The sequence below is a fragment of the Myxococcus qinghaiensis genome (genome assembly GCF_024198215.1).
Lineage (GTDB): Bacteria > Myxococcota > Myxococcia > Myxococcales > Myxococcaceae > Myxococcus > Myxococcus qinghaiensis.
Genome location: NZ_JAKCFA010000008.1, coordinates 230,686 through 342,789 on the forward strand (window position 1 = coordinate 230,686; position 112,104 = coordinate 342,789).

Annotated in this window: 102 protein-coding genes and 2 pseudogenes; 44 read left to right on the top strand and 60 right to left on the bottom strand. The window is 69.5% G+C overall.

Annotated features, from left to right (window positions below; genetic code table 11):
- Window positions 1-16: 16 nt before the first annotated feature.
- Window positions 17-886 (bottom strand): dioxygenase family protein, encoded by an 870-nt coding sequence (locus LZ199_RS16900; protein ID WP_253994731.1) that lies wholly within the window; start codon window positions 884-886, stop codon window positions 17-19.
- Window positions 887-1,029: 143 nt separating this feature from the next.
- Here LZ199_RS16900 and LZ199_RS16905 point away from each other — a divergent pair, with 143 nt between their 5' ends.
- Entirely contained in the window at window positions 1,030-2,670 is a 1,641-nt protein-coding gene (locus LZ199_RS16905) for a sigma 54-interacting transcriptional regulator (RefSeq protein WP_253994732.1), read from the top strand.
- A gap of 19 nt (window positions 2,671-2,689) precedes the next feature.
- Here the strand turns inward: LZ199_RS16905 and LZ199_RS16910 are convergent, their stop codons facing one another.
- The 7 genes from LZ199_RS16910 to LZ199_RS16940 form a co-directional block, all read right to left on the bottom strand.
- Window positions 2,690-3,430 (bottom strand): DUF1751 domain-containing protein, encoded by a 741-nt coding sequence (locus tag LZ199_RS16910; protein ID WP_253994733.1) that lies wholly within the window; start codon window positions 3,428-3,430, stop codon window positions 2,690-2,692.
- Window positions 3,431-3,572: 142 nt separating this feature from the next.
- Window positions 3,573-3,776, bottom strand: a complete 204-nt coding sequence (locus tag LZ199_RS16915; RefSeq protein ID WP_253994734.1) for a hypothetical protein — start codon at window positions 3,774-3,776, stop codon at window positions 3,573-3,575.
- A 218-nt stretch (window positions 3,777-3,994) separates the two neighbouring features.
- Window positions 3,995-4,210 (bottom strand): hypothetical protein, encoded by a 216-nt coding sequence (locus LZ199_RS16920; RefSeq protein WP_141640758.1) that lies wholly within the window; start codon window positions 4,208-4,210, stop codon window positions 3,995-3,997.
- A gap of 32 nt (window positions 4,211-4,242) precedes the next feature.
- Entirely contained in the window at window positions 4,243-5,439 is a 1,197-nt protein-coding gene (locus tag LZ199_RS16925) for an acetyl-CoA C-acetyltransferase (RefSeq protein ID WP_253994735.1), read from the bottom strand.
- 65 nt (window positions 5,440-5,504) lie between these two features.
- The gene (locus LZ199_RS16930; protein WP_253994736.1) at window positions 5,505-6,152 is read right to left on the bottom strand and encodes a hypothetical protein; all 648 of its coding nucleotides are present in this window, start codon (window positions 6,150-6,152) and stop codon (window positions 5,505-5,507) included.
- A gap of 87 nt (window positions 6,153-6,239) precedes the next feature.
- Entirely contained in the window at window positions 6,240-6,896 is a 657-nt protein-coding gene (locus tag LZ199_RS16935) for a 2-hydroxychromene-2-carboxylate isomerase (protein ID WP_253994737.1), read from the bottom strand.
- A gap of 171 nt (window positions 6,897-7,067) precedes the next feature.
- Window positions 7,068-10,643: a protein kinase domain-containing protein gene (locus LZ199_RS16940; protein ID WP_253994940.1), complete on the bottom strand. Its 3,576-nt coding sequence runs from the start codon at window positions 10,641-10,643 to the stop codon at window positions 7,068-7,070.
- Between the two features lie 610 nt (window positions 10,644-11,253).
- Between LZ199_RS16940 and LZ199_RS16945 the strand changes: the two genes are divergently transcribed.
- Window positions 11,254-11,670 (top strand): response regulator, encoded by a 417-nt coding sequence (locus tag LZ199_RS16945; protein ID WP_253994738.1) that lies wholly within the window; start codon window positions 11,254-11,256, stop codon window positions 11,668-11,670.
- Window positions 11,671-11,676: 6 nt separating this feature from the next.
- On the opposite strand, the gene uraH is transcribed toward LZ199_RS16945, so the two are convergent.
- The 5 genes from uraH to LZ199_RS16970 are packed head-to-tail and all read right to left on the bottom strand — an operon-like array spanning window position 11,677 to window position 16,377.
- Window positions 11,677-12,021: a hydroxyisourate hydrolase gene (gene uraH / locus LZ199_RS16950; protein ID WP_253994739.1), complete on the bottom strand. Its 345-nt coding sequence runs from the start codon at window positions 12,019-12,021 to the stop codon at window positions 11,677-11,679.
- Window positions 12,018-12,527, bottom strand: a complete 510-nt coding sequence (gene uraD, locus LZ199_RS16955; RefSeq protein WP_253994740.1) for a 2-oxo-4-hydroxy-4-carboxy-5-ureidoimidazoline decarboxylase — start codon at window positions 12,525-12,527, stop codon at window positions 12,018-12,020. The genes uraH and uraD overlap by 4 nt, the downstream gene beginning before the upstream one ends.
- Window positions 12,524-13,546, bottom strand: a complete 1,023-nt coding sequence (gene alc, locus LZ199_RS16960; protein ID WP_253994741.1) for an allantoicase — start codon at window positions 13,544-13,546, stop codon at window positions 12,524-12,526. Before alc ends, uraD begins: the two co-directional genes overlap by 4 nt.
- A 21-nt stretch (window positions 13,547-13,567) precedes the next feature.
- Window positions 13,568-14,935, bottom strand: coding sequence for an allantoinase AllB (gene allB, locus LZ199_RS16965; RefSeq protein WP_253994742.1), 1,368 nt, complete (start codon window positions 14,933-14,935; stop codon window positions 13,568-13,570).
- On the bottom strand, window positions 14,932-16,377 hold the full coding sequence (locus tag LZ199_RS16970; protein ID WP_253994743.1) for an FAD/NAD(P)-binding protein: 1,446 nt from the start codon (window positions 16,375-16,377) through the stop codon (window positions 14,932-14,934). The genes allB and LZ199_RS16970 overlap by 4 nt, the downstream gene beginning before the upstream one ends.
- 211 nt (window positions 16,378-16,588) lie before the next feature.
- Here LZ199_RS16970 and pruA point away from each other — a divergent pair, with 211 nt between their 5' ends.
- Both pruA and LZ199_RS16980 read left to right on the top strand, forming a co-directional pair.
- The gene (gene pruA, locus LZ199_RS16975) at window positions 16,589-18,244 is read left to right on the top strand and encodes an L-glutamate gamma-semialdehyde dehydrogenase (protein WP_253994744.1); all 1,656 of its coding nucleotides are present in this window, start codon (window positions 16,589-16,591) and stop codon (window positions 18,242-18,244) included.
- 6 nt (window positions 18,245-18,250) lie between these two features.
- Window positions 18,251-19,099, top strand: a complete 849-nt coding sequence (locus tag LZ199_RS16980; RefSeq protein ID WP_253994745.1) for an aldose epimerase family protein — start codon at window positions 18,251-18,253, stop codon at window positions 19,097-19,099.
- A gap of 21 nt (window positions 19,100-19,120) precedes the next feature.
- Here LZ199_RS16980 and LZ199_RS16985 read toward each other — a convergent pair whose 3' ends face one another.
- Both LZ199_RS16985 and LZ199_RS16990 read right to left on the bottom strand, forming a co-directional pair.
- Complete coding sequence (locus LZ199_RS16985) at window positions 19,121-19,966, bottom strand: alpha/beta fold hydrolase (RefSeq protein WP_253994746.1); 846 nt, start codon at window positions 19,964-19,966, stop codon at window positions 19,121-19,123.
- A 46-nt stretch (window positions 19,967-20,012) separates the two neighbouring features.
- Entirely contained in the window at window positions 20,013-20,945 is a 933-nt protein-coding gene (locus tag LZ199_RS16990; RefSeq protein ID WP_253994747.1) for a LysR family transcriptional regulator, read from the bottom strand.
- Window positions 20,946-21,026: 81 nt separating this feature from the next.
- Between LZ199_RS16990 and LZ199_RS16995 the strand changes: the two genes are divergently transcribed.
- The 10 genes from LZ199_RS16995 (at window position 21,027) to LZ199_RS17040 (ending at window position 30,180) form a co-directional block, all read left to right on the top strand.
- Window positions 21,027-22,262: an acyl-CoA dehydrogenase family protein gene (locus LZ199_RS16995; RefSeq protein WP_253994941.1), complete on the top strand. Its 1,236-nt coding sequence runs from the start codon at window positions 21,027-21,029 to the stop codon at window positions 22,260-22,262.
- A 6-nt stretch (window positions 22,263-22,268) separates the two neighbouring features.
- A complete protein-coding gene (locus LZ199_RS17000; RefSeq protein ID WP_253994748.1) occupies window positions 22,269-23,354 on the top strand; it encodes a phosphotransferase family protein in 1,086 nt (361 codons plus the stop codon).
- Window positions 23,354-24,046, top strand: a complete 693-nt coding sequence (locus LZ199_RS17005; RefSeq protein ID WP_253994749.1) for a histidine phosphatase family protein — start codon at window positions 23,354-23,356, stop codon at window positions 24,044-24,046. The genes LZ199_RS17000 and LZ199_RS17005 overlap by 1 nt, the downstream gene beginning before the upstream one ends.
- 11 nt (window positions 24,047-24,057) lie before the next feature.
- Window positions 24,058-24,804, top strand: a complete 747-nt coding sequence (locus LZ199_RS17010) for an SDR family oxidoreductase (RefSeq protein WP_253994750.1) — start codon at window positions 24,058-24,060, stop codon at window positions 24,802-24,804.
- A gap of 131 nt (window positions 24,805-24,935) precedes the next feature.
- Window positions 24,936-26,237, top strand: a complete 1,302-nt coding sequence (locus tag LZ199_RS17015; protein WP_253994751.1) for a TIGR02270 family protein — start codon at window positions 24,936-24,938, stop codon at window positions 26,235-26,237.
- A gap of 16 nt (window positions 26,238-26,253) precedes the next feature.
- Window positions 26,254-26,718, top strand: a complete 465-nt coding sequence (locus LZ199_RS17020) for a DUF4150 domain-containing protein (protein WP_253994752.1) — start codon at window positions 26,254-26,256, stop codon at window positions 26,716-26,718.
- A 34-nt stretch (window positions 26,719-26,752) separates the two neighbouring features.
- A complete protein-coding gene (locus LZ199_RS17025; protein ID WP_253994753.1) occupies window positions 26,753-27,682 on the top strand; it encodes an AHH domain-containing protein in 930 nt (309 codons plus the stop codon).
- Complete coding sequence (locus LZ199_RS17030; protein WP_253994754.1) at window positions 27,679-28,278, top strand: imm11 family protein; 600 nt, start codon at window positions 27,679-27,681, stop codon at window positions 28,276-28,278. Before LZ199_RS17025 ends, LZ199_RS17030 begins: the two co-directional genes overlap by 4 nt.
- Window positions 28,275-29,060, top strand: coding sequence for an Imm49 family immunity protein (locus LZ199_RS17035; RefSeq protein ID WP_253994755.1), 786 nt, complete (start codon window positions 28,275-28,277; stop codon window positions 29,058-29,060). Before LZ199_RS17030 ends, LZ199_RS17035 begins: the two co-directional genes overlap by 4 nt.
- 7 nt (window positions 29,061-29,067) lie before the next feature.
- Window positions 29,068-30,180 carry a hypothetical protein gene (locus tag LZ199_RS17040; protein WP_253994756.1) on the top strand — a complete coding sequence of 371 codons (1,113 nt, stop codon included), beginning with the start codon at window positions 29,068-29,070 and terminating at the stop codon, window positions 30,178-30,180.
- A gap of 5 nt (window positions 30,181-30,185) precedes the next feature.
- On the opposite strand, the gene LZ199_RS17045 is transcribed toward LZ199_RS17040, so the two are convergent.
- Both LZ199_RS17045 and LZ199_RS17050 read right to left on the bottom strand, forming a co-directional pair.
- The gene (locus LZ199_RS17045; RefSeq protein ID WP_253994757.1) at window positions 30,186-30,917 is read right to left on the bottom strand and encodes a dienelactone hydrolase family protein; all 732 of its coding nucleotides are present in this window, start codon (window positions 30,915-30,917) and stop codon (window positions 30,186-30,188) included.
- A 97-nt stretch (window positions 30,918-31,014) separates the two neighbouring features.
- Window positions 31,015-31,839 (bottom strand): helix-turn-helix domain-containing protein, encoded by an 825-nt coding sequence (locus LZ199_RS17050; RefSeq protein ID WP_253994758.1) that lies wholly within the window; start codon window positions 31,837-31,839, stop codon window positions 31,015-31,017.
- 155 nt (window positions 31,840-31,994) lie between these two features.
- Between LZ199_RS17050 and LZ199_RS17055 the strand changes: the two genes are divergently transcribed.
- Entirely contained in the window at window positions 31,995-32,291 is a 297-nt protein-coding gene (locus tag LZ199_RS17055; RefSeq protein WP_253994759.1) for a hypothetical protein, read from the top strand.
- A gap of 19 nt (window positions 32,292-32,310) precedes the next feature.
- Here the strand turns inward: LZ199_RS17055 and LZ199_RS17060 are convergent, their stop codons facing one another.
- A complete protein-coding gene (locus LZ199_RS17060; RefSeq protein ID WP_253994760.1) occupies window positions 32,311-33,195 on the bottom strand; it encodes a bifunctional transcriptional activator/DNA repair enzyme AdaA in 885 nt (294 codons plus the stop codon).
- A 165-nt stretch (window positions 33,196-33,360) separates the two neighbouring features.
- Between LZ199_RS17060 and LZ199_RS17065 the strand changes: the two genes are divergently transcribed.
- Window positions 33,361-33,993, top strand: a complete 633-nt coding sequence (locus LZ199_RS17065; RefSeq protein WP_253994761.1) for a glutathione S-transferase family protein — start codon at window positions 33,361-33,363, stop codon at window positions 33,991-33,993.
- Window positions 33,994-34,390: 397 nt separating this feature from the next.
- The gene (locus LZ199_RS17070) at window positions 34,391-35,704 is read left to right on the top strand and encodes an alpha/beta fold hydrolase (protein WP_253994762.1); all 1,314 of its coding nucleotides are present in this window, start codon (window positions 34,391-34,393) and stop codon (window positions 35,702-35,704) included.
- Window positions 35,705-35,789: 85 nt separating this feature from the next.
- Here LZ199_RS17070 and LZ199_RS17075 read toward each other — a convergent pair whose 3' ends face one another.
- The 5 genes from LZ199_RS17075 to LZ199_RS17095 form a co-directional block, all read right to left on the bottom strand.
- Window positions 35,790-36,881, bottom strand: a complete 1,092-nt coding sequence (locus LZ199_RS17075; protein ID WP_253994763.1) for a potassium channel family protein — start codon at window positions 36,879-36,881, stop codon at window positions 35,790-35,792.
- Between the two features lie 14 nt (window positions 36,882-36,895).
- Window positions 36,896-38,101: a twin-arginine translocase subunit TatC gene (gene tatC, locus LZ199_RS17080; protein WP_253994764.1), complete on the bottom strand. Its 1,206-nt coding sequence runs from the start codon at window positions 38,099-38,101 to the stop codon at window positions 36,896-36,898.
- 39 nt (window positions 38,102-38,140) lie between these two features.
- The gene (locus LZ199_RS17085; RefSeq protein WP_253994765.1) at window positions 38,141-38,704 is read right to left on the bottom strand and encodes a twin-arginine translocase TatA/TatE family subunit; all 564 of its coding nucleotides are present in this window, start codon (window positions 38,702-38,704) and stop codon (window positions 38,141-38,143) included.
- A gap of 130 nt (window positions 38,705-38,834) precedes the next feature.
- On the bottom strand, window positions 38,835-40,118 hold the full coding sequence (locus LZ199_RS17090; protein WP_253994766.1) for an MFS transporter: 1,284 nt from the start codon (window positions 40,116-40,118) through the stop codon (window positions 38,835-38,837).
- Window positions 40,119-40,161: 43 nt separating this feature from the next.
- Window positions 40,162-42,219, bottom strand: a complete 2,058-nt coding sequence (locus LZ199_RS17095; protein ID WP_253994767.1) for a methyl-accepting chemotaxis protein — start codon at window positions 42,217-42,219, stop codon at window positions 40,162-40,164.
- Between the two features lie 121 nt (window positions 42,220-42,340).
- Here LZ199_RS17095 and LZ199_RS17100 point away from each other — a divergent pair, with 121 nt between their 5' ends.
- From LZ199_RS17100 to ppsA, 4 genes are all read left to right on the top strand, one after another.
- Window positions 42,341-43,369: a histone deacetylase family protein gene (locus LZ199_RS17100; RefSeq protein ID WP_253994768.1), complete on the top strand. Its 1,029-nt coding sequence runs from the start codon at window positions 42,341-42,343 to the stop codon at window positions 43,367-43,369.
- Between the two features lie 159 nt (window positions 43,370-43,528).
- Window positions 43,529-44,584 (top strand): zinc-binding dehydrogenase, encoded by a 1,056-nt coding sequence (locus LZ199_RS17105; protein ID WP_253994769.1) that lies wholly within the window; start codon window positions 43,529-43,531, stop codon window positions 44,582-44,584.
- Window positions 44,585-44,621: 37 nt separating this feature from the next.
- The gene (locus LZ199_RS17110) at window positions 44,622-46,058 is read left to right on the top strand and encodes a glycosyltransferase (protein WP_253994770.1); all 1,437 of its coding nucleotides are present in this window, start codon (window positions 44,622-44,624) and stop codon (window positions 46,056-46,058) included.
- Window positions 46,059-46,319: 261 nt separating this feature from the next.
- The gene (gene ppsA, locus LZ199_RS17115; protein WP_253994771.1) at window positions 46,320-48,650 is read left to right on the top strand and encodes a phosphoenolpyruvate synthase; all 2,331 of its coding nucleotides are present in this window, start codon (window positions 46,320-46,322) and stop codon (window positions 48,648-48,650) included.
- Between the two features lie 27 nt (window positions 48,651-48,677).
- On the opposite strand, the gene LZ199_RS17120 is transcribed toward ppsA, so the two are convergent.
- The 3 genes and pseudogenes from LZ199_RS17120 to LZ199_RS17130 all read right to left on the bottom strand — a co-directional run bounded on the left by LZ199_RS17120 (window position 48,678) and on the right by LZ199_RS17130 (window position 51,737).
- Window positions 48,678-48,947, bottom strand: a complete 270-nt coding sequence (locus LZ199_RS17120) for a P-type ATPase (RefSeq protein WP_253994772.1) — start codon at window positions 48,945-48,947, stop codon at window positions 48,678-48,680.
- 229 nt (window positions 48,948-49,176) lie between these two features.
- Window positions 49,177-49,455: pseudogene (locus LZ199_RS46700) on the bottom strand (hypothetical protein); the annotation flags it as partial.
- A complete protein-coding gene (locus LZ199_RS17130) occupies window positions 49,452-51,737 on the bottom strand; it encodes a heavy metal translocating P-type ATPase (protein ID WP_253994773.1) in 2,286 nt (761 codons plus the stop codon). The pseudogene LZ199_RS46700 and the gene LZ199_RS17130, both read right to left, overlap by 4 nt.
- Before the next feature lie 272 nt (window positions 51,738-52,009).
- Here LZ199_RS17130 and LZ199_RS17135 point away from each other — a divergent pair, with 272 nt between their 5' ends.
- The 3 genes from LZ199_RS17135 to LZ199_RS17145 all read left to right on the top strand — a co-directional run bounded on the left by LZ199_RS17135 (window position 52,010) and on the right by LZ199_RS17145 (window position 54,770).
- The gene (locus LZ199_RS17135) at window positions 52,010-52,573 is read left to right on the top strand and encodes a hypothetical protein (protein ID WP_253994774.1); all 564 of its coding nucleotides are present in this window, start codon (window positions 52,010-52,012) and stop codon (window positions 52,571-52,573) included.
- A 1-nt stretch (window position 52,574) separates the two neighbouring features.
- Window positions 52,575-52,742 (top strand): universal stress protein, encoded by a 168-nt coding sequence (locus LZ199_RS17140; RefSeq protein WP_253994775.1) that lies wholly within the window; start codon window positions 52,575-52,577, stop codon window positions 52,740-52,742.
- Window positions 52,743-52,940: 198 nt separating this feature from the next.
- Entirely contained in the window at window positions 52,941-54,770 is a 1,830-nt protein-coding gene (locus tag LZ199_RS17145) for a hypothetical protein (protein WP_253994776.1), read from the top strand.
- A gap of 80 nt (window positions 54,771-54,850) precedes the next feature.
- On the opposite strand, the gene LZ199_RS46135 is transcribed toward LZ199_RS17145, so the two are convergent.
- From LZ199_RS46135 to LZ199_RS17160, 4 genes and pseudogenes are all read right to left on the bottom strand, one after another.
- Entirely contained in the window at window positions 54,851-54,985 is a 135-nt protein-coding gene (locus tag LZ199_RS46135; protein ID WP_256569168.1) for a hypothetical protein, read from the bottom strand.
- A complete protein-coding gene (locus LZ199_RS17150) occupies window positions 54,967-55,755 on the bottom strand; it encodes a threonine/serine exporter family protein (RefSeq protein WP_253994777.1) in 789 nt (262 codons plus the stop codon). Before LZ199_RS17150 ends, LZ199_RS46135 begins: the two co-directional genes overlap by 19 nt.
- A gap of 98 nt (window positions 55,756-55,853) precedes the next feature.
- A pseudogene (locus tag LZ199_RS17155) lies at window positions 55,854-56,153 on the bottom strand (hypothetical protein); the annotation flags it as partial.
- A 165-nt stretch (window positions 56,154-56,318) separates the two neighbouring features.
- Window positions 56,319-57,743: a hypothetical protein gene (locus LZ199_RS17160; protein ID WP_253994778.1), complete on the bottom strand. Its 1,425-nt coding sequence runs from the start codon at window positions 57,741-57,743 to the stop codon at window positions 56,319-56,321.
- A 202-nt stretch (window positions 57,744-57,945) separates the two neighbouring features.
- Between LZ199_RS17160 and LZ199_RS17165 the strand changes: the two genes are divergently transcribed.
- A complete protein-coding gene (locus tag LZ199_RS17165; RefSeq protein WP_253994779.1) occupies window positions 57,946-59,448 on the top strand; it encodes an arylsulfatase in 1,503 nt (500 codons plus the stop codon).
- 48 nt (window positions 59,449-59,496) lie between these two features.
- Here LZ199_RS17165 and LZ199_RS17170 read toward each other — a convergent pair whose 3' ends face one another.
- The gene (locus LZ199_RS17170; RefSeq protein WP_253994780.1) at window positions 59,497-59,892 is read right to left on the bottom strand and encodes a response regulator; all 396 of its coding nucleotides are present in this window, start codon (window positions 59,890-59,892) and stop codon (window positions 59,497-59,499) included.
- A gap of 219 nt (window positions 59,893-60,111) precedes the next feature.
- Between LZ199_RS17170 and LZ199_RS17175 the strand changes: the two genes are divergently transcribed.
- The gene (locus LZ199_RS17175; protein WP_253994781.1) at window positions 60,112-60,873 is read left to right on the top strand and encodes an SDR family NAD(P)-dependent oxidoreductase; all 762 of its coding nucleotides are present in this window, start codon (window positions 60,112-60,114) and stop codon (window positions 60,871-60,873) included.
- A 21-nt stretch (window positions 60,874-60,894) separates the two neighbouring features.
- On the top strand, window positions 60,895-61,749 hold the full coding sequence (gene pyrF / locus LZ199_RS17180) for an orotidine-5'-phosphate decarboxylase (protein ID WP_253994782.1): 855 nt from the start codon (window positions 60,895-60,897) through the stop codon (window positions 61,747-61,749).
- A 69-nt stretch (window positions 61,750-61,818) separates the two neighbouring features.
- On the opposite strand, the gene LZ199_RS17185 is transcribed toward pyrF, so the two are convergent.
- Window positions 61,819-64,389 (bottom strand): penicillin-binding protein 1A, encoded by a 2,571-nt coding sequence (locus tag LZ199_RS17185; RefSeq protein WP_253994783.1) that lies wholly within the window; start codon window positions 64,387-64,389, stop codon window positions 61,819-61,821.
- 32 nt (window positions 64,390-64,421) lie between these two features.
- On the bottom strand, window positions 64,422-65,378 hold the full coding sequence (locus LZ199_RS17190) for an RluA family pseudouridine synthase (RefSeq protein ID WP_141644288.1): 957 nt from the start codon (window positions 65,376-65,378) through the stop codon (window positions 64,422-64,424).
- A 44-nt stretch (window positions 65,379-65,422) separates the two neighbouring features.
- Between LZ199_RS17190 and LZ199_RS17195 the strand changes: the two genes are divergently transcribed.
- The gene (locus LZ199_RS17195; RefSeq protein ID WP_253994784.1) at window positions 65,423-66,889 is read left to right on the top strand and encodes a pentapeptide repeat-containing protein; all 1,467 of its coding nucleotides are present in this window, start codon (window positions 65,423-65,425) and stop codon (window positions 66,887-66,889) included.
- 226 nt (window positions 66,890-67,115) lie between these two features.
- On the top strand, window positions 67,116-68,015 hold the full coding sequence (locus tag LZ199_RS17200; protein WP_253994785.1) for an alpha/beta fold hydrolase: 900 nt from the start codon (window positions 67,116-67,118) through the stop codon (window positions 68,013-68,015).
- A gap of 92 nt (window positions 68,016-68,107) precedes the next feature.
- Here LZ199_RS17200 and LZ199_RS17205 read toward each other — a convergent pair whose 3' ends face one another.
- The 4 genes from LZ199_RS17205 to LZ199_RS17220 all read right to left on the bottom strand — a co-directional run bounded on the left by LZ199_RS17205 (window position 68,108) and on the right by LZ199_RS17220 (window position 71,795).
- The gene (locus tag LZ199_RS17205) at window positions 68,108-68,689 is read right to left on the bottom strand and encodes an MOSC domain-containing protein (protein WP_253994786.1); all 582 of its coding nucleotides are present in this window, start codon (window positions 68,687-68,689) and stop codon (window positions 68,108-68,110) included.
- 35 nt (window positions 68,690-68,724) lie between these two features.
- Window positions 68,725-69,702, bottom strand: coding sequence for an MBL fold metallo-hydrolase (locus LZ199_RS17210; protein WP_253994787.1), 978 nt, complete (start codon window positions 69,700-69,702; stop codon window positions 68,725-68,727).
- Window positions 69,703-69,781: 79 nt separating this feature from the next.
- Complete coding sequence (locus tag LZ199_RS17215; RefSeq protein WP_253994788.1) at window positions 69,782-70,735, bottom strand: DMT family transporter; 954 nt, start codon at window positions 70,733-70,735, stop codon at window positions 69,782-69,784.
- 76 nt (window positions 70,736-70,811) lie between these two features.
- The gene (locus LZ199_RS17220; RefSeq protein WP_253994789.1) at window positions 70,812-71,795 is read right to left on the bottom strand and encodes a GNAT family N-acetyltransferase; all 984 of its coding nucleotides are present in this window, start codon (window positions 71,793-71,795) and stop codon (window positions 70,812-70,814) included.
- Window positions 71,796-71,985: 190 nt separating this feature from the next.
- On the opposite strand from LZ199_RS17220, the gene LZ199_RS17225 reads away from it, so the two are divergent.
- Window positions 71,986-72,549: a cytochrome c oxidase assembly factor Coa1 family protein gene (locus LZ199_RS17225; RefSeq protein WP_253994790.1), complete on the top strand. Its 564-nt coding sequence runs from the start codon at window positions 71,986-71,988 to the stop codon at window positions 72,547-72,549.
- Window positions 72,550-72,660: 111 nt separating this feature from the next.
- Here LZ199_RS17225 and LZ199_RS17230 read toward each other — a convergent pair whose 3' ends face one another.
- The 4 genes from LZ199_RS17230 to fsa form a co-directional block, all read right to left on the bottom strand.
- A complete protein-coding gene (locus LZ199_RS17230; protein ID WP_253994791.1) occupies window positions 72,661-73,626 on the bottom strand; it encodes an electron transfer flavoprotein subunit alpha/FixB family protein in 966 nt (321 codons plus the stop codon).
- A gap of 29 nt (window positions 73,627-73,655) precedes the next feature.
- Complete coding sequence (locus LZ199_RS17235; RefSeq protein WP_253994792.1) at window positions 73,656-74,453, bottom strand: electron transfer flavoprotein subunit beta/FixA family protein; 798 nt, start codon at window positions 74,451-74,453, stop codon at window positions 73,656-73,658.
- 151 nt (window positions 74,454-74,604) lie between these two features.
- On the bottom strand, window positions 74,605-75,741 hold the full coding sequence (locus LZ199_RS17240) for an acyl-CoA dehydrogenase family protein (RefSeq protein ID WP_253994793.1): 1,137 nt from the start codon (window positions 75,739-75,741) through the stop codon (window positions 74,605-74,607).
- A 158-nt stretch (window positions 75,742-75,899) separates the two neighbouring features.
- Window positions 75,900-76,553: a fructose-6-phosphate aldolase gene (fsa, locus tag LZ199_RS17245; RefSeq protein WP_253994794.1), complete on the bottom strand. Its 654-nt coding sequence runs from the start codon at window positions 76,551-76,553 to the stop codon at window positions 75,900-75,902.
- A 147-nt stretch (window positions 76,554-76,700) separates the two neighbouring features.
- Between fsa and LZ199_RS17250 the strand changes: the two genes are divergently transcribed.
- Window positions 76,701-77,759, top strand: a complete 1,059-nt coding sequence (locus LZ199_RS17250; protein ID WP_253994795.1) for a KpsF/GutQ family sugar-phosphate isomerase — start codon at window positions 76,701-76,703, stop codon at window positions 77,757-77,759.
- 161 nt (window positions 77,760-77,920) lie between these two features.
- On the opposite strand, the gene LZ199_RS17255 is transcribed toward LZ199_RS17250, so the two are convergent.
- The 10 genes from LZ199_RS17255 to ku all read right to left on the bottom strand — a co-directional run bounded on the left by LZ199_RS17255 (window position 77,921) and on the right by ku (window position 87,645).
- On the bottom strand, window positions 77,921-79,285 hold the full coding sequence (locus tag LZ199_RS17255) for a tetratricopeptide repeat protein (RefSeq protein WP_253994796.1): 1,365 nt from the start codon (window positions 79,283-79,285) through the stop codon (window positions 77,921-77,923).
- Window positions 79,282-79,806: a 2-amino-4-hydroxy-6-hydroxymethyldihydropteridine diphosphokinase gene (gene folK, locus LZ199_RS17260; RefSeq protein ID WP_253994797.1), complete on the bottom strand. Its 525-nt coding sequence runs from the start codon at window positions 79,804-79,806 to the stop codon at window positions 79,282-79,284. The genes LZ199_RS17255 and folK overlap by 4 nt, the downstream gene beginning before the upstream one ends.
- A complete protein-coding gene (locus LZ199_RS17265) occupies window positions 79,803-80,576 on the bottom strand; it encodes a fumarylacetoacetate hydrolase family protein (RefSeq protein ID WP_253994798.1) in 774 nt (257 codons plus the stop codon). The genes folK and LZ199_RS17265 overlap by 4 nt, the downstream gene beginning before the upstream one ends.
- On the bottom strand, window positions 80,573-81,388 hold the full coding sequence (gene dapB / locus LZ199_RS17270; RefSeq protein WP_253994799.1) for a 4-hydroxy-tetrahydrodipicolinate reductase: 816 nt from the start codon (window positions 81,386-81,388) through the stop codon (window positions 80,573-80,575). The genes LZ199_RS17265 and dapB overlap by 4 nt, the downstream gene beginning before the upstream one ends.
- 33 nt (window positions 81,389-81,421) lie before the next feature.
- Window positions 81,422-82,309, bottom strand: a complete 888-nt coding sequence (dapA, locus tag LZ199_RS17275; RefSeq protein WP_253994800.1) for a 4-hydroxy-tetrahydrodipicolinate synthase — start codon at window positions 82,307-82,309, stop codon at window positions 81,422-81,424.
- A gap of 16 nt (window positions 82,310-82,325) precedes the next feature.
- Window positions 82,326-83,567, bottom strand: coding sequence for a diaminopimelate decarboxylase (gene lysA / locus LZ199_RS17280; protein WP_253994801.1), 1,242 nt, complete (start codon window positions 83,565-83,567; stop codon window positions 82,326-82,328).
- The gene (locus LZ199_RS17285; protein WP_253994802.1) at window positions 83,564-83,803 is read right to left on the bottom strand and encodes a hypothetical protein; all 240 of its coding nucleotides are present in this window, start codon (window positions 83,801-83,803) and stop codon (window positions 83,564-83,566) included. Before LZ199_RS17285 ends, lysA begins: the two co-directional genes overlap by 4 nt.
- A 2-nt stretch (window positions 83,804-83,805) precedes the next feature.
- Window positions 83,806-85,617 (bottom strand): TIGR04551 family protein, encoded by a 1,812-nt coding sequence (locus LZ199_RS17290; RefSeq protein WP_253994803.1) that lies wholly within the window; start codon window positions 85,615-85,617, stop codon window positions 83,806-83,808.
- A gap of 128 nt (window positions 85,618-85,745) precedes the next feature.
- On the bottom strand, window positions 85,746-86,567 hold the full coding sequence (mutM, locus tag LZ199_RS17295) for a bifunctional DNA-formamidopyrimidine glycosylase/DNA-(apurinic or apyrimidinic site) lyase (protein WP_253994804.1): 822 nt from the start codon (window positions 86,565-86,567) through the stop codon (window positions 85,746-85,748).
- Window positions 86,568-86,703: 136 nt separating this feature from the next.
- On the bottom strand, window positions 86,704-87,645 hold the full coding sequence (gene ku, locus LZ199_RS17300; protein ID WP_253994805.1) for a non-homologous end joining protein Ku: 942 nt from the start codon (window positions 87,643-87,645) through the stop codon (window positions 86,704-86,706).
- Between the two features lie 236 nt (window positions 87,646-87,881).
- Here ku and LZ199_RS17305 point away from each other — a divergent pair, with 236 nt between their 5' ends.
- Complete coding sequence (locus LZ199_RS17305; RefSeq protein WP_253994806.1) at window positions 87,882-88,706, top strand: M48 family metallopeptidase; 825 nt, start codon at window positions 87,882-87,884, stop codon at window positions 88,704-88,706.
- A gap of 18 nt (window positions 88,707-88,724) precedes the next feature.
- Here LZ199_RS17305 and LZ199_RS17310 read toward each other — a convergent pair whose 3' ends face one another.
- Together LZ199_RS17310 and LZ199_RS17315 are read right to left on the bottom strand one after the other, a co-directional pair.
- Entirely contained in the window at window positions 88,725-89,774 is a 1,050-nt protein-coding gene (locus LZ199_RS17310; RefSeq protein ID WP_253994807.1) for a YihY/virulence factor BrkB family protein, read from the bottom strand.
- 90 nt (window positions 89,775-89,864) lie between these two features.
- Window positions 89,865-90,752 (bottom strand): MTAP family purine nucleoside phosphorylase, encoded by an 888-nt coding sequence (locus tag LZ199_RS17315; RefSeq protein WP_253994808.1) that lies wholly within the window; start codon window positions 90,750-90,752, stop codon window positions 89,865-89,867.
- A gap of 93 nt (window positions 90,753-90,845) precedes the next feature.
- On the opposite strand from LZ199_RS17315, the gene LZ199_RS17320 reads away from it, so the two are divergent.
- On the top strand, window positions 90,846-91,721 hold the full coding sequence (locus LZ199_RS17320) for a hypothetical protein (protein ID WP_253994809.1): 876 nt from the start codon (window positions 90,846-90,848) through the stop codon (window positions 91,719-91,721).
- 24 nt (window positions 91,722-91,745) lie between these two features.
- Here LZ199_RS17320 and LZ199_RS17325 read toward each other — a convergent pair whose 3' ends face one another.
- A complete protein-coding gene (locus LZ199_RS17325; protein ID WP_253994810.1) occupies window positions 91,746-92,585 on the bottom strand; it encodes an ATP-grasp domain-containing protein in 840 nt (279 codons plus the stop codon).
- A 177-nt stretch (window positions 92,586-92,762) separates the two neighbouring features.
- On the opposite strand from LZ199_RS17325, the gene LZ199_RS17330 reads away from it, so the two are divergent.
- Window positions 92,763-94,280: an endo alpha-1,4 polygalactosaminidase gene (locus tag LZ199_RS17330; protein WP_253994811.1), complete on the top strand. Its 1,518-nt coding sequence runs from the start codon at window positions 92,763-92,765 to the stop codon at window positions 94,278-94,280.
- A 4-nt stretch (window positions 94,281-94,284) separates the two neighbouring features.
- Here LZ199_RS17330 and LZ199_RS17335 read toward each other — a convergent pair whose 3' ends face one another.
- From LZ199_RS17335 to LZ199_RS17345, 3 genes are read right to left on the bottom strand one after another with little or no spacing between them, the layout of a single operon-like run.
- Window positions 94,285-95,256, bottom strand: coding sequence for a DMT family transporter (locus LZ199_RS17335; protein WP_253994812.1), 972 nt, complete (start codon window positions 95,254-95,256; stop codon window positions 94,285-94,287).
- Entirely contained in the window at window positions 95,229-96,242 is a 1,014-nt protein-coding gene (gene queG / locus LZ199_RS17340; RefSeq protein ID WP_253994813.1) for a tRNA epoxyqueuosine(34) reductase QueG, read from the bottom strand. Before queG ends, LZ199_RS17335 begins: the two co-directional genes overlap by 28 nt.
- 21 nt (window positions 96,243-96,263) lie before the next feature.
- Complete coding sequence (locus LZ199_RS17345; RefSeq protein WP_253994814.1) at window positions 96,264-96,827, bottom strand: cob(I)yrinic acid a,c-diamide adenosyltransferase; 564 nt, start codon at window positions 96,825-96,827, stop codon at window positions 96,264-96,266.
- A 157-nt stretch (window positions 96,828-96,984) separates the two neighbouring features.
- On the opposite strand from LZ199_RS17345, the gene LZ199_RS17350 reads away from it, so the two are divergent.
- The 5 genes from LZ199_RS17350 (at window position 96,985) to LZ199_RS17370 (ending at window position 101,476) form a co-directional block, all read left to right on the top strand.
- On the top strand, window positions 96,985-97,779 hold the full coding sequence (locus tag LZ199_RS17350) for a thymidylate synthase (RefSeq protein WP_253994815.1): 795 nt from the start codon (window positions 96,985-96,987) through the stop codon (window positions 97,777-97,779).
- Window positions 97,776-98,255, top strand: coding sequence for a dihydrofolate reductase (locus LZ199_RS17355; protein WP_253994816.1), 480 nt, complete (start codon window positions 97,776-97,778; stop codon window positions 98,253-98,255). The genes LZ199_RS17350 and LZ199_RS17355 overlap by 4 nt, the downstream gene beginning before the upstream one ends.
- 72 nt (window positions 98,256-98,327) lie before the next feature.
- Window positions 98,328-98,750: a hypothetical protein gene (locus LZ199_RS17360; protein ID WP_253994817.1), complete on the top strand. Its 423-nt coding sequence runs from the start codon at window positions 98,328-98,330 to the stop codon at window positions 98,748-98,750.
- A gap of 64 nt (window positions 98,751-98,814) precedes the next feature.
- Complete coding sequence (locus LZ199_RS17365; RefSeq protein WP_253994818.1) at window positions 98,815-100,668, top strand: FTR1 family protein; 1,854 nt, start codon at window positions 98,815-98,817, stop codon at window positions 100,666-100,668.
- A 37-nt stretch (window positions 100,669-100,705) separates the two neighbouring features.
- The gene (locus LZ199_RS17370) at window positions 100,706-101,476 is read left to right on the top strand and encodes a GlsB/YeaQ/YmgE family stress response membrane protein (protein WP_253994819.1); all 771 of its coding nucleotides are present in this window, start codon (window positions 100,706-100,708) and stop codon (window positions 101,474-101,476) included.
- 19 nt (window positions 101,477-101,495) lie between these two features.
- On the opposite strand, the gene LZ199_RS17375 is transcribed toward LZ199_RS17370, so the two are convergent.
- Both LZ199_RS17375 and LZ199_RS17380 read right to left on the bottom strand, forming a co-directional pair.
- Window positions 101,496-103,028 carry an MBL fold metallo-hydrolase gene (locus tag LZ199_RS17375; RefSeq protein WP_253994820.1) on the bottom strand — a complete coding sequence of 511 codons (1,533 nt, stop codon included), beginning with the start codon at window positions 103,026-103,028 and terminating at the stop codon, window positions 101,496-101,498.
- Window positions 103,025-104,317, bottom strand: coding sequence for an HD domain-containing protein (locus LZ199_RS17380; RefSeq protein WP_253994821.1), 1,293 nt, complete (start codon window positions 104,315-104,317; stop codon window positions 103,025-103,027). Before LZ199_RS17380 ends, LZ199_RS17375 begins: the two co-directional genes overlap by 4 nt.
- A gap of 148 nt (window positions 104,318-104,465) precedes the next feature.
- Between LZ199_RS17380 and LZ199_RS17385 the strand changes: the two genes are divergently transcribed.
- The 3 genes from LZ199_RS17385 to LZ199_RS17395 all read left to right on the top strand — a co-directional run bounded on the left by LZ199_RS17385 (window position 104,466) and on the right by LZ199_RS17395 (window position 107,496).
- A complete protein-coding gene (locus LZ199_RS17385) occupies window positions 104,466-105,545 on the top strand; it encodes a D-alanine--D-alanine ligase family protein (protein WP_253994822.1) in 1,080 nt (359 codons plus the stop codon).
- On the top strand, window positions 105,457-105,924 hold the full coding sequence (locus LZ199_RS17390; RefSeq protein WP_253994823.1) for a GNAT family N-acetyltransferase: 468 nt from the start codon (window positions 105,457-105,459) through the stop codon (window positions 105,922-105,924). The genes LZ199_RS17385 and LZ199_RS17390 overlap by 89 nt, the downstream gene beginning before the upstream one ends.
- A gap of 63 nt (window positions 105,925-105,987) precedes the next feature.
- Window positions 105,988-107,496 (top strand): transglutaminase-like domain-containing protein, encoded by a 1,509-nt coding sequence (locus LZ199_RS17395; RefSeq protein WP_253994824.1) that lies wholly within the window; start codon window positions 105,988-105,990, stop codon window positions 107,494-107,496.
- A gap of 87 nt (window positions 107,497-107,583) precedes the next feature.
- Here LZ199_RS17395 and LZ199_RS17400 read toward each other — a convergent pair whose 3' ends face one another.
- Window positions 107,584-109,677 carry a thioredoxin domain-containing protein gene (locus tag LZ199_RS17400; protein WP_253994825.1) on the bottom strand — a complete coding sequence of 698 codons (2,094 nt, stop codon included), beginning with the start codon at window positions 109,675-109,677 and terminating at the stop codon, window positions 107,584-107,586.
- A 124-nt stretch (window positions 109,678-109,801) separates the two neighbouring features.
- On the opposite strand from LZ199_RS17400, the gene LZ199_RS17405 reads away from it, so the two are divergent.
- The gene (locus tag LZ199_RS17405) at window positions 109,802-111,172 is read left to right on the top strand and encodes an ArnT family glycosyltransferase (protein WP_253994826.1); all 1,371 of its coding nucleotides are present in this window, start codon (window positions 109,802-109,804) and stop codon (window positions 111,170-111,172) included.
- Between the two features lie 84 nt (window positions 111,173-111,256).
- Window positions 111,257-111,955, top strand: a complete 699-nt coding sequence (locus tag LZ199_RS46705; RefSeq protein WP_323389771.1) for a peptidoglycan-binding protein — start codon at window positions 111,257-111,259, stop codon at window positions 111,953-111,955.
- The last annotated feature ends 149 nt before the right edge of the window (window positions 111,956-112,104 follow it).

Genomic DNA, 112,104 nt, shown 5'->3' on the forward strand with positions numbered 1-112,104 from the left:
TCGATGAACTACGGGTTCAGGCGCGCAGCGCGAAGCTGCGCATGGACAAGGTTCCGTGATGGAAGCCCTCGAAAACTGAAGTGAGACGGTCTTCGGGGAGGGCGGCTCCGAGGACGAAGTACAGCGGCAACAAATGCTCGGCTCTCGGATGCGCGAGCTGCGCATTCGGTGCATCCAACCATGACTGGAGGCCCACGAAATCCCGCGCCTCCAGCTTCCGCGCCACCCAGGTGTCGAAAGCCTGTGCCCACGGCTCCGGGGACGCATCCTTCTGATGGAAATTCACGCGGCGCAGGTTGTGGACGATGCCACCACTTCCCATCAACAGCACGCCTTCCGCGCGCAAGGGGCGCAACGCCTCGCCCATCTTCGCCACGTCCGCCGCGCTCGCGCCCAACGGCATCGACACCTGCACCACCGGCAACGTTGCCTGTGGAAACGTATGCAGCAGCGGTACCCACGCACCGTGGTCCAGGCCGCGCTCGGAATCCGCGACGGCCTTCAGCCCCGCCGCACCCAGCCGGGCCACCACGGCGGAGGCCACGTCCGGCGCGCCCGGCGCCGCGTACCGCAGCCGGTACATCGCGTCCGGAAAGCCGTAGAAGTCATAGACGAGCGGAGGCTTCGCGCTCGCGGTGACGCGAATCTCGCCGGGCGTCTCCCAGTGCGCTGACACCACGACGACGGCCCGCGCTGTCCCCGCGCCGTCGCCGAAGGTCTTCAGCGCGCGCGGATACGCGTCCGCGTCCAGCGCCACCATGGGCGAGCCGTGCGACACAAAGAGCGCGGCAGCCCGCTCGCCCTTCGAGCCGGCGCCCAGGACGCCCGCCACGCCAGCCGCCGCCGCGCCCTGCAAGACCTCCCGCCTGTCCAGTCCGTCTCCCATGATGGGCACCTTCTACTGCAACCCCAGGACCAGGGTCCTCCTCATTCCAACCCCTTGAAATGACGAACCCTCAACATCCTTGCGTGCGTGGAGCCTCTCAAAACGATAGAGAGAGACATCACTTTGGAAGGGAGCAGGACACCGTGCCGGGGCCATTCGACGGGTTGGAATTGGGAGAGCTGCTGTCCTTCGAGCCGGGGGGCGGACTCATCCACTTCGCGGGGCAGCGGGTGCTGCTCATGGACCCGGTGGCGCTGGGGCTGCTGCGCAAGGAGCTGGTGAATCTAATGGGGGTGACGGCCGCGCGCGGCATCTTCACGCGGCTGGGCTACGCGCACGGCTGGCGCACGGCGGAGGCGATGAAGGGCGCGGTGCCGTGGAAGGACGAGTCGCTGTGGCGGCGCGCGGGAGGACGGCTCCACACGCTGCAGGGCCAGGTGCGGGTGGAGCGCGTGGAGCGCAAGCCCGAGGAGGGGCCGGAGCCCTTCGCCGAGGCGCAGTGGCGCGACTCGTATGAGGCCGAGCAGCACCTGCTGCACCTGGGCCGCGCGGACCATCCGGTGTGCTGGAGCCTCACCGGCTTCGCGTCCGGCTACATGAGCTACGTCAACGGGCGGGAAATCTACTGCACGGAGATTCGCTGCGTGGGCCAGGGGGACGCGGCGTGCCACATCGTCGGACGTCCCGCCGAGGAGTGGAGCACCGAGTGCAAGGAGGTGCTGCGCTTCTACGAGACGCAGTGCATGGAGGGCGTGCTCGGCCAGGTGACGGACGCGCTCAAGCAGGCGGAGCGCAAGCTGCGCGCGAAGCGACAGTCGCTGGCGCGCGTGGGCGTGACGGAGGACCCCGCGGGCATGGTGGCGCGCGCGGAGGCCATGCTGCGCGTCATCAACCTGGGGCGCCGCGCGGCGAAGGTCGACTCCACGGTGCTCGTCACCGGCGAGAGCGGCGTGGGCAAGGAGCGCATCGCCCGCCTCATCCACGACGAGTCCACGCGCGCGCACAAGGCCTTCATCGCCGTCAACTGCGCGGCCGTCACGGAGAGCCTGCTGGAGAGCGAGCTGTTCGGCCACGCGCGCGGCGCCTTCACCGGCGCGACGCATGACCGGCCCGGACTCTTCGAGGCCGCGCACGGCGGCACCCTCTTCCTCGACGAAGTCGGCGAGGTGCCTGCGTCCATGCAGGCCAAGCTCCTGCGCGCGCTCCAGGAGAAGGAGGTCCGTCGCGTGGGCGAGAACACCAGCCGCAAGGTGGACGTGCGCGTGGTGGCCGCCACCAACCGCGAATTGAGCGAAGAGGTGCGCGCGGGCCGCTTCCGCCAGGACCTCTACTACCGCCTGCGCGTCATCGAGCTGCGCATCCCCCCGCTGCGCGAGCGGCGCGAAGACATCCTCCCCCTGGCCCGGCTGCTGCTCGCCGAGGCCGCGGAGCGCCTGGGTCGCAAGGTGTCCGGCCTCGCGCCCGACGCGGCGGACCAGCTCCTGCGCTACGACTGGCCGGGCAACGTGCGCGAGCTGGGCAACGCGCTGGAGCGCGCGGTGGCCCTGTGCGAGGGCAGTCGCGTGGAGCGGGATGACCTGCCCGAAGAGGTCCGCGCCGCGCCGCCCAGCCTCGTCCCCTCCGGCAACCCGCGCCGGCTGGAGGACATGGAGAAGGACTACATCCTCGCGGTGCTGGCGCAGAACTCGGGCAACCGGGCGCGCACCGCCGAGCAGCTCGACATCGGCGTGGCCACGCTCTACCGGAAGCTGAAGCAGTACGGCCACCCGGAGGCGGCCCACTGAAAAGGCGCGGGACGCCGCCTCAGTTGAGGAACTGATCGCGGTCCGGCCGGTCCTTGCTCTTGGGCACCACGTTCAGGTGCTTGGACCTGCCCTTGAGCTGACGCTGCAGGCGCCAGTGCTGAAGGTGCAGCATCAACCGCTTGGGGCTGGCGCCGCGCACGTAGGCGAACACCAGCACCAGCGCGATGACGTGAGGCAGCTGGCTGGCCAGGCCCGCGGTGAGGATTCGCAGCACCACGAAGCCCGCGCCAATGCCGGCGAACGCGTTGCCCGACAGGGGGATGCCCCAGAAGTTCGTCTGCCCGCGCCCCATCGACAGGCCGTAGGCCACCCAGAGCACCGTGCCCATCACCCACCCGCCCTGGTAACCCATGGGCAGCGGCATGAAGAGGCCCACCACGCCGAGCACGAAGCCCGCGAGCGCCGTGCACCCCACCGCCACCATGAAGAGCCGCTTCGAGCCCCAGGTGCTCTCCAGTGAGCCGCCGATGCTCCACAAGAGCAGCGCTCCGAAGAGGATGCTGATGGGCTCGCTCTCGATGAAGGCGTAGGTGAGGGGCTGCCAGAGGTAGAGGTTGCCGAAGACGGTGTTGGGCGACAGCAGCAGCAACACGCTGTTGGCCGCGCCCTGGTAGCGCAGCAGGAGGTACAGCACGGACCCCGCGACCAGCCCCACTGCCAGCTTGGACGACATGGACTCCAGACCGGGCAGGCCAAAACCGCCCCCGCCGCCCCTGCCGCCGAACCGCATCGGTCGCATTCAATCCTCCACTACGGGCTCAACAGCCGACCAAAGGTGGTGGAACCCCCGCCGCTTCGCAACCCCAAACGACGAAGGGCGCTCCACCCGGTCCCGGGAGAGCGCCCTCGCACATCGACTCCGCGAGCTGCTGGCCGACGAATCAGGAGGCCTTCGCGCGGTAGAAAATCGTGATGGTCAGACAGTGGAACTCCTTGTCCGAGGACTGGGTCACCACCTTGTCCACCACGTCGACGTTGTTCAGATTCTCCTTGAGCCACTTGGTGATGTTCTCACCCATGTTCTCGCGATCACGCGCGAGCGTGGTGGAGAACACCTTGACTCCCGTGAAGCTCGTAACGCCCATTCCGACCCTCGTCTCAAGTCTCAAGCTGAGATTCTGGACGTTTACCCCGAGACGATTCCGCTATCAAGAAACGGGCCCGATTTACCGGCCTCGGGCGAGTCCGGGCACCCAGGCCCGGCCCCGCGTCCAGGGGCACATCTCCCACAGTTGCGCAGCCGACATCCGCGCTCTGCGGGCCAGGAGCCTCGCGCGTCCACCGACGCGAGGCCCCAGGGAACTCACCGCCCCGCGGCGGCCCTGCGGCTCTGACAGGACACCTCGTCCTTGCAGGCCGGACCAATGCCTTCCGGGTGGGCGGTGAGCGGCGTCTTGTCGCTCTCCTCCACGCCGCACACCACGCACTTGCGCTTGCGGTTGCGACGCTCCGCGCGGCGCTGCTCGGCGATGGCCTTGGCCCGCTCGCGGGCCGTCTTCGCGTCCACCTCGTTGCTCATCTCGCGTCCCGGTTGGAAGTCGTGTGCAGGCATCAGAGCGCCTCGACCAGCACCGCGATGCCCTGGCCGCCGCCAATGCAGGCGGAGCCGATACCATAGCGCCCACCGCGACGCTTGAGCTCATAGACGAGCGTGGTGGTGATGCGCGCGCCGGAAGCGCCCAGCGGGTGGCCCACGGCGATGGCGCCGCCGTTGACGTTGGTCTGCTCGCGCGGCAGGCCCAGCTCCTTCTCCACCGCCAGGTACTGCGGCGCGAAGGCCTCGTTCACCTCGAACAGGTCCACGTCGGACAGCTTCGCCTGCGCGCGCTCCAGCAGCTGGCGGATGGCGGGCGCGGGGCCAATGCCCATGACCTTCGGGTCACACCCGGACACGCCCCAGTTCACCAGCCGGGCGATGGGCTTCAGGCCGTGCTTCTCCACGAAGCTGCGAGTGGCCATCACCATGCTGCCCGCGCCGTCGCAGATGCCGCTGGCGGCGCCCGCGTGCACCACGCCGTCCTTCTTGAAGACCTTGGGCAGCTTGCGCAGCCCCTCCACCGTCGTCTCCGGACGGTTGTGCTCGTCCTTGGCGAAGACGGTGTCGCCCTTCTTGCCCTTGAGCGTGACGGGCGCGATTTCGTCCTGGAAGCGGCCCGCCTCCTGCGCGGCGGCGAAGCGCTTCTGGGTGAGCACCGCGTACTCGTCCACCTGCTCCTGCGTGAGCGAGTAGTCCACCGCGAGCTGCTCGGCCGTCATGGCCATGGGCTGGCCGGTGTAGCTGTCCGTCAGCGCCGTCCAGAGCATGTCCTCCAGGCTGCCCTTGCCCAGGGGCAGACCCCAGCGCGCGCCCCGGATGACGTGGGGCGCCTGGCTCATGGACTCGGTGCCACCGGCGAGCACGCAGCTCGCCTGCTCGGTGAGCATCAGCTCCGCGGCGGTGGTGAAGGCCTGGAAGCCGGAGCCGCACAGCCGGTTGACGCCCAGGGCGGGCACGGGGATGGGCACGCCCGTGCGCAGGCCCACGTGGCGGGGCAGGTAGATGGCATCCGCGCTCGTCTGCACCACGTTGCCGTACACGACGTGCTGCACCAGCTCCGGAGACACCTTCGCCTGGGCGAAGGCGGCCTTCGCCGATTCCACGGCGAGGTCGGTGGCGCTGAGGTCCTTGAGGCTGCCGCCGTAGGTCCCGAACGGGGTGCGCTTGCCGGAAAGAAAGAAGATTTCCTCGGTCTTGGACACGCTCTTCATGATGCTCGTCTACCTACTCTCAAGGGGCGCGCGGTGCACGCGCGCAGTGACGGGGTGGCGGGGTTTCAGGACGCGCGCCGCCCCAGGAAGGCGCTGGCGACGATGGCAAGCGCCATCACCGTCCACAACAGCCCTTGCAGGTTCTGCCGGCGTATCTCCTTCCGGCCGAGCCCGCGATACCAGGAACGCCCGGCCTCCACACGACCTTCCCAGGAGAAGTCCCCGGCGGGGGTGACGCCCTCCATGCGGCGCAGGTGGGCGCGCAGCAGGCGGTCGGGCGAAGCGTCCGCCAGTGAACCGCTGCGGTACACCCCGGGGACGTCCAGGGCGGGGCGGCGATAACCGGCGGTGATGACGAAGCCTTCCGGCGCCAGGGGGGTGAGGAAGTAGAGTCGGGGCTCGCCGTCCGCCGTCTGGTAGATGGTGGCGAAGACGCGCTCGGTGGGGTGGGCCCAGTCGTAGGAGAGCGTGGCGCGCTGAAGGCGCGGCTTCTCTTCGTGACTGCCGAGCGCCACGAAGCCCAGGCCCTGGAGTTGGATGGCCAGCTGGGCCAGCTCCAAGGGGATGTCCATCTGGTCCGCCGGGGCCTCCGGCTCCACACGCACGCTGTGGGGGAACAGGAAGAGGATGGCGCGCCAGAAGTTGAGCGCCAAGAGGACGATGGCGAGCACGAGGCCAGCGACGACGATGCCCAGCTCGGCGAGAACGTTCATGCGGTGAGCACCTGGGAACGTGGCGGGCGACCGGCGGCCCATCCACCCGGGGCACCCTAGCGGAAACCAGCGCCCCCAGGGCCCCCTTCAGCGACGGGAAGCGGTGGCCGGCAAGTCCTTCCACCGGGCCAGGTCCACGGCCGCCAGCGGATCCTCTCCCCGGAGGAAGCGCTCCAGGTGGCCCAGCGAGTCCACACCGAAGAACAGCTCCCCGTCCGCGAAGACGGTGGGCACGCCGAACGCGCCCGCTGCGATGGCCTCCTCCGTGTTGCGGCGCAGGCGGTCCTTGATGTCCTGCCGCTGGGCGGCGGCGAGCAGCGCGGGGGCATCCAGCCCGGCGGCCTGGATGGCCACGGCGACCTGCTCGGGCGTCTCGGCGCCCTTCCCGCCTCCCCAGACCTCCGCGTAGAGGGCGGACACCAGCCGGCTCCGCGCCTCCAGGTCGTCCACCGCGGCCGTCACGCGCAAGGGGAGCAGCGGGACGAAGGGGTGAGTGGGAGGAGGACCGAAGGGCACGCCCAGCTCGTGGGCGATGCGGAAGGTGTGCTTGAAGACGTAGCCGCGCTTGGCGGGGACCTCGGCGGGGCCGATGTTGCCGGTGGCGTTGAGCACGCCCGCGAGCAGCACCGGCACGGGCTCCACCACGCGGCCGTGGCGGGCGGCGAGCGCGGGCATGCGCGTCCACGCGAGATAGGCGTAGGGGGAGAGGTAGTCGAAACAGAAGCGCAGGGGAGCAGGGGCCATGGGCGGCAGTCTAACGCCCTCAAGCGCCGCGTTCGCGGGGGAGCCTCGCGGACGGGGCGCCCCCTGGAAATCCACCGGGTCTCCGCCTACCGCGCTCCGGTGGAACTGGCTTCGGGTGCACCGCTGGGGCGCCACGTTCGCCGACGTGCCGCCTGACACCGAGGCCACCTCTCAGGCGCTCTGCCGTGACTCCGCGCTGCGCTGAAGCGCGCCCCGCAGCGACGTCGCCTGCGCCAGGAGATTCGACGCACGTGCCTCGGTGAAGGCCGTTTCCGCCGCCTCCAGCTCCACGACGGCCGCGTCGGCCGCGGACGACCGCTCGGCGAGCGCCAGATGCACGAGCCCCGCCTGCAACACGTTGCCCGTCAGCTCCGCCAACGCGAGCGCGCGACGCAGGTGCACGAGCCCCGCTTCGTCGGGCAGCAGCGAAGCCAGTGCGCGACGCGCCAGCATCTCATCCCAGGGATTCGCCAGCACCGGGTCCACCGCGCGGGCGAGCGCCAGTTGCGCCGCCTCGTGCGCGGCCTCCAGGTGCCCCTGCTCTCGCTCGAAGCGGGACTGGTACACGCGCAGCAGCGTCTCCATCCGGATGCCGCCCTCGCGCGCCGCCGCCAGGGCCCGGGGCAAGGACTGCCGCGCCGCCGCCGCGTCCTCGAACAACACGTCCCGACACGCCTGATACGTCTGCACGTGGCACTGCAGCCACCGGTCCTCCGGCAGCACCCGCGCCAGCGACTCCGCGCGCGCCACCACGGCGGCCACGTGCTCGTGCTCGCCGCGCTCCAGGTAGTAGGGCGGCGTGAAGATGGCCAGGTTGCGCTCCATCAACCGGGGGTTGCCCAGCCTGCGCACCAGGTCCGTCTTCTCGGTGAAGGCTGGGACGAAGGCCGCGCCATCTCCCGTGAACGCCGCGCGAGTCACCACGGAGAACAGGTGGAACGCACGCACGTCGATGAAGCCGTGGGCCTCCGCCACCGCGTAGCCGTCTCGCGTCGCCTGGGCATCCAGCGGCTCGCCGCGCAGCGCCAGGTTCATGTTCATCATGTAGCCGCCCATGCCCAGCGCCCAGGCCAGGCGTCGCGGCAGTCGGCCCATCACCTCGCGCATCCCACGCAGCCGGGAGAGCTGCTCGAACTGCGCCTCCACCACGCCCGCCGAGCGGCCCGTGTACGCGCTGAGCACCGCGGGAGCCAGCAGCGTGCCCGCCCGGAACGGCGACACCTCGGGCTGCTCCTCCCGCACGCGCTCCAGCAATACGTCCAGGTCCTTCGTGCGCCCCACAATCGCCAGCGCCATGGCCTGGAGGATGCGCAGCTCCGCCTGCTTCCAGAAGATGTCCTCGGGCGACGACTGCGCGTCCGCCGCGCGCTCGCGGAACAGCTCTCGCAACCGCGCGGGCCGCTCGTCCTCCGGCGCCGCGCACGCCGCGTCCAGCTGCGCCAGCGCGAGCCTGCGGCCCTCGGCCAGGTCCACCGTGGCCGCCCAGTGCGCGAAGAGCTTTTCTGAGAAGGCCAGCGAGCTGGGCGGGTCGCTCGCGTAGCCCACCTCCACCAGCGTCACCCAGATGCGCAGCAGCAGCCTGTCCCGGCCAGGGAAGTCCGGCGCGGCCTCCAGCAGCGTGGATGCCTCCTTCAGGAGCAGCGTCGCCTCCAGCAGCGCCTGCGCCTCCATGGCCGCGCGGCCCGCGTCCAATAGCGGGCCGATGGCCAGCTCCGGCTCCGACGAGCGCAGGTAGTGCCAGCCCACCGTGCGCGACAGGTCCGGCCGCTGGTAGTAGAGCGTCTGGAGCGCCAGCGCCACGCGCCCATGCGCCGCGCGCCGCTCTTCGTCCTGCGTGCTGTCGTAGATGGCCTGGTGCACGGTGTCGTGCGTGAAGACGTACCGGCCCTCCTCCTCCTGGAGGAACTGCCGCTCGACGATGCCGTCCAGCACGGCGAACAGCTCCGACTCCGGCAGCTCCGCCAGCGCCCGCACCATGGGCAACTCCAGGCTTCGCCCCGCGGGCGCCAGCCTGCGCAGGAGCGACACCTGCTCCACCGGCGCGGACGACAATCGCTCGAGCACCGCGGCATGGATGCTCACGGGCAGGGGCCGCGTGTCGAGCCCCTCCTCCGCCGTCCACCGGCCGCCCACGCGTGTCAGCGCACCCTCCTCCACCAGCGCGCGCAGGCACTCGGTGGCGAAGAAGGCATTGCCGCCCGTCGTCGCGTGCAGGCGCGCCACGAAGCCCTCGGGGACCTCCAGGCCCGGCAGCGCCAGTCCCACCAGCGTGCCCACGTGCTCGGCGGCCAGCGGCTCCAGGTCCATGCGCCAGGTGAGCTTCTCGTCCACCGTCTGGAACGCGAGGCTCAGCCGGCTCAGCTCACCCGAGCGGAACGTGCCCACCACCATGCCGCGCGTGCCCTGCAGCGCGCGAATCAGCACGTTGAGCACCTCCAGCGAGGCGGTGTCCGCCCAGTGGAGGTCCTCGAAGCATAGCACGAACGTCATCCGCTTGCCGAGCGACTGGACCCACTCCGCCAGCGCCCCGAAGAACCCCAGCTTCTCCTCGCCGGGCACCGGCGCCACACCCGCGGATTCGGCCGACAGCGAGGGCAGCAGCCGGGACAGCCGGGGTGACAGCCGCTCCATCACCTCCGTGGGCGTGTGAGGCATCAGCGCGCGCAGCGCCTGCGCAATCGGCGTCAACGGCGCCTGTCCCTCCGCCCGGCACTGCCCGCGTCCGAAGGGCAGCTCCGCCAGCTTCGCCTGCAGCTCGAACTCCTGGAGCAGCCGCGTCTTGCCCACGCCGGCGGGAGCGCCCAGGAGCACCGCGCGCGACTGGCCCCAGTCCGCCTCGGCCAGCCCGTTCATCAGCGCCTCCAGCTCCGCCGCGCGCCCGACGACCTCCGGCACGTGCAGGTAGCTGGAGCGCGCCGACAGCGGCTCCTCCGGCATCGGCTCACCGCTGGCGTGGCAGAGCGCCTCCATCAGCTCGCTCGCGTCCTGGAAGCGCTCGCGCGGGTCCTTGGCGAGCAGCAGCAGGATGATCTCCTCCAGCTGGGGGTCCACCGGCCCCAGCGTGGAGGGTCGGGGCGGCGGGCGCGTCAGGTGCTCCGCCAACAGCGCCGCTGGCGTGTTGCGCTTGAAGGGCAGCCGGCGCGTCACCAGGTAATACGCCATGACACCCAGCGAGTAGAGGTCCGCGCGCCCGTCGATGCTCGCGCCGCGCTGCCACTCGGGGGCCAGGTACTCCAGCGTGCCCTTGAGCTTGCCGGGGCTCGGGGTGCCCAGCTGGTGCATCACCCCGAAGTCCATCAGCTTCACCGCGCCGGAGCTGGTGATGCGCACGTTGCTCGCCTTGATGTCGCAGTGCACGTACAGGCGCGAGTGGATGAACGCGAGCACCTGCGCCATCTGCAGCAGCACGCGATACAGCGTGCGCGTGTCCAGCGGCGCCTCGCGCGCCAGCGAGCTCAGGTCCTGCCCGTCCACCACCTCCATGGTGATGAAGCGGTTGCCGGCCTCCGTCATGCCCCAGTCGAAGACCTTCAGCGTGCCGGGGTGCTGGAGCTTCTTCATCGCGAAGAACTCGTGCCGGAACATCAGCACCAGCTCCTCCGTCTTGCCCGCCGTCAGCCCCGCGGGGACCTGCATCTCCTTGAGCGCCACCCGCCGCTTCTCGTGCAGGTCCTCCGCCAGCCAGATGCGGCCCATGCCGCCCTCGCCCAGCAGGCCCTCCACCCGGTAGCGCCCCGTCACCACCATCCCCACTTCCAGCGAGCGGCGCGCTCCAGCCGCGTCACCTGGCAAGGTGACGGGCGTGCGGATGCGGTCCCCCCACGTGCTCGGAGGACGGCTGCGCTCGTCTAGAACGGTTGTCTTCTCTTCGTCGCTCACGAAGGTGGGACCAGAAGGTCGGCAGAATCCAGAAGTCGATGGAATATCACGTTTCCATGTATCGGACACACTCCGTTGGAACGGAGGGAGCCCCTGTTCTCGTCGGACAGGCGACACCCACACGACGGACGGGCATGAAGCATGGTGGGGACTCATCCAATCCCTGCCCCATGCGGGACGTCGTCGGTATGGCGCACGCGCGATGAACAAGGCGGGGCATGCACGCCCGAGCAGGTCTCCACGCACGCGGTGACCTGGCCGCCCGTCCGGGGTGCCCTTCCGACGCGGACGGGCAGGGGACACCCCCTGGAGCGTTGCCCCGACGCGCCGCTCCAGGCGCTCGGAGCGGCAGCCCCCTGTACCTCGGTCTAGGGGTGGGGGCGGACCCCTTGCTACGGCGGGCGTCGAGCGGGGATGCTCCATGTCGAGGGCCGCCTCCCGTCGGGCGTGTCACCTTCACCGGAGGAGCCCGAGCATCGTGAAGCCCAAGGTCCTCATCGTCGAAAACTCCTGGACGATGCGCGAGACACTGCGCCTCCTGCTGTCCGGGGACTTCGACTGCACCGTGGCGGCGAACGGAGAGGTGGGGCTGGCCCAGGCCCTGAGCCAGCCGCCGGATCTGCTCCTCTCGGATGTGAACATGGAGGGCATGGACGGCTACGAGCTGTGCCGTCGCTGCCGCCAGGAGCCCACGCTCCAGCACATCCCCGTCGTCTTCGTCAGCGGCTACGCGCCCCGCTCGGACAGCGACCCGAGCCTGCCCGTGCCCGACGCGTATCTCGTCAAGCCCGTGAAGCCCGCGCTGCTCATCGCCGAAATCCAGGCCCTGCTCCAGCGCGGAAGCAGCCCCCCTCCCCCGGCGGCTCCCTCCCCGCAGCCCACCAACAAGGCCTGAAGCCCCTCAGCTCCCCCGGTACGTCGAGTAGCCAAAGGGGCTGAGCAGCAGGGGCACGTGGTAGTGCTCGTCGGGCGCGGCCAGCTCGAACACCACCGACACCGACGGGTAGAAGCCCTTCACGCCGAGCCCCCGGAAGTACGTCCCGGTGTCGAAGGACATCCGGTACACGCCGGGCTCGACGCGAGCGCCGGCCGGCAGGAAGTCACGCACGCGGCCATCGTCGTTGGTGACGCCGCGAGCCAGCTCCTTCCACTCGCCCGCGACCACCTGGACTTCCAATGCAATGGGGACACCGGAGGCCGGACGGCCGCGGTTCGTATCGAGGACATGGGTGGAAAGAGTGCTCATGACGCCAGCAGCTTCTCCAATCGGATGCGGGTGATTTTCGCCTGCTCGCCAGCGGCGATGCGCAGCTCCTCGTCCGGCGCGTTGCCCAGGCGTGCGCGCAAGAGCCCCAGCATCTCCTCCGCGCTCTTGCCTGTGGCGCAGACGAGGAAGATGAAGCCGAAGCGCTCCTCGTAGGCCTTGTTGCCGTCGGCCAGCCCTTGGAGCACCGCCTCGGCGGCGCCGCTCACCCCGCCCTGCTCCTGCGAGGACCAGGTGGCGGTGGACGCGAACTTCGCGCGCAGCGAGTCCACGCCGCCGATGCGCGGGTGGTGCTTGAAGGCCTCATGCCAGTCATCCGGCCCCGTCTGCTCCCAGAGCCACCCGGCCTCCGCCAGCACGTGCTCCACGTCGCGGTAGGGCCGCGCGCGCACCATGGCCTCCACCCAGCGAGAGGAGCCGCAGCAGCGCAAGAGCTCCTCCTTGGCCGCCTCGGGAGCCAGCGTGTTGAGCCGCGTCAGCGCGCTCATGCCGGCCGCCCGTGGACGCGCAGCCGGCTGACGCCACCGTCGGGGAAGATTTTCAGCCGCACGTGGGTGAAGGGGCCCTTCGCCTTCAGCTCGGACTCGAAGGAGTGCCGGTGGTCCGCCTGGAGCTTCGTGCGCGGCAACAGCTCCGTCCACGCGAGGTCATGCGCGTTGGCGAAGTCCACCACCTGCTCACGCAGGTAGATGCCCTCCAGGGATGCGCTCTCCGGGAAGTTGCCCTTGTAGTGCGCGGTGTCCACCTCCACGCGCTCCACGGAGCCGGGGACGGCCAGCTTCACCACAATCCAGTCGAAGCCCGGGAGCAGGCGCTTGCGGCGCGTCTCCCAGCCCTCGCCCATGTTGGCGGCGCGGCCCGGCAGGATGAGGTTGTCCTTCGGCCCGAAGAAGGCGTCGTTGCACGCGGACACCGTGCCGCCATTCTCCGCCGCCGCCAGGTCCACCGAGCCATTCGCGTGCGTCAGCCGCGCCAGGTCCGGCCTCACCTCGCCGTGGACACGGAAGCGCGCCACGCCACCGTCCGGGTAGATGTTGAGGCGCAGGTGCGTCCAGCGCTGCTCGCTGAGGATGGGGAAGAGGTTGCGCGAGCCGCCCTGGAGCCGGAGCTGCGGGAGGATGCGCGTCCACTTCGCGTCCACCAGCGACTCGGCGGAGGGCGAGCCTTCTACCTCCAGCGCGTCCACCGAGGCGTACTCGGGGAAGTTGCCCACGAAGTGGTTGGTGTCGACGTCCACGCCGCGCAGCACGCCGGGCAGGCCGAGCTGGAGGATGCACCAGTCGTGGCCGGGCACGCGCTTGCGGCGCGACTCCCAGCCGTCCATCCACTTGCCCTGCTCGGTGTACTTGTCGGGGATGAAGACGCCCCGGCCGGGCTTGAGCAGGTTCTCCTTGCCGGCGAAGAACTCGTCACTGGCCAGCAGGGCCTTGCCGCCGACCTTCTCCGCGGCCAGGTCGATGAGTTCGGTGAAGCCGACGCGCAGCTTCCCCTCTTCCGGTGCATGCATGGTGTGTACTCTCCAGAGGCTTCAAGCGGCGATGCGCGCCGAGGACGGGCGGCGCACCCAGGTTCCACTCGGGCGTGGGAAGGGCTGCCCACGCTCGTAGATTTTCGTCCCGCGCAGGAACGTCGTCTCCACCACGCCCGAGAGCGTGCGGCCCGCGTACGGCGTCAGCGGGTGACGGTGCTGGAGCCGCGTGGGCTCCACGGAGAAGGTGGCCTCGGGGTCGAACACCACCAGGTCCGCGTCAGCACCGGGTGACAGCGTCCCCTTGGTGCCCTGCAGGCCCACCAGCCGGGCCGGGGCTTCACACATCCAGCGGACCAGCGTCTCCAGGCCATGGCCGCGCCTGGCCGCCTCCGTCCACACGGCCGACAGGCTGAGCTGGAGCGAGGCGATGCCGCCCCACGCCGCGCCGAAGTCACCGCGCTCCAGGAGCTTCAGCGCCGGCGTGCAGGGCGAGTGGTCCGACACGACCAGCTCGATGTCGCCCCGCGCCAGCCCGGCCCAGAGCCGCTCGCGATTCTCAGCCTCGCGGATGGGGGGCGCGCACTTGAAGTGGGTGGCCCCGTCCTCGATTTCCTCGGCGGTGAAGCTGAGGTAGTGCGGACACGTCTCCACCGAGACATCCAGTCCCTCCCGGCGCGCGTCCGCCAACAGCGGCAGCGCATCCGCCGACGACAGATGGACGATGTGGACCCGGCAGCGGTGCTGACGCGCCAGCTCCACCATCATCCGGATGGCGTCCTGCTCCCAGCGACGAGGCCGGGACTCCAGATAGGCGCGGTACGTGCGCGGGCCGCCCGCGTCCGCCGCCTCCAGCGGAGACTCCAGCTCCGCGTGGACGATGAGCGGAATGCCCCGCCGCGCGAGAATCGGCATCGCCACGTCGAGCACCGCGCGGTCCGCCGGAGGAAACTCGTCCACGCCGGAGGGGCACAGGAAGCACTTGAAGCCCGCGACGCCCGCGTCGATGAGCGCCTCCAACTCGTCCGCGTTGCCCGGAATCACGCCGCCCCAGAAGCCGTGGTCCACCTGACTGGACTTGCTAGCGGCGCTCGCCTTGAGCTTCAGCGCCTCCAGCGTGGTGGTGGGCGGCAGCGAGTTGAGCGGCATGTCCACGACGGTGGTGATGCCACCGGCCGCCGCCGCGCGCGTGGCCGTCTCGAAGCCTTCCCACTCCGTGCGGCCGGGCTCGTTGATGTGCGCGTGGCAGTCCACCACGCCGGGCATCACCACGTGGTTGCCCACGTCCGTCACCGTCAGGGCCCCGAGGGCCTCACCGGGCCCCGCCACCTTCACCACCCGCCCGTCCTTCACCACCACCACGGCCTCGCGCAGGGCTCCCGCCGCGAGGACGCGACGGCTGCGCAGCCCGAACTCACCACTGCTCATGGCTCGAATTCCTTCTCGTCGAAGCACTCCAGGGCGCTGAAGAACGCGTCCCGGTCATCCACGTAGAGCTGCCGCGTCACGCCCGCCGTCAGTCGAGGCAGGCTGTACTTCATGCCAGAGATGCTCGCGCCACCGAAGCCCAGCGAGAGCAGGCACCCGAAGGTGTAGTTGAAGATGGACGACAGATAGGGCGCGCGGCCCGGGTGCTTCTCCTGCAACTCGAAGCCGGGCCCCAGGTACGGATGGCGCAGCAGGTCCGTGTGCGACTGGCCTTGGGGCGGCGTGAAGCGGTCCTTCCAGAGCGCGATGTCCTGGTGCAGGTTCGCCAGCTCCGGACGCAGCGAGAGGTCCGTCACCGTGCCGCTGCCGACGATGAGCTTGTCGAAGGTGTAGTGCCCCTGCGGCGTGGTGATGCGGACCCGTCCGTCCACGGCCTCGGCGCCCACCCACGGGCTCTCCGCGTGCAGGTGGAACTGCGGATACGCGCGTGCGCGGCGGTACGTGTCGGCGGGAGGCAGTTGCCCCATCTCGAAGATGCGGTGGATGAAGCGCCACTTGTCCGCGTCCGGCAGGTCCGCGTGGTGCTTGAGGAAGCCGACGAACTCCGCCCAGCGGTACGGGTTGACGGTGGGCAGCGTCTTGCGACGGTAGAAGAGACGCACCTCGCCCGCGCCGTGCTCCAGCGCGACGGAGGCGTTGTCGAAGGCGGAGGCCCCCGCGCCGAGCACGCCGATGCTGCGCCCCCGGAGCGCCTCGAAGTCGATGTCCTCGCGCGTCTGCGCGTACAGCTCGCGAGGCAGCCCCGCCACCACCGCCGGGACTTCCCAGCGCCCCGAGCCATCGATGCCCGTGGCCAGCACGATTTTGCGCGCGTGGAGGACCTCGCTCTGCCCCGTGCGCAGGTCCTCCAGCGGCACCTGGAAGCAGTCGTCCTCCGCGCTCCACGTCAGCGCGCCCGCGCGCGAGCGGCACCGCACGGGGATGCCCAGCGTGCGCCGGTACCAGCCGAGGAAGTCCGCCCACAGCTCCTTGGGGATGCGCTCCAGGGACGTCCAGGCGGCCTCGCCGTACTGGGCCTCGAACCAGGACTGGAAGCAGAGGTTGGGCAGGTTGTGGTCGGGGCCGGTGAGGTGCTTGGGCGTGCGCAGCGTGTGCATGCGCGCGAAGGTCTTCCAGGGCCCCGCGAGGTCCTGCTCTCCGTCATCGACGACGAGCAGGTTCGTCACCTTCTCGCGCATCAGCCCGAAGGCGGCGGTGAGGCCGCTCTGGCCTCCGCCGATGATGAGGACATCCAGCACGGGCTGGCCAGCGCGGGTGCTGCGTGGGAGCACCCAGGAGCGGCGGGGATACTCCAGCCGCTCGAGGTCCTTGCGGAGCGCCTCTTCCAGGGCGGTGAGGCCAGGGACGGGCGGCATCGCGGGGCTCGGGGGCGGGATGCGCATGCCCCATCGTAACCGCGCGCTGTGTCGCCCGGTCAATGTGCCCCCCTCGCGGGGTATGAGCCTCCGGGCGGGGTGGTGGGAAATACCCGGCGGGTCCGGGGGTTGACAGCGGGTGTCCGGGCGCTGACGAGGGCCCGCTTCCATGCTTCCCCGGTGGAGCCGGTTGGTTCATGCTCCCCCGCCTTTTTCGCCCTGTCCCGAGGTCCACCGCGTGATCAACGCCATCCCCCGCGTCCCGGCTCCCCGAAACGAGCCCATCCTGCCCTACGCGCCCGGTGCCCCCGAGCGCCGAGAGCTCCAGGCCGCGCTCAAGCGCATGGCCGGTGAGCAGATCGACATCCCGCTCATCATCGGCGGCAAGCAGGTGCGCAGCGGCAAGACGGACACCGTCCGCATGCCGCACCGGCACTCGCACGTGCTGGCCACGCTGCACGAGGCGGACGCAAGCCACGTCGAGCAGGCCATCCAGGCCGCCCTGGCCGTGAAGGAGGACTGGGCGCGGATGCCGTTCGCCTCGCGCGCCGCCATCTTCCTGCGCGCCGCGGAGTTGCTCGCCACGCGCTACCGCCCGCTCATCAACGCGTCCACCATGCTGGGTCAGTCCAAGACGGCCCACCAGGCGGAAATCGACGCGGCGTGCGAGGCCATCGACTTCCTGCGCTACAACGTCCACTTCGCCGAGCAGATTCTGGCCATCCAGCCGGAGTCCTCGCCGCAGACGTGGAACATGCTCGACTACCGTCCGCTGGACGGCTTCGTGTTCGCGGTGGCGCCGTTCAACTTCACGTCCATCGCGATGAACCTCTGCACCGCGCCGGCCATCATGGGCAACGTGGTGCTGTTCAAGCCGTCCTCCACGGCGGCGCTGAGCGCCTGGTACTTCATGGAGCTGTTGCGCGAGGCGGGCCTGCCCGACGGCGTCATCAACATGCTCAACGGCGACGGGCCCACCGTGGGCAACCCGACGCTGGCCAGCCCCCACCTGGGCGGCATCCACTTCACCGGCTCCACGCCGACGTTCAACTCCATGTGGAAGACGGTGGGAGAGAACATCGGCCGGTACAAGCAGTACCCCAGGCTGGTGGGTGAGACGGGCGGCAAGGACTTCATCGTCGCGCACGCGTCGGCGGCGGACGACGTGGAGGCGCTCGCGGTGGCCATCGTCCGCGGCGGCTTCGAGTACCAGGGCCAGAAGTGCTCGGCGGCCAGCCGCGTCTACGTTCCCGAGTCCATGTGGCCCAAGCTGAAGTCCCGCCTCCAGGCGCTCATCGGCGACATCCGCATGGGTGACGTGGCGGACTTCCGCAACTTCATGGGCGCGGTCATCGACGAGAAGTCCTTCAAGAAGGTCTCCTCGTACATCGACCTGGCGAAGCAGGACGGCGAGGCGAGCATCGTCGCGGGCGGGGAGACGGACCGGAAGGAGGGCTGGTTCGTGAAGCCCACGCTGGTGCAGCTCACCAACCCGCGTCACCGCATCCTCCGCGAGGAGGTCTTCGCGCCGCTGGTGGGCGTGTACGTGTATCCCGACGCGAAGTACGTGGAGACGCTGCGCGAGGTGGACCAGAGCGCGACGTACGCGCTGACGGGCGCCATCTTCGGCCGGGACAGGAAGGCCATCGACACGGCGATGAGCGAGCTGCGTCACGCGGCGGGCAACATCTACATCAACGACAAGCCCACGGGCGCGGTGGTGGGACAGCAGCCCTTCGGCGGCTCGCGGGCGTCGGGCACCAACGACAAGGCGGGCTCGATGCTCAACCTCATCCGGTGGACCAGCCCTCGCACGGTGAAGGAGACCTTCGTCTCGCCCGCGAAGGTGCCCTATCCGTTCATGGACAGCGACCCCCACGATGGAGGTATCTAGGCTCGTATGAGCCGAGCGTTCCACGGTATCGCCGGGTTGGAGACGTACGCGTTGGTGGACGGTGGGTGCCGCGTGGAGGTGATTCCTTCACGTGGGGCCCTCGTCTCGAGGATGACGGTGGACGGCGACGAGGTGCTCTACCTCGACGAAGCCACCGTGGCGGACCCGGCGAAGAACGTGCGCGGAGGCATCCCCGTGCTGTTCCCCATCGCCGGGCCCCTCCCGGGTGACACCTACCCGGCGGACCGCAAGTCCTTCACGATGTCGCAGCACGGCTTCGCGCGGCGGCAGCCGTGGACCGTGCGCCAGGTGGAGGACTCGCTGCTGGTGGTGGGGCTGTCCTCCACGGAGGAGACGCTGCGCCAGTTCCCGTGGGAGTTCGACGCGCAGCTCACGTTTTCGCTGGTGGGTACGCGGCTCACGTTGGACTTCGACGTGGAGAACCGCGACACGCGTCCCCTGCCCCTGCACCTGGGCTTCCATCCGTACTTCCGGGTGCCGGACGCGGCGAAGGCCGTGGCCACGGTGGAGACGGACGCGACGCACGCGTGGGACAACCGGGCGAAGCGTGAAGTGCCGTTCACGGGATTGGACCTCACGGCGGACGAGGTGGACCTGCACCTGCGGGACCACTCGAAGCAGGAGACGCGGCTGTCGCGCGGGCCAGGACTGCGCCCCATCCACCTGTCGTGGAGCCCCGAGTTCAAGGTGATGGTGGTGTGGACGCTGAAGGGGAAGGACTTCGTCTGCGTGGAGCCATGGACCGCCGCAGCGGGCGCATTGGCCACGGGCGAGGGACTGCTGCACGTTCAGCCCGAGGAACGGCTGTCGCTCACGTTCGACATCGAGGCGTGACGCGGGCCCGATTTCGAGTGCTCACGGACGTGGGGTCAGCCGGGAGGCGAACTCGCGCATCGCGGAGGCCACGGCCTCCGGGCGCTCCACCCAGGGGAAATGCGCCGCGCCCTCCACCGTCCTGTGGAGGATGTGCGGCCCCTGGAAGGCGGGCTGCGACCACGGCGTCTGCTGGACGATGCGGTCCTCGGCGCCGCTGATGATGAGTGTGGGCAGTGAGCGCGGCCACCACGTGTGGGCGTACGTCTCATCGAAGGCGCGGTCGGACCAGTCGACCGCCGCGCGGTTGTAGGGCATCCGCCGCAGCAGCTCGCGCCCGGCATCGACGCTCTCCGGCGTGAAGTTCCACTCCGCCGATGCCACCGCAATATCGCGGAGCCGCTCGTTCGTGCGCTCGGCGTCATAGCGCTGGCTTGCTGCGTCGACTTCGGGAAGGGGATGCCGCTGGGTCATCGCGAAGAACGGCGCACGCCAGCCCGCGTCTGGTGCCGTGCTCACGAGCACGAGGCCCACGAGGAGCGACTCCAACTCCGGCACGGACAGCAGGTACATGCCTCCCGTGGAGTGCCCCAGGTAGACGCAGTTCGGGAGCGCACGGGCGGCCTCGACGAGAACGCGGGGCCACACGTCGAACGGAACCTCAGGGGAGCCCGGAGGTGAGACGTTCGACCCATCTCCTGGCAGGTCCACCAGCCAGCATGTGCCGGGAACATCCAAGACGTCCGCCAGCCCGAGCAGACTCTCCGAACCAATCCCAGGCCCGCCAGGAAGCAGCAGCCAGTTGAAGGCGCCTGGGCGTGAGCTCCGCTGGCGAAGACGCACCCCCGACGGGGTGAAGAACTCTGTCGTGAAGGCCGCGTCGTGCATGGACTGAACCTAGACCAACGCTCAGGGGTTCAGGCACCCGGAAGCACTATCTTCTCGAGGCCCCCATCAATCCCTTCGCCAGGACTTGAAGCTCCGAGCGCAACCACTGACTGCGCGGCTCGCTGTCCTCGGAGCGATGCCAGTACAGGTGCAGCTCCAGTCGAGGCAGCGCGAGCGGCATCGGCAACAAGTGGTTGTCGAGCTCCGCGTTGATCTCTTCCGCGCGCCGTCGGGGCATCGTCAGCAGCAGGTCCGAGCCGGACACGATGCGGCAGGCCGTCTCGTAGTGCCGACAACGCACCGTCACCTCGCGCTGATATCCCAGACGACTGAGCACCAGGTCCTCCACCGCCAGCCCCGTGCGCCGTGAGGACACCGTGACATGGCGCGCGCCCATGTACGCCGCCACGTCCAGCCGCCTGCGCTTGCGACTCACCACGCAGAACGCGTCGTGCGTGAAGGCTGTGTGCCGCAGCTCCGCGCTCGTGGGTTGCTCCACGTCGATGGCCAGATCCAGCCGCCCGGAAGCGAGGTCCCGCTCCAGCCGTGTCCGCTCCAGCCGCACGCTGCTGATGCGCGCCTCCGGACTGCGCTCGCGGAGCCGAGCCACGAGCCGGGGGACAATGGACGGCTCCAGCATGTCGCTCATCGCCAGCGTGAAGGTGCCCACGTCCCGCACGGGCTCGAAGCCGCGAGTGTGGTGCACGGCCTGCTGCAACAGGGCGAGCGCCTCGCGAATCTCTGGCGCCAGTCGCTCGGCCAGCGGCGTGGGTGCCACCCCGCGCCCCTCCCGAACGAACAGCGGGGCCCCCAGTTGCTCGCGCAGGCGCGTCAGCGCGTGGCTCACCGCTGACTGGCTGAGGAAGAGGACCTCGGCCGCGCGCGTCAGGTTGCGCTCCCGGTAGACGACGTCGAACACCCTGAAGAGGTTGAGGTCGGGGGCCCCCGGTCGCCGGCCAGAATCATGAACTGGACTCATGACGACACATGACCAACATTCAGTGGATTCAACAAGAGTCGGGTGCCAAGGATGGACGCCTCTCGTGGAGGAGGCATCACCGTGGACTTCGAGCCCAGCGCCAGAGCCAAGGACTACCTGGAGCGCGTGAAGCGGTTCATGCGCGAGCACATCGAGCCCTCCGAGGAGCGCTACTACCAGGAGGTCATGGAAGCCTCCCGGGGCGGCGACTGGAAGACGTGGCCGGTGTCCTCCGTCATGGAGGACCTCAAGGCTCGCGCCAAGGAGCAGGGGCTGTGGAACCTCTTCCTCCCCGACGAGAAGCTCGCCCCGGGCCTCACCACGCTCGAATACGCCCCCATCGCCGAGGAGACCGGGCGCAGCCTGATGGCCCCCGAGGTCTTCAACTGCAACGCCCCCGACACCGGCAACATGGAGGTGCTGTGGAAGTACGGCACCCCCGCCCAGCAGGAGCGCTGGCTCAAGCCGCTGCTCGCGGGTGACATCCGCTCGGTGTTCTGCATGACGGAGCCGGGCGTGGCCTCGTCGGACGCCACCAACATGGAGGCCACCGCCGTCGTCGAGGGCGACGAGGTCATCCTCAACGGCACCAAGTGGTGGTCCACTGGCCTGGGGCACCCCAACGCCAAGGTCACCATCTTCATGGCGCGCACGCCCGACGCGGGGGGCGACCGTCATCACCAGCACTCCATGGTGCTCGCGCCCCTGGACGCGCCGGGCATCACCATCAAGCGCATGCTGCCCGTCTTCGGCGAGTACGACGCGCCCCACGGCCACGGCGAGGTGCGCTTCGACAACGTGCGCGTGCCCATCTCCAACATCATCGGCGGCCCGGGCATGGGCTTCGAGATTGCCCAGGGCCGACTGGGCCCCGGCCGCATCCACCACTGCATGCGCTGCGTGGGCGCGGCGGAGCGAGCGCTCGAGTTGATGATTGACCGGGGCATGAACCGCACGGCCTTCGGCAAGCCCATCATGAACCTGGGCGGCAACCGCGAGCGCGTGGCCGAGGCCCGCATCGCCATCGACCAGGCCCGCCTGCTCACGCTCTACGCCGCGTGGAAGATGGATCAGGTGGGCCCCATCGGCGCGATGACGGAGATTTCCGCCATCAAGGTCGTCGCCCCGAGCATGCTCCAGCGCATCGTCGACGACGCCATCCAGCTCCACGGCGGCGCGGGTGTCTCCAACGACACGGCGCTCGCGGGCTTCTTCGGACAGGCGCGCACGCTGCGGCTCGCGGACGGCCCGGACGAGGTGCACAAGGGCGTCATCGCCCGCATCGAGCTGGCCAAGCGCGGCTTCTCCAGGAAGTGACCCACCATGGCCACGAACGCCACGCCTTCCACTTCGCTCGACACGCCCGGCTCCATCCGAGCCGGTGAGGAGCTGAACGTCGCCGCCGTCGATGACTGGCTCAAACAACAGATATCAACGCTCGAGGGCTCGCCCACGGTGACGCAGTTCTCGGGCGGCGCGTCCAACTGGACCTACCGCCTCAAGTATCCGAACCGCGACCTCATCCTTCGCCGGCCGCCTTCCGGAACGAAGGCGAAGTCCGCGCACGACATGTCGCGCGAGTACCGCGTGCAGAAGGCCCTCAAGCCCGCCTACCCGTGGGTGCCGGAGATGGTGGGGCTGTGCCAGGACCCCGCCGTCATCGGCGCGGACTTCTACGTCATGGAGCGCATCGAGGGCATCATCCCGCGCGCCAACATGCCCCGGGGCATGAACCTCGGCCCCGCGGAGACTCGCAAGCTCTGCCTCAATGTCGTGGACCGGCTGCTGGAGCTGCATGCCGTGGATGCGCAGGCCGTGGGGCTGTCGTCGCTCGGCAAGGGTGCCGGCTACCCGAGGCGCCAGGTGGAGGGCTGGTCGGACCGCTACGAGAAGGCCCGGACGTGGAATGTGCCGAGCTTCAAGTACGTGCGCGCCTGGCTCAAGGACCACATCCCCGACGATGTCGCCACCTGCGTCATCCACAATGACTGGCGCTTCGACAACGTGGTGTTGGACCCCGGAGACCCCACCCACGTCATCGGCGTGCTCGACTGGGAGATGGCCACGCTGGGCGACCCGCTGATGGACCTGGGCAGCGCACTGGCCTACTGGGTCCAAGCGGATGACGACTTCTTCATGCGCGCCACGCGGCGTCAGCCCACGCACGTGCCCGGCATGCTGCGCCGCCAGGAGGTCGTCGACTACTACCTCCAGCGCTCCGGCCTGAAGCCCGCCAACTGGACCTTCTACGAGGTCTTCGGAATCTTCCGGCTCGCCGGCATCATCCAGCAGATCTACTACCGCTATCACCACAAGCAGACGCGCAACCCGGCGTTCAAGAACTTCTGGTCGCTGGTGACGTACTTCGACTGGCGCTGCAGGCGCCTCATCCGGAAGGGCGGTCGCTGATGGGCGTGGTGTATCTCATCCGCCATGGGCAGGCGTCGTTCGGCGCGCAGAACTATGACCAGCTCTCCGAGACGGGCTTCATCCAGGCCCGGGTGCTCGGCGAGGCGCTCAAGACGCGCTTGCCCACCGTGGACGCGGTGATTGCAGGCACGCTCACGCGTCACCAGCAGACGGCGGAGACGTGCCTCACGGCGATGGGCACGAGCCTGCTGCCCGCGCGCACGCCGGGCTTCAACGAGTTCGACCATGACGAGCTCGTGGCCCGACACACGCCGCGCTACGCGAATCACGCGGCCCTGGCGGAGGAACTCCTGGGCGCGAAGGACCCGCGCCGTGCGTTCCAGGAGTTGTTCACCCAGGCGGTGGCGCGCTGGGTCGCCGGGAAACACGACGCGGAGTACACGGAGCCCTGGCCGGTGTTCCGGGAGCGCTGTGTGCGAGCGCTCGACGCGCTCATCCAGGGCCTGGGGCCATCGAAGACGGCGCTGGTGTTCACCTCGGGCGGCCCTGTCACGGCCATCTGCCAGCACCTGCTCCAGATTCCAGACGAGCACGCGTTCCGGTTGAACTGGACGCTCGCCAACTGTGGCGTCACCAAGGTCATCTACAGTGACCGGGGCCGCTACATGTCCACGCTCAACGAGCACACCCACTTCGAGGGCGCCCAGAGCGCTCTCATCACCTACCGCTGAGGAACACGGCCATGCGCAAGAACATCCTGATTACCGGAGCGAGCTCCGGACTGGGTGAGGGCATGGCCCGTGAGTTCGCGGCGCGGGGACGGAACCTCGCGCTGTGTGCCCGACGCACGGACCGACTGGAGGCGCTGCGCTCGGAGTTGCTGGCGAAGCATCCGGACCTGCACATCTCCGTGCGTGCGCTGGATGTGAATGAGCACGAGCAGGTGTTCGAGGTCTTCGAGGCGTTCGCCAAGGACCTCGGAAGCCTGGACCGCATCATCATCAACGCGGGCATCGGCGTGGGGAAACGGATTGGCACCGGGAACTTCGCCACCAACGCGAAGACGGCGCAGACGAACTTCGTGGCCGCTGTCGCGCAGTGCGAGGCGGCCGTGGGAATCCTGCGCAAGCAGGGCCAGGGACACCTCGTCACCATCTCGTCCATGAGCGCGATGCGGGGGCTGCCTCGGCACCTCACGGTGTACGCGGCGACGAAGGCGGGCCTCGCGACGCTGACGGAGGGCATCCGCGCGGAGCTGCTGAACACGCCCATCAAGGTGTCGACCATCTATCCCGGCTATATCCACACGGAGCTGAACGCGGGGGCGAAGAACCTGCCGTTCGCCGTGGACTCGGCGACGGGTTCGCGTGCGCTGGTGAAGGCGATTGAACGCGAGCCGGTGAATGCCTATGTCCCCGGCTGGCCGTGGACCGTGGTGGGGTTCTTCCTGCGCAACCTGCCGCTCAAGCTCGTCGCGCGGATGTCCTGAGCGGACCGCAGGAACGGCCTCAGGGAGGTGAATCCACCCCTCGGCATTCCCGTAGAAGCCAAACAACCACACGTCTCTCGGCACAACTGTGAGTGGCCCCCTGGAACCTGGTCGCCTTATCGTGGCCAGACATGTGGGATCGCCCGGATGAACAGCTTCGCTGGGACGTGCTCGAAACCCACTTCGAAGAAGCCTGCTTCTTGTGGACACAGTGGGAAGGCAACCTGTCGTCCCCGCGCTACACCCTGACGGACGTCGCGGGAGGCAACGAACTCCGACTGCGGGCGCACCTGCGGGCCCTCGTCCTGGGCGGCCCACGCGTGGCCGAGCGACTCCTGATTCCCGCGCTGGGGGATGAGGACCCCGAGAAGCTTCGCGTCGCGAGCTACACGCTCCTCGCCATGGACGGGTACACCGACCTCGTGGCGCGGACGTTCAAGGAAGCGCCAGACGAACAGCGCGGTGCGATGGCACGTGCCCTGTCGCTCAGCGAGCGCCCTGGGTTGTCGAAGCAGCTCCTGCCGCTGCTCGCGGTGGATGACCCGGACCTGCAGGCCACGTTGCTCGACGTGCTTTCCTTCCGCCGGGGACTTCCGCCCGAGCCCCTCCTCAGGCTGAGCCAACACGAAGTGCCCAGGGTTCAAGCGGCTGCGCTCCGCGCGGCCTGCACGGCGAGTCTACCGGAGGACCCTCGGCTCCTTCGGAAGCTCCTCGGTTCGCCCAGCGCCGCTGTCCGCGCGGCGGGCCTGCACTGGGGCCTGGTCCGAAACAGCCGCGAGGCGTTCCTGGCGTGTCTCGATTGGAGTGACACGAGGGACGAGGCTGGCGACCTCGCGCGACTGGCGATGTCGATGGGAGGCGAACCCGCGCATCTGACGAGGGTGCTGCGGTTGCTGGATGTCTCGACGCTTCGCCGTGAGGCGCTGTGGGCCTTGGGTTTCAGCGGCAAGGTCGCGGCAGTGGAGGCCTGCCTCCCCTGGCTGAGAGACCCGAAGCACGCGAGCGTCGCGGCCGAGGCTTTCTGCGCCATCACCGGGCTGGTGCTCACGGAGCGGTTCCGCAAGGAGCGGGACGAAGAGCTTGACCTGGAGGAGGACGGCTCGGTCGAAGAGGCCCTGGATGCTCACTTGGAGCTGCCACGCCCGGAAGCCATCGAGACCTGGTGGGCCGAAGCGCGTCCCCGATTCGGGAAGGACGCACGGTACCTCTCGGGACGTCCCTTCACGACGGAAGCCCTGGTGGAGTCCTTGAGCGGTGCCGCGACGCGACGACGTGCACCCCTGGCGCTGGAACTCGCCATCCGGACCCAGGGACGACACGCGCTGGAGGTGCTCGACTTCTCGCATCTCCAGACGCATCGATTGACGGAGCTTCGCTCCCTGGGAAGCCGAGCCCTCTGGACCGGTCCCTTCCTGACGCAGATGAGCCACTGAGCACACGAGGTGTCACATGGGTACGAGTGTCGGCGTCAACAAGCTCTCGGTCGTCCACAAGGACACGGGAGGAACCACCGTCGCGATGCCCGATGTCTGCAAGACCCCGAGCCCCGCGGGGCCCGTTCCCATCCCCTACCCCAACGTCGCGCAGTCCTCCGACACGGCGAAGGGAAGCAAGAGCGTCTCCGTCGAGGGCAATCCCATCTGCCTGAAGGACTCCAACTTCAGCACGAGCACCGGCGACGAGGCGGGTACGGCGGGCGGCGGCGTGGCCTCCAGCAAGACGAAGGGCAAGGCGGAATTCGTCAACTACTCCTTCGACGTGAAGGTCGAAGGCAAGAACGTGGCGCGCGCGCTCGACCTCATGCTCCACAACGACAAGAACACCCCACCCGTCCCCCTCATCCAGCCGCCCGTGATTGCCATGGGACAGAAGGAAGAGCCCCCACCCTGCCTGTGCTGCGACGAGCCAGCGTAGCCACGACGTCTCCACTGATATGAGCCGAGGACCCATGTCTGAAAGCAATCACCTGACGGAAGCGGACACGGAGCTTCACAAGCCCATCGGGAACGCGCTGGAGGGCGGGGCATGTCTCTCAGGACACGAGTCGGACTACCACAAGAAGAACAGCTGCTCTTATCGCTATCAGGCCGTCGAGCATTCCCGAAGCAACAAGGGACGCGGTGACATCTACAAGGTCTCCGCCGACGGCCACGCGCGCATCGCTCAAGCCCATGGCGGAGGACCCATTCCGACCTCGCGATATCTCACCCGGCGCGGCTCCAGTCCGGAGAACCCCTCGGGCCAATATCCCTGGGACAGCGACTACGGCGACCACCTCACGGTGCCACAGCCGGGAGATTGGGATGTCGATGGGCCCAAGCGCGTGGGAGCCGTGGATGCCGCGGGGAAGCGCATCGCCCCCGGAATGAATTTCACCACCTCGTTCTGGCCCTATTGGAACAATGCCCACCACATGATTCCCAAGGGCACCTTGAACACCAGGATCGCGAAGGCGGATACCGACCCGAGGATCGTGAATCTCATTCGGGCTGGACTTCTCAAGGCTCCCTACAACGTCAACCACTACATCAACATGATTCTGCTGCCCATGGACACCGAGGTGGGCAGGATACTGAATCTCCCGAGGCATCTCTCATTGGATGACGGTTCGACCGCATTTGACCAGAAACCCAAGTTCGACCACATTCCCTACAATCACAAGGTCGCAACCCGGCTCGAAAGCATCATGCGCGATTTCGCGCAGAGAGCTGCGGAAATCAAAGGAGAAAACCAGGACTGCGACATCAAGAAGATGGCCCCGCTCTCCAAGGTCAAGCTCCACACGCTCTCCGATGATTGCTACAAGGCCATTACGGACTTCGGCGCAAGCAACCCTGGGGAGCCGCTCGTCGACCTGCCCAGCCTGAAACTCTCATGAACTACTTTATTTTGAACCTGGCGCCTCTGGTCGACATGTCCTACTGCACCATGGGCGACCTCCCCGACAGTATTCGCGGCAAGAGCTATAAAATAGCTCGTGGGATTGCGATAGGTGCCGACTATCCATCAAATACCGCGTGGCAGATGAGCGACGAGTATGGCGGCATCAAGCTGCCATCTCTCGTATGCAACACCAGCAGCATCCTCGTGGTCGAGCGGAAGTTGAAAGACATCATCGAGGCTACCGGCGTCAGCATGGAGTGCCTGCCCTTCGTGATGCTCAATCACAAAGGCAGAGAGGCCAGCCGCGACTACTTCATCATCAATCCACTGGGGAACCGCGACTGCCTCAACCTGGAAGCGAGTAAAATCCTGTGGGAGGGTGATGAAGTCGTCAAGCTTGAGAAAGCCGTCCTGGACCCGGACAAACTCCAGGACACTCCGGCCATCTTCCGGCTCAAGCATGACCGCGAGCAGATCGTCATCAGCCATCAACTGGCAGACGCCCTGAAGGCCGTGAACCCCACGAACATCTATCTCTTCAGCCTGCCCCAGGTGCCCACCACGAAGTCCGCAAGCGGTTCGAGCGCATGAGCGTTCCCCTATGGCTGGTGCGCAAGGACCTGGGCATCTCGCTGGGACAGGGGCTTCCCTATGTCCTCGCGCGCGATGTGACACCGCGACAGATGCTCTTCTTCTGCGGCTACTACAGGCGAATGGGCATCGCGGAGCTCTTCATGTCGGGCGAGGTCGTGGGGTTCGTCAACCACCTCTCACGAAGCGCTCACGCCTTCGCCTTCTACCTGGAAGGTGTTCCCGTCGAGCACAAGGTCACCAGTCGCTCCGAACCCTTCTTCGACGCCGTCGTGTGCGCCGATGTGAAGGCGGCCCAAGCCATTGCCCACGCTTCGCGCGCAACCTGGAACCCCGACGAGGAATATGAGGAAGACTTCCTCTACATGCGCTTGCTGATGGATGGCTTCGCCCTGGAGCGGGAACGCGGCCACCTGGATGCGCTGTTGAAGCGTTACGAGCAGGTTCTCGCGGGTGGCACAGACCTCCGCCTGGAGCTGTGCCGGGCCCTGCTCCACTCGGACCAGCAGCTCTTCGATGAGACCCTCGAGCGATTGATTGGCGAGCATCGCCGCGAGAACGAGAAGAAGCTTGAGCAGGAGCAGGTCTCTCCGAACGACATGGCCACTGTGTTCCACCTGTGGGTGGAGCTGTTGGCGCTGTTGAGGCTCGCTGAGCGGGCGAAGCTGAAGGTGGCCCGTGACTACCCACTCGCGCCTTCCGTGGCACGTCGAATGGAGTCGATCCCACTACCCGCTCCAGACGCATGGAGACACATCCCCTCTTTCGTCGACCTTGGCTAGAGACACCATGCGACTGGCCGTGACGGGACTCGGGATGGTGACCTCGGTGGGCTATGGCCGCACCGGGAGCTGCTCGGCCATCCGCGCCGGGCTGACTCGCGCATGCGAGCTTCCAGGGCTCCTGGTGTCCAGCGGAGACGGAGACGTCACCCCAGCGCGAGGCCACCCGGTCTCCGGGTTCGCCGAGGGGTTCTTCCAGGCCGGAGCCTGGGTGAGACTCGCCGCGGGGGCACTGGAGGACCTGCTCCACGAAGGGACGCGGACACCCGTAGCGCCAGAGCGCTGGCGAGGGACCGCGCTGATGGCCCTGACGCCCATGCTGGACCCCGAGCGGTTCCGGTGGCCCATCCACGAGAAGCCCGATGCGTTGGGCCAGTACTTCGTCAGGCCCCTCCAACGATTGATGGGGAACTCGCTCCCTCTCACGCACACAGAAGCGCTTGCGACAGGCCACTCAGGCTTCGCGGAAGGGCTCCAGCGCGCGGCGACACTCCTCGGCGCCCACCGGGAGGTGAGCCGGGTGGTACTCGTGGGAGCCGATTCGTATCTGGATGGGCTCACGCTCCAATGGCTGGCCCGACACCGCCGATTGAAGAGCGCCGAGGCTCCCACGGGGCTCCTGCCCGGTCAGGCCGGGGCCTGCCTCTTGGTGGAGGTGATGCCCCCACGCGACACAGGCGACGGATGCCACATCGTCTCCGTCGTCGTGAAGTCCCCACCTGCCAGCGATGCATCCAACCTGGCGAAGCGCGGACGCCTGCTGGCAGAGGCCATTCAAGAGGTCCTCGCCGCCGATGACGCAGGGCTTCCCTTTCGGGGAGAGCTGGTGCTCGACCTCAATGGCGAGGAATGGAAGGCGCACGTCTGGGGCAACGCGCAGGTCCTGCTCGGGCAGCACCTCGACTTCGACGCTTGCAGCGTCCTGGCACCGAGCGAGTCGATTGGCGAGGTGGGCGCCGCCAGTGGCGTCGTGGGAGCAGGGCTGGCGGTCCACGGATTGATGTCTCCGGACTCCACGCATGAGCGCGCCCTGGTCTGTGGGATTGCGGATTCGGGGAAGGTCTCCGCCGTCCTGGTACGTGGACCGAAACGGGCCGCGCGCGCCATGAGTCGCTCGTAGCGGGTCTACCGAGGCGCGGGCTCGAAGACTTCGTCGAGGAAGGCCCGCATCGCTGCCCAGGAGCGTCTCGCCGCGGCCGGGTGATACTGGAGCCCTGCCTGGGGGTTGTTCAGCCCTGGATAGGTGAAGGCGTGCATGGCGTGGCCATGGGCGTGGAGCTGCCAGTCCGCTCCAGCCTCCGTCAACTCTCGCGCCACGGCGAGCACGTCTGACGACGAGCCGGTCGGATCTTCCCACCCATGGAGGATGAGGACCTTCGCGGAGATGGGAGCCTGTGGCCCGAGCTGGGGCGGCGTGAGCACACCGTGGAAGCTCACCGCGGCCTTCAGGCCCGGCACCGCGCTCCTCGCGAGGTCCAGGGCACAGAGTCCGCCGAAGCAGTAGCCGATGATGGCGACTCGCTCCGGGTCCACGCGGGGATGATTGAGCGCCGCTTCGAAGGCCGCCACCAGTCTCCGTCGCAGCAGTGCCCGGTCCTCCATGAACGGCGCCATCAGTCGCGAGTTGTCGTCGGCCACGCCGCCCCGCACTCCCTTGCCATACACGTCCAGGGCAAAGGCCACGTAGCCGAGCGCAGCGAGTTCATCCGCCTTCTCCCGAATGGGGGCGTTCAGCCCATCCCAGGCATGCGCGAGCAGCACGCAAGGCCGACGGGCTTCGCTCCCCTTGTCCCACGAGACGTACGCCTCGCAGTCCGTTCCACCTTCTCGATAGTCGACGAACTCACCCTGTTCCATCGCGCTGTCTCCTCGTCATTCCAGGAGAGACAGTCTGGAGCGCATCCTCACGAGCGTATTGAATGAACGCGACATGCGCCCTGCATGAGCGGCGCCTTCAGAAGAAGTGCGCCAGTCCTTCGGGCGCGGCATCACGGGCCTGGGCGAAGTACTCGGCCAGAATCGACTTCGAGACGCGTGCGTACTTCCCAGGTGTCATCCCCAGATGGCGACGCCACTGGCGAATCTGGTGGGCCTGGTCACTGAAGCCCTGGAGCGGGTCTCCCTTTCCCGTCTGGGTCGCATGGAGGCTGGACTGAATCCGGTCGAGCCCCAGGAGTTGCTTGGGCGTGTACCCCGCGTACACCTGGAACCAGCGCTCGAGCTGACGTCGGGACACGGACACGGCCCTCGCGGCTTCGTCCACTCGTGAGGTCCGGAGCAGCGTCGTCCAGGCATGTCCGAGCTGCTCGACACCTCCGAGGGCACGACTCGCGGACAAGCGCAGCAGCAGCCAGTCATCCAGTCGCGCGGCGACACGACGTGGAGCCCACGCGGCGGCGAGGTCATCACAGAGCCGTCGCGCGGCGCCGTCTCCCAGGACTCCACCGAGTTCCAGCATGTCATCGCGACTGTCCGTGCCCAGCGCGGGGAAGAGTCGGGCGAGCCCCGGTGGTCGCAGCATCACCATCACGAAAGAGCAGCCCTCTCCAGAACTCCAGTTCCGCGGACGACTCTGGATGCCCAGGAGCGAGGAGCGAGGCGCGCCCGCCGCGAACTCACTCGAGCAGGGTCGACCGAAGTTCAGCGTCAGCACGGCACCCGCGTGAGGCGTCGTCCGGATGGGCTTGCCCTCGTAGGAGCCGTCCAGGTCCTCGATGAACCAGTACCCCATCACCAACGGGGCGAGCGCGACATGCGGTGGAAGGGCCAGGAAAGCCATGCGGGGAACCGAGGCCCGTCGTACCACGCCTGTTGCCACCGTATTCCCGAGACCTCCCCGGCGCGAGCAACAGCGCACCCGCTCAGGTAGCGTCCTCGCACGGCTCAGCAAATCGCGAGACGCTCAGCCCACCCTGAAGACCGATTGAGGGACCGATGGCTTCGAAGATTGTCGTGAACAACCGCTCACAGAAGCCTCTCCTCGTTGTGATTGAGCCATGGGCTGAAGACTATGTCCTGACTCCAAAGGAGACCCTGACCTTCACCGCATTGGAATCAGGTGACGACTTCTATTATTCGATGGTCGTCGAGCAGGACGGAGAGGTCATCCTTCTATATGCAGAAGGGGCATTCGACCGGGTCGTCGCCCATACCGACGACGGGAAGCTCATCGAGTTCGGCTACAATCGGCATCTGAACGCGAACTACCCGAAGCCTCCACCGCCCTCTTGAACCGTCAGGGCGCAATCCCTCAGCCCAGCCCCACCTGGGCATCGCGCGCGTCGCCATCCTCGTTCTTGGCCCCGTACCGCAGGGACTCCCACGCGAGCATCACCTGCTTGCGCGCGGGTCCCCACCGGTAGTCCCCGAAGACGCCCGTCTTCCTCAGCACGCGGTGGCAGGGAATCAGCAACGCCACGGAGTTGCCTCCCACCGCCGTGCCCACCGCGCGCACCGCCTTCGGCTTGCCGATGGCCCTCGCCAGGTCCTCGTACGTCGCCACCTCTCCCGGCGCCACGCGCAGCAGCGCCTGCCACACCTGCACCTGGAACGGCGTCCCCTTCACCAACACCGACAGCGGCGTGCGCTCACTCGGCGGCGCCTCGGGGAAGATGCGCTCCACCCACGGCGCTGTCTCCCGCTCGGACTCCACGAACGTGGCCTTCGGCCACTGCTCCTTCAACTCCGCCAGCGCCTCCGCCTCTGACGCTCCCGTGAGGAAATGCAGTCCGCAGATGCCTCGCTCACACACCGCAATCAGGCACGCACCGAAGGGCGTCACATGCACGCCGTGGTGCACGGTGAGCCCCTCGCCTCCGAGCTTGAACTCTCCCGGCGTCATCGCCGTCAACGTGACGAAGAGCTCGTGCAGCCGCCCGCCTCCCGACAGCCCCACGGCAAACGACGTGTCGAGCACGCTGCGCCGCTCGGCCAGCAGCCGACGCGCCGAGCTGAGCGTGTGTACCTGGAGGAATCGCTTCGGGCTGATGCCCGCCCAGCGGGTGAAGAGGCGCTGGAAGTGGAAGGGGCTCAGCCCCACGTGCGCCGCCACGTCGTCCAGGGACGGCTGCTCGCGCGCGTGCGCATCGAGATAGAGAATCGCCTGCTCGATTCGGGCGTAGTCGCTGGTCGCCATTCCCGCCTCCTGACTCAACGGTGTGTCCACCCCTCGGTATGGCCCCGAGGCCCCGCCCCTTCAACCCGCTTCTTGCGCCCCTTCCCGGCGACGACAAGACCGCAAGGACCGGGTCGCTCGCCTGGAGACAGCCGCCTACGCTGTCCCCTCATCCCCGGAGCCTCCATGCGCCTCTACGACTACGCGCCTTCCGCCAACGGCTACAAGCTGCGCCTCCTGCTCTCGTGGCTCGACCGGCCCTACGAGCTGGTCCCCGTGGACATCTTCGCGGGCGAGAGCCGCACGGAGGACTTCCTCCGCCACAAGAACCCCGATGGCCGCATCCCCGTGCTGGAACCCGAGCCGGGCCGCTTCCTCGCCGAATCCAACGCCATCCTCCTCTTCCTCGCCGAGGGCACCCCCCTGCTCCCCCAGGACGCCTTCGAGCGCGCCCAGGTCCACCAGTGGCTCTTCTTCGAGCAGAACGCCGTGGAGCCCAACATCGGCACCGCCCGCTTCTGGAAGCTCACCGGCCGCGCTCCTCGCCACCCGGAGACCTTCCTCCTGCGCATCGAAGCGGGCCGCAACGCCCTCAAGTCCCTGGAGCGCCAACTCCAGCACCACACGTTCCTCGTGAGCGAGCGCCCTACCGTCGCCGACATCGGCCTGTATGCCTATGTCCACGTCGCTCCCGACGTGGGCCTGGACCTGGGTGACTTCCCCGCGGTGTCCGCCTGGCTTGAGCGAGTGAAGGCCCGCCCCGGCCACATCGGCGCGCTCGCGCCGTACACCGCGAACGCCCACGTGACGAATCCGTGAGAGGGATTCCCGCGCCCTCGTGGAATCCCGTGACGCGGCGGCGCCGCGAGTGTCACACGGCCCTCACGCCGCGCCCTGGCTCCGTGGGTCAGCTTGACTCGCGTGGGGCGAGCGTTTATCCCTAGCGCCGATGACGTCCCTTCTCGCCATGCGTCGAATGTCGATGACAGGTGGGCTCCCGCCCGCCCGCGTCGGCTGACGTCCATCCGACCCTGGCGAGCCACCGAGCCCACCCACCCCGCGAGGGTCGGTGGGCTTCGTCGTTCCTGGCCCTCCTTCAGCGCCCTCGCGCACTCCCACAGGAGCGCAGCGAAACCGTTCCGCCCGAGCTGAACCTGGTTCCCACCCGGACGCCCCCACGCGCCCGCGACGCCACCCGCTTGCCCGGAGTCTTCCCTTGGCTTCCCTCACCTGCGCGCCCACGCCGCGCCTCTTCGAAGTGACACCGCCGGACCTGACGCTGGAAGCAGGGGCCCGCATCGCTCCCCACCTCGTACGCGGCTGGTGGTGGGGCCCCGAGGACGACCTGCCGTGGCTCCACGCACGCGCCCGGCTCCTCCCGGACGAAGAAGTCCAGGGCATCACGCCGCGCGTCGTCCGTCGCACCCTCGCCGAGCAACACCACGCCGTCGAGCGCGCCCGCCGTCGCAGCGCCACCCGCCCCTCCTCGCGGGTGCCCACGGTGCTGCTCGTGCACGCGCTCACCGGGGACATGCGCGCTGCAGGTGAAGGCGGCTGGTGGGGGCCCGTCATCGGCCCCGGGCGCGCGCTGGACCCGACTCGCGTGCGGCTCTTGTGCTTCAACAACCTCGGCTCCTGCTACGGCACCTCGGGCCCCGCCGATGAAGGCTTCCCCCGCCGCGCGGACGACTCGCGCTTCACGCCTCCGCCCACGCTCGCCAAGGGCGACCTCCGCCAGGACGAGCAACAGCTCCCCGCCACTGTCACCCCGTGGGACCAGGCACGCAGCATCCTCCTCGCGCTCGACGCGCTGGGCATCCAGGAGGTGGACCTCGTCACCGGTGGCTCGCTGGGCGGGATGATTGTCCTCTGCCTCGCGGCGCTCGCTCCGGAGCGCTTCGCGCGCATGGCTCCCATCGCCACCGCCGAGGCCGCGTCCCCCTGGGTGGTGGGCCTCAACCACGTCGCACGACAAGCACTGCTCCTGGACCCCGGCTTCCCCGAGGCACCGCATCGCGGACTCGAGCTCGCCCGGCAGCTCGCGATGCTCACCTATCGCGCCGAGCCCGGCCTGGAAGTCAGTCAGCAGCGGCCGCCGACGTGGTCCTCCCGCGCCCTCTACCCCGTGCAGAGCTACCTGGAGCACCAGGGGCGCAAGCTGGAGGCCCGCTTCGATGCGCGCGCATACCTCGCGCAGCTCGGCGCCATGGACCACCACGACCTCGCGCGAGCGCCAAACGGCGGACTGGAGCGCATCCGCGCGAGCGCCCTGTGTGTGGGCATCGACCGGGACCAGCTCTTCTTCCCCGAGCACATGGCGGCCTTGGCCCGGCGACTGCGCGCGCTCGGACGCCATGCGGAGCACGCGGAGCTGTCCAGCCTGTACGGGCACGACGGCTTCCTCGTCGAGTGGGAGCCGCTCGCGGCCCTGCTCACGCGAGCCCTCGCGCTGCCTTCCGCGCTGGAGCCCGGGGGCCCAACGCTCGCGGCCACCAACACCCCCCGCCCCACGTCCGCGAGGACGGTGTGACGTGAGCCCTCGAGCTGGAGCCAGCAGGCCTCACACTCGCGTCCACCAACGCCACCCGCCCGCGAGGACCGTGTGACGCCGGGACTCAGCCCACCTTGCGCGGCCACACCGGCGTCAGCGGGTCCTGGTGGGACCAGATGGGCGGCTCCGCCTCGTTGGCGAAGGCACGCAGGCGGCAGTACTCCGGATACGAGGCCTGGACCGTCAGCACGTCGCCAACGCGGATGACTTCGTCACCTATCGGGTGGAGCTGCTCGTGGCCATCACGCAAGAGCGACAGCGCCAGTCCACCGAAGCGGTCCCGGATGGCGGAGATGTTCACCCCCGGCAGCCCCTCGCGCGCCTCGAAGAGCGACACCACCATCAGGTGCTTGCCCAAATGGAACGAGTGGACGATGCGCGGGTCCAGGGCCGCCAGCGCCATGGCAGGCGCCGCGAGCGAGGAGCTGGAGAGCGCCTCCGCCTTGAAGGTGTCGCGCACCTTGCCGCTCAGGTCCTCGTCGAACAGACGGATGACGACGCGAATCTTGGGGTTCAGCTTGCGCGCGTCCAGGGCGATGTTGAGGTTGGCCAGGTCATCGTCCGTCGCGCAGACGATGGCGGACGCGTTCTTCACGTTGGTGCGCGGCAGGCACAGCGGGCTGCGCGTGTCGTCGATGAGCAGCGGCACGTTCTCGTCCCGCAGCGCGGAGACGAAGGCGGCGTCCTCGCGCTTCTCCACCACCACCACGTCCTTGTCCATCTCCCGAAGCTGCGTCACCACGCGGTAGCCCACCCGCCCCGCCCCGCACACCACGACGTGGCCCTTCATCGTCTCGGTGACCACTTCAATCCACTCCTTGTCGTTCTTGTGCCGGGCGAAGAAGAGGTACGCGAAGCGCACCACGCCGTCCGCCACCAGGGCGATTCCCACCGGGGGAATCACCACGTTCAGCAGCTCGATGAGCCAGTCATGCACGTAGGGCAGCGACGGCTGGCCATAGAGCAGGAAGTAGACGTGGTGCAGGGCCTCGCCGAACGAAATCGGGTCCCCGTCCGTCCCCCGGTAGCGCCAATGGAACATCAGCGGCCCCACCACGAACAACGCCACGGCCAGCACCAGGGTGGTGCGGAAGCGGCGCAGCAGCGCGCGCAGGTATCGGACGTTGGCCCGGAAGTGCCGGCGGGAACCCACCATGGTCGTGGACCCTACTACGACACCGGGGTGATGCCCGTCTCGGCCGCGTTCCGGGCCCGACGCCGCTCCACCAGCCACACCAGCAGCACGCCCAGCTCGTAGCAGAGCAACATGGGCCCCGCCATCAGCGACAGGTTCACCACGTCTCCCGTCGGGGTGATGATGGCCGCCGCGATGAGGCACACCACGAAGGCGTGGCGCTGGTACTTGAACAGCCACTTCGACTGCACCACGCCCACCACGCCGAGCAGCGCCATCACCAGCGGCAGCTCGAAGATGATGCCGAAGGCGAGGATGAGCAGCAGCACCAGAGACAGCTGCTCGTGCATCGTCAGCATGGGCCGCGTCCACCGCTCCGCCTCATGCCGCGCCTCACCCGCGGACAGCTCCTTCTCCAGCTTCCACAGGCCGGACAGCTCCTCGGAGCGCGTGGGGGCCACTCCCGCCAGCAGGCTCGCCGCCTCGTCCATGGCCACCGACGCCGCCGCGTAGTCCTGCTTCGCGTAGGCCGCCACCGCCGCCACCTTCTTCTCCACCGCCTGCCGCAACACGCCGCGCGACTGGACACCGAAGCCGTCCGCCGCCGCGTCCACCAGCTTGCCCAGTCCGTCCAGCCGGGACTTCAGCTCCACCGACTGCGAGGGCGCCCGCGTGGGCTCCGGCGACTGGCCTTCGCCATCCGCGCGCAGCGAGGCACTGGTCTCCTTGGCCAACGCCCCCGCCCGCTCCGCGTCGCCCACGCGCAGGAAGCGCAGGGCGTCATCCGCGCGCAGCCGGGCCGTGTCCAGCCGCTGCTCCAGCGCGAGCGTCTCCTCCTCGTTGAGGAGGAACTTGAACATGGAGGGCAGCACCGCGAAGTAGCAGAAGCACGCGCCCGCGATGAAGGCGAGCGAGCCGAACATGACGAACGGGGCCGCGTAGCGCCGCTCCTCCGGGAACAGGCCGGGCGAGACGAAGCCCCAGATCTGCCAGAGGATGACGGGCGTGGTGAGGAAGATGCCGCAGTACACGCCCACCTTCATCAGGACGTTCAGCTCCTCGATGCCGGACGTGTAGATGAGGGCGCGGTTGCCCTCCGGGAGCGCGTCCAGCACCGGCCGCATCAGCACGCCGAAGATGGGCTTGGCGAACAGCAGCGACACCGTCCCCAGGATGAAGACGGCCAGGGTGCACTTGAAGAGTCGACCGCGGAGCTCCGACAGGTGCTCCATCAAGCTCATCCGCAGGTCGGAGTCAGCGGCAGTCTGGGAACTCAGGGGTCAGCTCCGTTTCGGCGCGTTGCGCGCCACCGTGCCAGGCAGCGGCGCGAGGCGGGGCAGGCCATCCGCGCCCACACCCTCGGCGGCGGCGGATGACGAGGTGGAGGAAGGCGTCTCCGCGGGCGCGCCAGGCTCGGTGGGGTCGGCGGGCACGGCGGGTTCGGCGAGCTCAGACGGAGCCGAGGCCACCGCGTCGGGCTCCACCTCCGGCGCGTCCAGGCCCAGCGGGGCGCGCGGGTGCTGGGCCTCCGGCGTGGGCTCCGTGGAGTCGGAGACGGCGGCGGGGGGCAGCGCGTACGAGGCGTCGGGCGGCAGGGCCTGGGGAGCGGGCGAGTGCGCGAAGGCCGTCCCCGGGCGCACCGGAGGGGTGGGGTCGCGGTTCAGCTCGTGGTCCATGGTGTAGAACTCACGCTCCACCACGTTGCGGACCTCGTCCGTCTGGCGACGGAACTCCCGCATGAACTTGCCGATGGCTCGCGCCAGCTCGGGCAACCGCTGCGGCCCGAGGATGAGCAGCGCGGCCACCGCGATGAGCACCATTTCGCCTGCGCCGATGTTGAACATGTCCTGACGGGCTCCCGAAGCAGCCCGGTTTATCGCGCCCCGGGCCCCCTGGCGCAACCGCTCGACACATCCTGACATCCGCCCGTCACCGTGGGCGGGGGGCAACCGGGCCCCCTGGCGGACCCACACACTACTGGTGTGGGTGTGCCTGGGGCGACAGGGGGACGGCCAGGCCCTGACTGGCAGGCACCGCCAGCGCCCGGGCCTGCTCCTTGGAACGGACCTGGCGCTCCACCACCCACAGCACCGGCGGCAGCAGCAGCGACAGGCCCATGGACACGGCGGCCACCCGCCCCATTCCCCCCAGTGTGCCGTCCGGCAGGTCCGTCAGGAGCTGCGCGCTCAAGAAGGCCCCCAGGGCGGAGGCCATGTGCTGGATGGCGGACTGCAGCGACATGAAGCGCGCGCGCACCGGGTTGTCCGGCACGCGCGAGGTCAGCGTGTTGTAGGACACGTTGCGCACGCCCATGGCCGTCATGAACAGCACGAAGAGCAGCGGAATCGGCAGCCACTGGGGGTAGTGCACGAAGCCCACGTAGGTGGCGAACAGGAGCAGCACCGAGCCCGCCGTCCCGACCTTGAAGGCCCCGAGCCTGTCCACCAGCGGCCCCGCCAGTCGCAAGGTGACGAAGCTCACGATGCCGCCGACGAAGTACGGCAGCCACAGCAAGTCCCGGGGGTAGCCCAGGTTCTGCTGGAGGTAGGCGGAGATGTTGGGGATGAGGACGAAGCCCGCCATCATCACCACCGCCGTCATGAGGTACGACAGCTGCACCTCGCGGCGCCCGAGCAGCTCCAGCACGCCCACCGTCTGCACCGGCCCCCGCCCGTCCACCAGGTGTGCGCGCACCGGCGGCAGGAAGAAGATGGCGCCCAGCGCCACCAGCAGGCCCAGGCCCGCCACCACGAAGAAGGGCAGCCGCCAGCCGCCGTGCTCCGCCAGCTTCAGCGCCATGGGCACGCCCGCCACCGAGGCGATGGAGAAGGCCCCCATCACCGCGCCCAGCGCCCTGCCCCGCCGCTCCACCGGAATCAGGTCCGCGATGATGGACAGCGACAGCGACGTGGCGGGCCCGCCGAAGATGCCGGCGACGACGCGCGCCAGCAGCAGCGTGGACAGCCCCGTGGCCAGGCCCCCGGCCGCCGTGGCGATGACCAGGCCCAGCATGGACACCGCCAGCGCCTTGCGCCGGTCGAACCGGTCCAGGAAGTAGCCGCCCGCGAGCCCCGCCACGCTGGCCGCCGCGGTGTACGCCCCGCCGATGGTGCCGATATGGGAGGAGGCGATGCCCAGCCCCTTCGCGAAGTCCGGGCCCAGCGGCATCACCATCACGAAGTCCAGGATGTTGACGAACTGGACCGCGCCAATCAGGAAGACCACCCAGCGCTCGGACACCTGTCGCTCTGTCGGCATGCCGACCCTGTCCTAAGCCATTCGCGGGCGGCGCGCACGCCTACTACACGCGGAAGCGACGTACCTCGCCCCGGAGGATTTCGGCCTGTCGCTGGAGGTTGTCGATGGCCTCCTCGAGCTGCTTGACGGAGCGTGTCTGGTGCTCGGACACGCCCTTGATGGTCTCCACGGCCTTGAGCACCTGCTCGCTTCCCTTGGTCTGCTCCTTCTGGGCGCGGTTCAGGTGCGTCACCATCTCGTTGATGCTCTCGATGGACCGGGTGATCTGCTTGCTGCCGTGGGCCTGCTCCTGGCTGCTGCGCTGCACGTGGGCGGTGAGCGCCTTCATCTTCTCCGCGCTCTTCATGATCTGCTCGCCGCCCCGGGCCTGCTCGTTGGAGGCCTTCGAAATCTGCTGCACCGTCTCGCTGATGCGATGAATCGAGGCCGTCACCTGCTTGCTGCCCCGCGCCTGCTCCACGGTGGCGCGCGCAATCGCCTTCACCATCTGCGTGGACTTCTCGGTGCTGTCGTTGATTTTTCGCAGCGCCCCTTCCGCCTCGCGGCCCAGGCGCACGCCCTCGTCCACGTTGCGCGCGCCCTGGTTCATCACCACCACGGCGTTGCGGCTCTCCTCCTGGATGCTGCGGATGAGCTCGGCGATCTCCTTGGTGGAGGCGCCGGTGCGCTCGGCCAGGTCCTTGATTTCCTCGGCCACGACGGCGAAGCCCTTGCCGTGGTCTCCGGCCTGCGCGGCGATGATGGCGGCGTTGAGGGCGAGCAGGTTGGTCTGCTCGGCCACGTCGTCGATGACGTTGAGGATGTTGCCAATCTCGGAGATGCGCCGGCCCAGGCTGTCGATGACGTCCGCCGTCGCGCGGCTGGTGTCCTTGATGCGGTCGATGCCGGTGAGCGTCTTGCTCAGCGCCTCCACGCCCGTCTTCGCGTCCTCGAAGACCTGCTCGGACAGGCGCGCCGTCTCCTTCGCGTTCGTCTCCACCTGACCGATGGCGGCGTCCATCTGGCTGATGGCCGAGGACGTCTCCTCCGTGGAGGCGGACAGCTCCTGGATGTTCTTGGCGACCTCCTTGATGGAGAACGTCATCTCCTCAATCGCGCTGGTGGTCTCCTCCACGCTGGCGGCCATCGCGGTGACGTTCTCCGCCACCTCGTCGTTGGTGGCGGCCATCTCCATGATGGAGGAGCTGCTCTCCTCCGCGCTCTGGTAGAGGACCTCCACGTTCTCGGCGATTCCGCGCAGCGAGGCCATCATCTCCACCATGGAGGAGGACGTCTCCTCCACGCGGGCCTGGACGGTGCTCGCGCCGGACGACACGGTGGTGCCGGTGCGGTGGATCTGCTCGATGACACCGGCCACCACGTCCGACACGCCGCGCACCCGGCCCAGCGTGTCGCGCCAGCTCTGGGCGATGCGGTTGAGCGCCTCCGCCAAAAGGCCCAGCTCGTCTCGCGAGCCCACGTCCACGCGGCCGGTGAGGTCCGCCTCCGCCAGCCTTCGCGCCATGGTCATCATCGCGTCCAGCGGGACGAGGATGAACGCGCGGGAGATGAAGAAGGCCACCACGAGGAAGAGCGTCAGGCCGATGCCGAACGCCAGCAGCACGACATGGCGCAGCGAGGTGACGACCTCGTCCAGGGACGAGAAGTTCACCGCCACCAGCACCTGGCCCGGGCCCTCGCGAAGCACCACCGGGCGGACAATGGCCCGGTTGCCATTGTCGAAGATGGTGCCATCCAGCGGCGCGCCAGGGCTGCCCTCCAGCTTCTCCCGGAGGTTCTTCTGCAGCCACGACTCCGCGCCCGGCGGGTGGACGGCCTGCATCCGGCCATCCGCGCCGAGGACGGCGATGAGCGCGAAGTCATCGTCACCGCCGTGCAGCGTCTCCAACAGCGGCGGGAGCGTGGAGACGGACTGGTTCGCCAGATCTCGCGCGGCCTGGACCGCCCGGTCATCGCCGTGCTTCGTCAGGCGCGTCTCCAGGAAGTCCTCCACCCGGGCGGGGACGACGAAGAACAGCGTCCCCAGGATGAGGGCCAGCACCACGGCGAAGGAGCCGAGCAGGATGCTGCGCAGTCCGGGTTTCTTGAAGCGCGGAGCCAAGGCGAGGCACTGTAGGAATGGAAACACCGACAGGGCAAGGACCGGGGTGGAGCCCTCGTCCGCCCCTCCGCCCCGGCGGGAGCCTGACTTCCCCACGTCAGGATGCGTAAGGTCATACCCGATGAAGCCCACCCTGCTGTTGACCGACCCCCTCTTCCTCCAGCACGACCCGGGAGAGGGCCACCCGGAATCCCCCGCGCGCCTGCAGCGCATCCTCGGGGTGCTCGCGCGCGCGCCGGTGCGGGGCACGGTGATGGCGTCCCCCCGCTCGGCGACGGACGCGGAGCTGACGGCGGTGCACACCCCGGAGCTGCTCGCGCGCCTGCGGAAGCTCAGCGGGCACCAGGCCCAGATTGACGCGGACACCCACGTCTCCCCGGACAGCGTGGACGCGGCGCGGCTGGCCGCGGGCGCCTCGGTGCAGGCCGTGGAGGCCGTCATGGCGGGGCAGGCGCGCAACGCCTTCGCGCTGGTGCGCCCTCCCGGACACCATGCGGAGCCGGACCGCGCCATGGGTTTCTGCCTCTTGAACAACGCGGCCATCGCGGCGGAAGCCGGGCGTCGGCTGGGGGCCGAGCGCGTCCTCGTCCTCGACTGGGACGTGCACCACGGCAACGGCACGCAGGCGGCCTTCTGGGGGCGCCGCGACGTGATGTACCAGTCGGTGCACCAGTTCCCCTACTACCCGGGCACCGGCGCCACGCCCGAGGTGGGGCGGGGCGCGGGTGAGGGCTACACGGTGAACGTGGGCCTGCCGGGCGGCAACTCGGACGCTGACTACGGGATGCTCTTCGAGGAGCTGCTCCTGCCGGTGGCGGAGGCATACCGTCCCCAGCTGGTGCTGGTGTCGGCGGGCTTCGACCCGCATCAGCACGACCCCATCGGCGGCATGGACGTCACGGAGCGAGGCTTCGCCGCCATGTGCTCCGCGATGCGCGCGCTCGCCGAGCGCGTCTGTGACGGCAAGCTGGTGCTGCTGCTCGAAGGGGGCTACTCGCTGGAGGGCCTGTCCCAGTCCGTGCACGCCTGCATCGAGGTGCTCGCCGGCCGCACCGACAGCTTCCCCACCGGGGATGTCCACACGGACGCGAAGGAAGCGCTGGCCGCGAGCCGGCAGGTGATGAAGCAGTACTGGAGCGCGGTGTCGTAGTCCCGGCCCCCCGAGGACATCCCTCCAGGCCTTGGAGCATGCAGCCGCCGCTCCGTCAGTCATGCCAGGGAACATCCCGGCAGGCGCGTTTGCAGGAGAAGGACGGGGTCCCGAAGTTGGCTGGGAGTCGCATTCCAGATGCGTGGCCACGGAGGGGAGATGCGGGCAACCGTCTTTCGAGGGAGCCAGCGGTTCGGGCTGGAAGAGGTGGAGAAGCCACGCGCGGGCGTCGGAGAAGCCATCGTCCGGGTCACCCTGACGACGATTTGTGGAACCGACCTGCACATCATCCGGGGTGAGTACCCGGTGAAGCCGGGTCTCACCATCGGCCACGAACTGGTGGGCGTCATCGACGAGTTGGGCCCGGGCGTCGAGGGCTACCAGCCAGGGGACCGCGTCCTCGTGGGTGCAATCACGCCGTGCGGCCAGTGCCATGCATGCCTGTCCGGTCACCTGTCCCAATGCGGACACGGCTCGGGGTACGAGGCGATGGGAGGCTGGCGTCTGGGCAATACCCTGCCCGGCGCGCAGGCCGAGTACGTCAGGATTCCCTTCGCGCAGGCCAACCTCGCGCCGGTGCCCGCGGGGCTTTCGGACGAGCAGGTGCTGCTGCTGGCGGACATCGCCTCCACGGGATTCAGCGGCGCTGAGTCGGGCGGGGTGCGAATCGGCGACGCGGTGGTCGTCCTCGCCCAGGGGCCCATCGGGTTGTGCGCATCCCTGGGGGCCCGGTTGATGGGCGCCGCGCTGGTCATCGGCGTCGACGGGGATGAGTCCCGGCTGGCCTTCGCCCGAAAGATGGGCGTGGACGTGGTGCTCGACCATCGAAACCAGGACGTGGCGGCCGAAGTGAGGCGGTTGACTGGCGGCGGGGCTGACGTGGCCATCGAGGCCCTGGGGACCCAGCCGACATTCGAGACGGCCCTGCGCTCACTGCGTCCGGGCGGCACGCTCTCCAGCCTGGGCGTCTACTCCGGCAAGCTTCAACTGCCCTACGACGCATTCGCCGCGGGACTCGGAGACCACCGCATCGTCACCACGCTCTGCCCGGGAGGCAAGGAGCGCATGCGGCGGTTGATGGCCATCATCCAGGCGGGGCGGGTGGACCTCACGCCGCTGCTCACGCACCGCTTCGCGCTGAAGGACATCCGCGACGCGTACGAACTCTTCGGCCAGCGCGCGGACGGCGTCATCAAGGTCGCCATCCGCCCGTGAGGGCCAGGGCCCACCAGGAGCGCCCGCCAGAGGCCCGATGCTCAAGCCCTTCGAGGTGCACATCCAGGCCGAACCGCTGACGCGCTTCGAGCACGAGCTGGACGCGGCCAGTTGGAGCGGGTTCCAGGGCCAGGCCGCTCGCGCCCGGACCCTCATGGCCGGCCGCACCTTCTGGAACATCAGCTCCACCGCGAGGGGCGGCGGCGTGGCGGAGATGCTCCACCGGATGGTCGCCTACGCGCGCGGAGCGGGCGTGGACGCCCGCTGGCTGGTGCTGACCGGCACGCCCGCCTTCTTCCACATCACCAAGCGGCTCCATCACGCCCTGCATGGTTCGCGCGGAGACGGCTCCCCGCTGGGGCAGGCCGAGCACGCGCTCTATGACGAGGTGCTCCGGGACAACGCGGAGGAGCTGCTCGTCCTCGTGCAGCCGGGGGACGTGGTCCTGCTGCACGACCCGCAGACCGCGGGGCTGGCGCCCGCGTTGGCCGCGGCGGGCGCTCGCGTGGCCTGGCGCTGTCACGTCGGCCGGGATACCCCCAACGCGGAGGTGGTGCGAGCGTGGGAGTTCCTCGCGCCGGGGCTTGCCGCCGCCCGGCTCACCCTCTTCACCCGAGCCGCCTATGTGCCGCCCCAGTGCGCGGACCGGGCGCTCGTCATCCAGCCCTCCATCGACATCTTCGCGGTGAAGAACCAGCCCATGACGCCCGCGGTCGCGCGCGCCATCCTCGCCAGCATCGGCCTGCTGCGCGGAGCCGCCGGCGCGCCCGAGCCCGTCTTCACCCGCGCGGACGGGCTGACGGGGCGTGTGTCGCGAGGCGCGGACATCATGCAGTCGGGCGCCGAGCCCGACCCTGAAGTGCCCCTGGTGGCGCAGGTCTCCCGGTGGGACCCCTTGAAGGACCCAGCGGGCGTGCTGCGGGGGTTCGCGATCCTGCTGCGGCAGTCCCCCCATCTGCGCGCGGAGCTGGTGCTCGCCGGGCCCGCCGTCACCTCCGTGGCGGACGACCCGGATGCGGCGGCCACGTTCCAGGACGTCCTCGACCTGTGGCGACAACAGTCCCACTTCGTGCGCCAGCACATCCACCTGGCCTGCCTGCCCATGGCGGACCTCGAGGAGAACGCCGCCATGGTCAACGCGCTCCAGCGCCACGCGGCCGTGGTGACACAGAAGAGCCTCCAGGAGGGCTTCGGGCTCACCCTCACGGAGGCCATGTGGAAGGCGCGCCCCGTGGTGGCGAGCGCGGTGGGCGGGCTTCAGGACCAGGTGGTCCACGGACAGAACGGCCTGCTCGTGCGCGACCCCGGGGACCCGACGGAGTTCGCGGGCGCGGTGCGCTCGCTCCTGGAGGCCCCGGAGCAGGCCGCCCTCCTGGGCCGCCGCGCCCACGAGGACGTCCGTGCCCACTTCACCGCCACCCGGCACCTCGCTGACTTCGTGCGCCTCATCGAGCGCTTGGATGCACCCGGCTGAGGCGTCGCCCGAGGCGAAGAGGCAGAAGACGCCGCGGGTCGCCTCCTCGGACGCCCGGTGGAGCACGGGGATGGCGGCCCCGGGCACGACCGCGCCGTTGGCGGACCTGGACGCGTGGCCCTTGGCCCCTGGCCCGCGTGCCCCTGATGGAGGCAGGCCCCATCTTTCTCGAGGCGTGTCAGGACGGGCGCGCCGGATGCCCCTCGGCGTCCAACTGGCCCTGGGCGCGTTGCACTCCCCACCGTCCTGGGAGCCCGAGACATGGACGTTTCACCTGAAAGCAAGCAGCCCCCGCGGGCCCCGGTGCCCGATGCCGCGGAGGAGTTCCTCCTGTGGTTCGAAGCCCTGTCGCGAGAGGACGTCGCCGTGGCCGGTGGCAAGGGCGCCAATCTGGGCGAGCTGACACGCGCCGGCCTCCCCGTGCCCCCGGGCTTCGTGGTCACCGCCGCCGCGTTCCAGGAGGCCATGGCACCCGTGCGCCCCCGGCTCCGCGAGCTCTGGCGACGCGTGGACCCGGACGACCCGGAGTCGCTGGCCACCATCACCGAGGCCCTGCGAGGCGTGGTGCGCCAGGCGACCATCCCGGAGCACCTTCGCACCGCCCTGGTCACCGCCTATCACCGGCTGGGCGAAAACAAGGCCGTGGCCGTGCGCTCCTCGGCCACCTCCGAGGACACCGCCTCCACCTCCTTCGCGGGCATGCACGAGACGTACACCAACGTGGTGGGTGACGAGGCGCTGCTCGACAGGCTGCGGGCGTGCTGGGCCTCGGCCTACGGGCAGCGCGTGGTGGCCTACCGCAAGGCGCAGGGCCTCACCGAGGAGCCGGCCATCGCCGTGGTCGTCCAGGCCATGGTGGACTCGGCGCGCGCGGGGGTCATGTTCACCGCGGACCCCTCCACCGGGGACACCGGCCGCATCATCATCGAGGCCGCGTTCGGCCTGGGCGAGGCGGTGGTGAGCGGCCAGGTGGAGCCCGACACGTACGTGGTGACCAAGCAGGGGCCGCGCGTGCAGGAGGCGCGCGTGGGGGAGAAGGCCTTCCGCCTCGTGCGCGACGGGGTGGGCCACGAGCGGCGCGAAACCCTGCCCCCCGGCCAGGCCCACCAGCGCGTGCTCAAGGACGTGGAGGTGCTGGAGCTCGCGCGCCTGGGCCTGCGCGTGGAGCGACACTACGACGCGCCTCAGGACATCGAGTGGGCCGAAGAGGGGGGCAGGCTCTACCTCGTCCAGTCGCGTCCGGTGACGACGCTGGACATGGCTTCGGACAGGCAGCGCCGGGACAGCCAGCCGGCCAGGGTCCTGGTGTCCGGGCTGGGCGCGGCGACGGGCGTCGCGACGGGCCGCGTGCGCGTGCTGCGCGAGCCCGGGGAGGGCCAGCGGCTCCAGCCGGGCGAGGTCCTGGTGGCGCCGATGACGTCCCCGGACTGGGTGCCCACCATGCGACGCGCGGCCGCGGTCGTCACCGACAGTGGAGGAATGACGTGCCACGCGGCGATTGTCAGCCGCGAGCTGCGCAGGCCCTGCGTGGTGGGCACGCGCACCGCCACCCGCGTCCTGCGCGACGGAGAGGAGGTGACGGTGGATGGCTCCACGGGCGCGATTCTCGAAGGCCGGCCTCCCGTGGAGGCTCCCCCGGTGGAAGTCCAGGGGGACGTGACGGCGGCGAGGGTCGCCGCGGAGCCGGAGCCTCTCGCCACGCGCCTCTACGTCAACCTCGCGCTGCCAGCGCAGGCGCGCGAAGCAGCGGCGCTCCCGGTGGACGGCGTGGGCCTGCTGCGCGCGGAGTTCATGCTCACCGAGGCCCTGGGCGGCGTGCACCCGCGCAAGCTCATCGCCGATGGCCGGAGCCGCGAGTTCGTCGAGCGGATGTCCGAGTCGCTGCTCGCGATAACAGGCGCCTTTCGCGGCCGCCCCGTCGTGTACCGCACGACGGACTTCCGGACGAACGAGTTCCGGGGGCTGGAGGGCGGCGCTGACTTCGAGGCCACCGAGGCCAACCCGATGATTGGCCTGCGGGGATGCTACCGGTACATCCGCGACCCCAAGGTCTTCCAGTTGGAGCTGGAGGTGCTCGCGCGCGTCCGTGAGCAGACCCCCAACCTGCACGTGATGATTCCCTTCGTCCGCACCAGGTGGGAGCTGGAGGCGTGCCTGGAGCTGCTCGACGCAAGTCCCCTGGGCCGCCAGCGAGGGCTGGAGCGCTGGGTGATGGCGGAGGTGCCCTCGGTCGTCTACCGGATTGCCGAGTACGCGAAGCTGGGCATCACCGGCGTGTCCATCGGCTCCAACGACTTGACGCAGCTGATGCTGGGGGTGGACCGGGATTCGGAGCTGTGCGCGGAGCTCTTCGACGAGTCCGACGCGGCGGTGATGGACACCATCGTCCGCATCATCCGGGCCTGCCACGAGGCGGGCATCACCTCGTCCCTCTGCGGCCAGGCGCCCTCCAACCGTCCCGAATTCGCCGAGCAACTGGTGCGCGCGGGAATCACCTCCATTTCGGTGACGCCAGGGGCCGCGGCGGCGGCACGGAGGGTCATCGCGGCGGCGGAGCGGCGACTCTTGCTGGAGTCCGCGCGGGCGCGGTGATGGCACGCCGCCCGCGGGCGCGCGCGCTCAGGCGACGTGGCGCGAGAAGACGCGGTTGAGCCACACGGCGCTGGCGGAGCCGCTGATGACCGCGGTCCCGGCGAAGACCCCGTTCGTGGCCTCGGACATGCGCGCTCCCGAGGGGAGCTCCCCGGGCTGCTTCTCCACGGGATAGGGCTCCCCCGTGAGCATCGCCTGATTGACGTGGAAGTCCTTCGACGCCAACAGCCGCGCGTCCGCAGGCACGCTGTTGCCCGCGCACAGGAGCACGACGTCTCCGGGGACGAGCTCCGACACGGGCACCTCCCACGTGCGCCCATCGCGCAGGACGCGGGCCCGCAGCGCCCCCCGCTCGGAGCCTCTCGGCGGCCCGGCCAGCCGGTCGCTCCTGCACGAAGTCGAGCGTCACGCTCGACAGCACGATGACCGCGATGATGGCCGAGCTCGTCACGTCGTGGATGAACGCGGACACACCGCTGGAGACCAGCAGCACGAGCACCAGCGGATTGCGGAAACGCGCGGCGAACTCCACCCAGGGCGCTCGTCGCCGCTCCTGCGAGAGCGTATCGGGGCCCAGGCGCACCAGACGGCTTTGGGCCTCGGTGACGGACAGCCCCGTCAGCGAGCCCTGCAGGCGCGTGAGCAACACCGCGAGCGGAACCGTCCAGGCCGGGGGAAGTTCCCCCCTTCGGCCACACGCGAGGCGGCACGCCGTCCGCCGTGCCTCATGAAGCAGCGCTTCGTGGAGGCCTGTACGCCTCGCGCTCCGGAATGAGCGTCGACGGGCCCATTGCGCGCCCCTCACGAGACCGCATCGAAGAGCTCCTCCTCCTGAGCGAAGTGGAGTTGGAGGATGGCGCCCAGACCATAGAGGAGCCTGCGCAATTCGCGCTGCTGCAGGGCATCCAGCCCCTGGTCGCCCAGGTCCTCCACCCGGCGATGATAGATGCGGCCCAGGTGGGTGATTTCCCGGTGGGTGCGACTCATCGGGCCCAACGGGTCCTCGCCCCCCAGCAGTCGCGCCAGCGGGGGATAGAGCTCGGTGTCATCTCTGCGCTCATGAGGCAACAGCCGCTCGCGCAGCAGCCCGTCCAGTTCCAGCAGTTCGGACTTCTGCTGGGAAGCGCCCATCGCGTCCAGCCGGTCCGCCAGCGACTGGACCCGCTCGAGCACGGGACGCAACTCCTCGTGTTCGCGCCTCAGGTGCCCCACCTCTTGCTCCGACAGGCCGTGGCGCACGGCGGGCAGGCCATTCCCTGCCAGTGCCCGCAGGGCATTGAGGATGACGGCGACATCGATTCCCTCCTGAAGCAACGCTCCCACGACGGGCCCCAGCATGCCGGCCGCCGCGAACCCCATGGCCACCAGGGACAAGCCCATCCCGACCACGACGCTCTGCAACGCGATGGAGCGAGCGCGGCGAGCCACGAGCATCGCCTCCACGAGACGGTCCAGCCTGTCCACCAGCAGCACCACGTCCGCGGCCTCGGCGGCCGCACCCGAGCCGCGCGCGCCCATCGAAACGCCCACGTCCGCGGCCGCCAGCGCGGGCGCATCGTTGATGCCATCCCCAACCATGAGAGTGATGCCCGCGGCGCGTTCGGACAGCACTGTCCGCACCTTCTCCTCGGGACTCTGCTCGCAGAACACGGCATCCACGCCCAGCGCGGCGCCAATCGCCTCCGCCACCTCCGCTCTATCTCCGCTCACCATGACGAAGCGCTTCACGCCGGCCCGTCTCAACAGGCGCAGGGCTCTCGGCGCCTCCAGGCGAATCTCGTCCGCCAGAAGCAGGGCGCCCGCCATCCGCCCGTCCACGGAGACGAATACACCCGAAGTGCCCTCATCCCCCATGTGCCGCAGCACCCCACGCGCCCAGGGCGTGAGCACTTCCGAGCCCCCCGCCCAGGCCGGTGAGCCGAGCCGCAACGAATGCCCCTCCACCTCGCCGCGCATCCCAGCCCCGGGCTGCTCCTCCACCCAGGTGGGCAGGGTGAGTGACAGCCCCCGCTCACGCGCGGAGGCGACGATGGAACTGGCGACGACATGCTGGGACGCCTGCTCCAGCGAAGCGCTCAGCCGCAGCAGCTCCTCGGGGTCTTGGATGCCATCGGTCTCGATGGCGGTGAGCCGCGCCTGTCCCGACGTCAGGGTGCCTGTCTTGTCGAAGAGCAAGGTATGCGCCCGGGCAAGCGCCTCCAGGGCCGCGCCATCCTTGATGAGCACTCCGCGGCGGGCCGCGCGCGAGATTCCAGACACGATGGCCACCGGCGCGGCGATGATGAGGGGGCAGGGGGTCGCCACCACGAGCACGGCGAGCGCCCGCACCGGGTCGCCTGACAACAGCCACGCCGCGCCGGCCAGGACCAGGGTGAGCGGGACGAAGAGCAGCGCATAACGGTCGGCGATTCGAACGAAGGGCGCCTTGGAGGCCTGCGCGGACCGCACCAGGCGCACCACGCCCGCATAGGTGCTGTCATCCGCCGTGGAGAGGGCGCGCAATTCGAAGGGCGGCCCCGCGTTGAGGGGGCCGCTTCGCACCCGCTGCCCCGTGGGGTGGGAGACAGGGAGCGACTCGCCCGTGAGTGCCGACTCGTCCAGCACCGCCTCGGCGGAGACCACGAGGCCATCCACGGGGACCACCTCGCCTCCCTTGATGAGCAACAGGTCGCCGGGCGTCAGCGCCTCCACGGGCACCTGGACGAGTCCGCCCTCTTCAATCCGGGTAGCGACCTTGGGAGCCCGTCCGAGCAGCGAGGACAGCTCGCGCTTCGCACGGGCTCGCGCGGAGTCCTCCAGGGCACCCCCACTCGAGTACATGAGGGCGATGATGACGCCCGCGAGATACTGACCCAGCCCCAGGGCGCCTGCCATCGCGAGCAAGGCGACGATGTCCACCCCCATCGCGCCGCGGCGCAGGGACTGGATGATGGACACCGCCACGACGAGCATCACGGGCGCGGCGCCCGCGGCCCAGCAGATGTCCGCGACGTGAGGGGCGCCAAGAAGCCAGGCAAGGCCTCCCACCACCAGTCCCGCCGCGGACACCGCCAGCAGCCCCGCGCTCTTGAGCCAGGAGAACCGCATGCGAAGCGTCACCTCTCGTCCGAGCCGTCCCTTCCCCCTCCACGAAACATAGTCCCCCTGAAGAAGTTGTCTCGGGGAGCCGCCCAATCCCCTGCAAGCCAGACCGGGCCCCCGCTGGAGCGAGTCCGTCCGTGCCGGGCAGGCGGGCCGACGCACGCCGTGCGCCTCTCTCACCCGTGGCATGGCGCCGACGGCCGTCACTAGCCTCAAGGAGCTGTCGCAGGTCGCGCGCGGAGGCGCCCTTCCTGGGACTGGGGGGCACGGTCGACCGGATGGGCCAGGCGCTGGAGGTCCCCTTCCTGGTGGTTCGGGAAGGCGCGGGGCTGGAGGCGTGGGCGCGCGGCCAGCGCGCCCTGCGCGTGATGCTGGGCGTGGACCGCTCACGGTCCTTCGAGGTCGCGCGCGACGGGGTGAAGGCCTTGGCGAAGGTCGGCCCCCTGGACGTGGTTGGCGGCCACGTCTTCTGGGTTTCCGCCGACACCGAGCGGCTGGGGTTGAACCTGGTGCAGCCCTGCAATTACAGGGACGTGTCCGCCGACCTGCGCGAGGCCTTGGAGCGAGAGGTGTCCACGCTCCTGGAACCATTGCGCGCGGAGCCTCCCCGGGTGCGCGCGGTGCTGGCGACCACGGACTTCATGGCGCCTGGGGACCGCGCCGTTGCCTATGCCTTCGCGCTGACCCCGCCCGGGGGTACGGTCCACCTGCCGCATGTCGAACCCGATGGAGCGACACCCCGGGAGCGTCAGGCGGCGCGGCGCCAGTTGGAGCTTCGCGTGCCCCGGGCGGAACAGGACGGGAAGCACAAGGTCGAACTGTCCGTGCTGACCGGGGGATGACGTGGCGGAAGTCATCGCCCAGGCCGCCGAGCGTCACGACGTGGATCTGCTCTGCCTGGGGACGCATGGCCGTGGTGGTGTGGGTCGGCTGGTGCTCGGTTCGGTGGCGCGGCGGGTCATGGCGCGAAGTGGTCGGCCCGCCGTGACGGTGCAAATGCCACGCGCGTAATCCGACACGGCGCCGCGGCGGCTCCAACACACGCGCGTCGTCGCCCTGCCCCTGGACACCGAGCAGCGCAGTCCCAGCCCCTCGCCACCTGGCGCCGTGGCGTCGTCAGGTGTCGACGTGACGCTGCCCCCGGGTGCGATGCCTGGAAGCTCTCGCGTGGCTACCTCCTGACGGACCCGTCGTGCCCGGGAGGGCTTCATGTCCGTCGAAGCGCCCCAGGCGTCGCGCGCCCCTCCTTGGTTCCGCGCGCGGCGCGGCGGCTGGTGGCGGGTCCTCCAGTGGGGACTCGTCGTGGTGCTGGCCTTCGAAGCGCTGCTGAACGTGGCGCTCAATGTCGGACTGGTGCCCGCGCTGCTCGCCAGGACCACTCCGAGGACCCAGGTGGACTGGCACAGCGGCTGGTGGCTGTGGCCCGGCCCCGTGCACCTCCGAGGCTTCTTCGTGCGGCAGCGGGATGCTCGCGCGGCGTGGCGCATCGACGCGGAGCACGTGGACGCCAACGCGTCCCTCTTCGCGCTCCTGTCCCGGCGGGTGCGCGCGGAGGGAGTCCGAGCCCGAGGAGTGAGCGTGCGGGCGGAGCCCCTGCCCGCGTTGGAGCAGACGCCCGCCGGACACCCGCATGCACACCCGTGGGACATCGAGCTGCTCGACGTCACGATGGAAGACCTGCGCGAGCTGATGTTGAAGCCGGTGCGGTACGTAGGCCCGGGACAGGTGAAGGGCGCGGTGCGCGTGGTCGCGGGACAGCGACTCACCGTGACCCTGGAGTCGCTCCGCCTCGCCGATGGAGCGCTGGAGCTGGAGGGGCGGACGGTGGCGCGCGTGCGGGAGGTGTCCCACGAGCTGGCCCTCGATGCCGTCCGACCGGAGGGGGAGACGAAGCGCCGGGTGGAGAAGTTCGACGGGCGGCTGGGCGTGAAGATGGAGGTGCTCGACCTCGCGTGGCTCGGAGCGCTGGTGTCCCGGGAGCACCCGGACCTGCTGGGTGAAGGCGCGGGTCGGCTCGACGCGGAGGTGTTCATTCAAGGAGGACAGCTGGCCGCGGGCAGCCGCGTGGATGCGAGCGGGGCTCCGCTGGAGCTGCGGGTGGGCCCCGCGCGCGTGCGTGCTCCCTGGAGGGTTCATGGCGAGGTGACGGAGGACGGGTCGGCCGGGACGCGCAGCGTGCTGCGGATGCGCTTCGCTCCCGTCCACGTGGAGGGCAAGGCGGGCCATGTGCTGGAGGTTCCGGAAGTCTCGCTCACGCTGCATGGGAAGATGCATGACCCCGACGCGGCGACGCAGGTGAAGCACGAGCTGCGCGTGACGCGGAGTGGGCCCGTGGACCTGCGGATGCTCAACGCGTGGATGGGGAAGACCTTCCACGTGGAGTCGGGTCACGCCACGCTGGAGGCGTCGGACAGCACGGCCGGACAGAAGACTCCGCAGCGGTTGCGACTGGACCTCCATACGGACCTCGTGGAAGGGCGGTGGGCGGAGGCCCGCGTGCTCGGCATGGCGTCCGTGGAGCTCGACGCGCGGCGCCTGAGCCTGCACGGCAAGAGCCTGGGCCTGGATGGCTCGGCGCTTCACCTGCACCACGTCTCGGCGGACGCGCCGCACGCCACGATTCGCGGATGGAGTGGGCGCTTCGATTTGCCCCAGGCGCGGTTGACCCTCGCCCCCGCGGAGCTGGAGGCACACTTCTCCGCGCACTTCTCCAACGCGGACCCGTTCGTCGTGCTGCTCACGGCGGAGAAGAAGCTGCCGGGGTTCCTCTCGCCCTTGCTGAAGGCCAGGGACTTGAGGGTCACCGGACAGGCGCGGATGAGCGACGCGGGACTCCAGGTAAGCGCGCTGCACGCGAAGGCGGACGGGCTCGAACTGGAGGGCCGCCTGGACACGGCGCGCGGAACGACGCACGCGCTCATCTACGCGAAGGTGGGCGACCTCAGCGGCGCCGTCGAAGTCAAACCCGGTGACACCCACGTGCAGCTCAAGCACCCACGGCGCTGGTACGAAGAGCGGCTCTCAGAGCCACCTCGCTGAAGCGGACAGCGTCATGCCGGCACAACCTGCTCCGGCTCCACGATGGAACAGGACCCGCAGCGCGAGCATGCGTGAAGCAGTCACACTTCGCGGGACGGCTTCGCCGACTTCGCGCGCTGGGAGTCCTCCATGCACTCTCGGGTGCTCTCCCGGGCGTCAGGCGACAGCCCGAGCATGAAGGCGAACAACAGCCCCATCACGAGCTGCAGCGCCACGAGCAGCAGCTCGAACACACGCGCGTCGTCGCCCTGCCCCTCGACTCCGAGCAACGCCAGGATGGCCCTCGTGCCGACGAAGCCCGGCGCGAGCTGGAGCAGTCCGGGCATGATGAGCGTCGATGGGAGCCGCCCCGGCAGTCGGCTGTGGAGCTGTCCGGCCACGCCCAGGACGAAGGCCGAGATGAGCGGACTACCCTTGTCGCCGAGCCCCCCTTGGTGAGTTCCTGGACGCCCCACGCCAGCAGCACGGCGCCCACAATCCACGGCGTATCGCGGTGCCTCGCGGACATGCACACGGTCAACGCCACCCCGCCCACGGCGATGATGACCAGCACCACGGCATGCGGCAGCGCTTGCGCATTCGTCCGCAACGGGAGCGGTCCGAACAAGCCCCAGAGCGTGCCCGCGGCCGCGATGCCCACGCCCAGCATGAGGAAGCGCAGCATTCCATAGGTGAGCCGCGAGAGCCCCGCCTCCACCGACTCGCCCACCAGCTCCGCCGAGCCCAACATCACCACCATCGCTGGCACGAGCAGGGTGATTCCTCCGAAGAGGGCTCTCGCCGCATCGAACGTCGGCAGCACGAAGGTCAGGCCGAAGGCGAGCAACGTCCCCAGGAACGCCCCGAGGAAGCTCTTCTGCAGGTCCACCCGCTCGGACTTGAGCGTGCCGAAGTGAATGCCTCCCGCGAGCACCCCCACCGCGAGCGCCGCCACCAGCTCCCACCAGCCACCCCCGACGCGCGCGGCGACCGCGGCGCCATACACGCCATACGCGAGGTAGACGAGCCACTCGGGATGCAGTTGATGTGCGCCATGATGCGGTCCAGCTCGGCGCGGGCCTCGGCCACCGTGCGCGTCCCCCGAGTGATGGCCTCCGACAGCAGGAGCAGCGCGGCGGCGCGCGTCAGGTTCCAATGCGGATTGAAGGGCAGCCGGTGGAAGTCGACCCGGCGCGCCGCGCCCGAGCGCACCTCCGTCACCGCGAGCGTCTGGAGGGTGAACACGTCCACCTCCAACCCCCAGGCCCGAGCCGCTTTCCTCACGCGACTCTCCACCCCGAACGACGGCACGTAGGACAGGTGCAGCGCCCGCGCGAGGTCGAGCAGCAGGGCCACGGTCGCGTCCTCGTCGAGCAGCGTCCCGGCCTCTGGTGCCTCGCTCATGCGCGCCGCCCTCCCGGCGACCTGCCCTTCCGACTGTGTCCGTCTCCACGCGACGAGCGCGGACCGTCCATGATTGGAGCCTGGAACCTGGAGGTGGGGACCCGTCACGCGCTCGGAAAGCAGCCCTCCGGGGCGACGCCGTGTCACCGCTCGCTCGCGGCGGCGTCAACGCATCGTCGGAGCCTCGTCGGCGGTGTCCTCATCGGGGCTCTGGTCCTTCTCCACGAGCGCGAAGCTGGCGCCGATGATGAGGCTGAGCTGGAGGAAGCGGACCTTCTGGCTCCCGGACAGCGGCTGGAGGCCCGCGCGCTCCACCGCGTCGGCGAGCCGCTCCGTGGTCTGCTGCCCGAAGGCCACGTTGCCGCCCAACGTGAAGCGCGAGCGGCCCACCGTGAAATGCAGCCCGGTGGCGACGTGGTAGAGGTCCCAGCCCGACAGCAGCGCGTTCATGTTCGGCGTCTCCGTCACGCCGCTGAAGTCCGTGTGGGCACTCAGGTACGCACGCAGGCGGGAACCCAGCCGCTGCTCCACGCCCAGCGCCACGTTGACCAACGGCGCGAGCGCGAAGTCGACGTCCGGATCGATGACCTCCTGGGAGTCACGGGGAGAGAACGCCCTGGCGTCGACCAACGTGAAGCGCTTCACCCGGGCGAAGCCCTCCGCCGCGAGATACACGGAGGTGCTCCCCAGCGTCCCACCCACGCCGAGCGCCACCGCCCAGCTCGACTGGAACCTCGCCTCCAGCCCCTCCTGGAAGTCGAAGGCCGACGCGGGCAGCGACGACAGCCCGAAGCCCCGCTCCAGTATCGCGCGCTCGAAGCTCGACTCGCCCTCTCCCCACAGCGCCAGGCTCGGGGTCGTCACAGTGAGGCCCGCGGACAGATGCTCGCGCTGGTAGCTCACGCCCAGCTTCGCGAGCAGCCGCACGTGTCGCAGGTGGAAGTCCCGACCCAGCGTGGACAGCAGCGCGCTGCCTCCAGGGCCCGAGCCTTGCGCGAGCACCTGGATGTTCGTCTCCTGGTCCCTCACCGCCGCGAAGGGACTCACGCCCACGCCCACGTGTCTCCCCAAGGGAAAGGACCACGTCAGCCCCGCCCAGTACTCCCCCACGTCCTGGTCCAGCCGCACGTCCGCCGCGAGCTGGTCCATCCCCGGCACCCCGCCCAGGTTCGTCCCCGAGCCCTGCTCGCGAGACTCCAGCGAGGCGGTGAATCCCTGCCGCGTCAGCAGTGAATAGGCGAGCCGCGACTTGCCCAGGAACCCCCAGCGCAACGAGCCCGCGATGAGAGACGGCAGCACATCGAGTCTCGACTCGGTGAGGCCCTGCCCGTTCCCCTGGCCGTTCCGCACGGTGAGGCTCGTGGACTCGAAGACAGTCCCGGTCAGCTCCAGCTCCGGCGTCTGCAGGAGCGCGAGCGCGCCCGGGTTGTAATAGACGGCGCTGATGTCCCCCGGATTCGAGATGAACGCGCCGCCGAGCAGCCACGCGCGGTTGCCGAACTGCCGTGTCCAGTAGTGCGCGTCCTGCGCCCGGGCCAGGGGCGACATCAGGAGAAGCAGCAACAGTCCCCACGGCCTGACGACTGGCATCCATCCACCCGAGACTCGCGGAACGCCGCAAGGTGACCACGGGCCATCGCCCACGCCATTGCCCCGCGAATGGAGTCCGGTGTCCGCCGCGCACGAAGTCGGACCGGGCCGTTGCACCGTCGGCCTGTCCACCCGTCCGCCCCTGCTTGTCCCCCAGGGCCGCCGCGCTCACTCCTATTCCACATTCGCGCCGGGGGACTCGATGGCGACCCAGAAGAAGAAGGACGCGAAGAAGCAACCCAACATCCTCGTCATCTTCGGTGACGACATCGGCTACTGGAATGTCAGTGCCTACAACCTCGGGGTGATGGGCTACCGCACGCCGAACATCGACCGGCTGGCGAAGGAGGGCGCGCTCCTCACCGACTACTACGCGCAGCAGAGCTGCACGGCGGGGCGCGCGGCCTTCATCACCGGCCAGTGTCCGTTCCGCACCGGGCTCACCAAGGTCGGCATGCCGGGCGCCAAGGTCGGCCTCCAGCCCGAGGACCCGACCATCGCCGACCTCCTCAAGGCCCAGGGCTACCGGACCGCGCAGTTCGGAAAGAACCACCTGGGAGACCGCGACGAGTTCCTCCCCACCGTCCACGGCTTCGACCACTTCTTCGGCAACCTCTACCACCTCAACGCGGAGGAGGAGCCAGAGAACCCGGACTACCCCAAGGACCCGGCCTTCAGGAAGCGCTTCGGTCCGCGCGGCGTGCTGCGCTGCGCGTCGGACGGCAAGGGCGGGCAGAAGGTGGAGGACACCGGCCCGCTGACGAAGAAGCGGATGGAGACGGTGGACGAGGAGTTCCTCTCCTCCGCCATGGACTACCTGGAGGACGCGAAGAAGTCCGCCCAGCCGTTCTTCATGTGGTTCAACACCACGCGCATGCACGTCCACACGCACCTGAAGCCGGAGTCGCGAGGCAAGACGGGGCTCGGCCTCTACCCGGACGGCATGGTGGAGCATGACGGCATGGTCGGGCAGCTCCTCGACAAGCTCGACTCGCTGGGGCTGTCGGAGGACACCATCGTCGTCTACACCACGGACAACGGGGCGATGACGTGCATGTGGCCCGACGGCGGCATGACGCCCTTCCGTGGCGAGAAGGACACCAACTGGGAGGGCGCCTTCCGCGCGCCGTGCGTCGTGCGCTGGCCCGGCGTGATTCAGCCCGGCACGCAAATCAACGAGCTGTTCTCGTCCGAGGACTGGCTGCCCACGTTCCTCGCGGCGGCGGGCGACCCGGACATCGTGGACAAGCTCAAGAGCGGCCACGAGGCCAACGACAAGAGCTTCAAGGTCCATCTGGATGGTTACGACCAGACGGAGCTGCTGTCCGGCAAGGGGACCTCGGCGCGCACGGAGTTCTTCTACTTCGGTGACGACGGGGAGCTGGTCGCCGTGCGCCACGGCCGCATGAAGCTCGTCTTCGCGGAGCAGAACGCCAAGGGCATCGAGGCCTGGGGTGAGCCCTTCACCATCCGCCGCGCTCCGCTCGCCTTCGACCTGCGCGCCGACCCGCTGGAGCGCTCGCAGGACGCGGTCGGCTACCAGTCGTGGCTCATCGACCACGCCTTCTACTTCGTGCCCGCGCAGCAGGCCGTGGCCCGGTTCCTCGCGAGCTTCCGCGAGTTCCCGCCGCGCCAGCGTCCGTCGAGCTTCTCGGTGGACCAGGTGGTCGCCAAGCTGGAGAGCGCGCCGTCGGGCATGCACTGACGCTCGCATGAGGGGGCCCGCGTCCGTCCAGCGGCGCGGGCCTCCGCCTCACACGGGCTGGGGCTGCTCCTCCGCGGCGAGCACGTAGCGCGAGACAGCGCCGAGCAGTTGCTCCACGTCCACGGGCTTGCGCAGGTAGTCGTCCACGCCGAGCGCGGCGACCTCGCGCGCGCTCACGCCCTGCCCGGAGATGACCACCACGGGAATGGGCGCCAGCAAGGCATCCTCGCGCTGCCTGTCGCGGAACTCCCAGCCGTTGACGTCCGGCATCATCAGGTCCAACAGAATCACGGAGGGGCGTGCGCCCCCGCGCAGCAACTCCAGCGCCTCGCGTCCGCTGTGCGCCAGCAACACGCTGTGCCCCTCCAGCTCCAGCACGTCCTTGAAGGCCAGCAGGATGTCGGGGTCGTCGTCGATGGCGAGCACGCAGTTCGAGGGCGTCATGTGCGCGTTCCTCCTCGTGGAGACAAGCTGCGGACGAACAGGCCCCGTGCCATCGGCCGGCCGCCGAGCGAGCCACGCACGACAGGGCCAGCGCGTGCATGCTCGTCAACACTCCTGGGCCTTCCGACCCGGCCGGCCGGACAAGGCCCCGCATGGTTTTGTGTCCCAATTCCGCCGCCAACCGTGCGAGAAGCAGCGACGCAGCCAGGAGGAGACACCATGGCGGAGATGAGCTACCGGACGGCGCTGGTGACAGGCGCCTCGAGCGGCCTGGGACGAGGGTTGGCGCTGTGGCTGGCCAAGCGCGGCCTGCGCGTCTTCGCCGCCGGGCGAAGGATTCCGCAGCTCCAGGCGCTCGCCGACGAGGCCCAGGCCGCGGGCGCGACGGTGGAGCCGCTGGAGCTGGATGTCACGCGCACGGAGTCCCACCTGGAGCGCCTGCGCGAGCTCGACTCGGAGTGCGGTGGCCTGGACCTCGTCGTGGCCAACGCGGGCGTCGGCGGCGTGACGAATGGCAAGCGCCTGGACTGGGACAAGGTGCGTGCCATCATCGACACCAACGTCACCGGCGCAGCCGCCACGCTGACGGCCGTGCTGCCGCGCATGGTGGAGCGCCGCCGGGGCCACGTGGTGGGCATCTCCAGCCTCGCGGCCCACCGGGGGCTGGCGGGACATGCGGCGTACTCGGCCTCGAAGGCGTTCCTCGCCACGTTCATGGAGAGCCTGCGCGTGGACCTGAGCAGCACCGGCGTGCGCGTCACCACCATCTACCCGGGCTTCGTGAAGAGCGAGATGACCGCCGACAACCACTTCCCCATGCCCTTCCTGATGGAGACGGACGCGGCCGTGGAGCTGATGGGCACGGCCATCCTGCGCGGTGAGACGGAGCTGTCCTTCCCGTGGCAACTCGCCCTGCCCTCGCGGCTGGCGAAGGTGCTGCCCAATCCCCTCTTCGACGCGGCCGCTCGCCGGCTGCGCTGACCCTGCACAGGAGCTGGAACGGTGAATACCCCTGCATCCTTCGCCCAGCGCTTCGCCCGGCTCGCCGACGAGCGCTCCCCGTTCTGCCTCGGCGTCGACCCGTCGAAGGACCTGCTCGCGCGCTGGGGACTGCCCGACACCGCGCAGGGCCTCTCCGACTTCTGCGAGCGCATCGCGGACGCGGCCGGTGACAGCGTCGCGGTGGTGAAGCCGCAGAGCGCGTTCTTCGAGCGCCATGGCCCCGCGGGACTCCAGACACTCCAGGCGCTGATGAAGCGCTTCAAGGCGGCGGGCACGCTCGCGCTGCTCGACGTGAAGCGCGGGGATATCGGCTCCACCATGGACGCCTACGCGGAGACCGTCTTCGGCGCGGGCAGCGCCTACGAGGCGGACGCGGCCACCTTCTCCGCGTACCTGGGCCTGGGCGCGCTGGTGAAGACGATTGAGCGGGCGCGGGCGTCGGGCGCCTGTGCCTTCCTCGTCGTGCGCTCCTCCAACCCGGAGGGCACGTCGCTCCAGACGTCCACGGGGGCCGATGGCCGCACCGTGGCGGAGGTCCTCGCGGACGGGCTGCGCGAGCTGAACGAGAAGGCGGGACCGGGCGTGCTGCCCGCGGGCGCGGTGATGGGGGCCACTCTTCCCGCGTCGGACCGGGGCGTGGTGGAGCGGCTGGGCGGCGCGCTGATGCTGACGCCTGGAATCGGCGCGCAGGGCGCCGGCTTCGACGACCTCAAGCGCCTGTTCGCCGGGCGCGAGGCGCAAATCATCCCCACCGCCACGCGCTCCGTGCTCGAAGCAGGGCCGGATGTGGCGTCACTCCGCGCGGCCATCCAGCGCCACGTGGAGCCCGCGCGCCGCTTCCGCACGGGCGCCTGAAACGACTCGGGCCCCGCGTCCTCCCGAAGGAGGCGCACGGGGCCCGGAAATCATCCACGTCGGCGAGCGCTACTGCGCGCCCATCATGAACTGGTCCACGTCGACCGTGTTCTTGTCGGGCACGGCGTCCTTCGGCTCGGTGCCCTTCTTGAAGAACATCAGCTCCGAGCCCTTCGCGCCGGGGCTGGCAATCTTGCCCGTCTTCTTGTCGATGTGGAGCCGCACCAGGTCCATCGACTGCCACGGGTAGAACTCCGACTGCGGCCGGCCCTCCAGCGCGCGCTTCATGTAGTTGAGCCAGATGGGCAGCGCCGCGCGGCCACCCGTCTCGTAGCGGCCGAGCGGATGCGGGTTCAAGTCGTAGCCCACCCACGCCACCGTCACGAGGTCCCGGGTGTACGCCGCGAACCACGCGTCGAAGGAGTCGTTCGTCGTGCCCGTCTTGCCGGCGGCGGGCTTGCCCAGGCGCGTGGCCGGGCCACCCGTGCCCTGGAGCACCACGCCGCGCAACAGGTGCGTGAGGATGAAGCCGACCTCCGCGCTCATCACCTGCTCACCGGGCTCGAAGAGGCGCGCGTAACCTGCGGCCACGCGGTCCTGCAAGGGCGCCCACGCGTCGTCGAACGCGGTGTGGTCCTCCAGCGTGCGGCCGAAGCGGTCCTCCACCTTGCGCACGAAGTACGTGGGCTTCTTGCGGCCGTAGCGGTTGAACGTCGCGTAGGCGTTGGCCAGGTCCAGCGGGTACACGCACGAGGAGCCGAGCGCCGCGGAGAAGTCCATGTTCATGGGCGTGGTGATGCCCAGCTTCGTGCTCCACGCCGCCATGTTCTTCACGCCCACCGCGCCGAACGTCTTCACCGCGGGGATGTTCATCGAGTTGACGAGCGCGGTGCGCAAGAGCACGTCACCCACGAACTCCTCGCTGTAGTTCGCCGGCTTCCACGACACCTTGTTGTCCGGGTCGTGCTCCACAATCGGCGAGTCGACGATGACAGTGGCCTCCGTCCAGTTGAGCTGCTCCAGCGCCGCCGAGTACACGAAGGGCTTGAACGAGCTGCCCGGCTGACGGCACGCCTGGAAGGCGCGGTTGAACTCGTTGTCGTCGAAGTCGTACCCGCCCACCATGGCCGTGAGGTACTGGCGGTGGGGGTCCACGGAGACGAGCGCGCTCTGCGCCTCGGGCGTCTGCTCCAGCCGGAAGAGCTTCACGCCCTCCTCGGGGATGTCCTCCGCCAGCTTCTTGTCCCACTGCTCCTTGTCGTCCGTGAGGTCCTTCTTCGTCACGTGACGGACGACGACGAGGTCGCCCACCGCGATGGCCTTCTTCACCGACGAAATCATCATCGCCGGGTAGTAGCCCTCCGGGTTCACCTTGCGCGCCCAGCGCATGCCGAGCAGCGGCAGCCGCCCCGCATGCGGGCCCACCTGGATGTCCGCGCCCTTGCCGTCCGAATCCAGCTGCGTGACGGCGGCCACGTAGAGCCGCCCTTCCGAGAGCTCGTCCTTGCCCATGGCCTTCTTCGCGCGGTCGATGAACGCCTTCATCGCCTCCGGCGTGAGCTGCTGCACCGGCCCGCGCCAGCCCTGGCGCTTGTCCACGGAGAGCAGCCCATCCATCACCGCGTCCTGCGCGGCGCGCTGACGCTCGCTGTCCATGGTGGTGAAGATTTTCAGGCCGTCCTTGAGCAGCACGGGGTTGCCGTACCGGTCCACCACGTCCTTGCGCACCTGCTCCACGAAGTACGGGGCGAACTCGTGGAAGACGTCCTCCACGGGGAACACCTTCACCACCTCCGCATTGGCCGCGTCGTGCTCGGCCTGCGAAATCATCCCCTCCACCAGCATGCGGCGCAGCACGTAGGAGCGGCGCTTGCGGGCCGCCTCCGGGCGCAGGAAGGGCGAGTAGCGGCTGGGCGCCTGCGGAAGGCCCGCGATGAGCGTCATCTCCCCGAGCGTCAGGTCGCGCACGTCCTTGCGGTAGTAGTTCTCCGCCGCGCTCTGCACGCCGTAGCTGTGGTGCCCGAGGAAGACGTTGTTCAGGTAGAGGTAGAGAATCTCTTCCTTGGTGAGCGACTGCTCCAGCCGCAGGGCGAGGATGGCCTCGCGAATCTTGCGGGTGAGCGTCTTCGCGGTGGCGGACTTGTAGCCCTCCGCGGAGATGAGCACCGCCTTCGCCGTCTGCTGCGTCAGGGTGGAGCCACCCTGGATGCCGCCGGAGCGCAGGCCCAGCTTCGAGCCAATCGTCTTGAAGGCCGCGCGCGAGGTGCCGAGGATATCCACGCCGAAGTGGTCGAAGAAGCTGGAGTCCTCGCTGGCGATGAACGCCTGCACCAGCCGCTTCGGAATCCGCTCGTAGGGCACGACTTTGCGGCGCTCGTTGTAGAACTCGCCCGCGAGCACCGCGTCGTCGGTGTAGACCTCCGTGACGATGGGCGGCCAGTACTCGTCCACCTTGGGGATGGCCGGCAGCCCGTCCGAGTACACGTAGTAGATGGCGACCAGGCCCACCGCGCCCGCCGTGGCGCCCGTGAGGGCCAGCCAGCCACCCAGCTTCAGCAGCACCTTCCACCAGCGCCCGGGGGGAACCCCCTTCAGCACCAGCTTCGAGCGGCTTCGGTCAGTCGTCTTGGAGTCGGACATACGTGTATCGGAACCTCGCGGGCGTCACGGCCTCAGGGCAGCAATGCGGCCCGCTTGAGCACGTCTCGGAGCTCGGGGGGGATGGGGGCTTCCACGGCCACCTTCGCCCCGCCTTCGGGGTGTGGAAATTCGATGCGCTCGGCGTGCAGGAACAACCTCTTGAGCCCCCAGCGCGCCTGCACGTCGCGGTTGAAGGCGAAGTCACCGTATTTCTTGTCCCCGACCACCGGGTGGCCAATGGAGGCCAGGTGCCTTCTTATCTGATGGGTGCGCCCGGTCTCGATGGAGCAGGACAGGAGCGCCACCTCGCCCGACTGCTTGACGACCTTCCAGCGGGTGAGGGCCTCCTGCATGTTGACCCCGCGACGGGCCTTGGACTCGGCCGTCTGCTGGTGCTCCGAGAGAGGCAGGTCGATGACCCCGGACTCCTTGGGCATCTTCCCCTTCACCAGGGTGATGTAGCGCTTCTTGGAGAGCCCGTGGGTGAAGACCTCCGTGAAGTGCACCATCGCCGGGCGCCGCTTGGCGACCAGGATGACGCCGGAGGTCTCCCGGTCCAGGCGGTGGGCGGGGGAGGCGGTGAAGTCGTTGCGGACGGCCTTCGGCCCAAGGTAGGCGCGCACGTAGTCCACCAGCGTTCCGCCGGTGATGCCGCTTCCGGTATGGACGGCCATCCCGCTGGGCTTGTCCACGGCCATCAACCAGTCGTCCTCTCTCAGAATGACCAGCCGGCTGGGGTCCACCGGCGGGGGTGGACGGTCCACTTTCGGACGGTCCTCTCCCCTGAGCGTCTGCTCGTCTCCACGGATGGTGAGCACGTCTCCGTCCGCGAGCAACTGCTCGGGCTGGGCACGTTTCCCGTTCACCCGCACCTTCTTGGTGCGAATCATCTTGAACAGGTGGCTCACGGGGACAGTGGGGAGCCGTTTGCGCAGGAGCTTGTCCAGGCGCATCCCGGCGGTGTCGGTCTCGATTCGGTACTCGATCATTTGTGCTGGCGCGCGGACCAGACCATACGAATAATCCCCGGTCCATGCCGAAAGCCCCCAGTATCGAGAAGCTCCTCCAGAACGGGTCGGCCGAGTGGAACCGACTGCGCAAGGGCGGTCAGGTCCCGTCCGAGCACACTGGCGCCACCTTCACGCAACTTTTCTCCGCCAACGCGGACCTGTCGGGCCTAGGGCTCGTCGGTTCCGAGTGGGAGCGGTGCGATCTGTCGAAAATCAACTTCCGGGACACGGACCTGTCGAACGCCTATTTCCACGGCGGACGGCTCCAGGACTGTGACTTCCGGGGGGCCAACCTCGAAGGGGCGACCTTCGAGAAGCTGAAGCTGCTCCGCTGTGACTTCACGGGCGCCAAGGGCCTGGAAGAGTTGGAGATGGACGATGTGGACATGGACCGGGTGGTCGGTCTGGACGGAGAGGAAGCTCCTCCTCCGCCGCCTCCTCCGGCCCAGGGCATCACCGCGTTCACCCGCGAACAGCGGGAGAAGGCGTTGGGCGTGCAGGCCGCGGCGCTCATGCAGGGAGAGCCTTCCGAGGAGCTGCCGCCGTTCAAGCCGCAGGACCCGCCCGGCTCGCTCTTCTTCCGGGGCCTGAAGCGCATGGCGATGCCGCCGTTGTGGGTGTTGGACGTGCCGGGCTTGAGGCCGCTGGTGCCGCAGCGGATGCCTCCGGGCAGCTCTCTGGAGACGCTCTACCGCGAGGCGGTGAAGACGCGGCTGGAGAACAAGAAGCCGTCGGCGGACCCCGGCGTGGTGGAGAAGGCGCAGAAGGCGCTGAGGATGGGTGCCAAGGACGCGGCCGTGTCGGCCATGTACCTGCGCGAAGTGGGTGTGTTGCCGCTGTTCCGCTTCTCCGCGGCGCAGGTGTTGAAGGCCGCGCTGCGCGAAGAAGTGGATGTGGATGACCTGACGGGGTCCATCGACCCTCGGACGACGGGCGCGCTGTTGGAGCTGCGGCTGACGCACGAGGTGGTGGAGCACCTGCAGGAGGCTCGGCGGCGGCTGGCGGCGACGCAGCTGTACACGTCGCTGTTGGAGGCGGGCTTCAACCCGGACAACAACTGGGATGAGGCGCTGGAGTCGCAGGACGCGGCGATGGAGCTGGCGAACCTGGCCACGGGCGACAACCGCGACGAGCTGTTCGAGGGCTTCCAGGTCTTCGCGGCGCTGCCCGAGGAGGCGCGGTTGCGCCGGCTGGCGTACCTGGCGGAGTCGGTGTCCAACCTGGAGCTGGTCAGCCGGCTGCCGGAGGGGATGGAGCCGGCGTGGCTGAACGGGCCGGAGACGCGCGAGTGCCACGAGCGGGAGATGACCTACGTCCAGTCGCTGAAGGCCGAGGAAATCCCTGGGAAGGTGGCGGCGCTGGCGAAGGCGGAGCTCGGAGTGCCCGAGGGTTCGGTGCCCGAGGACAGCGACGGGGACCTGTTCATCCACCTGCGCTGTGACGTGTGTGGCAAGGAGAAGCTCATCGTTCAGTCGCCCGACGCGGAGTGACGGCGAGCTGAGTGGTGGGGCCCTCGGGGCCGCTGGAGTCCTCCTGGGGACTCGGCGGCCCCGTGGTGTTTCTGGGGCGTGCTGGCCTGGGTGGACGGGGAGCGGACGAGCGGAGCGTGTGCTCACGGAGTCCTGTCGATGCGCAGGTTCGGACGGAGACACGGGCTTGTCGCCGAGTGGGCCTCGCGGGTGGCGTCAGGACTCGTCCAGTTCGGGAGGTCCGGGCATGCCGGCGGTCGCGCACAGGACGGTGACGGTGGAGGGCCTCGAGATTTTCTATCGCGAGGCCGGGCCCGGGGACGCGCCGGTGGTGCTGCTACCGCATGGCTATCCGTGCTCATCGTTCCAGTTCAGGAACCTGTTGCCCGCGCTGGGGGACTCATGGCGGTTGATCGCGCCGGACGCGCCTGGCTTCGGGTACAGCGAGACGCCGGACGCGAGTCGGCTCGACTACACGTTCGATGGGTACGCGCGGTACCTGGAGCGGTTCGTGGAGACGCTGGGGCTCACGCGGTATGCGCTGTACCTGCATGACTACGGCTCGCAGTTCGGGTTCCGGCTCGCGTTGAGGGCACCGGAGCGCGTGGCGGCGCTCATCATCCAGAACGGCGACATCTACGAGGACGCGTTCGGGCCGAAGTACCAACCGCTGCGGGAGTACTGGGAGAACCCGACGGCGGAGGGGCGCGAGAAGCTGGCGGCGGCGGTGAGCGAGGAGGGCTTCCGGGGTGAGTTCATCGGGGAGATTCCCGCGCATCTGGTTGACCGTGTGAGCCCGGACCTGTGGACGCTGTCGTGGTTGCTGGTGCAGCGGGAGAAGCGGAAGGAGCACTGGGTCAACCTGCTCGCGGATCAGCGCACGACGCTGGCGTGGATGCCGAGGTTCCAGGCGTATCTGCGTGAGTTCCAGCCGCCGACGTTGATTGTCTGGGGACCGCACGATGGATACATGCCCGAGGAGTCGGCGCGGGCGTACTTGCGGGACTTGCCGGAGGCGGAACTGCATCTGCTCGACACGGGGCACTGGGCGCTGGAGACACACCTGGAGGAAATCGCTTTCCTCATGCGGCGCTTTCTTCAGCGCGTGCATGCGTCACGGGCAGAGGGCGCGGCCTACGTCACATGATGCGTCGACGGGCTTCGAGGATTTGATGGGCCCAGGTACGGGCATTGTCGGCTGATCCAACGTCCCACTCCCGCGCAGTTCACGCTGCCCAATCAGGGCAGCACGTACGTCACCGGCTTCGGCAACATCACGCGGACTTCATCTCCCGCGCGGATGACTCCGGGCCGGTCCACCCAGGCCACCAAGCCTCGGCGCTCCCACGCGGACTTCACGAAGCGGCTCGCCACCTTCACGTGGTCAGGATGATGCTGCTCGATGACCTTCCCCGGTCCGATGCACGGCTCGTTCTCGCCTTCCACCGCGAGCACCGCGTCCTCGGGAAAGAACAGCCGCGTCCCCGGCGGCAGGTGCGTCAGCCTTGGCACCCCCGTGAGCTCCAGATTCGCTCCCAGCCACGACGCGAGCACCTTCGGCACTCCGAGCGTCTCCGCCACCAACTCCAGCTCCTCTGTCGACACCAGCGAGAGCTGCCGCGTGTTCCGGATGGGCGTCCCCTTCGGGTACCACGGCGTGCGCACGTCCGCCGGCCGCGTGTGCCCCGCATGCCGGTCTCCGTCGATTCCCTCGAACGTCACCCGCACCTCGGACAACTCCCGAGTCACGAAGGTCTTCTTCTCGGTGCACACCAGGACGCGGACCACCTGGCCCACGAGCCGCGGAGAACGGGAAGGCATGCCCCCATTCTACTCCGGTCCACGCCCCCTCCGCCTCACAGCAACGAGAGCTGCTGCGGCTTGCCTCCCAGCGGCCGGGCATCCACCCCCGCGTCCCGCAGCGCCTGCGCCAGCTCCTCCGCGAAGCCGTGACACGTAATCACCTCGCTCGCCCCCGTCGCCTTCACGTAGGCCATCAGCGACGGAAAGTCCGCGTGGTCCGACACCGGAAACGCCACGTCCGCGCCGTAACGTCTCGCCGCGCCCGGGTCCATCGCCCACCCTGTCAGCACCGCCGTCCCTCGCGGCCACAGGTGCGCCAGCGCCCCTCCCCTTGCTTGATGCGGCGGGAAGAACAGCACCTCGCCCGGCTCCACCTTCCCGTGGAAGCACCGCAGGTTTTCAATCGGCACGCCCAGCTCCGCATAGAGCTGCGCCACCTCGAAAATCGACGAGTGCGCCACCAACGGGAAACCCTTGCCCGCCAGGAACTTCATCGCCTCCTGGCTCTTGCCCAGCGGATACCCCAACACCACCGGCACCGCGCCCCGCTCGAGCTGCCGCCGCACCCACGCCTCCACCTGCCCCCACACCTCGTCGCGCGGCGGGAAGCGGTAGCGCGGATGACCGAAGGTCGACTCGATGACGAGCGTGTCGCACTCCGCCACCTCCGTCGCCTCCGCCGTCAACGACGGCACCACGTTCAAATCCCCCGTGTAGACGACGCGCCGTCCATCCGCGCGGATGACTCGAAGCTGCGCGCTGCCCAGGATGTGCCCCGCCGGCAGCAGCTCCAACACCAGCGGCCCCAGCTCGAAGGGACGGCGATACGGCGCGGCCAGCGGCGCACTCACCGGCCCCAGCCGATGCTCCATGAAGCGCAGCGTCGCCGTCGTGGCGATGGTGCGCTCATGCCGGGCGATGTGGTCCGAATGTCCGTGACTCACGAAGCTCAGCGGCGACTTGCGCTTCGCGTCCAGGGACAGGAGGGTGCCCGTCAGGTGCAACCCGTTTCGACGCAGCTCCACGCTCATGGGAAGGGCCCGGATATAGCGCGTCCACCCGCCCGTGGGCCGCTTCTCTCGCGGCCCGCGCCCGTCCGCCTGGAGGGCGTCAGCCCGTCCCCTGCACTCCCCGTCGCCTTGACTTCCACCATGTCCAGGCAGGCGACCCCAGCTCCGCCACCAGCACACCCGTCAGGATGAGCCCACCGCCCATCGCCTCCGGCGCGCCCAGCTTCTCGTAGCCCAGCACCACCGAGTAGATGGACGCGAACACCGGCTCCAACGCGTAGATGACCGCCGCGCGCACCGCCGACGTCCGCGCCTGCGCCCACGTCTGGATGCTGATGGCCAATGCGCTCGGCAACAGTCCGCACACCAGCACCGCCGTCACCAGCGACGCATTCCACTCCACCTTGCGCGCCACGAAGGGCAGACACGCCGCGGACATCAACGCCACGCCCCACAGCTGCACCGCCACCATCCCCAGCACGCCCTCCTTCGATGCATACCGCTCGGTGAGGGTGATGTGCCCCGCGTACGCCACCGCGCAGCCCAACGACAACAGCTCCCCCACGCTCAGCCAGCCGCCTCCCTCGCCCGGCGCGGGCCGCGTGAGCAGGTAGAGCCCCACCGCCGACAGCGCCACGCCCAGCAGCGACGCGAGCTTCGGCACCCGCCGGAACACCAGCAGCGACAACACCGGGACGAACAGCACGGCCATCCCGGTGATGAACGCCGAGCGCGACGGCGTGGTGAGCGTCAGCCCCCACGTCTGGAGCGCGAAGCCCAGGAACAGGAACGTGGCCAGCACCGCGCCATGGCGCAGGTTCTTCGAGGAGAACACCTGCCGCCCCGCCAGCGCGCTCAGCACCAGCGCCCCCACCCCGAAGCGCAGGGTGAGGAAGGTGAACGGGTCGGCGTGCCCCAGGGCGTCCTTCACCACCACGAAGGTGACGCCCCAGATGAGGGTGATGAAGAGCAGCGCTCCGTCCGCCTGGAGGCCCTTGAGCCGCCCCGGGCGAGTCGGCTCGCGCCCCATGCTGTCGGGAGTCGAGATGCTCACGGAAGTCCTCACGACGCGAAGGCGCGCAAGCGGGGGCTTTTGACGCACCCAGAGCCCCCACGCAACCCCCGTGGACTCAGGGGCCGGAGTCCCGCTCCAAAACCACCAGTCGCTTGGACCGCCCCGCGGCGTCCCAGGCCTCGTTCGTCCGCCGCGTCAGCGCGTCCGAAGAACGACGGAAGCCCACGCCCTCGAACGTCCGCAGCGACGCGGCGTTGTCGTCGTCCACATCCGCCTGGACGCTCGGCTCTCCCTGTCGGTGCGCCTCCTCGACCAGACAGGCCAACAGTTGAGTGGCCACGCCCATCCGCCGGGCCTGAGGCGCCACCACCAGCGAGCGCACCCAGACACCATCCAACGGCAGCCCCTCCTGCCGATACGAGTCCACCCAGGCGAAGCCGTGCAGCTTCCCCTTCGCGTCCAGCGCTCCAGCCGCTGCCCCACGGCGCTCCGGCAGCTCCAGCCCCCACCGCTCGCGAAGCTGACGGCGCAGGAAACTGGCGGACACCACCAGCCGCTCGCTCGCGAAGGCGAGCAGCGCGTCCAGGTCCTCCGCCCGCAACAGCCGGACCTCCAGCGGCCCCACCCAGTGGCGCCGCAGCGGCTTCGACCAGCCGGAGAAGAAGAAGTCCCTCACGCCCCGATAGACTAGCCGGGTCTCGGGCCGCGCCCACGCCGTCGCCAGCGTCCGCTGCGCCGCCCAAAGCGCTGGACGGAAGGGCCGGGGCAACGGCACCCGCCACCTGCCACGCCGCAGCGCCACCACCCGCCCGAGCACCTCCCCGCCCGAGCGCTCCTCCGCGCCCAGCAGCGTGGCCGTCCTCCATGGCTCGAGGGACACCACCACGCGCGCCGTCAGCATCCGCCCCTGGCGCACCAGCACCACGTCCCCACGCGAAACGGCGCCAGGCCCGCAGCGCAGCACTCGCACCGCGTCCGCCGAGCGCAGCAGCGGATACAGGTCCTGCCCCACACCTCGCACCCAGAGCCGCTGCCCCGGAGGCAGGGCCTCCAGCACGTCCAGCAGCACGTCGGTGGACGGCGTCTTCCGCGGCGGCACGCGCCACCTCCCGGGAAGTCCGGCCCCACACGAGCCTTCCCCGTCGCTCGTCCTTCCGAATGTAGCCGCTCCCCTCTCCCACACCAACCGACGCGAGCCACCTCCAACCCGGGGCCCTATCCCCCGCGCGTCCGGCTCGCTAAGAGAGGAGCGCCGCCGGCCGGGTGGTGGCTCAAGGAGGAGTGAGGTCATGGACGCGTCGCCCGAGGGCTCGCTGGTGCCACAGCAGGGGTGGTGGAGCCGCAACTGGAAGTGGTTCGTGCCGGTGGGCTGCCTGGGGGTGCTGGCCTCGTGCGGCTGCCTGGGCTTCGCGCTGGTGGGATTCGGCTACTCGTCGCTGAAGAACATGGACGCCTTCACGGAGGCCGTGGCCATTGCCCGCTCCGACGCGGAGGTGCGCAGCGCGCTGGGCACGCCCATCGACAACGGCCTGCCCAAGCAGACGTCCGTGCAGACCGTCAACGGCGTGACGCACGCGCGGCTCGCCATTCCCCTCGACGGCCCCCAGGCGGACGGCCTGCTCCACGTCGACGCGACGAAGCAGGGAGAGGGCGAGTGGGAGTACGACACCCTCGCCGTGGAGCTGGAGGACGGCTCGCGCATCGACCTGCGCGACGACGCCCCGCGAGAGCGGCCCAACGCGTTCCCCGAGGACGAAGGCGCGGACGAAGCCCCGCTGCCACCTCCGACGGAGCCGCCCGGCAGGGAAGAGGACGCCCCGGCGCGCGGACGCGACAGCGACATCGAGCTGTAGACGCGCGCCCCGGAAGCGGCGCCTCGTCCACACCCCAGGAACGACGAAGGGGCGGCGCGGGGACAGTGCCCCACGTCGCCCCTCGTCTTCGGCCCTTGGCGGGCCGGAGTGCTACTTCAGCTTCTGCAGCTCCGAGCGCAGCTCGGGCAGGACCTTGAAGAGGTCCGCGACGATGCCGTAGTCAGCCACCTGGAAGATGGGAGCCTCGGCGTCCTTGTTGATGGCGACGATGGTCTTCGAGCTCTTCATGCCCGCCAGGTGCTGGATGGCGCCGCTGATGCCCGCGGCGATGTACAGCGACGGAGCGACCACCTTGCCCGTCTGGCCGACCTGCAGGTCGTTGGGAACCCAACCCGCGTCGCACACCGCGCGGGACGCGCCCACCGCGGCGCCCAGCTCGTCCGCCAGCGCCTCAATCTCCTTGAAGTCGCCCTTGGTGCCACGACCACCGGAGATGACGACCTTCGCCTCGGTCAGCTCGGGGCGGGCGCTCTTCACTTCCTTGAACTCGACGAACTTCGTCTTCGACGCTTCGACCTTCGGCGCGAAGGCCTTCACCTCGGCGGCGCCCTCGCCCGTACCAGCGGCGGCGAACTCCGTGGCGCGCACGGTGAACACCTTCACCGGCGTGGTGAGCTTCACCTCGGCGAACACGTTGCCGGCCCACATGGGACGGTTGAACGTGATGTCCGCGCCGGAGCCGTTGAGGCCCGTGACGTCCGTGGCCATGGCGGCCTTCAGACGCGCGGCGAGGCGGGGCAGCAGGTCCTTGCCCTGGGCGGTGGACGCCATGCCCACGTAGTCCGCCTTCAGCTCGGTGGCGAGCGTGGCGAGAACGGGGGCGTACGTCTCCGCCAGGTAGTGCTCCAGCTCCGGGGCGGCGCCCACGTGCACGGCCTTGGCGCCGGTGCCCTTGAGCTCGTCGGCGACCTTCGCGGGGTCCTTGCCGATGAGGGCGATGTGCAGCTCCGCGCCGGCCTTGTCGGCCAACTGCTTGCCCGCGGTGATGGCGTTGAGAGAGGCCTTGCGAAGGTGCCCGTCCGGCTGCTGCTCGGCGACGATGAGAACGATTGGCATGGGAGTGTCTTTCGTATCTTCCGAGAGGGTTAGACGACCTTCGCCTCGTTGCGCAGCTTGTCCACCAGCGTGGCCACGTCCGGCACCTTGATGCCGGCCTTGCGCGCGGGCGGGGACGAAAGCTTCACGATCTGGATCTTCGGGGTGACGTCCACGCCCAGCTTCTCCGGCGTCAGCTCCTCGATGGGCTTGCTCTTCGCCTTCATGATGCCCGGGAGGCTGGCGTAGCGCGGCGTGTTGAGGCGCAGGTCCGTCGTCACGACGGCGGGCAGCTGGCACTCCAGCGTCGCAAGCCCGTTGTCGACCTCGCGAATCACACGCACGGCCTTGCCGTCCGCCGTCACAGTCAGGGCGGGGACCTTGTTCTTCTCCTGCTCGCTCTCCATGGACTCCACCTTGGAGGCGAACGTGGCCTGACCCCAGCCCAGGAACTCGGCCAGGTACTGGCCCACCTGGTTCTGGTCGTCGTCGATGGACTGCTTGCCCAGGATGACGAGGTCCGGCTTCTCCTTCTCCGTCACCTTCTGGAGCAGGCCGGCGATGCCGAGCTGGTCCAACGGGCCGGTGTGGTTCACCCACACGGCGCGGTGCGCACCCATGGCCAGGGCGTGCCGGAGCTGCTCCTGCACCTCCTTGCCGCCGATGGACACCACCACCACTTCACCCTGGTGCTTGGCGACGAGCCGGAGACCTTCCTCCACGCCAATCTCGTCGAAGGGGTTGATCTTGTACTTGAGCCCCTCCTGCACGATGCCCGAGCCGTCGGGCTTCACCTTGATTTTGGACTCGGGGTCTTCCACGCGCTTGGCGGTGACGAGGATCTTCACGGCTGGGCTTCTCCTTGCGGGAGGCGTTTATGAAGGCTGGAAAACAGTCCGTGCGGGCCGCATTGACGCGGCGCGCGAACGGTCTGGGTTAATAGGCATCCGGGTGTCACGGCGGCAATGGGAAACGGCCGCCGGACACAGTTCTGCTTTTCTACCTGAACAGTTCCTTCGCGATGACGAGCCGCTGGACCTGACTGGTGCCCTCGTAGACCTGGATGAGCTTGGCGTCTCTCATCAGCTTCTCGACGGGGTACTCCTTGATGTAGCCGTAGCCGCCGTAGACCTGGACCGCGTCGGTGGCGACCTTCATCGCCATGTCCGCGGCGAAGGACTTGGCGTAGCTGGACTGCAGGGTGTTGCGCTGCCCCTGGTCCAACAGCCACGCGCTCTCGTAGGTGAGCATGCGGGCCGCGTGGGTGTTCATGGCCATGTCCGCAATCATGAACTGGATGGCCTGGTGCTCGATGATGGGCTTGCCGAACGTCTTGCGCTGCGAGGCGTACTCCATGGAGTGCTCCAGCGCGGCGCGGGCGATGCCCACGGAGAACATGGCGGTGAGCGGACGACTGTTGTCGAGCGTCGCCATGGCGATGGCGAAGCCCTGGCCCTCTTCACCGATGCGGTTCTTCACCGGGACGCGCACGTCCTCGAACGTCAGCGACACGGTGTCGCTGGCGCGCTGGCCCATCTTGTTCTCGTGCTTGCTGACGGTCAGCCCCGCGGGGCGACCTTCCACGACGAAGCAGGTGATGCCCTTGTGCCTCTTCGTCTTGTCCACCGTGGCGAACACCGTGTACTGCTCGGCGTGGCCACCGTTGGTGATGAAGCACTTGGCGCCGTTGATGACGTACTCGTCACCCTCGCGGCGCGCCGTCGTCTGCATGTTGGCGACGTCGCTGCCGGCCTCCGGCTCGGTGAGGCAGAAGGAGGAGAACTTCAGCCGCTCGGCGAAGTGGCTCAGCAGGCGCTTCTTCTGGTCCTCGGAGCCGTGGAGGATGATGGGGAGGTTGGCCAAATCATTGGCGATGATGGACGTGGCCACGCCCGCACAACCCCAGCTCAGCTCCTCCGCGACAATCGTCTGGTCCAGGTGCGACAGGCCCACGCCGCCGTACTCCACGGGGGCGGCCATGTTGAGCAGGCCCAGCTCGAACGCCGTGGCGAGGAGGTCCCTGGGGAAGGTGGCCGTCTCGTCGTAGTGCGCTGCCTTGGGGCGCACCACCTCGCGGGCGTACTTGCGCGCCGCCTGCTGGAGCGCGCGCTGATCCTCGGTGAGCTGGAATTCCATGAGATTCCTCGTGGTGCGACGACGTGTTGACTCGGAAGTCAACGAATACATGCCGCGCCGCGAAATCTCCAGCCCAACCCGCCTGGGAAAATGGTGCCCAGGGGGGCGGGCGACACCCCGGGGGGCCATGCAGGCCCTCCAGGGGACTCAGGGTGCGGCTACTTCTTCGCCTTGGGGACCTTTTCCCAATCCGCGAGGAACTTCTTGATGCCCGCGTCGGTGAGCGGGTGGTTGGCCAGCTGGGTGATGACGCTGTAGGGCAGCGTGGCGACGTGCGCGCCCATGCGGGCGGACTGGAGCACGTGCACGGGGTTGCGCACGCTGGCGACCAGCACCTGCGTGTCGAAGTCGTAGTTCTGATAAATCTCCAGGATGTTGGAGATGAGCTCCATGCCGTCCTGGGAGATGTCGTCCAGCCGTCCGACGAAGGGCGACACGTAGGTGGCGCCGGCCTTGGCGCACAGCAGGGCCTGGTTGGCGGAGAAGATGAGGGTGACGTTGGTGCGGATGCCCTCGGCGGTGAGCGCCTTGACGGCCTTCACGCCCTCGACGCCCATGGGAATCTTCACCACGACGTTGTCGTGAATCTTCGCCAGGGTGCGGCCCTCGGCGATGAGCGCGTCGGCCTCCAGGGACACGGCCTCCGCGCTGATGGGGCCGTCGACGATGGAGCAGATCTCCCGGATGGTCTCTTCCAGCCCGCGGCCGACCTTGGCCAGCAGGGACGGGTTGGTGGTGACGCCGTCCACGCAGCCCATGGCGTGGGCCTTGCGGATTTCCTCGACGTCCGCGCTGTCGATGAAGAACTTCATCTCGTCACTCTCCTGGGTGGCCCCGTGAAGGGGTGGAAAAAAGGGGGCGGCCTGGGGGGCCGGGCGAGCAGGCGCGTAACTGATGCCCCCCCACGCGTCAAGGGTGGCCACCGTGGTGTCTGGCAGGTACAAGGCGAAGCCGACGCCATGGCCCGCTCCCCTCGCTCCGCCGTCAAGAAGCCCCGTCTGCGCGCCCTCCCCGGCCGCTCCACTCCGGCCCCCTCGTCCGAGCCGGACGACGAGGCGCTGCTCGCGTGCGCGCGCGACGTGCTGGAGGCGGAGGCGAACGCCATCCTCGGCGTGACGACGCGGCTGGGCGCGCCGTTCCTCAAGGCCGTGCGACTGGTGCGCGAGTGCTCAGGCCAGGTGATTGTCACGGGCATGGGGAAGGCGGGCCACATCGGCCAGAAGCTCTCCGCCACGCTGGCCTCCACCGGCATCCGCTCCGTGTTCCTCCACCCCGCCGAGGCGGTGCATGGGGATTTGGGCCGCGTGGCGCGCGGGGACGTCATCCTCGCGATGTCCAACAGCGGCTCCACGGAGGAGCTGCTGCGGCTGATGCCCGCGTTCAAGCGAATGGCCACGCCGGTCATCGCGCTGACGGGGGATGCGCAGAGTCCGCTGGCGAAGGGTGCGGACGTGGTGCTGGATATCGGACGCATCGCGGAGGCGTGCCCCATGGGCATGGTGCCTACAGCGTCCACCGCCGCGCTGCACGCGCTGGGCGATGCGCTCACCATGGCGGTGATGCGCTCGCGGCCCTTCGGCACGGATGACTACGCGCTGCTGCATCCCGGTGGGAAGCTGGGTCGCTCCGTGCAGCGCGTCTTCGAGCTGATGCGCACGGGCCCCGCCAACCCGCTGGTGCGCGACACCGCGCCGCTGTCGGAAGTCGTCGGGGTGATGACGAAGACGCCGGGACGTCCGGGCGCGGCCTGCGTGGTGGACCGGCGCGGGAGGCTGGTGGGCATCTTCACGGACGGCGACTTGCGCCGCCGCGTGGAGCAGGGCCTCACTGACTTCTCCATCCCCGTGCGCGACATCATGGGCAAGCAGCCGCGCTGCGTGACGCCGGACACGCTGGTCATCGCCGCGACGGCGCAGATGCGCGAGCTGCGCGTGGACCAGCTCCCCGTGGTGGATGTCGAGGGCCGCTCCGTGGGCCTGCTCGACGTGCAGGACCTGCTCGCCGCGAAGTTCGTCTGAGCGCCCCGCGCCGCGCGTGAGGCCTCGTTTCCGAGGCGACTCCATCGATGGTGGCGGCAACGCTCGGAGCGCCCGCCTCGACGGGCACTCACGAGGCGGAACCGATGCCCGCTCCACCGAAGCACCGGGCGTCATCATGACGCCCGTGCTCCTGGTGACGCCTACTGCGTGAGCTTCGCCTGGATGGCCGACTTGTTGTAGTTCGGCGCGTCCGTGGCCAGCTTCTCCCACAGGGCCTTGGCGCCCTTCTCGTCGCCCTTGGCCTTGAGGGTGTCGCCCAGCTTCTCCACCGACGCCGGGTCCGACTCCACCGCCACGCCCCACACGCGCGCGGCCATGGGGCGTCCCAGGCCCACCAGCGCCCAGGCCATGCCCGCCTTCGCGCGACCGTTCTCCGGCTGGAAGGGCACCACGCGCGTGTAGTTGCCGAGCGCCTCCTGGAAGCGCCCCTTCGCCAGGTGCTCCTCGCCCTCGTCCACCAGCTTCGCCAGGCCCTGCTCCAGCTCCGGCGTGCGCTCGGTGTTCTGCACCGCGTCCACCATCTCCTTCGTCAGCGGGCGAGGCACGTCCGGCCCCTGCGCCACCGGCGCCTGCGACAGCCGGATGCGGCGGTCCTCGGCGCGCGACGCGAGCAGCTTCGCCCGGCCTCCCGCCTTCACCGTCTCGTCCACCAGCGTCGCCATCCGCTTCGCCGTCGCCGCGCGCGCGGAGGTGGGGTTCACCGCCTGCACCGCCTCGAAGCCCTCGCGCGCCTGCTTCAGCGCCGCCAGGTCCTCGCCCTTCGTCTCGAACAACACCGCCGAGCGCCCGTAGAGCGCCTCCTCGTGCCGGGGCTCCACCTCCAGCACCGCGACATACGCGCCCAGCGCGCCCGCCGCGTCACCGGAGAGGAAGAGCGCGTTGGCGCGCATCACTCCCGTCTCCAGCGCGGGCTCCAGCGCCCCACGAGCACAGGCCGCAGCGCCCGCCACGTCGCCCTTCTTCGCGCGCTCCTGCGCCACCGCGCCCATCGACTCCAGCGCCTGCCCCGTCGTGAAGCCGCAGCCCGCCGCCTCCGCCGTGGCCAGCGTCGCCTTGCCCAGCTTCTTGCGCTGCGCGAGGAACAAGTCCCTCACCGGCTTCGCGCGCTCGTCGGCCTGGAGCAGGTACGTCACCGCCTCCGCGTTGCGGCCGTTCAGGTAGTACAGGCGCCCCAACGACGCCGCGATTTCGAAGGTCTTCTCCCGCCCCTGCAGCCCCTCCGTCGAGTCGAGCTGGCGCAGCAACTCCTCCGCCGACGGAGGCGCCTTGCCGGTGCCAGACACCGGGGGATGTCCCGAGGGCAGCTCGCCCGTGGGCGCCGCGGCGGGAGCAGCCCCACCCTCCACGGGAGGATGGCCCTCGGGCAGCGCGCCTCCCCCCATGGCGGCGGACGGCTTCGCGGGCGACACCTGCGTCCCTGGAGGGACAACCGGGTGACCAGGGGGCAACGGGGAAGGCTCGGCGGCGAGCAGCGCCGCGGTGGCCAGGGCCAGGGAAAGGTTCATGTCTCGTTGCTCGGCAGGCTCGCTTCGGGCCACGCGGTGGCCTCACTCCTGCGGACATCCTGCGGGGCGAGTTTCCCGAGGAGCTCCTTCACCGTCATTCCGAGCACGGGGTGCAGCAAGGCAGGCGACAGCTCCGCCAACGGCTCCAGGGCGAAGCGCCGCTTGTGCAGCTCCAGATGCGGCACCTGGAGGTGAGGGTCCGCCACCACCTGTCCCTCGCAGAAGAGGATGTCCAGGTCGATGGTGCGCGGGCCCCAGTGCTGCTCGCGCCGCCGGCCCAGGTCCTTCTCAATCTGCTGAAGAATCACGAGCAGCCGCTGCGGCGACAAATCGCAGTCCAGCGCCACCACCGCGTTCAGATAGCGCGGCTGCGGCGGCCCCACCGGGGCGCTGTCGAAGAGTGAGGAACAACGAAGCACGGCCACCGCGTCGATGCGGGACAGCGCGGTGAGGGCGGCGACGAGGTGGGCTTCGCGGTCCCCCTCATTCGAGCCCAACCCGACATAGATGATGGTGCTCACGGCTCCAGCTCAACCGGATTGAGGAGCGTCCCGATTCCCTCGATCTCCACCTCGACCGAGTCACCGGCCGACAGCTTCCCTACCCCCGACGGGGTGCCGGTGCTGATGAGGTCCCCCGGCAGGAGCGTCATGATGTGGGAGATGAACGCCACCAGCCGAGCGGGGCTGAACACCATGTCGGACGTGCGGCTGTCCTGGCGCACCTGCCCGTTCACCCGGCAGGAAATCTGGAGGTCCGCCGGGGACAGCCCCGTCACCGCCCACGGGCCCGCGCACGCGAAGGTGTCATAGCCCTTGGCGCGGGTGTGCTGCGTCTCGCGCTTCTGGATGTCTCGCGCGGTGACGTCGTTGAAGCAGGTGAGGCCCCAGATGGCGCGCGCGGCCGTCGTCTCGTCGGCGTTCTTCAGCCGCTCACCGATGACGAGCGCCAGCTCCGCCTCGTAGTGCACCTCCTGGCTCGCCTTGGGGATTCGGATGGGCGAGCCCGGGCCGTTGAGCGCGGTGGAGGGCTTGGTGAAGATGAGCGGCTCGGTGGGCACGGGCTTGCCCATCTCCTCCGCGTGCTTGCGGTAGTTCTGGCCGATGCAGACGACCTTGGACGCGTCCGACGGCACCAGCAGCGTCACCGCCGACAGCGAGCGGCGGATGCCCGTGTCCTTGGCGCCACCCACCCAGGGGGCCGCGGAGAGCACCACCACCTCGGAGCCCTCGACGCGGCCATGGTTCGAGCGGCCTTCGTGGAGGAAGCGGCAGTAGCGGGCGGTCGTCATGAAGTCCTCTGGAAGCCGAGCACGTCGGCCATGTCATACAGCCCCGGAGGGCGGCCCACCACCCAGCGCGCGGCCCGCAGCGCCCCCAGCCCGAACTGATCTCGACTGGTGGCCCGATGCGTCAGCTCGATGCGCTCGCCCTCACCGAAGAAGTACACGGTGTGCTCTCCCACCACATCCCCGCCCCGCAGCGTCTGCACGCCAATCTCGTTGGCGGGCCGGGCGCCAATCTGGCCCTCCCGGGCGAATGTCAGGTCGTCCTGCGTGCGGCCGAGCGCGGAGGCGAGCACCTCCGCCAGCCGCAGCGCGGTGCCGCTGGGCGCGTCCTTCTTCATGCGGTGGTGCGCTTCGAGAACCTCCACGTCGAAGCCCGGCCCCAGCACCCGCGCCAGCTCCGCGGCCACGCGGATGACCAGGTTGACGCCCACCGACATGTTCGGCGCGGCGACGATGGGAATCGCCTTCGCGCACTCCGCCAGCAGCGCCGAGTGCTCCGGCGAGAAGCCCGTGGAGCCGCAGACGAAGGCCACGTCGCGCGCCGCGCACGCCTTCGCGTGGGCCACGCTCACCTCGGCGCCGGTGAAGTCGATGACGACGTCCGCCTTCGCCAGGTCGAGCGCGCGCGCCAGGTCGTCCACCACCTGCACCTCCAGCGCGCCCAGCCGCGCGGCGAGGCCCGCGTCCAGGCCCACCGCGGTGCTGCCCGGCCGCTCCGTGGCGCCCACCACCTGCAGGTCCTCCGCGTCACGCGTCAGGCGCAGCAGCGTGCTGCCCATGCGACCGGTGATGCCGGTGATGACGGTGCGAATCATGTGGCCGCGCTCCTCGGTGTCGTGTCGTGGCGCTCAGTGCTTCAAGAGGCCCAGGTGCCGCAGCTCATCGCCCAGCTTCTCCGCGTTGGGCCCCGTCATCGGCACCAGCGGCAGGCGGACCTCCGGACCGAACAGCCCCAACAAGTGCAGCCCCCACTTCACGGGGATGGGGCTCGACTCCACGAAGAGCAGCCGGTGCAGGTTGTTCAGCTTCACCTGCAGCTCGCGCGCCTTGGCGAAGTCACCCGCGCGGCCCGCGGCCACCAGGTCCGCCATCAGCCGGGGCGCCACGTTGGAGGACACGGAGATGACGCCCTTGCCGCCGCACGCGATGAAGGGCAGCACGGTGAAGTCGTCGCCGGACAACAGCGTCAGCCGGTCGCCGCACTTCTCCAGGATGTCCACCGCCCGGGCCATGTTGCCGGTGGCCTCCTTGATGGCGACGACTTCCGGGAAGTCGCACAGCCGCTGCACCGTCTCCGGCAGCAGGTCCACGCCCGTGCGGCCGGGGACGTTGTAGGCGACAATCGGGAAGCCCGGGTGCGCGCGCGCCACCGCGCGGAAGTGCTCCACCAGCCCCACCTGCGTGGGCTTGTTGTAGTACGGCGTGACGATGAGCGAGCCATCCGCGCCGGCATCACGCACGCGCGCCACGCTCTCAATCACCTCCGCGGTGTTGTTGGAGCCGGCGCCGCCCAGCACTCCCACGCGGCCCTTCGCCTCCTCCACCACCACGCGCACCGCGCGGGCGCGCTCTTCGGCGTTCATCGTGACGGACTCGCCGGTGGTGCCCATGGGCACCAGCACGCTGGTGCCGCCCTCAATCTGCTGGCGAACCAGCGCCCGGTAGGCCGACTCGTCGAGCGCGCCGTTCCGGAACGGAGTCGCGAGCGCCGTCATGGAACCTTCGAAGGTCTTCATTCCGGCGCTTATATGTTCAGGCCCGCTCGCCGCGCCAGAGATCCTCGGTGCGCTCCCGCTCCCTCACCACCCGCCACGCCTCCCCATCCACGAGGACTTCGGCCGGACGGGGGCGGGAATTGTAGTTAGAAGCCATGCTCATCCCGTACGCGCCGGCGCTGAGGAAGGCATACAGCTCGCCCGCCTGGGGGAGCACCAGGGGCCGGGCCTTGGCCAGCACGTCCGTGGACTCACACACCGGCCCCACGACGTCCACCTCCACCGCCTTACCCCGCCGCTTCAGCAGGGGGACGAAGGCGTGGTGGGCCTCGTAGAGGGCGGGGCGGAGCAGGTCATTCATGCCCGCGTCCACCACGGTGAAGTGCTTGGCGGGGGTCTGCTTGCGGTACAGCACGCGGGTGAGCAGCACGCCCGCGTTGCCCACCAGCGAGCGCCCCGGCTCCAGCACCAGCCGCGCGCCCGTGTCCTTCGTCGCGTTCAACACGACGCGCGCGTACTCCTCCACCGAGGGAGGCGTCTCGTCCGAGTAGGTGATTCCCAGGCCGCCGCCCACGTCCAGGTACTCCAGCGCGTGCTTCTGGGCCTTCAACTCCTGGTACAGCCCCGCCACCTTGCCGAGCGCCGCGCGCAGGGGCGAGCTCTGGGTGAGCTGCGAGCCGATGTGACAGTCCAGGCCCGCGGCCCGCACGCCCTTCAGCTTCTTCGAGCGCGCGTAGAGGTCCACCGCCTCCTCGAAGGGCACGCCGAACTTGGACGTCTTCAGCCCGGTGGCGATGTAGCGGTGCGTGCGCGGATCCACCTCCGGGTTGACGCGCAACGCGAACGGCGCGCGGCGACCCAGACGACGGCCCACCGCGTCCAGCGCCTCCAGCTCCTCGGCGCTCTCCACGTTGAAGAGGAGGATGCCCGCGGCGAGCGCGGCCTCCATCTCCTCCTGCGTCTTGCCCACGCCCGCGAACACCGTCTTCGCCGCCTCGCCGCCCGCATGCCGCACGCGGGCCAGCTCTCCGCCGGAGACGATGTCGAAGCCCCCGCCCAGTCCCGCGAACAACCGGAGGATGGCGAGGTTGGAGTTGGCCTTCACCGAGTAGCAGACCAGGGGCCGCGCGTCGGAGAACGCCTCCGTCACCGCGCGGAAGGCCTGGGTCAGCGCGGCGGTGGAGTAGACATAGGTGGGCGTGCCCACCGCGTCGGCGATGGCGGGCAGCGGCACGGCTTCCGCGTGCAGCACGCCCTTGCGGTATGGAAAGGAACTCACGGTGTCCCAGCGTCAACGACGGAGGTGGGCGTCACGGCCCCGCCATCCGCCGTCGGAATGATCGATGGCCCCGCAGACTCCACGCTGACGGGCGCGGTGTCCGACGGCGGCGGAGGGGTCTCCGTCGCCGGCACCGGCGCCGCGAGTGGCGGCTTGGCCGGACCCTTGATGCCGCACGCCACCAGCCCCAACACCAGGACGGTGGCGACCCCGAGCGACGTGAGGGCGCGCTTCATGGCTAGAACTTCACGCCCAGCCAGCCACGGATGCTGTGCGGCGTCTCCAGGTCGGCCTTCAGCTCGTTCGTGAAGGCCTGCAGACCGCCCATCGGGAACAGGATGCCGTAGGCGAGGCCTGCGATGAAGCCGTCCTCGGTGGTGTAGTCCACGCCCGCGTTCACCTCCACGCCCAGCGACTTGCTGGTGAAGGACGGCGTCGACTCCGCGTAGAGCGCCTGCGAGTAGATGAGGCGGCCATACAGGTCGATGCCCGGCGCCACCGCGTACTTCACGGACGGGCGCACGTAGAACGCGTCGGTGACGCCGCCAATCAGCTCGCGCCAGAGGATGAGGTCGATGCGGTAGTCGCGGTTGAAGCGGAAGTTGCGGATGGCGGAGTCGGAGCAGCCGCCACCGTCGCAGCGGTACTGCCGGCCTTCCACGTCACCCGGGTTGGTGTAGCCGTTGGTGCCCGAGCCCGTGCGGCCCGGGTAGTTGCCGAAGCCCGGCGCCTTGTCACCGGAGGCGAAGCCCAGCTCCAGGCCCAGCGTCAGCTTGTTGTCCGCGACCTTCACCTCGCCCTGCGCCACGCCGCCGAACTGCGCCACCTGCAGGCTCTGGTCGAACGTCGTCTCACCCGTGGTGAGCGCGCGGTTGCCGATGCTGCCGAGCACCGCCGCCAGCTCGAACTCCAGGCGCCAGTTGCGCTCCTCGTACCGCAGCCACAGGTCCGGGATGTACAGGTTCGCGTCGCGGGGGATGAAGCCGGACGTGAGGTCGCCGTTGGCGTCCTTCACGTTGTCGTAGTTCTGCGAGCGCCAGGCGAAGTGCAGGCCGTACTGGAGCACGCCCTGGTTGTTCTCCAGCTTGGAGCGGATCTGCGCGTCCGTGTCCCGGCGGGCGATGGCCAGCACCCAGCTGTGGGCGTCATCCGCCTGCGTCAGGTCCACCGGCTCACCCTGGGCGCCGCCCCGGTACTGCGAGCCCTCGGAGTTGAAGTCCAGCATGGGCGTCACGTACCAGCCCGCGAAGGGCTCGGTGACGAACTGGACGCGGTCCACCGTGTCGCCGAAGTCGCAGTCGAAGCAGTTGCCGTCGTTGCGCAGCATGCCCAGGCCCCATTGGCTGCCCATGCGGCCGAAGCGCAGGATGCCCACCGGCGTGTTCACCTCGCCGTAGGCGCGGCGCAGCTTGATGGAGTCCGACAGCGTGTCGCCCAGCGACTCCTGGTCCTCGGAGAAGACGGTGAAGATGTTGCGCTGGTCCCCCGGGAAGAGCGTGTCCGGCGTGGAGCCGAACACCACGTTGTCCAGGCCGTCCACCTGGAGCTTGATCTTCACCTGCTCGGACACGTTGAACGTGGGGTCCAGGCGCAGGCGCATGGTCGCGAAGGACTGGGTGTTCTCCCCCCGGCGGCCCGACACGGCGGGGAAGATCTCCTGGCCGGGGACCTTGCCCAGGTCGAACTTGTAGAAGAGCGTGGGGCGCAGGCGGAAGTAGCCGTCGAGTGTGAAGACCTCCAGCTTGCGCTTCTCCTCCGGGTACTCCTCGCTCCACTCCTCGCCGTTGAGGGACTGCTTGGCGGCCTCCGCGCGAATCTCTCCGCGCAGCTCCTGCTTGGTGGCCTCCAGGTCGTCGCGGGTGACGGACTCGCCCTCGGCGGCGGGGGGCTGCACGGCGGCGGGCGCGGCGGGCGTGACAGCCGGCGGCTCGGCGGGGGCGGGGGCGGGCGCGGCCTCCGCGGGCGCGGGCGGAGGCGTGCCCCCAGCCGGCACCTGGGCGGTGGCCGTGGAGGAAGCGACGAGCAGCGCCGCCAGCAGGACGTGAGACATGGGCAACGATCTCCAGGGCCGCTCTGGGCGGCCGGGTCGGAAAGGCGGGCGATTCAAGCCACGGGACAGGGGGGTGTCAACGCCAACCGGGACGCGAGTTCGCGCCGTGAACGACAGGACGTCCAGGGTCATTTCCCTGTCCTCCCCCGGGGTTGGCACTTCGGACAGGCATAAGTGGTGCGTCCCGCCTGGGTGAAGGACTCCACCGGCGAGGCGCACTTGGAGCACGGGCCGCCACCGCGCCCGTACACCAGGAACAGGTTCTCCGCTCCCCCATCCTCCAGGTACACGGGCTCCTCACCCGCCTGCTCCTCGAGGCCGAAGTCGATGCTGGCGCGGATGGCCTGGACCAGGCGCTTCCAGTCGTCGGGGGTGAGGGTGGAGGGCTTCCTGGCGGGGTGGAGGCCGGCGCGGAACAGCGCCTCCGCGGCGTGGATGTTGCCCAGGCCGGCGATGCGCGCCTGATCCATCAAGGCGACCTTCAGGTCCTGCTTGGAGGACGCCACGGCTTCGGCGAGCTGGCCCGCGGTGAGGCCGTCCGCCAGCGGATCTCGTCCCAGGGCCTTCACCACGTCCAGGGAGCGCAGCTCCGAGGAGGGGGCCGGCTCCATGCGGCCGAACATGCGCGCGTCGGCGAAGTGCAGCACCTGCCCGTTGTCAAGGTGGAAGCGGGCCCGGCTGTAGGGAACGACGTCCGCCTCCGAGCGGCGGACGAACTTGCCCGTCATGCCCAGGTGGCCCAAGAGGCCCCGGCCTTCCTCGAAGGCGAAGAGGAGGTACTTGCCCCGCCGGACGAGCGACTCCAGCCGCCCGTGAAGTCGCGCGAAGGCGCCACGCTCGGCGCCGCGAAAGACGCGGGTGTCATCCGCCTCCGCGCGCACGAGGCGTCGTCCATCGAACCAGCGCACCAGATTGCGCCGGGCGATTTCCACTTCGGGTAACTCAGGCATCCGCTCGGGCACATAGCACCGGCGCCCTCCCCACCCACGCATTTCTTGTGCGTGTCGGCTCGCGCACATGTCCGGGGAGGGCCTCGACGGCGCACCGGAGGCCCCAGGATGGGTATGTCGCGGCGGGGCCGCCCGCTCAGGGTGACGGCTCTCCGCCCCCGGACTCCTCCTCTTCGGAAGGCCCCTCCGGCCCCCGGGTCGAAGTGTCACCGCTCCGCTCCCGGACCTCCCGAGCCGCCATCCGGGGTCGCAGCCGGAGCGCACCTTCCATGGGCGGCGGTGGGCCCGCCCGGAGTGCGTCCACGCCACGGGCCAGCGCGCCTGGCAACGGCCCCGCCTCCGGCTCTCGCGGCGCCACCTCGGGAGGAGCCCGTCGCGTCCGGGTCCGGGCCTGGGCGCGTGCCCTGCGCTCCAGGAAGGCCTTCACCCGCTCGCGATGGACATCCGGGTAGCTCTGGGGGTCGAAGTCGGCGGAGCGCGCCTCGATGAGTCGCAGCGTCGCCGCGAGTTCACCGGGCTCGAGGGCCGGCTCCCCCTGCTCCAGCTCGGAGAGCCGCTCCTGGGACACCACTTCATCCACGGCGTGCAGCGTGGACAGCACGAGCCCCCGACCATGCGGCCGCACCAGACACAGGTGCCCCTTCTGATACAGCACCCACCGCCCCACGCCCACGCGGCCCGACTCGCGCAGGCCCGCCGCCAGCAGCGCATGCGCGTGCTCCGCGCCCCTGGCGGGCACCAGGTGGTACGACGTGTCCACCAGCAGGTCATCCACCCGCGCGGGGTCCACGAACGACTCCAGCGCGATGACCTGGCTGGCCACGGGCTCCAGCGCGTCCAATTCCCCGCTCGTCACGGTGACGCTCCGGCCGTCCGCCAGCGTGTAGCCTCGCACCACGTGCTCCAGCGGCACCTCCTCGCCGTCCGCCGCGCACACCCGCTTGTTCTGGATGCGCGCGCCATCCGCGTCATGCAGCAGGTGGAACTGGACCTGCCGGGAGACGACGGCGCCGTGCACCCTCACCGGGAGCGTCACGAGGCCGAAGCTCAGCGAGCCCACCCAGACCGGACGCGACATCACGACCTCCTCCCCTCACCCCCGAACCTCCGTACGTCGCCAGGGCGCCGCAAGGCTCGGCGGGGGCTCCGCGAGGCGCACGAGCCCTCCGGCCCCCGGGCGCCGGGAGTCGCGCGCCCCACTCATCCCGCCGGAACCCACACGAGGGACTTGCCGAGGAGGCGGACGCTGCCCAAGAGTCCGGGCAAAAGTCGCGGTCTCAACGCATCAACCGGCAAAGAAAGGCGTCCTCGGTCATGCAGCGGATTCTCTCGGCGGTATGGAGCCTGGCCCTCCTCATGGGTCTCACGACGGGCTGCACCACGCAGCGCGTCCAGGCGGAGAAGGCTCTGGCGAAGACCTTCGTCTCGGATGAGCAGGAGGAGGAGATCGGCAAGCAGGTGAAGGCGGAGCTCGAGCAGAAGGAGAAGATCAAGTACGTGGAGGACCCGACCATCGTCGAGTACGTCCGCAACCTCTCCGCGCCCATCATCAAGCAGGCCACCAAGGACCGGCCCGGCGTGAGGTGGAAGATCAACGTCATCGACGACCCGAAGATGGTGAACGCGTTCGCCACGCCGGGCGGCTACCTCTACGTGTACACGGGCCTCATCCTGGCCGCCGACACGGAGGCGGAGCTGGCGGGCGTCATGGCGCACGAGGCGGGCCACGTCGTCGGCCGTCACTCGGCGCGGGCCATGGTGAACCAGATGGGCCTGCAGACCGTCACCCAGCTCGCGCTGGGACAGAACCCGGGCGCCGCGGCCCAGGTCGCCGCGCAGCTCGTCGGTGGCGGCGCCATGCTGGCGCACAGCCGCAGCGAGGAGCTGGAGGCCGACGAGTTCGGCGCGCGCTACTCCTCCGGCGCCGGCTTCGACCCGAAGGGGCTCATCAGCTTCTTCCAGAAGCTCCAGTCGCAGGAGGGCAGCACGCCCGGCGTCATGAAGTGGCTGAGCACCCACCCCACCAACAAGCAGCGCATCAGCGACCTTCAGGACTTCATCTCCAAGAAGGGCCTGCGCGGCAGCAACAACAGCCCGGGACAGCTCCCCGCCATCAAGCAGAAGCTGGGCGGGAAGTAGCTCCCGCCCCAGCCGGGCTCAGTGCAGCGAGGACGGAGGCCCGCGCTCCATTTCCGCGGCGGTGGGCTCGGGGGACTTCCCCCGGGCCACACGGCGCTTCCAGCGCCAGAAGGCCAGTCGGGAGCGCTTCGCACTGGCGGCGCTCTTGGCGGCCCCGGGCGTCTTGATGGGAGGCTCCGCCGGAGCGGCCTCGCCGAACTGGCGCGCGCCCTTCTCCTTCCCCTCCGCCGAGGCGTGCTCCAGGATGGCGTTCAGCTCGCCACCGAGGATGAACACCAGCCCGGAGATGTAGAGCCACAGGAGCAGCACCACCACGCCACCGATGGAGCCATAGGTGACGTTGTACTTGCCGAAGTGCTCCACGTACTGCGTGAAGCCCCACGTGCTCGCCATCCACACCAGCGTGCCGAAGATGGAGCCCGGGGTGATGTACTTGAAGCGCTGCTTCACGTCCGGCAGCAGGTAGTAGCAGAGCGACAGCACCAGCATCACCAGGCCCGCGGTGAACGGCCACCGCACCCAGGACCAGACGACGTAGAAGGCCTCCTGCACGTGCAGCCGCGTCGCGAGCCACGCCCCCAGCCGGCCGCCGAGCAGGAACACGGCGAAGGACAGCGGGATGAGCAGGGTGCCGACGAGCGTCATCAGCATGGCCAGCCCCTGCGTCTTCCACATCGGACGCGACTCGGGCACGTCGTAGGCCAGGTTGAGCGCCTTGCGCAGGGCATCCGCGCCGCGCGAGGCCGACCACAAGGCCAGCACCAGACCCACCGTCAGCAGCTTGGGCCGGGGCTGGTCCACCAGCGCTGTCAGGTGCTGCGTCACCAGGCCCAGCGCGTCGCCGGGGACGAGCGGGCGGATGCGGTCCAGCATCGCGTCGACCGCGCCGGGCGCGAAGGGCAGGTACGCCACCAGCGTGACGAGGAAGAAGAGGAAGGGGAACAGCGAGAACAGCAGGTAGTAGGAGAGCTGCGCCGCGATGTCCGTGACGGTGTCTTCCTGGAACTCCTTCACGAAGCGCCGGGCAAACTCACGCCACGTGAGGTACTTGAGCCTGGGCAGCCGCATCCTTCCCTCCTCGCTCCCGACCCTCGGGTAACGGAAGGTGGGGTTGAGGACGCCCGTTGGCAGCAGGCGACCGGGCGAGCCCTCGTCCGACTAGACGACGTTCGGCGGAAGATATCTGCCCAACAGTGGACGAAGGCGGGAGCGCACCTCGTCCGGGATGCGGGAGCGCTCGGTCCACAGCGCCATCGCCAGGGCGGAGTCACAGCGACACGCGGACGGGGCCTCGGCGATGCGCGGCAGCGCGCGGCGGACGAGCGCGGCGCCCTTCGCGGTGACGGCCTGTACGTTGTGGGACAGTCGCGCCAGCAGGGCCTCGTGCTCCTGTCCTGGGGGCAGCGGCTGCCAGGAGTCGTAGTCGGTGGGCAGCGCCACCAGCGCGTAGTGCAGCTCCGCCTCTCGGGCGAGCCGGGCCTCGGGCATGGCCGTCATCCCCACCAGGTCCGCGCCCCACTGCCGGTACAGCAGGCTCTCCGCGCGGGTGCTGAGCGAGGGGCCCTCCACGCAGACATACGTCGCCTGGGTGGCCACGACGGCGCCACTCGCGGTGGCCGCGTTGGCGAGGACCTGACGCAGCGTGCCGCAGAAGGGCGAGTCCAGCTCCACGTGGACCGCGAGGTCGTCGTAGAAGGTGCAGGGGCGGCGGTAGGTGCGGTCGATGACCTGGTCCGGGATGACCAGTTGGAGCGGGGGCAGGTGCTCCTGGAGGCTGCCCACCGTGCCTGTCGCCAGCACGTGGGTGACGCCCAGCTGCTTCAGCGCGAAGAGGTTGGCGCGGTAGGGCGCCCGGGTGGCGTTGAAGACATGGCCCGCGCCGTGGCGGGGCACGTAGACGACGGAGACGCCGTCCAGCTCTCCGGAGACGAGGGGCCCCGCGTGGGGACCGAAGGGGGTTTCGAGGGTGTGGGTCTCCAACCGACCGGAGAGCCCCAACAACTGCTCCAGACCATGGCTCCCGATGATGCCCACCCTGACAGCCATGTTCCTCCTCTTGGCGCTCCGGCCGCGCTCCTGAACCATAGCGCGCCCCCCTGGCGCCGGGAGGCACGAAGACTGGTAGTTTTCGAAATTGCCATGCGTCTCCTGCCCTTCCTGCTTCTGGCCCTCGCCGCCACCCCCGCCAGCGCCCAGCGCGGCGCTGTCCCCTCCGGCTGTCAGGAGGACTACGCCACCTGCAAGGAGGACTGCTCCATCGAGTACGGCGGCAGCAGTCGCACCGTGAAGAAGCTCACCCAGTGCCTGAGCATCTGCACGGAGAACCGAGGCGACTGCAGCGAGCGTCACTCGTCGCTGCGCGGCCTGCCCGACAGCGTGGTGGCGGACCCTCCTTCGCGCAGGCGGACCACTCCGAGGCAGCCCATGAGCCGGGAAGAGGACCCCTTCGGAGACTCGGGGGACTCGGAGTCCCGGCGCACGACGAACCGCGAGGAGGACCCGTTCGGTGACGCGCGTCCGGACCGGGACTCGGTCCGCGGGCGTCGCGACAGCTACCGCGCGGACAGCGTCCCCGCCGAGGACTCGCGCCCTCCCGCGGAGGAGGTCCCCGCCGTGGCGGCGCCCGTCGACACCACGCCCGTGCCCACGGTGTCGCGGCAGGGCGTCTACCGTGCCTCCGACTCCGACCCGAAGCCCGCGAAGCCCGAGCCGAAGCCCGAACCGGAGGCCGAGCCCGACCTCAGTGACCTGGAGCCGCTGGATGCGCCCGCGCCCACGGCCGCCGCGAAGCCGCCGCCCCGGATGGAGCCGGTGAAGCCCGCGCCCGCGAAGCCCGCGCCCACCATCGCCTCCACCGATGACGACGCGAAGGACCCGCTGCTCGACGAGCCGCCGCCCGCCCCTGTCGCGGCCACGAAGAAGCCCGCGCCGCCGCCGTCCAACCCGCTGCGGCCCACGGTTCCGCCGGAGCCCAAGAACAAAGACATCTCCGAGTGGGACCCCAACGGGGACTGAGTTCCGTTTGGGGCACCGCGCGCCTCACCGCGCGCGTTGCAGCTCCAGGATGTTCCGCCACAGCGCGAAGGGCGAGATGCCCGCGTAGCCGCTCTCCTGGCCGTCGTTGCACTCGATGACAATCCAGCGGCCGGAGACCTCCTGCGCGAGGTCCACGACGAGGAAGGGCACGTCCATCCTTCGCGCCACCTCGCGCCCCAGGCCGAGCGCCTCGCGCTGCTCGGCCTCGTTCATCGTGTACGGCGTCCCCTGCCACCAGTAGGGCCCCCACCCCACCAGCTCACCGCGCCACCAGAAGGTGCGGAACTCGAACGAGGAGGGGATGCGGTCCGGCGCGCCCTCCTCCACGCGGCGCAGCGGGCGCAGCTCCCGACACACCACGCGCTGCCAGTGGAGGATGGGGTCCGTCGCGTAGGTCGCCATCGCGCGCTCGAACTGCTCGGGCCCCTCGATGATGGAGAGCGACTTGCGGTGGCGACTCGTCTGTCGCTCGCCCTTCACGAAGACGGGCCACCCGAGCGTGTCCTCCACCGTCTTCGCGGACGGCCGCGTGTCGTACCAGACGCTGCGCGGCGTGAGGTCCGTGAGGCGCGGGTACCAGTGCGGCAGCTCCGTCGCGAGCAGGTGCTGCTCCGGTGAGTGCACCAGCTTCACGCCCTCCGCCGCCAGCTCGCGGTAGCGCTCGGCGTAGTCGTTCCACACGCCCACGCGCGCCACCACCTCCAGCGAGTCGGGCAGTTGATACGGACGACGACAGGCGAAGAACCGGTCGAAGCCGAAATCATAGATGCCCTTGCCCGTGGGCGCGTTCAGCACCCACAGCAACTCCTCCACCTGGAACAGGTCCTCACCCGCGCGAAGCATCTCACCAGTGTACGCAGACGCGGGCCGTGCACCACATGGCATCCAGGCGGAAACGAATGTTCCAGCAGGAGAGCGCGAGCCTTCGCGCGTCGGCGCGCGCAGCACGACTTCGCATTGCTGACGCCTCGCGCACGGCGTTAATGGCCGCCGCGTTCCCACACCCCGAGGAGTCGTTGCATGCGAGTCGCTGTGAAGTGGTTGACCTGGACCTGCCTGGCCTTGCTGGCCGCGTGTGGTGGAAGCAGTGCGCGTGACACGCTCGACGACGAGCGCGGCGCGATTCTCCCCGATGCACAGACGCTCACCTGCGCCACCCTTCAGCTCGCGCGGGGCTCCATCGGCTCGGGGCAGGGTGTCCAGGGCCTGCACACCCAGACGCTGTCCGGGACGCAGGACCGCTGGGCGGAGTACGTGGAGTTCACCGCCAACAGCTCCGCCACCTGCACCTATCCCCTGCCCTCGGGCGTGAGCGCGGACACCGTCGTCGCGGCTGAAATCGGAGTGAACTTCCGGGGCCCGACGAAGTCGGCGATGCGCTGGCTGTTCGAGGCCTGGGACCACTCGACGGGCGCCTGGGTCATCGTCGGTGACAACGCCTTCGCGCAGTCGTGGAAGTGGTCCGCGACGTCGCTGGCCCTCACCTCCCCCGCGCGGTTCTTCTCCGGTGGCCCCGTGAAGTTGCGCTACCGCACGGAGTCCTCGGCCGATGCGTCGCTGCTGGACCTGCTGGTGGTGCGCGTGCAGGTCGCCGCACCGGACGCCGGCACTTCCAACGACGCGGGCACTCCCAACGACGCGGGCACTCCCAACGACGCGGGCACTCCGACGGACGCTGGAACTCCCACCGACGCGGGCACGTCCACGGACGCGGGCACGCCGGTTCCCTGGGAGGGCGTCAGCAGCTTCACGTACCAGCTCACCAACTATCCCCAGGGCAAGCTCGACGCGATTGCCGCCTCGAAGTTCGACCTCGCCATCGTCGAGCTGGTGAGAGACGGCTCCAGCGGCTACTTCACCGCCGCCGAGATTTCCGCACTCAAGACCCGGGGCAAGCAGGTGCTCGCCTACTTCGAGATTGGCGCCATCGAGGAGTACCGCCCCGAGTGGAGCCAGGTGCCCGCGGACCTGAAGCTGGGCCCCGTGGATGGCTGGCCCGACGAGCAGTACGTGAAGTACTGGGACGAGCGCTGGTGGCCCATCGTCCAGGGCCGCATCGACCGCGCGCTCGCCGCGGGCTTCACCGGCTGCTACCTGGACATGGTGGTGACGTACGAGGAGATTCCCGCCAACTCCGCGGGCACCAACCGCGCCGACCTCGCGCGGAAGATGGTGGCCCTCATCGCCCGCATCAGCCAGTACGCGAAGGCGCGCAACCCGGCCTTCAAGGTGGTGCCGCAGAACTCCCCGGAGCTCGTCGATGACCCGGCCTATCTGCCCGCCATCGACGGCCTGGGCATGGAGGACATGTACTGGTCCGACGACGTCGCGTGCGACGCGGGCTGGTGCGCGGAGAATCGCGCCAACGCCGCCCGGGTGCGCGCCGCGGGCAAGCTGGTGCTGTCCACCGACTACGCCGTCCAGTCCGCCCACGTCGCGGATGCGTACACGCGCTCTCGCGCCGCGGGCTTCGTCCCGTACGTCACGGTGCGCGCGTTGGACCGGGTGACGGTGAACGCGGGGTGGGACCCGCAGTAGCCGCTCAGGTCGCCGGGCGCCCCGCCACGGGAGGCAGGGGCGCCGTCGGCGGAGCGCGGGCCACCACCGTCTGGGTGAGTCGCACACCCGCGAGGACGAGCACTCCACCCACCGCGATTTCCCAGTGCAGGGACTCGTCCAGCAGCAGCCAGGCCGCGAGCGCCGTCGCGGCGGGCTGGAGGTTGGAGAAGATGGCCACCTTCGACGCCGACACCTTCGACAGCGCGTAGTACCAGAGCACGTACGCCACCACCGACGTCAGCAGGCCCAGGTAGACGATGCAGCCCTTGGCCGTCGTGCTCGCGGCCATCAGCTTGTCCGTGTTCGCCACGAAGGGGGCGAAGGGCAGCATCAACACCGTGGACATCGTCATGCACCACGCCGTCGCGCGCAGCGGACCGTGGACCGCGACGAAGGGCTTTCCCTCCGTCGTATAGACGACCCACGCCAGCACCGCGCCGAGGATGAGCACGTCCCCCAGCATGGAGCCGCGCGCGTCCGCCAGCCCTCGGCCCAGCAGCAGCACCACCACGCCCACGAAGGCGGTGGCGATGCCCAGCAACGTCCGCGCGGACGCTCGCTCCTGTCCGCGCGCGAGGCTCAACAGATAGACGCCCAGCGGCGTGAGCGCATAGAGCAGCGCGCCGTGCGCGGCGGTGGAGCGCGCGAGCCCGCTGAAGAAGAACACCTGGTTCACCGGACCCGCCAGCAGGCCCAGGATGAAGATGCGGCGCCACGCATCGCGCGGCGGCAGCTTCGGCCCGGGCAGCACCAGCAGCAGCACCACGAACACCAGCCCGCTCAGGAAGAAGCGCCACAACACCACGGTGAGCGGCGGCAGCTCCGTCATGGCCCGCTTCGCGGCCAGATACGTCCCCGCGCTGATGACGACCTGGATGAGCAACGCGGCATACACCCCGCGAAGCGGCGAAGCTTCAGCAGGGGGATTCAGGGGTCGAGCTTGCAGAGCGCCCATTGAGCGGCGGTACGTACCAATTCGCTCGAATCGCCGCAGAGCTTTTCGAGCAGGTAGCGCGAGTCCGCCTGCCTGGCCACGCCCAACGCATACACCGCGTTGCGGCGGAGCACGTCATACCGGGCGCGTGCCAACGCTGTACCGGGGATGAGCTCCTCGTACTGTGTCGGTGTGAGCCCCGCCAGCTCCAGCGTGCCCAGCTCCGCCACCGCTCGAGGCGCGAAGCGCGGATGCTCCGCGAACACGGGACGCCGGTTGAGCGGACACACCTGCTGGCAGATGTCGCACCCGAAGATGAGGTTGTCGAACTTGAGCCGGAACGCCTCCGGCACCTGCTGCTCGCGGTTCTCGATGGTCTGGTAGGACAGACACGCCCGTGCGTCCACACGGCCGTTGCCCACCAGCGCGCCCGTGGGACAGGACATGAGACAGCGGCGACACGCGCCACACCGGTCCGCCGCGGGCCCCGTCCCATAATCGTCCACCTCGGCATCGAGGATGAGCGTGGCCAGCAGCACCCACGAGCCATACGGCTCGGTGATGAAACAGCCGTTCTTCCCCACGTAGCCCAGCCCCGCGCGCGCCGCCCACACCTTCTCCATCAACGGGCCGCTGTCCACGCTCCCGTACGTCCCCAGTCCCGGAGACATCCGGATGACGGCCTTGCGGAAGGCCTTCATCCTGTCGCGCAGCGTGGAGTGGTAGTCGCGGCCCCGCGCGTACCGGGCGATGGGCGAGCCCACCGACACCTCGTCATCGCGCCAGTAGTTGTTGACGAAGGAGATGACCGTCCGGGCGCCCGGGAGCAGCCGGTCGACGTCCAACCGCTCGGCGACCCGCTCGCCCATCCAGTCCATGTCCGCCGCGAAGCCCGCCTCCAGCCACTCCATGATGAAGGTGGGCGGAATGGGCTCCGCGCGAGCGAAGCCCACGAGGTCGAAGCCAACGGACCGGGCGAGGTCGCGGAGAGGGGCGGTGGGCAGCACGACTGAAATCCGAGGAGAGCGCTAGGTCGCGGACGGCTTCTCGGGAATCCACTTCACGTCTTCCACCTGGGCGCGGTGGTTGGCCACGCGAGCCATGACGAAGAGCAGGTCGGAGAGCCTGTTGAGGAAAACCACCACGTCCTTGGGAATCGTCCCGTCGCGCAGCAGCGGGACGGCGCGGCGCTCGGCGCGACGGCACACCGTGCGCGCCAGGTGCAGCGCGGCGGCGCCCTGCGTGCCTCCGGGCAGGATGAAGTGGGTCATCTTCGGCAGCTCGCCCTCGAAGCGGTCGATGGCGTGCTCCATGTCCGCCGCCCACTCCGCCTTGAGCGAGGGGATGTGCGCGGAGGCCTTCGTGCCCGCCGGGGTCGCCATCACCGCGCCCACCGTGAAGAGCTGGTCCTGGAGCCGGTGCAGCATCGCGTCCAGCTCCTGCGGCAGGGAAGAGCCTCGCGCGAGGCCGAGCGTCGCGTTGAGCTCATCCACCTCGCCGTACGCGTCCACACGGGCGTCGTCCTTCGCGACACGACCGCCCCCGAACAGGCCCGTCTCTCCCGCGTCACCCGTCTTGGTGTAGATCTTCATGGGTTCCGGCTTGTACCGGTGGGGCGCGCCACACGTCCAATGAGAAGGCGCGTCGGTGCATGCGCGGAGACATGCGACATGGTTCTGCGCTCTAGCAGGCGTTCTCGTGACTCGGGGCTTGCCTGCCGAAGCATGGCCAACTACACGCCTCGGCCCCATGCAGCCCTATCTGAACCTGCTCGACCACGTCCTCAAGCACGGAACGAAGAAGGGTGACCGCACCGGCACGGGCACACTCAGTGTCTTCGGCCCTCAGCTGCGGTTCGACCTGACGCAGGGCTTCCCGCTGGTCACCACGAAGAAGCTGCACGTGAAGTCCATCTTCCACGAGCTGCTCTGGATGCTCTCGGGGGACACCAACGTGCGCACGCTCCAGGCGAACGGCGTCACCATCTGGGACGAGTGGGCCAACGCGCAGGGCGAGCTGGGCCCCGTCTACGGCCACCAGTGGCGCTCGTGGAACGCGCCGGACGGCGCTCACATCGACCAGATGAAGGCGCTGGTCGACGGGCTGAAGAAGAACCCCGACTCGCGCCGGCACCTCATCAGCGCGTGGAACGTGGCGGACCTGCCGGACATGAAGCTGCCGCCGTGCCACGTCCTCTTCCAGTTCTACGTGGCCAACGGGCGGCTGTCCTGCCAGCTCTACCAGCGCAGCGCGGACCTCTTCCTGGGACTGCCCTTCAACATCGCCTCGTACGCGCTCCTGACGATGATGGTGGCGCAGGTGACAGGCATGGAGGCGCACGAGTTCATCCACACGATGGGCGACGCGCACCTGTACCTCAACCACGTCGAGCAGGCCCAGGAGCAGCTCTCCCGTGAGCCCCGGCCACTGCCACGCCTGCGCCTCAACCCGGACGTGAAGGACCTGTTCGCCTTCAAGTACGAGGACATCCAGGTCGAAGGCTACGAGCCCCACCCCGCCATCAAGGCCCCGGTCGCCGTATGAAGCTGTCGGCCATCGTCGCGCTCGCCTCCAACCGCGTCATCGGCGCCCACAACCAGCTCCCGTGGCGTCTGCCCGCGGACCTCGCGCGCTTCAAGCGACTCACCATGGGCCACACGCTCATCATGGGTCGCAAGACGTATGAGTCCATCGGTCGCCCCCTGCCCGGCCGAGCCTTCATCGTCGTCACGCGCCAGCGGGACTTCGCGCCCGAGGGTGTGACGGTCGTCCACTCCGTGGAGCAGGCGCTCCAGCAGGCGGAGGCCCGAGGCGACGACGAGGTGTTCATCGCCGGAGGCGCGGACCTCTACGCCCAGACGATGGACCGCGTCGAGCGCCTCTACCTCACGCGAATCTCACGCGACTACCCGGGCGACATCTTCTTCCCAGAGGTCGACCTGTCCGGCTGGAAGCTCGTCGAGGAAGAGCAGCACCCGGAGGCCGAGCCTCCCCACGCCTTCCTCACCTACGAGCGCTGAAGCTACAGCTCCCGCGTCGCTCGCCCGCCGGGCGGCGCATCGTGCGTCCGCGGATGGCTTGCGCGCGGCGCCGTGCGCACCTCGAACGGCATGTGGACCACCCTCACCTTCCCGCTCCAGCCTCAGCACCTCATGGCCCGCTCCCTGCGCACCGCGACGCTGGCCGGTGCCACCGGGCTCGCCATCGCCAACACCGTCACGCTTGCTCGCCTCTCCCGGCGGCTCGACTCCTGGCAGGTCCGGAGGCGGCCACCGCGCGTCCGAGCCCTCCGCGCACTCGCCGTCGGAGCCAATGCCCTGGGCGCCACCGCGATAGGGGCACTTTCCGTGGGGGCCGTCGCCATTGGCGCGCTCTCCATCGGCGCCTTCGCCATCGGCCGCCTGCGGGGCGGTGACTGGCGCGTCGCCCGCCTGCGCATCCAGTCCCTGGAAGTCGAGCAGTGGACGGGCCCCGTCAACGCCACCACCGTCGCCACCATCCCTTCACGGGCTTGAAACGCTCATTTCGATATTGATTCGCAAAATTGAAACACTCGTCCCCCGCTGGTAGACGAAGGCCATGAATCGTGTGGTCTCCGTTGCCTTGTGCCTCGTGCTCGCGGTGCCTCTTTCGGCCGGGGCCAGCGAGCCAGGCGCGGAGGAGCGGACGTGGCATCGGCTGGTGGGAATCCTCCAGTACCTGGAGGCGGACTATCCGGCCGCCATCGAGTCCCAGTCGCAGTTCGAGCTGGCGGAGCAGAAGAGCTTCGCGGCCGAGGCGGTGGACGCGGCCCAGGGCCTGGGCGCGGCGGCGGCGGTATTCGTCCCGCGCGTGAAGGCCATCCAGGCGCGCGTGGACCAGTCGCGCGACGCGGAGGGCGTGAGCCGGGACTGCGGCGCGCTGGTGGAGGACCTGGTGCTCGCCGGAGGTCTGGCGCGCAGCCCGCGTCACCCGCCGGACCTGAAGCTCGGTGAGAAGCTCTTCCAGACGAACTGCGCGGCCTGCCACGCCGCGGACGGCAGCGCCAACCTGCCCATCGCGGCGACGATGGAGCCCGCGCCCGCCAACTTCCGTGACGCGGAGCTGATGGGCGGACTCACGCCCTACAAGGCCTTCAACACCACCAGCTTCGGCGTGCCGGGCACCGCGATGCCGGCCTATCCCACGCTGAGCGAGGACGAGCGCTGGTCGCTCGCCTTCTTCGTCTTCACGCTGCGCCAGCCGCCGTGCGAGGGCGCTCCGCCGCGTGCGTCCCTGGAGCGGCTGGCGAACAGCACGGATGACGACCTGGTGAAGTCGTTCGGCGCGGAGCACCTGGCGTGCCTGCGTCGCGAGCTGCCGCAAGTGGACGAGGAACGCTCGCTGATGATTGCCCGCGAAGGGGTCCAGGAGGCGATGCGGCAGGGCGCCTCGGGCAACGCGGCAGGGGCGAAGGCTGCATTGCTGGATGCGTACCTCAACGGCCTGGAGCCGGTGGAGCCCAAGCTCAGCTCGCGCGACTCCGCGCTGGTGCTCAAGCTGGAGCAGGGCTTCCTCAATGCGCGGCTCGCGGCGGAGAACGGCAGTCCGCACCTTCAGGACGAGGGCCGGGAGCTGGTGTCGCTGTTGGACCAGGCGCGTCGGGACAGCGGCAGCGCGGCGGACCTGCTGTCCACGCTGTGGCTCACCGTGTTCATCCTCCTGCGCGAGGGCTTCGAGGCCAGCATCATCGTCGCGGCGCTGCTGGCGGCCCTGAAGAAGATGAAGGCCACCGAGCACGTGCGCGTGGTGCATGCCGGCTGGATGTCCGCGCTGGTGGTGGGCGCCGGGGCCTATCTGCTCGGCCGACACCTGCTGGCCGGCGCGCAGCGCGAGTGGCTGGAGGGCGTCGCGGCGCTCGCGGCGGTGGGCATGCTCATCTACGCGGCGCTATGGCTCAACGCGCGCTCCAACATCAGCCAGTTCATGGGGGAGCTGCGCGAGAAGATGCAGGGCGCGCTCGGCCGGGGCAGCATGGTGGGCCTGTTCCTCATCGCCTTCACCGCCGTGCTGCGCGAGAGCTTCGAGACGGCCATCTTCCTCCAGGGCCTGGCGCTGGACTCGCCCGCTGGCGTGGCCTGGGGCACGTTGGTGGGGGCGGTGGGGCTCACCGTCCTCGTCCTCTTCATCAACCGGCTGGGCTTCCGGCTGCCGATGAAGACGCTGTTCAACGTGTCCACGGTGGTCCTCGTCGTCACGGCGGTGATGCTGCTGGGCAAGGGCCTGCACTCGTTGCAGGAGGTGGGCGCGCTGCCGCTGGTGCCGGTGCGCTTCTTCACCGTGGACCTGCTGGGCATCTACCCGGACGTCGTCTCGTTGCTGCCCCAGCTGCTGCTGGCCGCCGCGCCGCTCGCCTTGGTGGTGCTGCGTCGCCGGGCCCGTGCCAGCCGGGTGACCGAGATGTCCGCCAGTTGACGCGACGACACCCCCGGCCTTGCGGTAGCTTGGGGGGGTGAGGTTTTCGCGCGCGCTCTCCGCTTGGCTGGCCGTCCTGCTCTTGTCGAGCACGGGCTCCGCCTGGGGCCAGCGCGTCCCCGAGGACGAGCCAGCCCAGCGCCCCGCTCCCGAGCTGTCACCTCCCCCGCTCGTCCCTGTCTCGCCCGGAGACAGCACGTCGCGCGACGACGACGGCGACGAGGGCAAGGGCGATGACCAGCCTCCTCCCACCACCACGTCCGGTCCTGAAGTCACCGAGGCAGCCCGGCCGAGCCGCAAGGCCGCCGCGGTGGAGGACCCGGTGCCCCGCGTCGCGGTGGAGCTCGTGGGAGGAGCCGCGGGCGGAATCGCGGGCGGCGCCGTGGGGCTGGTGGTGGGCTACCTGCTCGGCGCGCCCACGGTGGGCTGTGATGAGTGCCAGGTCGTCTCGCTCGTGGGCGGCCTCACCGGCGTCGTCATCGGCATTCCCGCCGGCACCTGGGCGGGCGGCCGGCTCATGGACGGCAAGGGCACGCTGCTCGCCACCATCGGAGGAAGCCTGGTGGGCTGGGGCGGCGCGCTGCTGGGCTCGCTCATCCTCGGCGCCAACGACGACGACAAGGCGCTCGCCGCGATACTGCTGCTGCTCCCCGTCGCCGGTGCCACCACGGGCTATGAGCTGTCCCACCAGTCACAGCGAACTGTGACGCCGCCTCCGCAGGCACGGCATGACTCCGGCGTGCGGCTACTCCCCGTCGCGGGGATGACCGAGCACGGTCCCCGACTGGGGCTGATGGGGCGGTTCTGAGAGCCGCCCCTCCGGCGGCTCAAGTCCCCAGGCGGAAGTACTGCAGCGACTCCTCGCGCACGCGACCTTCGGCCACCAGCTTCTCCAGCGTGGCCAGCGCGCTGCGCTCTGCGACCGGGTGCATCAAGGGCGGCGTGTCCGCGTAGGCCCGCTCCACCAGCTGGGCCAGGGTGATTCCGTCTGGAGGCACCGCCGCGAGGATGAGCGCCTCGCGCTGGGCGCGGTGATTCAGATACTCCTGGAGCTTCGCGGGCCCGTCCGGCAACGGCTGGCCATGCGCGGGGTACAGCGTGCCCACGGGCCAGTCGCGCAGCCGGGCGAGCTGCGACAGGTAGTCCCGCATGTTGCCCTCGGGCGGGTCGATGACGATGGAGCCCACGCCGGCCACCATGTCGCCCACCACCGCCGCGCGGCTGCGCTCATCCACGAGGCAGATGTGGCCCCGCGCATGTCCTGGCGTGTGCAGCACCCGCCAACGCTGGGGCACGTCGCCCGCCAGCGCCAGCACCTCGCCGTCCTCCAGCAGCCGGTCGGCGGGGACCTCCAGCCACTCCGACGTCTTCGCATGGCACCACAGCGGAATTCCCAGCCGCTCCTTCACCGCGCGCGCGCCGCCGACGTGGTCGCCATGGTGATGCGTCAGCACCACCGCCACCGGCTTGAGCCCGTCCGCCTTGAGGCTCGACACCAACGACAGGAGCTTCGCGTACTGCTTCACATCGCCTGAGCCCGGGTCCACCAGCAGCAACTCCCCGTTGCCCAGCACATACGCGTTGGTGTGAGTGGCCGGCGGCAACGTGGGCGTCTCCAGCGCCACCACGCGCACGCCCTGCTGGAACTCGATGCGCTGGGCGATGAAGCCCGGGCAGTACGGCGGCGTCATGAGCCGCGCCCTCGCGTCCGCCTCATCGGTGAACGTGCCCAGCACCTGGAGCGCGTGCACCGCCGGCGGGTGCAGCAGCGCGCTCCCGTCACTCCAGCGCCCCAGCGCCAGCGAGGGCGACACCCACGCGCCCTCCGACAGCTCTCCGGGCCACAGCTCCGTGCGCGCGTGCGGCGGCAGCTCCACCAGATAGAAGTGCGTGTCGAAGCGCACCGGCACCGCGTGCGGGGTAATCCACCGGCCCGCGGCGCGGAAGTCGTCGGCGCGAAGCGTCAGGCCCTCGGTCTGGAGCAGCTCACCCCAGCCGCGCTGCCCCGCCAGCAGCGCCTTGCGCAGGGCATCCTGCTTCTCTTGCGAGAGCGACTCGGCGCCCTCGGCCACCAGCACACCGGTCTCCTCGAACAGCTCGCGCGCGGCGGCCGAGCGCAGCGCGGCCTCATCTCCACTGGCACCCCGCACCGGAACGTCCGCGTCCGCCGCGTCCAGCTTGCCGCCAGGGAACGCGTAGAAGCCGCCCGCGAACTTCAGCGCCTTGCCACGCTTCACCCAGTAGACCTCCACGCCAGGGCCCACGCGGCGGTAGAGCAGCGCCACCGCGGAGGCGCGCGGCTCGACGGGGACATGGCTCAGGTCCATACCGAGGCCCAGACCGGGAAGACGCTCACTCATGATTGCACCGCCTGACCGAGGAGCTGGCCCATCAGCTCGTGCGCTGCTTCCGACTGGTCCGGCCGCACGAACAAGCGCGTGAGGCGGACCGCTCCACTGTAGCGCTGGTACAGCGCGGTGTAGCGCGCCACCTCCGTCAACCGTCCGGTGGACGCGTCGATGATGAAGAGGCTCGGTCCGCCTGACGGGCCGGAGGCGTACTTGCTGAGCACGTTCACCGACTCCACGACGTAGTGCTCGAAGCCCGACGAGACGAGCGCGCTGCGCAGCACGTCCAGGTCGTACCCGGCATCCCGCTCCGTGTACTGCGCCAGCAGCTTGAAGCCTTGTCGGGTGATGATGCGCTGCGCCCACTTGTTGCGGGAGCGGCGCAGCGTGTACCAGAGCGCCGAGTCGTCACAGAGCAGGAAGGCCTCCGGGTCCGACGGAATCTCGAACTCGCCGGGCGACTCCTCGTAGTAGCGCCGCAGCATGTAGTCGAAGCTCACCGACGTGTGGTGCAGGTAGACCGAGACGAACATGTGGTAGCGGCTGAGGAGGAAGTCCTCGAAGGCAAACGCCGCCGCCCGGCTCAGCGCGAGGTAGGCCCGCCCGTCCTTCACCGCCGGGTTCAGGTTGCCGATGATCCAATCCATGTCGTACCGGCCGTAGTTGACCCCCGTGTAGAAGGAGTCGCGCAGCAGGTAGTCCATGCGGTCCGCGTCCAGTTCGCCGGAGACGATGGCGCGGAGCAGCGGCGTCCAGTCCACGCCGTCCCACGTGAAGCCCGGGTCCTTGGGCGGACGGGCGCCCGTAATCAGCGCCACCGCCGCCATGGGGGTGATGTCCCGGGCCCCGAACTCGCGCTCGATGATGGGCGTCAGCGAGCTGTCGAGCAGGATTTTCGCCGTGTAGTCCTCATGGGTGGCCTGCTCACCCTCCGCCACCGAGTCCAGCCAGCCAGGCAGGCGCAACAGTGAACGCTTCGGGGCAATGCGCTCGGAGGCATGCGACAGCGGCATGTGGCCCAGGTCATGGCAGAGGACGGCCAGGCGGACGGCGGTGCAGAAGCGCTCACGCACGTCCTCGGGGAGCGACGAGCGGGAGGCCACCGCCCCGAACACCCGCGAGGCGACGTGCATGGCGCCCAGGGAGTGGATGTGCCGGGTGTGCGTGGCCCCGGGGAAGGCCAGGTCGCCGAAGCCGAGCTGCCGCACATAACGCAGCCGCTGATAGTGGCGGCTGTCGATGACGGCCTTCTCCGACTCGCTCACCGGGATGGTGCCGTGGATGGGGTCGCGGATGCGCATGGTGCCCTTTCCATACTCCTGGATACCCCTATCGGAGGTAGTCCACCGTACTGCAAGCCCTTCCGGGAGGTAGCCCAGGAGGTAACCAACCGTCACCTGTGGACTGGGCTCGGAACGGGGGACGTGCTAACCCTCCCGGCACCTCCGAATGCACCTCATTCTGCTGCACAACCGCGACCACGAGCTCCTCCAGGATGACCCGGGACGGGAGGCCCGAGAGGACGTGGTGCGGGTCGCCGCCGCGCTCGCCGAAGCCCTCACCCACGGCGATACCGTCGCCGAGCCACTGGCCATCGAGGGTGACCGGCTGGACTTCGTGGACATCCTGCGCAGGCGGCAGCCGGACCTCGTCGTCAACCTGTGCGAGTCGCTCGCCGCTGACAGCCGGGGAGAGATGGCGGTCCCCTGCCTGCTGGATGCGCTGGGCCTGGCCTACACCGGCTCGTCCGCCCTCTCGCTCGGGCTCGCGCTGCACAAGCCCAAGGCGAAGGAACTGCTCGCGGCGCGCGGCGTGTCCACGCCCGCCTTCCGCGTGGTGGAGCGACGGGAGGACGCGCTGGCGGTGGACCTGCCCTGGCCCCTCATCGTCAAGCCCGCGCGCGAGGACGCCAGCATGGGCGTGACGGGAGACTCCGTCGTGTATGAGCGCGCCGCGCTGGTGCGCGCCTGCGAGGCGGTGCTGCGCGAGTTCCACCAGCCCGCGCTGGTCGAGCAGTTCATCCCCGGCCGCGAAATCTACGTGCCGCTCCTGGGGAACCAGCCGCGCCGCGCGCTGCCGTTGACTGAAATCCACTTCGGTCGGACCTTCGAGGACCGGCCGAACATCGTGTCGTACAGCGCCAAGTGGGAGGAGGGCTCTCCCGAGTACCGGGATACGCCCGCCGGGCCGTGCCAGGTGGATGCGGCGCTGGAAGCTCGTTGTGTGCAGGTCGCGCTGGAAGCCTTTGCAGCGCTCGACTGTCAGGACTATGGACGGGTCGACCTTCGGGTGTCTCCGGAGGGTGTGCCCTACGTCATTGATATCAACCCCAACTGCGACCTCCATCCGGGAGCAGGGTTCGCCAGGGCCGCGGCTGCCGCGGGTCTGGACTATCCAGCCCTCGCCGCCCGACTGGTGGAGGTCGCTTCCGAAAGAGCCCATGGACATCCGTCCCATCGAAGGAAAGGACCGGGAGCCGCTCGCCGCTCTGATTCGAAAGATCGAAACCTTCTCGCCGCAGGAGGTTGAGGTCGCCATCGAACTGGTCGGCAGTGCGCTGACGCCGGACAACAAGGACTACTCCATCGTCGTCGCGGACCGGGACGGCCAGCTGGTCGGCTACATCTGTTACGGGCCCACGCCGATGACGGAGGACAGCTACGACCTGTACTGGATTGCGTCCTCTCCGGAGGTGCGGGGTCAGGGTGTGGGCGCGGCGCTGGTGTCCGCCATGGAAGGTGATTTGCGTCGGCGCAACGGCCGGCTCATCCGCGTGGAGACGAGCGCCACGGAGGCCTATGGGCCCACGCGCGGCTTCTACGCGTCCATGAAGTACGGCGAGGAAGCGCGCATCCGCGACTTCTACAAGGTGGGGGACGACCTCATCATCCTCACCAAGCGGCTGTAGGCCACCGCACGGGGTGTGGGGCGGTTGAAGACTTTGACCGCCTCCCCCGTTAGAAGGGGCGTGATGACTCGCACGCCCCGACCGATGTCCCTGGCCCTCGTGTCCCTGTGCGCCCTGCTGGCGGGCGCCCCCGCCGCCTGGGCCCAGGCCCCCGCGCCCTCCAAGGCCGCCGTCACCGCCCCCACCAACGTGTCCGACGTGGTGAAGGCCCCTCGCCCTCAAGGGGGGGAGTTCTTCGGCCTGTACCTCATGGACAAGAAGGTGGGCTGGCTCTTCACGGACCTGGTGGTGATGCCCGGGGAGCCGGCGAAGGTGAAGAGCATCAACCAGCTCGTGTTCAAGGCCCTCGTGGGGACGCGCCTGTCGGAGCGCAACCACCGCGAGGAGCGCATCTACGAGGCGAAGCCCGGCGGTCGGCTGCTGTCGTTCACCGTGGTGCAGCGCGGCGACGGTGGGGACCAGACGCTGGAGGGCACGTCCACGCCGGAGGGCGGCATGCGCGTGGTGCGCAAGCGCCTGGGCTACGCGGACGAGGTGCTGCCCGTGCTGCCCGCGACGAAGGAGCGCGTCGAGGACGTGGACCAGGCGCGCGTGGCGTTGGCTCGCAAGGCGAAGGTGGACGGCTTCGTGCTGGATGGCATGGACCTGGAGACGTACGGCCTCACCACCACCGTGGAGCCCGCCGAGCAGCGGACGGTGAATGGCGTGAAGGTGAAGCTGGGCAAGGCCAGCAGCATCTCGCAGAAGGAGAAGGTGCCGGTGGTCTCCTACGTCACCCAGCGCGGGGAGATGGTGCTGGTGGACTTCGGCCAGACGATGCAGGCGCGCAAGGAGACGGAGGCCGTCGCCAAGCGCATGGACCTGGTGGAGGTGTTCGGCCTCACCCGCGTGGTGCTGCCCAAGCCCCTGCCGGAGTCCGCGCGGGCGGTGCCTGGGAGCGTGAAGCTGGTGGTGACGGGGCTGCCGGAGAAGTTCCGCGTGGAGACGTACCGCCAGAAGTTCGTCGCGCGGCCGGATGGCAGCGTGGATGTGACGTTGCAGGCCGCGGCGCCCTCGGCGACGGCGCGCAAGCCTCGCCCCGTGGCGGACCCGGAAGGTGGGAAGAACCTCAAGTCCGACCTCATCGTGGAGAGCGATGCGCCGGCCATCCGCGAGCAGTCGAAGAAGATTGTCGGTGACGAGAAGGACGCGTACCGCGCGGCGCAGAAGGTGAACACGTGGGTGGCCACGCATCTGGAGAAGGACTACGGGGCCAGCGCGGACCGGGCCACGGATGTACTGCGCCAGAAGCGCGGGGACTGCACGGAGCACTCGCTGTTGTCGGTGGCGCTCCTGCGCGCGGCGGGCATCCCCGCGAGGCGCGTGGATGGCGTCATCTACATGGTGAACCAGGACGGCGTGCCCGCGCTGTACTGGCACGAGTGGGTGGAGGCGTTCGTGGGTGAGTGGACGCAGTTGGACCCGACGTTCAACCAGCCCGTCGCGGACGCCACGCACTTCGCCTTCGGCTACGAGGGGAACGCCGAAATCACGCCCCTCATCGGCACGCTGAAGGTGACCGAGGTCAAGTAGTCCTCGGCCCGACGAGGCGCCTCGAGGAAGCACGCGGGCCTCACCGGCCCGCTCCCGACGAGGCGCCGAGTCCTCCGCGCTCGATGCTCAGCCCTGGGAGGGCATCTCCACCAGACGCTCCACCAGTTCCTTCGCGTCCGTGCGCGGACGCTCGCACGCGAAGCCCCTGCACAGGTACGCGGCGCCCTGCCCGCCCACCGGCTCCCGCCCCTCGAACAGTTCCTTGAGCAGCGCGGGCGCGGGCTTGCCGTCCTCCTTCCAGCCGAAGGCGAACGTCGGCGCATACACGAGGTTCGCCGCGCTCAAGAGCGGCGCCACCGCGTCACGCGAACCAGCGAAGGTCACCCCCGCCGCGCCATCCAGCAGCGAGTCCGCCGCGAGCCCCAGGTAGCCATAGCCCATCGCATTGGCCACCAGTCCCTCGCGCATCTTCCCCACGTACTTCGCCGGCAGCTCCAGGTGTCGCTCGTTCCCCGTGAGCGCGGCCAGCGCCACCTGCGCCTCCGTCAGCGTGGACGCACCGGACGGAAACGCGTTGTCGAACAAGCCATACGTCGCCACCACCAGGTCCTTCTGGCCACGAGGCGCGGTGAGGTACGCCCGCTTCTCTTCGTCCCAGAACAACTCCACCGCGCGCTTCACCAGCGCCTCCGCCGCCTCCAGGTACTTCACGTCGAACGTGGCCTGATAGAGCGCGGTGAGCCCCGAGGCCAAGTCCCCGTAGTCCTCCAGGAAGCCATCGATGCGCGCCTCGCCCTCCTGGTACGAGCGCGCCAGCCGCGTCCCGTCCCACATCTTCGCCAGCACGAAGTCCGCGGCGGACACCGCGAGCTTCGTCCAGTCCGGGCGCTCGAAGACACGCGCGGCCAGCGCCAGCCCGCGAATCATCAACCCGTTCCAGCCCGCCAGAATCTTGTCGTCGCGGCCCGGCTTCACCCGCCGCTCGCGCGCCTGGAACATCGCCCGTCGCGCCTCCACCAGCTCGCGCTCCACCTCCTCCACCGGCAGTCCCCGCTCGCGCGCCAGCAACTCCCCCGGCACCACCACCTCCAACACCGTGGCGCCATGCTCGAAGTTGCCCTGTGACGTGACGCGGAAGTGGCGCGTCACCAGCTCCGCGCGCTCCGGGGACAGCACCACCTGGAGTTCCTCCGGACGCCACACGAAGAACTTCCCTTCCTCCCCTTCACTGTCCGCGTCCTGCGCCGCGTAGAAGCCGCCGCCCGCGTCCGTCATCTCGCGGCGCACGTACTCCACCGACTCCTCCACCACCTTGCGCCACAGCGGCCGAGGCTCCACCTGCTGCGCCTCCGCGTACAGATGCACGAGCTGCGCGTTGTCGTAGAGCATCTTCTCGAAGTGCGGCACCAACCAGCGCGCGTCCACCGAGTAGCGATGGAACCCGCCGCCCAACTGGTCATAGATGCCGCCCAGCGCCATGCGCTCCAGCGTGAGGAACACCGCGTCCCGCAGCGGCGCGCCGCCTCCGCGTCTCCACGCGCGCAGCAGCAGGGAGAAGTTCATCGGGTTGGGGAACTTGGGTGCGCCGCCGAAGCCGCCATGCACCAGGTCCACCTGCTGCACCATTCGCTTGCCCATCGCCACCACGTCCGCCGCCGTCAACACGCCGGGCGCCGCATCCAGGCCATACTCGGCCAGCTCGCCCAGCCCCTCCTCGAACTGCTCGGCCTGCCGCTTCACCTCCTCGCGCTTGTTCTCCCACGTGTCCCGCAGCGCCATCAGCAGCCGGGGGAAGCCAGGGCGGCCGTAGCGGTCCTCGGGCGGGAAGTAGGTGCCACCGTAGAAGGGCTTCAGGTCCGGCGTGAGGAACACCGTCAGCGGCCAGCCGCCCCCCTGCCCCAAGAGCTGCACCACGCCCTGGTAGATCTGGTCCAGGTCCGGCCGCTCCTCGCGGTCCACCTTGATGTTGATGAAGCCCTCGTTCATCAGCCGCGCCGTCTCGGGCGACTCGAAGGACTCGTGCGCCATCACGTGACACCAATGACACGCGGAGTAGCCCACGGAGAGCAGGATGGGCTTGTCCTCCGCGCGGGCTCGCGCGAGCGCCTCGTCCCCCCAGGCGTACCAGTCCACGGGATTGCCGGCGTGCTGGCGCAGGTACGGCGACGGCTCCCGGGCCAGGCGGTTGGAGGAACCAGACGACGGAGGGTGGGAGGACATGCGGACTCCAGGCGAGGGACGACGTCGGCACGGCATATGGAGCCCGGGAAAACAGGGCAAGCCCCAAGGGCACAACCCTCCACTGGAGAACGGGAGCAAGGTACGCTGGCCCCAAGACGTGAGCATGGTTTCCCCCGCCCCCGCCCCGCCCACCCCCGCCGGCCTCGCCCTCAAGACGTGTCTCGCCCTCGTCGGCGTGGCCCTCGCCGTGCGCTGCGTGCTGGCGCTGGGCACCGACGTCTACTTCGACACCGCCTACTACTGGCAATGGGCGCAGCGGCTCGACTGGGGCTACTACGACCATCCGCCGCTCATCGCCTGGCTCATCGCCGCGCTCGGCATCCACGGCACCGCGCTCCTGTGCGGCGTCGGTACCGTGGCCGCCGTGTGGGGCCTGGCCCGCGACGTGTACCAGAGCCGTGAAGCGGCCTGGCGCGCGGCGGCCCTGTGGAGCGTGGTGCCCGGCGGAATGGTGGCCGGAGTCTGGGCCACGCCCGACAGCGCGCTGCTCTTGTTCTGGACGCTGGCGCTGTGGGCGCTGTGGCGCGAGCGCTGGCTGTGGGCGGGGCTGGCCTCCGGCCTCGCGCTGCTGGCCAAGTTCCCCGCGGTGCTGCTGGGCGTGGCCTTCCTCCTCACCGCGCTGAAGTTCAAGCGCCTGCCCCGAGGCGCCTGGGGCACCGGCGCGCTGGCGCTGTTGTTCCTCACGCCGGTGCTGCTGTGGAACGCGCGACACGACTGGGTGGGCATCGCCTTCCAGCTCCGACATGGCCTCGAGGGCCAGGGCGGATGGAAGACGCTGGGCGAGTTCATCGGAGGCCAGTTCGCCTTCGGAGGCCCTGTCCTCTTCCCGCTCGCGCTGGTGTACGCGCTCAAGGGGCCTCGCGAGCAGTTCCTGCTGCGCATGGCGGCCCTCGTGCCCCTGCTGTTCTTCGGCTACGCGTCGTCGCGCGCGCGCGGCGAGGTCAACTGGACGACCATGGCCTACCTCTCCGTGTGCATCGGCGTGGCGGGCATGCGGCGGCCCTGGCAACGCGCGGCGGCGTTCTCCGGCCTCGCGGTGGTGCTCGCGGTGACGCTGCACCTGTTCTTCCCCGTGGTGAGCTTCAAGCGAGATACAGCCCTGTGGCGCACGCATGGCTGGGACGTGCTGAGCGCGCTGTCCACCCCGGAGAAGCTCTTTCCCCAGATGAAGCCCGGAGACGTGGTCGCCGTGTACGCCGGCAACTACCAGCTCGCCTCCCAGATTGCCCGCTACGCGGGAGTCCCCGTCGGAACCGCGGGCCTGGTGCGCTTCAGCCAATATGACGTGTGGCCCGAGCCGCATGTGCCCCCGGGAAAAGATGTGCTCTGGGTGGAAGAGGACGGGCCACTCCCGCCCAAGGCATTGACGGACCACTACGAGGCAATGGACGAGGTCGTCGAACTGGAAGGAACTTTCCAGGGCCGCCGTCTGCATTTCTTTCGGGTGTGGTGGGTGCGGGGCAAAAAGCCCTGACCGCCCCGGGGGGCATGACAACTTCCAATCGCAGCCATCGATAACCCGGGAAACCGTTTTTGCTCCTTAAGCGGGGTCCCCCTCATGTCGACTGTGTCCAGTGCGGGTTCGCGCCGTGTCACCACTGCGGCCGCCGCTGCGTCCACGCCGCCCACCGTGCGCCAGGGCTCCAAGGGGCCGACGGTGACGACGCTCCAGAAGAAGCTGGCCGCCGCGGGCTTCAACCCGGGCCCCATCGACGGAGACTTCGGGCCGAAGACGCGCGCCGCGGTGCTGTCCTTCCAGAAGGCGAAGGGCCTGGCGCAGGACGGAATCGTGGGCCCCAAGACGTGGGGCGCATTGAATGCCGGAGGCGCGAAGCCGCCCTCCAAGCCGCCGCAGCAGGGGACGAAGGGCACGGCGGAAGCCTTCGTGCAGAAGGCGCTCGCGCAAAAGGGAGACAGGTATGTCTTTGGCGCGGAGACAAACCTGAATGACCCCAACCCGTCGAAGTTCGACTGCTCGGAGCTGGTGCAGTGGGCGGCCCACCAGGCGGGCGTCTCCGTCCCCGACGGCACGATGAACCAGGTGCCGTACTTCAAGCAGAAGGGCACCACCATCTCCGTGGCGGAGGCCCTGCGCACGCGCGGCGCGCTGCTGTACCGGCCCGGCCACGTGGCCATCAGCCTGGGCGACGGGCGCACCATCGAGGCGCGGGGCAGCGCCTACGGCGTGAACATCTTCAGCGCCAACGGGCGCGGCTGGACGTCCGGCGCGCTCATCCCGGGCCTCAAGTACGGGTGAGCCGGACACCGCGCGGAGGGTGGGCGGGCCTCGACTGAAGAGGACGAGCCTCCCTGCCCACCGGGCGACCCGGGCTTCCCTGGAGGGCCCCTGCGGCGACGCGCGTCCGTCGGCGTGCGTGGAGGACCTCCGGAGCGTCATGCGGGTGT

Bases quoted from the DNA above. Each gene is read 5' to 3' on its own strand.
- LZ199_RS16900 (WP_253994731.1), bottom strand. From the start codon at position 886: ATGGGAGACGGACTGGACAGGCGGGAGGTCTTGCAGGGCGCGGCGGCG.
- LZ199_RS16910 (WP_253994733.1), bottom strand. From the start codon at position 3,430: ATGCGACCGATGCGGTTCGGCGGCAGGGGCGGCGGGGGCGGTTTTGGC.
- LZ199_RS16915 (WP_253994734.1), bottom strand. From the start codon at position 3,776: ATGGGCGTTACGAGCTTCACGGGAGTCAAGGTGTTCTCCACCACGCTC.
- LZ199_RS16920 (WP_141640758.1), bottom strand. From the start codon at position 4,210: ATGAGCAACGAGGTGGACGCGAAGACGGCCCGCGAGCGGGCCAAGGCC.
- LZ199_RS16925 (WP_253994735.1), bottom strand. From the start codon at position 5,439: ATGAAGAGCGTGTCCAAGACCGAGGAAATCTTCTTTCTTTCCGGCAAG.
- LZ199_RS16930 (WP_253994736.1), bottom strand. From the start codon at position 6,152: ATGAACGTTCTCGCCGAGCTGGGCATCGTCGTCGCTGGCCTCGTGCTC.
- LZ199_RS16935 (WP_253994737.1), bottom strand. From the start codon at position 6,896: ATGGCCCCTGCTCCCCTGCGCTTCTGTTTCGACTACCTCTCCCCCTAC.
- LZ199_RS16940 (WP_253994940.1), bottom strand. From the start codon at position 10,643: ATGGTGGTGACGGGGCGCTACCGGGTGGAGGGCCTGCTGGGCGAGGGC.
- uraH (WP_253994739.1), bottom strand. From the start codon at position 12,021: ATGAGCACTCTTTCCACCCATGTCCTCGATACGAACCGCGGCCGTCCG.
- uraD (WP_253994740.1), bottom strand. From the start codon at position 12,527: ATGAGCGCGCTGACGCGGCTCAACACGCTGGCTCCCGAGGCGGCCAAG.
- alc (WP_253994741.1), bottom strand. From the start codon at position 13,546: ATGCATGCACCGGAAGAGGGGAAGCTGCGCGTCGGCTTCACCGAACTC.
- allB (WP_253994742.1), bottom strand. From the start codon at position 14,935: ATGAGCAGTGGTGAGTTCGGGCTGCGCAGCCGTCGCGTCCTCGCGGCG.
- LZ199_RS16970 (WP_253994743.1), bottom strand. From the start codon at position 16,377: ATGCGCATCCCGCCCCCGAGCCCCGCGATGCCGCCCGTCCCTGGCCTC.
- LZ199_RS16980 (WP_253994745.1), top strand. From the start codon at position 18,251: ATGAGCCGAGCGTTCCACGGTATCGCCGGGTTGGAGACGTACGCGTTG.
- LZ199_RS16985 (WP_253994746.1), bottom strand. From the start codon at position 19,966: ATGCACGACGCGGCCTTCACGACAGAGTTCTTCACCCCGTCGGGGGTG.
- LZ199_RS16990 (WP_253994747.1), bottom strand. From the start codon at position 20,945: ATGAGTCCAGTTCATGATTCTGGCCGGCGACCGGGGGCCCCCGACCTC.
- LZ199_RS17000 (WP_253994748.1), top strand. From the start codon at position 22,269: ATGGCCACGAACGCCACGCCTTCCACTTCGCTCGACACGCCCGGCTCC.
- LZ199_RS17005 (WP_253994749.1), top strand. From the start codon at position 23,354: ATGGGCGTGGTGTATCTCATCCGCCATGGGCAGGCGTCGTTCGGCGCG.
- LZ199_RS17010 (WP_253994750.1), top strand. From the start codon at position 24,058: ATGCGCAAGAACATCCTGATTACCGGAGCGAGCTCCGGACTGGGTGAG.
- LZ199_RS17015 (WP_253994751.1), top strand. From the start codon at position 24,936: ATGTGGGATCGCCCGGATGAACAGCTTCGCTGGGACGTGCTCGAAACC.
- LZ199_RS17020 (WP_253994752.1), top strand. From the start codon at position 26,254: ATGGGTACGAGTGTCGGCGTCAACAAGCTCTCGGTCGTCCACAAGGAC.
- LZ199_RS17025 (WP_253994753.1), top strand. From the start codon at position 26,753: ATGTCTGAAAGCAATCACCTGACGGAAGCGGACACGGAGCTTCACAAG.
- LZ199_RS17030 (WP_253994754.1), top strand. From the start codon at position 27,679: ATGAACTACTTTATTTTGAACCTGGCGCCTCTGGTCGACATGTCCTAC.
- LZ199_RS17035 (WP_253994755.1), top strand. From the start codon at position 28,275: ATGAGCGTTCCCCTATGGCTGGTGCGCAAGGACCTGGGCATCTCGCTG.
- LZ199_RS17040 (WP_253994756.1), top strand. From the start codon at position 29,068: ATGCGACTGGCCGTGACGGGACTCGGGATGGTGACCTCGGTGGGCTAT.
- LZ199_RS17045 (WP_253994757.1), bottom strand. From the start codon at position 30,917: ATGGAACAGGGTGAGTTCGTCGACTATCGAGAAGGTGGAACGGACTGC.
- LZ199_RS17050 (WP_253994758.1), bottom strand. From the start codon at position 31,839: ATGGCTTTCCTGGCCCTTCCACCGCATGTCGCGCTCGCCCCGTTGGTG.
- LZ199_RS17055 (WP_253994759.1), top strand. From the start codon at position 31,995: ATGGCTTCGAAGATTGTCGTGAACAACCGCTCACAGAAGCCTCTCCTC.
- LZ199_RS17060 (WP_253994760.1), bottom strand. From the start codon at position 33,195: ATGGCGACCAGCGACTACGCCCGAATCGAGCAGGCGATTCTCTATCTC.
- LZ199_RS17065 (WP_253994761.1), top strand. From the start codon at position 33,361: ATGCGCCTCTACGACTACGCGCCTTCCGCCAACGGCTACAAGCTGCGC.
- LZ199_RS17075 (WP_253994763.1), bottom strand. From the start codon at position 36,881: ATGGTGGGTTCCCGCCGGCACTTCCGGGCCAACGTCCGATACCTGCGC.
- tatC (WP_253994764.1), bottom strand. From the start codon at position 38,101: ATGAGCTTGATGGAGCACCTGTCGGAGCTCCGCGGTCGACTCTTCAAG.
- LZ199_RS17085 (WP_253994765.1), bottom strand. From the start codon at position 38,704: ATGTTCAACATCGGCGCAGGCGAAATGGTGCTCATCGCGGTGGCCGCG.
- LZ199_RS17090 (WP_253994766.1), bottom strand. From the start codon at position 40,118: ATGCCGACAGAGCGACAGGTGTCCGAGCGCTGGGTGGTCTTCCTGATT.
- LZ199_RS17100 (WP_253994768.1), top strand. From the start codon at position 42,341: ATGAAGCCCACCCTGCTGTTGACCGACCCCCTCTTCCTCCAGCACGAC.
- LZ199_RS17105 (WP_253994769.1), top strand. From the start codon at position 43,529: ATGCGGGCAACCGTCTTTCGAGGGAGCCAGCGGTTCGGGCTGGAAGAG.
- LZ199_RS17110 (WP_253994770.1), top strand. From the start codon at position 44,622: ATGCTCAAGCCCTTCGAGGTGCACATCCAGGCCGAACCGCTGACGCGC.
- ppsA (WP_253994771.1), top strand. From the start codon at position 46,320: ATGGACGTTTCACCTGAAAGCAAGCAGCCCCCGCGGGCCCCGGTGCCC.
- LZ199_RS17130 (WP_253994773.1), bottom strand. From the start codon at position 51,737: ATGCGGTTCTCCTGGCTCAAGAGCGCGGGGCTGCTGGCGGTGTCCGCG.
- LZ199_RS17135 (WP_253994774.1), top strand. From the start codon at position 52,010: ATGGGCCAGGCGCTGGAGGTCCCCTTCCTGGTGGTTCGGGAAGGCGCG.
- LZ199_RS17145 (WP_253994776.1), top strand. From the start codon at position 52,941: ATGTCCGTCGAAGCGCCCCAGGCGTCGCGCGCCCCTCCTTGGTTCCGC.
- LZ199_RS17160 (WP_253994778.1), bottom strand. From the start codon at position 57,743: ATGCCAGTCGTCAGGCCGTGGGGACTGTTGCTGCTTCTCCTGATGTCG.
- LZ199_RS17165 (WP_253994779.1), top strand. From the start codon at position 57,946: ATGGCGACCCAGAAGAAGAAGGACGCGAAGAAGCAACCCAACATCCTC.
- LZ199_RS17170 (WP_253994780.1), bottom strand. From the start codon at position 59,892: ATGACGCCCTCGAACTGCGTGCTCGCCATCGACGACGACCCCGACATC.
- LZ199_RS17175 (WP_253994781.1), top strand. From the start codon at position 60,112: ATGGCGGAGATGAGCTACCGGACGGCGCTGGTGACAGGCGCCTCGAGC.
- LZ199_RS17185 (WP_253994783.1), bottom strand. From the start codon at position 64,389: ATGTCCGACTCCAAGACGACTGACCGAAGCCGCTCGAAGCTGGTGCTG.
- LZ199_RS17190 (WP_141644288.1), bottom strand. From the start codon at position 65,378: ATGATCGAGTACCGAATCGAGACCGACACCGCCGGGATGCGCCTGGAC.
- LZ199_RS17195 (WP_253994784.1), top strand. From the start codon at position 65,423: ATGCCGAAAGCCCCCAGTATCGAGAAGCTCCTCCAGAACGGGTCGGCC.
- LZ199_RS17200 (WP_253994785.1), top strand. From the start codon at position 67,116: ATGCCGGCGGTCGCGCACAGGACGGTGACGGTGGAGGGCCTCGAGATT.
- LZ199_RS17205 (WP_253994786.1), bottom strand. From the start codon at position 68,689: ATGCCTTCCCGTTCTCCGCGGCTCGTGGGCCAGGTGGTCCGCGTCCTG.
- LZ199_RS17210 (WP_253994787.1), bottom strand. From the start codon at position 69,702: ATGAGCGTGGAGCTGCGTCGAAACGGGTTGCACCTGACGGGCACCCTC.
- LZ199_RS17225 (WP_253994790.1), top strand. From the start codon at position 71,986: ATGGACGCGTCGCCCGAGGGCTCGCTGGTGCCACAGCAGGGGTGGTGG.
- LZ199_RS17230 (WP_253994791.1), bottom strand. From the start codon at position 73,626: ATGCCAATCGTTCTCATCGTCGCCGAGCAGCAGCCGGACGGGCACCTT.
- LZ199_RS17240 (WP_253994793.1), bottom strand. From the start codon at position 75,741: ATGGAATTCCAGCTCACCGAGGATCAGCGCGCGCTCCAGCAGGCGGCG.
- fsa (WP_253994794.1), bottom strand. From the start codon at position 76,553: ATGAAGTTCTTCATCGACAGCGCGGACGTCGAGGAAATCCGCAAGGCC.
- LZ199_RS17250 (WP_253994795.1), top strand. From the start codon at position 76,701: ATGGCCCGCTCCCCTCGCTCCGCCGTCAAGAAGCCCCGTCTGCGCGCC.
- LZ199_RS17255 (WP_253994796.1), bottom strand. From the start codon at position 79,285: ATGAACCTTTCCCTGGCCCTGGCCACCGCGGCGCTGCTCGCCGCCGAG.
- LZ199_RS17265 (WP_253994798.1), bottom strand. From the start codon at position 80,576: ATGACGACCGCCCGCTACTGCCGCTTCCTCCACGAAGGCCGCTCGAAC.
- dapB (WP_253994799.1), bottom strand. From the start codon at position 81,388: ATGATTCGCACCGTCATCACCGGCATCACCGGTCGCATGGGCAGCACG.
- dapA (WP_253994800.1), bottom strand. From the start codon at position 82,309: ATGAAGACCTTCGAAGGTTCCATGACGGCGCTCGCGACTCCGTTCCGG.
- LZ199_RS17285 (WP_253994802.1), bottom strand. From the start codon at position 83,803: ATGAAGCGCGCCCTCACGTCGCTCGGGGTCGCCACCGTCCTGGTGTTG.
- LZ199_RS17290 (WP_253994803.1), bottom strand. From the start codon at position 85,617: ATGTCTCACGTCCTGCTGGCGGCGCTGCTCGTCGCTTCCTCCACGGCC.
- mutM (WP_253994804.1), bottom strand. From the start codon at position 86,567: ATGCCTGAGTTACCCGAAGTGGAAATCGCCCGGCGCAATCTGGTGCGC.
- ku (WP_253994805.1), bottom strand. From the start codon at position 87,645: ATGTCGCGTCCGGTCTGGGTGGGCTCGCTGAGCTTCGGCCTCGTGACG.
- LZ199_RS17305 (WP_253994806.1), top strand. From the start codon at position 87,882: ATGCAGCGGATTCTCTCGGCGGTATGGAGCCTGGCCCTCCTCATGGGT.
- LZ199_RS17310 (WP_253994807.1), bottom strand. From the start codon at position 89,774: ATGCGGCTGCCCAGGCTCAAGTACCTCACGTGGCGTGAGTTTGCCCGG.
- LZ199_RS17315 (WP_253994808.1), bottom strand. From the start codon at position 90,752: ATGGCTGTCAGGGTGGGCATCATCGGGAGCCATGGTCTGGAGCAGTTG.
- LZ199_RS17320 (WP_253994809.1), top strand. From the start codon at position 90,846: ATGCGTCTCCTGCCCTTCCTGCTTCTGGCCCTCGCCGCCACCCCCGCC.
- LZ199_RS17325 (WP_253994810.1), bottom strand. From the start codon at position 92,585: ATGCTTCGCGCGGGTGAGGACCTGTTCCAGGTGGAGGAGTTGCTGTGG.
- LZ199_RS17330 (WP_253994811.1), top strand. From the start codon at position 92,763: ATGCGAGTCGCTGTGAAGTGGTTGACCTGGACCTGCCTGGCCTTGCTG.
- LZ199_RS17335 (WP_253994812.1), bottom strand. From the start codon at position 95,256: ATGGGCGCTCTGCAAGCTCGACCCCTGAATCCCCCTGCTGAAGCTTCG.
- LZ199_RS17345 (WP_253994814.1), bottom strand. From the start codon at position 96,827: ATGAAGATCTACACCAAGACGGGTGACGCGGGAGAGACGGGCCTGTTC.
- LZ199_RS17350 (WP_253994815.1), top strand. From the start codon at position 96,985: ATGCAGCCCTATCTGAACCTGCTCGACCACGTCCTCAAGCACGGAACG.
- LZ199_RS17355 (WP_253994816.1), top strand. From the start codon at position 97,776: ATGAAGCTGTCGGCCATCGTCGCGCTCGCCTCCAACCGCGTCATCGGC.
- LZ199_RS17365 (WP_253994818.1), top strand. From the start codon at position 98,815: ATGAATCGTGTGGTCTCCGTTGCCTTGTGCCTCGTGCTCGCGGTGCCT.
- LZ199_RS17375 (WP_253994820.1), bottom strand. From the start codon at position 103,028: ATGAGTGAGCGTCTTCCCGGTCTGGGCCTCGGTATGGACCTGAGCCAT.
- LZ199_RS17380 (WP_253994821.1), bottom strand. From the start codon at position 104,317: ATGCGCATCCGCGACCCCATCCACGGCACCATCCCGGTGAGCGAGTCG.
- LZ199_RS17385 (WP_253994822.1), top strand. From the start codon at position 104,466: ATGCACCTCATTCTGCTGCACAACCGCGACCACGAGCTCCTCCAGGAT.
- LZ199_RS17390 (WP_253994823.1), top strand. From the start codon at position 105,457: ATGGACATCCGTCCCATCGAAGGAAAGGACCGGGAGCCGCTCGCCGCT.
- LZ199_RS17395 (WP_253994824.1), top strand. From the start codon at position 105,988: ATGACTCGCACGCCCCGACCGATGTCCCTGGCCCTCGTGTCCCTGTGC.
- LZ199_RS17400 (WP_253994825.1), bottom strand. From the start codon at position 109,677: ATGTCCTCCCACCCTCCGTCGTCTGGTTCCTCCAACCGCCTGGCCCGG.
- LZ199_RS17405 (WP_253994826.1), top strand. From the start codon at position 109,802: ATGGTTTCCCCCGCCCCCGCCCCGCCCACCCCCGCCGGCCTCGCCCTC.
- LZ199_RS46705 (WP_323389771.1), top strand. From the start codon at position 111,257: ATGTCGACTGTGTCCAGTGCGGGTTCGCGCCGTGTCACCACTGCGGCC.